This window comes from Streptomyces sp. NPDC001135, assembly GCF_053598395.1.
Genome location: NZ_JBSFKD010000014.1, coordinates 115,344 through 203,876, shown reverse-complemented (window position 1 = coordinate 203,876; position 88,533 = coordinate 115,344). Strand labels below are relative to the sequence as shown.

The following is an 88,533-nucleotide window of genomic DNA, read 5'->3' as shown; positions in this document are numbered from 1 at the left end:
TTTCCCTTTCCGGCGGTTCCGACTCTATCAGATCCTTTCGGTGTCTGACTCCCAGTCAGGGGGGTTGTCTTCCCGGCCGTTGGGCCGTTCCGACGAGTGAGACTTTAGCGGATTCCGTGCTCCCGAGCTAATCGGGGGCTGCGCCCTTTCGAACGCGGATTCCTCATTCCGAAAATACGCATGCGAAAACAGCCGACACCGGGGCGTCGATTGAGTGCTGGTACTTGCGGAGTGGCTGTCCGGGGACCGACCGGGGTCGGCGCTCACGTCGGACAACCCGGAGAACACTACGGACCGGGGTGAGGTGTGTCAACTCTTGTGTCGGGAGCACCCCGGAGGCGTACTCTGACCGGCATGACCACGCGTACGTGTACCCAGCTTTGGTGGGCCGCCTGACGGCGGCCGTACTCACGTATGCATCCAACGGCCGCCGCTTCGGCGGCCGTTCTCGTATCTCCTCCAGGACTCCGGGGGCCGGCCGCAGGAACGGCGGTCTCGATCAGGAGGTGGAGTGGAGATGACGCGGGTCTTCAGCGGGATTCAGCCGACCGGGCACCTGACGCTGGGCAACTACCTGGGAGCCATGCGCCGCTGGGCGGAGACGGACCAGCACCGGGCCGACTCGTTGTTCTGCGTCGTGGATCTGCACGCGCTGACCGTGGACCAGGACCCGGCGCGGTTGCTCAGGCTCAGTCGGCAGACGGCGACGTTGATGCTGGCGGCCGGGCTCGATCCCGAGGTGTGCACGGTGTTCCTGCAGAGCCATGTCGACGAGCACACGAGGCTGTCGTACCTGCTGGAGTGCGTGGCGACCGACGGTGAGATGCGGCGGATGATCCAGTACAAGGAGAAGACCGCGAAGGTGCGGGAGCGTGGCGGGACGGTGCGGCTGTCGCTGCTGACGTATCCGGTGCTGATGGCGGCGGACATCCTGGGGTACGGCGCGGACGAGGTGCCGGTCGGGGACGACCAGGTGCAGCACGTCGAGCTGGCGCGGGATCTGGCGGTGCGGTTCAACCAGAGGTACGGGCACACGTTCGTGGTGCCGAAGGCGACGCGTCCGGGGGTCGCGGCGCGGGTGATGAATCTGCAGAACCCGGCGTCGAAGATGGGGAAGTCGGACGACTCGGGCCTGGGCGTCGTCTATCTGCTCGACGAACCGGACGACGTGCGGAAGAAGGTCATGCGGGCCGTCACCGACAGCAGGCGGGACGTGGAGTACGACCGGGAGGGGCGGCCGGGGGTCGCGAATCTGCTGGAGATTCTCGCTGCGTGCACGAGTGGGAACCCTGAGTCACTGGCGGGCGTTTACGAGTCGTACGGCGCCTTGAAGAAGGACACCGCGGAGGCCGTGGTGGAGGTCCTCAGGCCCGTGCAGGCCAGGCACAGGGAGCTGTGCGCGGATCCTGCGTATGTGGAGGGGGTGCTGCGCGATGGTGCGGAGAAGGCGAGGGCGATGGCCCGGCCGACCGTCGATGCGGCCTACCGGGCGATCGGGTTGTTGCCGCCGCTGTTCGAGACGGAGATGAGCGCGGCCGGCCGTTAGTCCGGTCTGGCCTGCGGGTGCCGGTCGGGCGTGCGGGGGCGGGCGGCTGCCGGTGAGCCGTCGCCCCCGGCGCCGGGTCAGTCCTTCTTGCCGGAGGCGAGTTCGCGGCTGCGGTCGCGGGCGGCTTCGAGGGCGGCGATGAGGGCGGCTCGTACGCCGTGGTTCTCCAGTTCGCGGATGGCGTTGATCGTCGTGCCGGCCGGGGAAGTGACGTTCTCGCGGAGCTTGACGGGGTGCTCGCCGCTGTCGCGGAGCATCACGGCGGCGCCGATGGCGGACTGGACGATGAGGTCGTGGGCCTTGTCGCGGGGCAGGCCGAGCAGGATGCCGGCGTCGGTCATGGCCTCGACCAGATAGAAGAAGTACGCGGGGCCGGAGCCGGACAGGGCGGTGCAGGCGTCCTGCTGGGTCTCGGGGACGCGGAGGGTCTTGCCGACGCCACCGAAGATCTCCTCGGCGTGGGCGAGGTGCTGTTCGGTGGCGTGGCTGCCGGCGGAGATGACCGACATGGCCTCGTCGACGAGGGCCGGGGTGTTGGTCATGACGCGGACGACCGGGGTGCCCGCGGCCAGGCGCTCCTCGAAGAAGGAGGTGGGGATACCGGCGGCGCCGCTGATGACCAGGCGGTCGGCGGGGACGTGCGGGGCCAGCTCGTCCAGGAGGGTGCCCATGTCCTGCGGCTTGACCGTGAGGATGAGGGTGTCGGCGGTCTTGGCGGCCTCGGTGTTGCTGACCGGCGTGACTCCGTAGCGGTCGCGGAGTTCTTCGGCGCGTTCGGGGCGGCGGGCGGTGACCAAGAGGTCGGCGGGGGCCCAGCCGGCCCGGATCATTCCGCTGAGCAGGGCTTCGCCGATCTTGCCGGTGCCGAGGACTGCGACTTTCTGGCTCATGGGGTTCAGTCTGGCACCGGGCTCGAGAGGCGCGGTCGGTTTGTCCGGCAGGTGGAACGCCGGTGTGCGGGTGGGTGCGGCTCGGCACGCCTAGGCCGTCCGTCGCCTCAGCGTCGCCGCTCCCAGTCCCAGTACCAGTACCGCGCAGCCCGCCACGATCAGGACGTCCCTCAGGAAGGTGGCCGTCATGTCGCTGTGGTGCAGGACCTGGTTCATGCCGTCGACGGCGTACGACATCGGCAGGACGTCGGAGATGGCGGTGAGAGCGGGGTGCATGTCGGACCGGGGAGTGAACAGGCCGCAGAGGAGGAGTTGGGGAAAGATCACCGCGGGCATGAACTGGACCGCCTGGAATTCCGAGGCCGCGAAGGCCGAGACGAAGAGACCGAGGGCGGTGCCGAGCAGGGCGTCGAGGAGGGCGACGAGGAGGAGCAGCCAGGGGGAGCCGGTGACGTCGAGGCCGAGCAGCCACACGGCGAGTCCGGTGGCGAGGGCGGACTGGACGATGGCGAGGGCGCCGAAGGCGAGGGCGTAGCCGGCGATGAGATCGGCCTTGCCGAGGGGCATGGCGAGGAGACGTTCGAGGGTGCCGGAGGTGCGTTCGCGCAGGGTGGCGATGGAGGTGACCAGGAACATGGTGATCAGCGGGAAGATGCCGAGCAGGGAGGCGCCGATGGTGTCGAAGGTGCGGGGGCTGGCGTCGAAGACGTAGCGCAGCAGGATCAGCATCAGGCACGGGATGAGGAGCATCAGCGCGATGGTGCGCGGGTCGTGCCGGAGCTGGCGCAGGACCCGGGCGGCGGTGGCGGTGGTGCGTGAGGCGCTGAGCGCGCTGGTGGGGGCGGCGGGGGCGGTCGTAGTCATCGGGTCGTCTCCTGGGGGCGGGTCGTCTGCTGGGTGCGGTGTGCGGCGGCGGCTTCGTCGACGAGGTGGAGGAACGCGGCCTCGACGGTGTCGGTGCCGGTGCGGGTCCGCAGGGCGTCGGGGGTGCCGTCGGCGAGGATCTCGCCCTCGCGCATGAGGAGGAGGCGGTGGCAGCGCTCGGCCTCGTCCATGACGTGGGAGGAGACGAGGAGGGTGGCGCCGCGGGTGGCGGCGATGTCGTGGAAGAGGGTCCACAGGTCGCGGCGCAGGACGGGGTCGAGGCCGACGGTGGGTTCGTCCAGGACGAGGAGTTCGGGGGTGCCGAGCAGGGCGACGGCCAGGGAGACCCGGCCGCGCTGGCCGCCGGAGAGGTTGCCGGCGAGGGCGTCGGCGTGGCTGGTGAGGTCGACGTCGGTGAGGGCCCGGTCGGCTTCGTGGCGGCGTTCGGCGGCTGTGCGGCCGGGGTCGAGGATCGCGGCGAAGTATTCGAGGTTCTGGCGGACGGTCAGGTCGTCGTAGACGGAGGGGGCTTGGGTGACATAGCCGATGCGGCTGCGCAGGGTGGGGTGGCCGGCCGGCTGGCCGAGGACGTTCAGGGTCCCGGTGACCTTGGCCTGGGTGCCGACGATGGAGCGCATGAGGGTGGATTTGCCGCAGCCGGAGGGGCCGAGGAGGCCGGTGATCTGTCCGCGGGGGACGGTGAAGCGGAGGTGGTGCAGGACGGTGCGGGGGCCGCGGACGACGGTGAGGTCGTCGGCCTGGACGGCATAATTCATCATGCGATGAATAATTGGCCCGGCGGGCCTCGGCGTCAAGGGCGACGGCATGGAAAGCACGGGCGGTGGCACGGGAAAGCGGCGGCCGGGAGGGCGGCTGGGATGCCGTCCGCGCCCGACCGCCGCTGTCGTGTCTGTGCGGCAGCCCTGGGTCAGGGCTTGGTGGCGACGAGGAGGAGCACGTCGTAGGTCTCCTCGACGATGCCGTCCGGGAAGACCTTCAGCAGGTGGGCGCGCTCCTCTTCGAGGAAGGCGGTCCTGCACTCGGCGGGCGTGAGGAGGAACGCCGAGTGGCTGCCGATGTTGGCGAGATGGGTGTCGAGCGTGACGCGGCGGCTCCAGCGGACCACCCGGCGGCTGAAGCGGAGACGGCCACTCGGGTCGGCCAGCTCCGGGCGGCTGCCGTCCCGCTGCCGGGCGATGAGGTCCACGCCGAAGAAACCGCCGATCCGGACGGCGGCCTCGGCGATCCACTCGACGTCCAGGGCGTCGCCGTTCCACCACAGCGCCAGCGCGCCACCCGGCCGCAGCACCCGCAGCGCCTCCGGCACCGAACGGGCGGTGTCGGTCCAGTGCCAGGCCTGGGCGTAGGTGACGAAGTCGGCGTGTGCGTCGGCGACGGGGAGGGCGTTGCCGTTGCCGCGGACGACCGGGAGGTGCGGCAGCCCGCGGCGGAACTCGGCGGTCATGCCCTCGCCGGGTTCGACGGCGAGGACGTGGGCACCGCGGTCGTGCAGGAGGGCGGTCGCGATACCGGTGCCGGCACCGACGTCCACGACCCTGGCACCCGACAGGGACCGGCCGGCCAGCTCCTCGACGGTGTCGAAGAGGGCGGGCGGGTAGGAGGGGCGGTTCGCGGCGTACTGCGCGGCTGCGGCGTTGAAGGAGTGGGCGCGGTCCGTGGGCGAGGGTGTCGGTGAGGTGGGCGGTGTCGTGGTCATACGGACAAGAACACCACCGTCTCGGGCACCTGGCCTCCGTGTTGTACGCACTCCGCGCCCCCAAGGGCCGCCGCGGAGCGGGACGTTCGGCGTCGGCGGGGCGGGCGGTGCGGATAGCGTGGGGCGACGGTACTGGTGGGGCTGGAGTGCTGGGGAAGGGAGTCGGCGTGGCCGGGGAGATCGTGGTGCGACCGGTGGGCTGGGTCGTCGGCGGACGGGGGGATGTACGGGACGACGCGTGGGGTGGGGTCCGCGGAGTGATCCGGGTCGACGGTGACCGGTTCACGGCGGAGGCCCTGGCCGGGCTGGAGGACTTCTCCCATCTGGAGGTCGTCTATCACTTCGACCGGGTGCCGGAGGAGAGGATCGAGACCGGGGCCCGGCATCCGCGCGGCAACGCCGACTGGCCGAAGGTCGGCATCTTCGCCCAGCGCGGCAAGAACCGGCCCAACCGGATCGGGGTCTCGCGCTGCCGTGTGCTGCGGGTCGACGGTCTGGAGGTGCATGTCGAGGGGCTCGACGCGGTGGACGGTACTCCGGTGCTGGACCTCAAGCCGTACATGGCGGAGTTCGGGCCGCAGGGCGCGACCCGGCAGCCGCGGTGGGCCACGGAGATCATGAGCCGGTACTACTGACCTGGCGGGGACCGGCCCGGCTGGGCGGACGGGCTCCGGACCGGCCGGTGGGGGCGTCAGCGGCGGCGCTTCTTCTTCGAGGGGTTGCCGGTTCGCCGGGAGGCGCGGCGCGCGTACTCCTCGCGGGTCTTCTCGTACTCCTCGCGGTGCAGCTTCTCGCCGGGCGCCTCGGTGAGGGAGCGGAAGAAGTAGGCGAGGAGGGAGCCGACGAAGCCGATGGCGAGCAGGCCGCGCAGGGACGCCTGGCGCTGCGGGTCGTGCCGCTTGCCGAAGCCCTCCCAGGTGTTGCGGAAGGCGAGCGCGCTGCAGATCGCGAACATGGCGATGATCAGCACGGTCACGAAGGAGCCGGTGTCGGCGATCTGGATGCCCTCATAGGCGAAGCGGAGGACCAGGCAGGAGGCGACGGCCGCGGCGAGCGAGCCGACGGCGACGCCGGCGCGGCGGGCCGCGTAGCCGTGGTCGTGGTCCACCCAGGTGGTGCCGAAGAAGCGGAGGGGCTCGGGACGCGGGCCGCCGCCCGCGGTCGCGCCCTCGGGGGAGCCCGCCGGGGTGTCCGGGGTGCCGGTTTCGTCGCTCACGGAACGATTATGGCGCCGGGCGGGGGCGGGCTCCCGGTGGGGTCAGCCGCAGCGCGACGCGATGTAGCCGTCGCTGCCGGTCTGGACGTAGGCGTCGGACACGTACTCGCCGTTGTCGATGTTGTCCCAGATGTTCGTCGTGCCGTACGGGCCGCTCACCTTCGTCCCCGGCGTCTGGCAGAAGACCGGGACACGGGTCCCCTCGGGCAGGACACGCACGATGCCGTAGCTGGTGCCGGGGCCGTTGCGGACGTTCACGCGGACGCCCGGAGCGACCGCGTACGTACGGATGGCCGTCTCGGCCGTCATGGCCTCCGGCTCGGTGCCGGTCTCGGCCTCTTCGGCACGGTCAACAGACATGCGAAACCTTCCCCCTTGAGCCCCATGCGGTCATGGGGCGCCGTTCGTTCCCCTGGAACGAGCCGCGAAACATCTGTGCGCGACTCGCGCGCGCAGGCTAGCAAGCCGCCTCTGTCTCGCACGAGTCATCGACTAGGCTCCGTGCGTCGCGCGCGCGGTCGAACAGCACGGGGGGGCGCATGACGCCACGCAGGAACACGGGAGCGGGCGCGGAAGCGGAACTTCCCGAGTACGCCGGTCACTACCGTCTTCAGTCACGCCTGGGGTCGGGTGGCATGGGGGTGGTCCACCTGGCCCACAGCACCTCGGGGATGAAACTCGCGGTGAAGGTCGTACATGCCGAGTTCGCCAGGGATCCCGAGTTCAGGGGCCGTTTCCGGCAGGAGGTGGCCGCCGCTCGCAAGGTGAGCGGGGCCTTCACCGCGCCCGTCGTCGACGCCGATCCGGATGCCGAGAGGCCCTGGATGGCCACGCTGTACATTCCGGGACCGACCCTTTCCGACGAGGTGAAGCGGAACGGGGCGATGGAGCCGGCCCAGTTGCGCCGGCTGATGGCGGGGCTCGCCGAGGCGCTGCGCGACATTCACCGGGTCGGGGTCGTGCACCGGGATCTGAAGCCGAGCAACGTCCTGCTCGCCGACGACGGGCCGAAGGTCATCGACTTCGGCATCTCCCGGCCGAAGGACAGCGAACTGCGCACGGAGACCGGCAAGTTGATCGGCACGCCGCCCTTCATGGCGCCCGAGCAGTTCCGGCGGCCGCGCGAAGTGGGGCCCGCCGCCGACATCTTCGCGCTCGGGTCCGTGATGGTGCACGCGGCGACCGGACGCGGGCCCTTCGACTCCGACAGCCCGTACGTCGTCGCCTACCAGGTCGTGCATGACGAGCCGGACCTCACCGGCGTACCGGAAAACCTCGTTCCGCTGGTGCGGCGGTGCCTCGCCAAGGAGCCGGAGGACCGGCCGACTCCCGACGAACTGATGCGGGAGCTGCGGTCGGTGGCGGCCTCGTACGACACGCAGGCGTTCATACCGGCGCAGCGGGCGGGCGACGGAGCGGCGCCGGAGCCCCGGGCCGCGCGGCCCGCGCCCTCGGGCAGGCGGCGGCTGGGGAAGAAGGCGGCCGTGGGCGCCGGGGCGCTCGGTCTCCTGGTGGCCGCCGCGCTCGCCTCCGTCCACCTGGCGGGAGGCGACGACCCCCCTCCGGCCGGCCCGCAACCGTCCACCAAGGCTGCCGTGTTCGGCTCCTGGAAGACCAGGGCGGCGCCCGAAGGGGCGGGGATGCCTCAGTGTTCGTACCGGAGCGCAACGTTGTGGTGCGCGCAGCCCGGCACGGTCTTCGCTCTCTCCGCTGCCGCCGGGAAACCGCTGTGGCACCACTCGATCGCCGCCAGGCCCATCAGCGGACCGCCGGTTCTCTCGGGCTCTCTCGTGCAGCTCTGCACGAACGGCGGTTCGCTGCTGACGGCGTTCGACCTGCGCTCCGGCAACGAGGTGTGGAAGCGGCCCCTGCCCCACGGCACAACGGTCCGGTACGCCGGCGGAACGACCCTGCTCACGGGTGCCGGCGGAAGGATCACCGCGGTGGACGGCCGTTCGGGCCGCACGAAGTGGAGTCGGCGGCTCCCTGGCTACGGCACTCCGTCCGTCGCCTCGTTCGCCGGGGACCCGCTGGCCTACGCGACGAACACGTCCGAGGACGGGACGCGCACACGCGTCACCGCGGTGGATCCGGGGACCGGCGCCGTGCGCTGGCAGGCCTCACTGCAGGGGTCGCTCAAGCCCGTCGGCAGCCTGGGCCGGTCCTTGGCGTTCCTGTCCTTCGACACGGCCTCCGGGGCGACGAACGCCGTGGTCCGCTACACGCCGGCGTCGAGGACGTCGCGCTGGGTGGCGCTGCCGGTCCCGCGCTTCAGCCCTCAGGCGACCACGCACGGCGACATGGTCCACCTGCTGTCGGCGGGCGGCTCGCTGGAAGCCGTCGACCTGGCCGCCGGTAAGCGGCTGTGGCAGGTCGAGACGTCCGTCAGCCGCGGCTCGGCACCGGTCGGCGACGGTGAGCACGTCTACTTCACCGCGGCCGACGGACGCCTGCTGGCGTTCGACGCGCACGACGGACGCCTCGCGGGGCAGACCCGGTCGCGGCTCGGTGACCACGCGGACGAGGTCACCGCCGACATGCCGCCCCCTCTGCTCGCCGACGGCCACATCTACGCCGCCGCCCCCGACGGAACCGTCTTCGCCGTGGCCGCGCGCGATCCGGCCGGTTGGTGACGTGCGCAGGGGCCGCCCCCTGAGGGAGGCGGCCCCTGGGGTCGTACGACCGCTCAGCCCAGCTTCGTCACGTCGCGCACCGCGCCCTTGTCGGCGCTGGTGGCCATCGCCGCGTAGGCGCGGAGGGCGGCGGAGACCTTGCGGTCGCGGTTCTTGGGGGCGTGGACGCCGTTCAGGGCCTGCTCGCGGCGGGACAGTTCCGCCTCGTCCACCAGCAGCTCGATCGTGCGGTTCGGGATGTCGATGCGGATGCGGTCGCCGTCCTGGACCAGGGCGATCGTGCCGCCGGCGGCCGCCTCCGGGGAGGCGTGGCCGATGGAGAGGCCGGAGGTGCCGCCGGAGAATCGGCCGTCGGTGACCAGGGCGCAGGTCTTGCCGAGGCCGCGGCCCTTCAGGTACGAGGTCGGGTAGAGCATCTCCTGCATGCCGGGGCCGCCCTTGGGGCCCTCGTAGCGGATGACGACGACGTCGCCGTCCTTGACCTCCTGGGTGAGGATCCGCTGGACGGCCTCCTCCTGGGACTCGCAGACGACCGCCGGGCCCTCGAAGGTCCAGATCGACTCGTCGACGCCGGCGGTCTTGACCACGCAGCCGTCGACCGCCAGGTTTCCCTTCAGGACGGCCAGGCCGCCGTCCTTCGAGTAGGCGTGCTCGGCGCTGCGGATGCAGCCGCCCTCCGCGTCCTCGTCCAGGGCCTCCCAGCGCTCGGACTGGGAGAAGGCCTCGGCGGAGCGGACGCAGCCGGGGGCCGCGTGCCACAGCTCGACCGCCTCGGGGGACGGGGAGCCGCCGCGGACGTCCCAGGTCTTGAGCCAGTCGGCCAGGGACGGGCTGTGGACGGCGTGGACGTCCTCGTTGAGCAGGCCCGCGCGGTGCAGTTCGCCCAGCAGGGCGGGGATGCCGCCGGCGCGGTGCACGTCCTCCATGTAGTAGGTGCGGTTCTTCGCCACGTTCGGGGCGACCTTCGCCAGGCACGGGACGCGACGCGAGACGGCGTCGATCTGCTCCAGACCGAACGGGACGCCCGCCTCCTGGGCGGCGGCCAGCAGGTGCAGGATCGTGTTCGTGGAGCCGCCCATCGCGATGTCCAGGGCCATGGCGTTCTCGAAGGCCTGGAAGGTGGCGATGTTCAGCGGGAGGACCGACTCGTCGTCCTGCTCGTAGTAGCGGCGGGTGAGGTCCATGACCGTGCGGGCGGCGTCGACGTAGAGCTGCTTGCGCGCGGTGTGGGTGGCCAGCACCGAGCCGTTGCCGGGCAGGGACAGGCCGATCGCCTCGGTCAGGCAGTTCATGGAGTTGGCCGTGAACATGCCGGAACAGCTGCCGCAGGTCGGGCAGGCGTTCTCCTCGATACGGAGGATGTCCTCGTCGGAGATCTTGTCGTTGACGGCGTCGGAGATCGCGTCGACCAGGTCGAGGGTGCGGACCGTACCGTCGACCAGGGTGGCGCGGCCGGCCTCCATGGGGCCGCCGGAGACGAACACCGTGGGGATGTTCAGGCGCAGGGCCGCCAGCAGCATACCCGGGGTGATCTTGTCGCAGTTGGAGATGCAGACCATGGCGTCGGCGCAGTGCGCCTCGACCATGTACTCCACCGAGTCCGCGATCAGGTCGCGGGAGGGGAGGCTGTAGAGCATGCCGCCGTGGCCCATCGCGATGCCGTCGTCCACGGCGATCGTGTTGAACTCGCGCGGGATGCCGCCCGCCTCCTTGATCGCCTCGCTGACGATCCGGCCGACCGGCTGGAGGTGGGTGTGGCCCGGGACGAACTCGGTGAAGGAGTTCGCGACCGCGATGACCGGCTTCCGGCCGATGTCCGCACCGGGTACACCTGAAGCGCGCATCAGGGCGCGGGCGCCCGCCATGTTGCGGCCGTGGGTGACTGTGCGGGACCTCAGCTCGGGCATCGTCGCTCGCTCCTTCGAAGACCTACTGCCAGAGAGTTCTGACTGTCTCCGAGCGTACGCCGGTGCTCCAAACGCTGGACACGGTTGTCCGGAATGCGGGACACGTGTCCCATGGGCCGCCGGGTACGGGCAGCGGTTCCCCTCCCGCTCGGCCAGGCGCGCTCAGGGGTGCGTGAGATGCCCCTGCACGACGGGGGCGACCCGGGCGATGATCTGTTCCAGATCCGCGGACGCCAGCGGCTCCAGCTTGATCACGTAGCGCATCATCGCCGTACCCACCAGCTGCGCGGCCGCCAGCTCGGCCCGCAGCTCCGGGTCCGGCAGGTCCACCTGGGCGGCGATACGGCGCAGCAGCTGGGAGGCGACGAGGCGGCGGAAGACGGCGGCGGCGGTCTCGTTGTTCACGGCGGACCGGAGGATCGCGAGGAGGGGTGTACGGGTCGTGGGGTTGTCCCAGACGCCGAAGACGAAGCGGGTCAGCCGCTCCCCCACCCCCTCCAGGGGGCCGTCGGCCACCGCGTTCGGCGCGTTCAGCGCGGGTGCGAAGGCGACCTCGATGGCCGCCTCGAACACCTGCTCCTTGGTGCCGAAGTAGTGGTGGACGAGCGCCGAGTCGACCCCGGCCGCCTTGGCGATGCCGCGTACGGACGTCTTCTCGTACCCGCGCTCGGAGAACTCCTCACGGGCCGCGGCGAGGATGCGGTCGCGGGTGTCCGCGGACTCGGCGCGCGGCGGGCGGCCCCTTCTGCGGGCCGTCGGCTCACCGGTGGCGGGCGTCTCGCTCATGGCCGGAGTCTCGTTCATCGCCGGGGCATCCTTGCCGCCGACGCCAGGTGCTTGCGGGTGAAGGCCAGGGCCTCGGCGAGGTCGGCCTCGCGCTCGGCACCGGACATGGCCCGCCGGGTGTTGACCTCGATGACGACATGGCCGTCGAAGCCGGACAGGGTCAGGTGTTCCAGCAGCTCGGCGCAGGGCTGGGTGCCGCGGCCGGGCACCAGGTGCTCGTCCTTGGCCGAGCCCCGGCCGTCGGCGAGGTGCACGTGGCCCAGGCGGTCGCCCATGCGGTCGATCATGTCCAGGGCGTTCGTGCGGGCCGTCGACGTGTGGCTGAGGTCGATCGTGAAGTGCCGGTAGTCGTCGTTGGTGACGTCCCAGTCGGGGGCGTAGGCGAGCATCTCGCGGTCGCGGTAGCGCCACGGGTACATGTTCTCGACGGCGAACCGCACGTCCGTCTCGTTCGCCATCCGCCAGATCCCGTCGACGAAGTCGCGCGCGTACTGCCGCTGCCAGCGGAAGGGCGGGTGCACGACGACGGTGGAGGCACCCAGCTTCTCGGCGGCCGCCCGGGCCCGCTGCAGCTTGACCCACGGGTCCGTCGACCAGACCCGCTGGGTGATCAGCAGGCAGGGGGCGTGGACGGCCAGGATCGGGATGCCGTGGTAGTCCGACAGGCGGCGCAGCGCCCCGATGTCCTGGCTGACGGGGTCGGTCCACACCATGACCTCGACGCCGTCGTACCCGAGGCGCGCGGCGATCTCGAAGGCCGTCGCCGTGGACTCCGGGTATACGGAGGCCGTCGACAGGGCAACGGAAACGTCCCTTGGTTCAGCCACGTCCGTCACCTTACGGGGTGGAGTGGTGAGGGTGCCGGGTGCCTGTTCGCCGTTGTGAGCTTTGCCATTCGGGCAGGCGCGGGTCGTGTGCGGCGCCCGCACGGCGGAGCCGCACGTCGACACGGCCCCGCGCCCCGGCGCCCCCTAGTCCGAACCCATGTGGTCGAGGCGGCGGAGGATGACGCCCTCCCGCAGGGCCCACGGGCAGACCTCCAGGCTCTCCACGCCGAACAGGTCCATCGCGCCCTCGGCCACCAGCGCACCCGCCAGCAGCTGGCCGGCCCTGCCGTCCGAGACGCCCGGCAGCTCGGCGCGCTGGTCGGCCGTCATGCCGGCCAGCCGCGGGACCCAGGCCTCCAGGGACTCGCGCTTGAGTTCACGCTGGACGTAGAGGCCGTCGGCGCTGCGGGCGGCGCCGGCGATGCGGGCGAGCTGCTTGAAGGTCTTCGACGTGGCGACGACGTGGTCGGGGGCGCCGAAGCGGCTGAATTCGCCGACCGTGCGGGCGATCTCCGCACGGACGTGGCGGCGCAGGGCGCGTACGGCCTCGGGGGCGGGCGGGTCGCCGGGCAGCCAGCCCGCGGTGAGCCGGCCGGCGCCGAGCGGCAGGGAGACGGCGGTGTCCGGCTCCTCGTCTATGCCGTAGGCGATCTCCAGGGAGCCGCCGCCGATGTCCACGACCAGGAGCTTTCCGGCGGACCAGCCGAACCAGCGGCGGACCGCGAGGAAGGTCAGGCGGGCCTCCTCCTCGCCGCTGAGGACCTGGAGTCGTACACCGGTCTCGTCGGCCACGCGCGCGAGGACGTCGTCGGCGTTGCTGGCCTCCCGTACGGCGGAGGTGGCGAACGGCAGCAGGTCCTCGACCCCCTTGTCCTCGGCGGCCTGGAGGGCGTCCTGCACGACGTCGATCAGCTTGTGGATGCCGTCGTCGCCGATGGCACCGCTGTCGTCGAGGAGCTGGGCGAGCCGAAGTTCGGCCTTGTGCGAATGCGCGGGCAGCGGGCGCGCGCCGGGGTGAGCGTCCACCACCAGCAGATGCACCGTGTTCGAACCCACGTCCAGGACACCGAGTCTCATATACGGAACGCTACTGCCAGATTGTCCGTCCACGGTCCCCGGTACGGGCCTGGGCCACTTACTCTGGACGCGTGCCAAAGACGAAAAAGGCGAAGAACCACAAATCCTCCAAGGGAGTGAAGGATTCTTCCCAGGCGACGGCGTCCGTGTCCCCGAAGTCCCCGAAGGCCACGAAGTCCCGGAAGGCTCCGCAGGTGAGCGACGAGAAGGGGCTCGACTTCGCGCGCGCCTGGGTGGAGTTTCCCGATCCTGCGGACGACGAACAGGTCTTCCGCTGTGATCTGACATGGCTGACCTCTCGCTGGAACTGCATCTTCGGCAGCGGCTGCCAGGGCATCCAGGCGGGCCGCGCGGACGACGGGTGCTGCTCGCTGGGCGCGCACTTCTCGGACGAGGACGACGAGAAGCGGGTCGCCGCGCACGTGGCACGGCTCACGCCGGAGATCTGGCAGCACCACGCGGAGGGCACCCGCGACGGCTGGGTCTCCGAGGACGACGAGGGCTCCCGGCAGACCCGCCCGTTCCAGGGCTCGTGCATCTTCCAGAACCGCCCGGGGTTCGCGGGCGGCGCGGGCTGCTCCCTGCACATCCTCGCGCTGCGGGAGGGCCGGGAGCCGCTGGAGACCAAGCCGGACGTGTGCTGGCAGCTGCCGATCCGGCGGACGTACGACTGGATCGACCGGCCCGACGACACGCGCGTGCTGCAGGTGTCCATCGGCGAGTACGACCGCCGGGGCTGGGGTCCGGGCGGGCACGACCTGCACTGGTGGTGCACATCGGCGACGTCGGCGCACGGCGCGGGCGAGCCGGTGTACGTCTCCTACCGGGCCGAGCTGACGGAACTGATGGGCAAGGCCGGCTACGACCGCCTGGCCGAGCTCTGCGAACAGCGGCTGGCGTCGCAGCTCCCCCTGGTCGCCCCCCACCCGGCCGACCCGGCCCCGTAGCCCCACCACCCGCCCCCTTCCCTCCCACCCGTCCGTCCCCCGTCCCGGCCGCCCGACAGGACACCGAGGGGCCGACCGACCGCCGCGCGCGGGACGGACACGCCCGGCGGGCCCGGTGCCCGCCCCCGCGGGCGTCCGACGCCGACCCGGGGCGTCCGGCGTGCGCCCCGGGGGTCCGCCGCCCGCCCCTGTGCCCCGCGCTGCTCCGTCGCCCGGGTGGAAGTCCGTCGCCCGGACGGGGACGCCGGGACGGGGGCGCCCGGATGGGAAGTCCGTCGCCCGCCACCCCTCGGCCGCTGTACCGGGCCGGTGCCTTCCACCGCAAACGGGTCGCCCCCTGAGGCGGATCCGCCGAACACCCTCGGCATGCGCCCCCCGCAGGCACAGCCCTAGGGGGGACTCGGCGTATCGCTCCCCGGCTGGGAGGGCGTCGGGGTCGGGGAGTCGGGGGGTGACGGTGGATCCGTGGGGGTGGGGGTCGGGGCCGGTGACGGCGGGGTCTGGGTGGGAGGGGGGTCGGTGGGGGGTGTGCTGGGCGGGGGCGGGGTGGGGTCGGAGGACGGGGGCCGGGGTGCGGGGCGGCGGGTCGGTGCCGTGCCGTAGCCGTCGATGGAGACCACCGCACCGGCCGGGGAGATCGCCAGCTGTGCGTGCCAGTGGCCGGAGGGCTCCTGCAGATGGTCGACGTACACCTTGATCGTCAACGTCTCGCCGGCCGCCAGGGTTCCCGAGGACCGGCTGAGGTAGAGCCAGTGCGCCGTGGTGGACGCGGACCAGGCGACCGGCCCGGAACCCGAGGCGCTGAGGGTGATCAGCGTGGTGTCGCCGTCGCCGGCGGCGCTGACGTCGAGCTGTCCGGACCTCGCGCCGCCCGTGCCGTCGGCGCTGACGACCTCCACGGAGACGTCCGCCTCGCCGTCCTCACCGAGCCGGGTGCCGGGCTTCGCGCTGGCGTTCCCGGCGTTCTCGTAACCGCCGGCCGTGTCACCGCCGAGGGCGTCGGGGCCCTGCGCCTCATGTGCGGTGGCCGAGGGGCCCTCGCCCTCCGCCGTCGGGGCACCCCGGTAGGCGGCCCACAGGGCCAGGACGGGGGCGGCCACCACCGTGGCGACGACGGTCGTCGTCACCGCACGCGCGCGTAGCCGGTCGCGGCGGGCCGCGCGGTCCTTGGGGTCCATCGGGAAGCCACGCCGGTCGAAGCGGGGTGCCGCCGCGCCACGCGCGCGTGCGTGGTGGGCCAGGGCGATGTGCAGGGCCGCGCGCGGGGCCTCCAGGACGGGCAGTTCGGCCGGGGTGACCGTGGCGCCGGGCCAGCGGCCGGGGACGGCGCGCTCGGCGGTGCGGCGGCAGCGCGGGCAGTCGTCGACGTGGCGGACCAGCTCGCGGCGCAGCGCCGTACTCAGGACCAGGCCGCTGTCCCCGGTGAGGTGGGCCACGCTCGGACAGCCGCCGGTCTCGACGACGGCGAGGGCCGCGCGGGTGCGCTCGACCTCGCAGGCGGCCGTGGCGAGCAGTTCGCGCGCGGCGGCCGTCTCCATGCCGAGGACGGCGGCGACCTCCCGCGCGGCCAGGTGGTGGCGGACCGCCAGTTCCAGGGCCTCGCGCTGCTCGGGGGTCGTACCGGCCGCCTCCGGCCAGGCGAGCAGGGCCAGTTCCCGGCGGCGCCGCTCGTGGGCCTCCGGGGCAACCGGCGGATCGGGCACCTGGGGCCCGGTCGGTCTCCCGGCACCGGAACGGCCGGCCGCGTGGGTGGCCTGACGTTTCTGCTTGGCCTCGGCCAGCTTGCGCAGGCACGCCCAGCGGGCCAGCGCGTACAGCCAGGCCCTGCGGTCGGCGGCGGCCTGCGGGACGCGGTGGCCGCGCCGCTCGGCCAGGGCGAGGGCGTCGCCCAGGGCGGCGGTGGCCGCGTCGTGGTCGCACAGCACCGACAGACAGTAGGTGAACAGTCCGTCCAGGTACGGTTCGTAGCGCGCCGGCGGCCGCTGGGCGAGGGTGCGCGCGGTGGTGCGATCGCGTGCCTCGCGCTGCACGCGGTGCGCTCCGGTGCTGCGGGTGGTGGTCTCCGGACTGCTGCTCGTCACCCGTGCGACCGTAGGCGGCGGCGGAGTGCCCCTTCTCGAAGCTTGAGCACTTTTAACCCGCACGGGTGAAACGATCCCTCATAAGGGGACAGGAACCCTTTGTTCCGTGGCGCGATCCCGACGGGTGGTGGCCGATACCGGTTCATCCGCGGGGAGCCCGGGGACGGGTTCGGACGGCCCGGGGACCCGTTGTCAGTGCCGCGGGCTACGGTTTCCGCATGGCTGCCCGTACCAAGACCACCAAGGACCGCCCGTCCTACCGCTGCACCGAGTGCGGCTGGCAGACGGCCAAGTGGCTCGGCCGCTGCCCCGAGTGCCAGGCGTGGGGCACGGTCGAGGAGTACGGCGCGCCCGCGGTCCGTACGACGGCACCGGGCCGGGTCAGCACCTCCGCGCTGCCCATCGGCCAGGTCGACGGCCGCCAGGCCACCGCCCGCTCGACCGGCGTGCCCGAGCTGGACCGCGTGCTCGGCGGCGGCCTGGTACCCGGCGCGGTCGTGCTGCTCGCGGGCGAACCCGGCGTCGGCAAGTCCACGCTGCTGCTGGACGTGGCCGCCAAGGCCGCGAGCGCCGAACACCGCACCCTGTATGTCACCGGTGAGGAGTCGGCGAGCCAGGTGCGGCTGCGCGCCGACCGCATCGGCGCCCTGCACGACGAGCTGTATCTGGCCGCCGAGACCGATCTGTCCGCCGTCCTCGGCCACTTGGACGAGGTGAAGCCGTCCCTGCTGATCCTCGACTCGGTGCAGACGGTCGCCTCCCCCGAGATCGAGGGCGCGCCCGGTGGCATGGCTCAGGTGAGGGAGGTCGCGGGTGCTCTGATCCGCGCCTCGAAGGAGCGCGGCATGTCCACCCTCCTGGTGGGTCACGTCACGAAGGACGGTGCCATCGCCGGTCCCCGCCTCCTGGAGCACCTGGTGGACGTCGTCCTGCACTTCGAGGGCGACCGGCACGCCCGCCTGCGCCTGGTCCGCGGCGTGAAGAACCGCTACGGCGCCACGGACGAGGTCGGCTGCTTCGAGCTGCACGACGAGGGCATCACCGGCCTCGCCGACCCCAGCGGCCTGTTCCTGACCCGCCGGGACGAGCCGGTCCCCGGTACGTGCCTGACCGTCACCCTGGAGGGCCGCCGCCCGCTGGTGGCCGAGGTGCAGGCACTGACCGTCGACTCCCAGATCCCCTCCCCGCGCCGGACGACCTCCGGCCTGGAGACCTCGCGCGTGTCGATGATGCTGGCCGTCCTGGAGCAGCGCGGCCGGATCAGCGCGCTCGGCAAGCGGGACATCTACTCCGCGACGGTGGGCGGTGTGAAGCTGTCGGAGCCGGCCGCCGACCTCGCGATCGCGCTCGCGCTGGCCTCCGCCGCCAGCGACACCCCGTTGCCGAAGAACCTGGTGGCCATCGGCGAGGTCGGCCTCGCGGGCGAGGTGAGACGGGTCACGGGCGTGCAGCGCAGGCTCGCCGAGGCGCACCGGCTGGGCTTCACGCACGCGCTCGTGCCGACCGATCCGGGCAAGGTCCCGTCCGGCATGAAGGTCCTGGAAGTCGCCGACATGGGGGACGCGCTGCGGGTGCTGCCGCGCTCCCGTCGCCGAGAGGCCCCCCGGGAGGCTGAGGAGCGCCGGTAGACTTTGCCCAGGTCTCGCCCGTCCGTACGAACCGCGTGCGGCTAAGGGAGCGCGTCAGAACCTGCGACCGGAGGAGTGCAGTGGCAGCCAACGACCGGGCAGCAGCTCCCGGAAAGTCCGGTGGGAGTGCCGGTTCCGATGGCCTGATGCGCGCCTCGCTGAGCGCCGTGGCTCCCGGTACGGCCCTGCGCGACGGCCTCGAGCGCGTGCTGCGCGGCAACACCGGCGGGCTGATCGTCCTCGGCTCCGACAAGACGGTCGAGGCGATGTGCACGGGCGGGTTCGTCCTGGACGTGGAGTTCACCGCGACCCGGCTGCGGGAGCTGTGCAAGCTGGACGGCGGCATCGTGCTGTCCTCGGACCTGTCGAAGATCCTCCGGGCGGGCGTGCAGCTGGTCCCGGACCCCACGATCCCCACGGAGGAGACGGGGACACGGCACCGCACGGCGGACCGGGTGAGCAAGCAGGTCGGCTTCCCCGTGGTCTCCGTCTCGCAGTCGATGCGCCTGATCGCCCTGTACGTCGACGGTCAGCGGCGCGTCCTGGAGGACTCGGCGGCGATCCTGTCCCGTGCGAACCAGGCGCTGGCCACGCTGGAGCGGTACAAGCTGCGCCTGGACGAGGTGGCGGGCACGCTGTCGGCGCTGGAGATCGAGGACCTGGTGACGGTGCGGGACGTGTCCGCCGTCGCGCAGCGCCTGGAGATGGTCCGGCGCATCGCCACCGAAATCGCCGAGTACGTGGTCGAGCTGGGCACGGACGGGCGTCTGCTCGCGCTCCAGCTGGAGGAGTTGATCGCCGGCGTCGAGCCCGACCGTGAGCTGGTCGTCCGGGACTACGTCCCCGAGCCGACGGCGAAGCGGTCCCGTACGGTCGAGGAGGCGCTGTCCGAGCTGGACGCGCTGACCCACGCGGAGCTTCTCGAACTGGGCACGGTGGCGCGTGCGCTGGGCTACACCGGCTCTCCCGAGACGCTCGACTCGGCGGTCTCCCCGCGCGGCTTCCGGCTGCTGGCCAAGGTTCCGCGTCTTCCGGGCGCGATCATCGACCGGCTGGTGGAGCACTTCGGGGGGCTGCAGAAGCTGCTCGCCGCCAGCGTGGACGATCTGCAGACGGTGGACGGTGTGGGCGAGGCCCGGGCGAGAAGCGTACGGGAAGGTTTGTCGCGTTTGGCCGAGTCCTCCATCTTGGAGCGGTACGTCTGAGTTTCGGCCGGGCGCCCCATGACTCGGGGGGCGTGTGTCCTGTGGCGAGTGCGGGCCGCCGATGGCTGATCGCGCCCCCCAGGCACCCGCACCCGACCCCGAATCGCGTCACCCCGCCTTTTGGTCGACCGGTCCCGTCCTCAGTCGGCCGACAGCACGAACGACGCCCGCACCTTGCCGTACCCCGGTGCCTTCGCCTCCAGCAGATACGTCCCCGTGCCGGCCGTACCGCCGGAGGCCTTCGCGCAGTGCGGAGCACTCGGCTTCCGGTCCCACGTCACGGTGTACGTGATGCTCTTCCCCGCCGGTACCCGGAACACCAGGCTCCCCGCGCCCTTGGGGCAGTCGTCCGACGACCAGAACGCGTCGCTCCCGGCCGCCGGCGTGATCGTCAACACCGTGCTCCTGGACCCGAGATCGATCTTGCAGTCGGCGGACGAGCCGTTCTTCGCGGTGAGTTCGAAGGTCGGCGTCTGGTCGGGCGAGTAGGAGTTGTGCAGGCTCCGCAGGCTCAACGCCACCGCGCCGGACGTGCAGTCGGGCAGCGGGGAGGACGCCGGGAGCGCGTCGCCCGCACCGACGTTGCCGCCGCCGGAAGCCGAACCCGAGCCTCCGGCCGCGCCGCCGCCGGAGGAGCCGGTGGAACCGCCGTCCGAACCGCTGCCGCCGGAACCGGAATCGCTCCCGCTGGAGCCGCCGCCCGACTCGTCGCGCCCGCCCGGGTGTTGGCTGATCGCGGGCCCGGACGAGGAGGGTCCCGGAGTGATCGTGGGTGCGGGATTCTTGTCGTTGGATCCGCCGGCGCTCTTCCTGCCGCTCCCGCCGCCCGCGGTGACGATCCACGTGACCAGCAGCGCCAACACCGCGAACACCGACAGCAGTACGACCCTCCTTCGCCAGTAGATGGAGGAGGGAAGCGGCCCGACCGGATTGCGCAGAGATCCCACGGCGCAAACTGTACGAGAGATCCCCTTGCTCGCTTGCGCCACCCGCCGCGCGAGCGCCAACTTTTCCCGATCATCATTCCGGCAACCGCCGTCAGCCGCACGGCTCTTCATCGGTCACGACGCTGTGTGACCGCGCCGTCACCCACCGGGCGGCCCGGGCCGTGGCAGGATCGGAAGGCCATGACTGAGAAGCTGCACACCCCCGTGATCGCCTGGTTCGACGCCCACGCCCGCGACCTCCCCTGGCGCCGCCCGGAGGCGGGCCCGTGGGGTGTGATGGTCAGCGAGTTCATGCTCCAGCAGACCCCGGTGAGCCGGGTCCTGCCCGTCTACGAGGAGTGGCTCGCCCGCTGGCCGCGCCCCGCCGACCTGGCGAAGGAGGCGCCGGGCGAGGCGGTGCGCGCCTGGGGCCGGCTCGGCTATCCGCGCCGGGCCCTGCGGCTGCACGGGGCGGCGGTCGCCATAACGGAACGGCACGGCGGGGACGTACCGACGGACCATGCGCAGCTGCTGGCGCTGCCCGGCATCGGCGAGTACACGGCCGCCGCGGTGGCCTCCTTCGCGTACGGGCAGCGGCATCCGGTGCTGGACACGAACGTGCGCCGGGTCTTCGCGCGCGCGGTGACGGGCGTGCAGTACCCGCCGAACGCGACGACGGCCGCCGAGCGCAGGCTCGCCCGTGAGCTGCTGCCGCAGGACGAGGGGACCGCCGCGCGCTGGGCGGCGGCCACCATGGAGCTGGGCGCGCTGGTGTGCACGGCGAAGAACGAGGGGTGCGGGCGGTGCCCGATCGCCGCCCAGTGCGCCTGGCGGCTGGCCGGCAAGCCGGAGCACACGGGCCCGCCGCGGCGCGGGCAGACGTACGCCGGTACGGACCGGCAGGTGCGCGGCAAGCTGCTGGCGGTCCTGCGGGAGGCGCACGCGTCGGTGCCGCAGGCGGTGCTGGACCGGGTGTGGCACGAGCCGGTGCAGCGCGCCCGCGCGCTCGACGGGCTCGTCGCGGACGGCCTGGTGGAGCCGCTGCCGGGCGGTCTGTATCGGCTGCCGCTGAGCTGACGAACAGCCAAGTCACAGCTCTGGCGCCTCTGTTACGGCGCCATCTGCTCGACAAAGGCTTACATAAAGGGACATACCGGTCCGCCTGCTTACCCCGTTCCCTTGTCCGTTACACAACCGACGGATAGCCGATTGCTAGCCGCAGGCTGGTTCGGACAACGCCGTGACAACCACTCCGTAGCTTCTTTTCCGTGCCCGGCCGACCACCGGACACGGGGAAAGAACGCAGGACTTCAGGCACGGAGCCGGAGTGAACGGGGAACGGAGGCGGTTGATCATGGCGCAGGGCGAGGTGCTCGAATTCGAGGAGTACGTCCGCACCCGGCAGGACGCGCTGCTGCGCAGCGCGCGCCGCCTGGTGCCGGACCCCGTCGACGCCCAGGACCTCCTGCAGACGGCGCTGGTGCGCACGTACGGCCGCTGGGAGGGCATCGCGGACAAGCGGCTCGCCGACGCCTACCTGCGCCGCGTGATGATCAACACCCGTACGGAGTGGTGGCGGGCGCGCAAGCTGGAGGAGGTCCCGACCGAGCAGCTGCCGGACGCGTCCGTGGACGACTCCACCGAGCAGCACGCCGACCGGGCCCTGCTGATGGACGTCATGAAAGTGCTCGCACCGAAGCAGCGGAGCGTCGTGGTGCTGCGACACTGGGAGCAGATGTCCACGGAGGAGACGGCCGCGGCCCTCGGCATGTCGGCCGGTACGGTCAAGAGCACGCTGCACCGGGCGCTCGCCCGGCTCCGCGAGGAGCTGGAGGCCCGCGATCTGGACGCACGCGCGCTGGAGCGTGAGGAGCGGGAGCGTTGCGCGGCCTGACCGGGGCCGGGTCCGTCGGGACCCGAGGGAGTACACAGGCGGTGATCGCGGTGGGGGCCGCGCTCGCCGCCCTCGCCCTTTTCGTCGCCGCGTGCGGCACGGGGGGCACGGGCACCCGGGACGAGGGCCCGGCACACGCGTCGGCGGCCGTCGGAGCCGCCGCCCCTCCCAGCCCCAGCCCGAGCCCCACCACCCGCTATCGGAAGGTGGACGCGGTCTCCCTGCTCAAGAAGGACCCGGCGGTCTCCGCGGCGGTGAAGCAGGAGCTGAAGCCGTGCAGCGGCGACGGCTACCCGATCGAGGCCACCTACGGCGACCTGACCGGCGGGTCCGTCAACGACGTCCTGGTGAACGTGTGGGCCTGCGCCGACTCGGTGGGCATCGGCTCGTACGTGTACCGGGACGTCGGCGGGACGTACAAGAATGTGTTCAAGGCGGAGGACTCGCCGGTCTTCTCGGAGATCGACGGCACCGAGCTGACCGTGACCAAGCAGGTGTACGACACGGACGACCAGGCGGCCAACCCGTCCCGGGAAACCGTGATCACGTACGACTGGAAGGCGGACCGGTTCACCGAGCGGACCCGGCACGAGACCTTCTACAGCAGAACCGGCGGCGACGCGGCGCCCCCGCAGGACAGCTGACCCCCACACGCACACACCACGAGGACTGAGAGCACCGGGATGGCAGACCAGACCCACGTCCTGTTCGTCGAGGACGACGACGTCATCCGCGAGGCCACCCAGCTGGCCCTGGAGCGGGACGGCTTCGCGGTCACCGCCATGCCCGACGGGCTGTCGGGCCTGGAGGCGTTCCGGGCGAACCGCCCCGACATCGCCCTGCTGGACGTCATGGTCCCCGGTCTGGACGGGGTCAGCCTGTGCCGTCGTATCCGGGACGAGTCGACCGTGCCGGTGATCATGCTGTCGGCGCGCGCCGACTCCATCGACGTCGTCCTCGGCCTGGAGGCGGGCGCCGACGACTATGTGACCAAGCCGTTCGACGGCGCCGTGCTGGTGGCGCGGATCCGGGCGGTGCTGCGCCGCTTCGGGCACGCGAGCGGCAGCGGCCAGGCCGAGTCCGGCACGGACGCGTTGACCGGCGGGGTGCTCACCTTCGGGGACCTGGAGATCGACACCGAGGGCATGGAGGTGCGCCGGGCCGGGCAGCCGGTCGCGCTCACCCCGACCGAGATGCGGCTGCTGCTGGAGTTCTCCTCCGCGCCGGGCACCGTGCTCTCCCGCGACAAGCTCCTGGAGCGGGTCTGGGACTACGGCTGGGGCGGGGACACCCGGGTCGTCGACGTGCATGTGCAGCGGCTGCGCCAGAAGATCGGCCAGGACCGGATCGAGACCGTCCGCGGCTTCGGCTACAAGCTGAAGGCCTGAGCGGGGCGGCGATGCGGGGGATCCTGCGGCACCCGGTCCGGCGCGTGGAGCGCGCGGGCCTGCACACCGGACTCAGATGGAAGCTCAGCGCGGCGATCGCGCTGGTGGCCGGGCTGGTGGCGATCGCGCTGAGCCTGGTCGTGCACAACGCGGCCCGGGTCTCGATGCTCGACAACGCACGCGACCTGGCCAACCAGCGCCTCCAGTTCGCGCAGCGCAACTACGAGCAGAGCCGGCGGCCGAACTTCCCGAACGTCAAGCTCGACGACCCCGACCTGCCGCCCGCGCTGCGGGAGAAGGTGGCAGCCGGCCGCAAGGCCAGCGACGTCATCGACCGGGGCGGGGTGCCGGACATCTGGGCGGCCGTGCCCACCAAGGACGGGCGTGTGCTGTCCCTGCACAGCCATATGCCGGACCGGTCCACCGATGTGATGAAGGACCTCGACCAGGCGCTGGTCATCGGGTCCGTCGCGGTCGTGTTCGGCGGCAGCGCGCTCGGCGTGCTGATCGGCGGACAGCTGTCCGGGCGGCTGCGCAAGGCGGCGGCCGCCGCGAACCAGGTCGCCAAGGGCGAGACCGACGTCCGGGTCCGGGAGGCCATCGGCGGGGTCGTACGGGACGAGACCGACGATCTCGCCCGCGCCGTGGACGCCATGGCGGACGCCCTGCGGCAGCGTCTCGAGGCCGAGCGGCGGGTCACCGCCGACATCGCGCACGAACTGCGCACCCCGGTGACCGGTCTGCTGACGGCCGCCGAACTGCTGCCCCCGGGCCGGCCGACGGAACTGGTCCTGGACCGGGCGAAGGCGATGCGCACGCTCGTCGAGGACGTCCTGGAGGTGGCCCGGCTCGACGGCGCCTCGGAGCGGGCCGAGCTGCAGGACATCATGCTCGGCGAGTTCGTCGCCCGGCGGGTGGCGGCCAAGGACCCGGACATCGCCGTACGGGTGGTGCACGAGTCGCAGGTCACCACCGATCCGCGGCGGCTGGAGCGGGTGCTGTTCAACCTGCTCGCCAACGCCGCGCGGCACGGCAGGCCGCCGATCGAAGTGACCGTCGAGGGCCGGGTCATCCGGGTCCGCGACCACGGTCCGGGCTTTCCCGAGGAACTGCTCGCCGAGGGGCCGAGCCGCTTCCGCACCGGCAGCAAGGACCGCGCCGGTACGGGCCACGGGCTGGGCCTGACCATCGCCGCGGGCCAGGCCCGGGTGCTCGGCGCCCGGCTGACGTTCCGCAACGTACGCCCCGCCGGCACCCCCGCCGACATCCCGGCGGAGGGCGCGGTGGCCGTCCTGTGGCTCCCGGAACACGCCCCGACGAGCACGGGCAGCTATCCGATGCTGCCGCTGTCGGGGGGAGCGAGCTGAACGTGGTCCGGGGCCGAGGGGCTGTGTCCGATACGCCCCTCCGCCCAGCGGCACCGTCCCGGGCGCTCAGCGAAGCAGTGAATCGGTGAGCCCCTCGGCCGCGTCCGCGTCCAGCGGGGCGTGCCCCAGCAGGAACCGGTACCAGAAGAACCCGTAGAACTGGTCGACCAGCAGGTCGAGGTCCCTGCCGGCCGGCAACTCCCCGCGCTCCCGCCCCCGTTCGAGCACCGCCCGCACCGCGGCCCGCCGCGACTCCGTGAACACCCGCATCAGCTCGGCCAGATGCGGATCCCGGGCCGCCTCCCGGACGAGGGTGCGCAGGGCCGGGCCGGACGGCGGACGCTGGGACGCCTCGAACGTGGCGACCGCCAGCTCGCGCAGGTCCGCCCGGAGGTTTCCCGTGTCCGGCGCGGGCACGTCCTGGGCGGCGCGGTCGGTGAGCGCGTCCAGCAGGACGGCGCCCTTGGAGGGCCACCAGCGATAGAGGGTCTGTTTTCCCACCCCGGCCGCGCGCGCGATGGTCTCCACGCTCACCGGTGCGCCGTCGGCGTCGGCCAGCAGCTCCAGCGCGGCGTCGAGGATCGCACGGCGTGCGGCCTCGTTACGGCGGCGTCCGGTGTGCGGGCGGGGTTCCTTGCTGTCGTGCACGGGCCCATCCTCCCCGAAACCGCTTGACGAGACCACCGGTCTCGGTAACTCTTTAACGAGACCGACGTTCTCGGCAATGGGCCGGAACCCGGTGATCCCTGGGAGAGAGCCCCTCATGAGCACTCCGAACAGCCCGGTGCACGCCCTGGCCGGACAGCGTGTCGTCGTCATGGGCGGCAGCTCCGGCATCGGCGAGGCGGCGGCCGCGTTCTTCACGGCGGACGGCGCGGAGGTGGTCATCACCGGCCGCGACCAGGACCGCCTGGACGCCGCGGCGGACCGGGTGGGCGGCAAGGTCACGACGTACCGGCTGGACGGGGCGGACCGCGCCGCGGTGGACGCCTTCTTCACGGGCTCGGGAACCGTCGACCACCTGGTCGTCGCACTCAGCGGCAGCAAGGGCGGCGGCCCCTTCGCCGGACTGGACCTGGCCGAGCTGGCGGACGGATTCGCCGGCAAGTTCTGGCCGCACGTCCACGTGCTCCAGGCCGCCCTGCCCGCCCTGCGCCGCGACGGCTCGGTGACGCTGGTGACCGCCGCCTCCGCCCGCGCCGCCCTGCCCGGCACCGCCGGCCTGGCCGCGATCAACGGCGCCCTGGAGGCGATGGTCCCGCCCCTCGCCGTCGAACTGGCACCGCTCCGCATCAACGCCGTCTCCCCCGGCGTGGTCGACACTCCCTGGTGGGAGGGTGTGCCGGCCGAGCAGCGCCGGGCCCTCTTCGACGGCTTCGCCGCGAGCACGCCCGTCGGCCGCATCGGCCGCCCACAGGACATCGCCCGCGCGATCCACATGCTCGCCGCCAACGATTTCGTGACCGGCGTGGTGCTGGAGGCGACGGGCGGCGCGACCTTGGCGACGGGACGCTGAGAGCGCCCCGGGCTGCGGGTCGCTCAGCAGCCCCAGTCCTGCTCCGGATCCAGGCCCCCTTCCCGGCGCTGCGTGAACGAGAACCAGTTCCCGGAGTCGTCCCGGAACAGCGCCTCCGTGCCGTACGGCCGCTCCTGGGGCTCCTGGAGAAACTCCACCCCGCGTTCCTTGAGCCTCCTGTAGTCCCCGTGGATGTCATCGGTCGCCAGCACCCCCGCGCCGAGCGCCCCCTTCGCGATGAGCTTCCTCAGCATCTGCGCGGACTCCGGGTCCATCGCGGGCGGTCCCGGCACCATGAGCGTCAGCTCCACGCCGGGCTGATCGGGGGCGCCGACGGTGAGCCAGCGCATGCCGCCGTCCCCCATGGTCATGTCCGTACGGACCTCGAGGCCCAGCTTCTCGGTGTAGAACTCCTTGGCCCGGTCCTGGTCGAGGACCCAGACGGTGGTGATGGCGAGCCCCTTGATCATGGTTCTGCTCTCCTGTCGGCGGCGTTTCGCGGGGGGAGGGATTCCCGTTCGTCACCGTAGGCAGGGCCGGGCGCGGCGCGCTTCTCGGATGTTGCGCTTCTGAAGCCACCGGCCCAGAGCATGGCGTAGCACCCGGGGATGAGAGCGGCGCCACGGCCGACGTGCTTCGTGCGGTACTCGCTCGGGGTGAGTCCGGTGCGGGCCTTGAAGCGGGCGGAGAACGTGCCGAGGCTGCTGAAGCCGACGAGGGTGCAGATCTCGGTCACCGTCAGGTTGGCGCAGCGCAGCATCTCCTCGGCCCGCTCGATGCGCCGGTGGGTCAGATACTGCCCGGGCGTCTCGCCGTAGGCGTCCTTGAAGGCGCGCAGGAAGTGGAACCGCGAATACCCGGCATGCGCGGCGACCGCGTCGAGATCGAGACCGGGGTCGGCCCAGTCCCGGTCCATGACGTCCTTGGCCAGACGCATACGGCGCAGTTTGTCCATGCGGCCGATGGTGACACGGGGCACTGACAACGGCTCCGACCGGCGCGAACGCAGAAGACCCCGGGGGCGGACACCCACCCGGGGCCTTCTGTTCGGGTACTTCTCAGACGGCTTCGACGACCTGCAGCTCGGCCACGTCGTCGCCGCTCTCCGCCGACGGCTTCCCGCCCCTGAGCGGGACCTCCTTCACGAACAGCGCCGCGATCAGCACGATCACCGCGACCGCCGCGCCCAGCAGGAACGCCGAGTGCGTACCGGCGGACACCGCGTGCTGGTAGGCGTCCCGGATCGGCGCCGGCAGCTTCTTCAGGCTGTCCGGGGTCAGCTGCGCGGACTTCTCGGTGACGCCCTTGCCCAGCACACCGGCCCGCTCGGCCATGACGTGCTGGACCCGGTTGTTGAACAGCGCGCCCATGATGGCCACACCGAAGGAGGAGCCGAGCGTACGGAACAGCGTCGAGGACGACGAGGCCACGCCCATGTCCTTCATCTCCACGCTGTTCTGCGCCACCAGCATGGTGACCTGCATCAGGCAGCCCATGCCCAGGCCCAGGACGGCCATGTAGACGCCCGAGGACAGCCGGGTCGTCCCGGTGTCCATCAGCGACAGCAGGTACAGCCCGACGATCATCAGCGCGCCACCGACGACCGGGAAGACCTTGTAGCGGCCACTGTTGGTGGTCACCCGGCCCGCGACCATCGAGGTCACCAGCATCGCGCCGAGCATCGGCAGGAGCAGCAGACCGGAGTTGGTCGCGGAGGCGCCCTGCACGGCCTGCTGGTACAGCGGCAGGTAGAGCGTGGCGCCGAACATCACGAAGCCGGTGATGAAGCCGATGAGGGACATCAGCGTGAAGTTGCGGCTCCTGAACATGCGCAGCGGCACGACCGGCTCGGCGGCCTTGGTCTGCCAGAACACGAACCCGATCAGCGCGGCGACGCCGATGCCGATCAGTTCCATGATCCGCGCGGAGGTCCAGGCGTACTCGCTGCCGCCCCAGGTGGTGACCAGCACGATCGAGGTGATGCCGACGGTCAGCAGCGCGACGCCCAGGTAGTCGATGCGCGCCTGCGTCCGCTTCTTGGGCAGGTGCAGCACGACGCTGACCAGCACCAGGGCCACGGCACCCAGCGGCAGGTTGATGTAGAAGGCCCAGCGCCAGCCCCAGTTGTCGGTGATGGTGCCGCCGACCAGCGGGCCGCCGATCATGGCCAGCGCCATGACGCCGGCCATCATGCCGGTGTACTTGCCGCGCTCCCGCGGCGGGATCAGATCGCCGATGATCGCCATGACACCGACCATCAGTCCGCCGGCGCCGAGGCCCTGCAGGGCACGGAAGCCGATCAGCTCGCCCATGTTCTGGGCCATGCCGCTGAGCGCCGAACCGATCAGGAAGATCACGATCGAGCTGAGGAAGGCGCCCTTGCGCCCGTACATGTCCCCGACCTTGCCCCAGATCGGGGTCGAGGCCGCGGTGGCCAGGGTGTAACCGGTGACCACCCAGGACAGGTGCTCCAGGCCGCCCAGATCGCTCACGATCGTCAGCATCGCCGTACCGACGATCATGTTGTCGAGCATCGCGAGCATCATCGCGATCATGAGTGCGAGCAGAACCACCCGCACACTCCTGGGCCGTTTGCCCTCCGTGCCGCTGTGCACCGTGTCCGCCATCTCTTCCCACTCCCCCTGCGGCAGCTACTTACTTGCCGCCCGGCTAGCTCACTACACTGGGAAGGTAGACCCGCTACTAGCCGGGCGTCAAGTAAGTTTCCGCGGGAGCGCGAGGAGTACGAGGATGGGCGTCACCATGGACGGCACCAAGCAGCAGCGCCGCGGCAACACCCGCCAGCGCATCCAGGACGTGGCACTCGAACTCTTCGCGGAGCAGGGCTACGAGAAGACCTCTCTGCGCGAGATCGCCGAGCGTCTCGACGTCACGAAGGCGGCCCTGTACTACCACTTCAAGACGAAGGAAGAGATCATCGTCAGCCTCTTCGAGGACCTGACGCAACCGATCGAGGCCTTGATCGAGTGGGGGCGCAACCAGCCGCACACCCTGGAGACCAAGCAGGAGATCGTGCGGCGCTACAGCGAGGCCCTGTCCGGCGCCGAGCCGCTGTTCCGCTTCATGCAGGAGAACCAGGCGACCGTGCGGGAACTGCGCATCGGCGACGCCTTCAAGGACCGCATGCGGGGCCTCAGGAACATTCTGATCGACCCCGAGGCCGAGCTGGTGGACCAGGTGCGGTCGGTCAGCGCGATGTTCACGCTGCACGCGGGGATGTTCGTGATGCAGGACCTGGAAGGCGACCCCGACAAGAAGCGCGAGGCCGTTCTCGAGGTCGCCCTGGGCCTGATCACACAGGCGCACGAACACGCCCGCAACAAGGACTAGGGCGTTTGGTCTGGATCAGGTCGACCCGGGCTGATCCAAACCACCCCCCTTGCTCAGACGCTGACGCCGTTGGCGCGCAGGAACGCGACCGGGTCGACGGCGGAGCCGTAGTTCGGGGTCGTGCGGATCTCGAAGTGCAGGTGCGGGCCGGTGGAGTTGCCGGTGGAGCCCGAGAGGGCGATGTGCTGGCCGGTCCTGACGATCTGGCCGGCCCTGACGTCGATCCGGGACAGGTGCGCGTACTGCGAGAAGGTGCCGTTGCCGTGCTTGATCACGACGGCGTTGCCGTACGCGGGGCCGTCACCGGCGCCGTTCGGGCCGGCCTTGACGACGGTCCCGCCGTGCGCGGCGACGACCTCGGTGCCGGTCGGCACGGCGAAGTCCTGCCCGCTGTGCTTGGCGATCCAGTGGCTGCCGGCCTGCATGAAGGCTGCGGAGAGCGTGTACGTCTTCACCGGGTCGACCCAGGAGGCGGCCGACGGGGCGGCGGCGCTCGCGGCCCCGGTCCCCAGCACGGCCGTGGCGCCGACACCGGCGGCCAGGACGGCCACGCGGGTGCGGAGCGAGGACATGCGGGAAGAACGGGACGTGGCGCGCCGGGACATCGAAACCTCGTGGACTCGGGGACAGAACCGCCACCCCGCGAACAGACGTCCGGCGGGGTGGCCATCCCTTGGTAGCCGAGCACCCCGTCCAGCCCAAAACCCTCTCTCTACGACACCTCGTAGTAGATGACCGCAAAACCGCCGCACGTTTCCCTGGTGAAAGTCCTTTTCACCCGGGCGACGGATCCCACTATCCAGGCTAGTAAGGGACATTTCGCCTGTGCCGCTTATCACCGGCCACCCAAACCCACGATCACAGAAATGTGACGCACACCTCTAGGCACCTACCGTCCGGTAACCCTACGGTTCCCCTCGCGCCATCCTCACCTCAGATCATGCTCCTGACATTTCAGGCACGCGTACGGACGTACGGACGTGAGAGGACCCCCACCGATGACCAGACGCCCCTGGGCCCGCCGCATCTCCGCCACCGCCGTCTCCGTGGCCGCACTGGCCGCGATGGCCGCCCCGGCCCAGGCCGCCACCACGGCCGACTCCTCCGGCTCCGCAAAGGTCGACTACGCCACCTGGCAGAAGGACTGCCAGACGGTGATGGACCAGGCCCTGCCGTACCTGAAGGAGCGCATCGCCGCCGCCGAGCCGGGCGAGAAGCAGGCGATCGTCTTCGACATCGACAACACCACACTGGAGACCGACTTCGGCTTCAGCTACCCGCAGCCGGCCAACAAGCCCGTGCTGAACGTCGCGAAGTACGCCCAGGAGCACGGCGTCTCGCTGTTCTTCGTCACGGCCCGCCCGGGCATCATCTACCTGCCCACCGAGTACAACCTCGAGCACGACGGCTACGACGTCTCCGGGCTCTACGTCCGCAACCTGTTCGACCTCTTCAAGGACGTCGCCGCCTACAAGACCGCCCAGCGCGTCGACATCGAGAACAACGGCTACACGATCATCGCGAACATCGGCAACAGCGCCACCGACCTCTCCGGCGGGCACGCCGAGAAGACCTTCAAACTGCCGGACTACAACGGACAGTTGTCGTAACCGGCGTTTGCGGTGCATGCGAAAGGGGCCGGTGCCTTCGGGCACCGGCCCCTTTCGCTCGACCGTGACGCTTACGCGTCCTTGCTCAGGTTCGGCCCGGCACCGCCGGCCGCCTGCTCGATCGGCGGGACGTCGGGCAGCGCCGACTTCTCCTCACCCCGGAAGGTGAAGGTCTGGGTGTCGCCCTCGCCCTCGGTGTCCACGACCACGATGTGACCGGGACGCAGCTCGCCGAAGAGGATCTTCTCCGACAGCGTGTCCTCGACCTCGCGCTGGATCGTGCGACGCAGCGGGCGCGCGCCGAGCACCGGGTCGTAACCCTTCTTGGACAGCAGCTCCTTGGCGGACTGGGAGAGCTCGATGCCCATGTCCCGGTCCTTCAGGCGCTCGTCCACCTTGCTGATCATCAGGTCGACGATCCGCAGGATGTCCGCCTGCGTCAGCTGCGGGAAGACGACCACGTCGTCGACGCGGTTGAGGAACTCGGGGCGGAAGTGCTGCTTGAGCTCGTCCGACACCTTGTTCTTCATGCGCTCGTAGTTGGTCTTCGTGTCACCCGCGGCGGCGAAGCCCAGGTTGAAGCCCTTGGAGATGTCCCGGGTGCCGAGGTTGGTCGTCATGATGATGACCGTGTTCTTGAAATCCACGACCCGGCCCTGGGAGTCGGTCAGGCGACCGTCCTCCAGGATCTGCAGCAGCGAGTTGAAGATGTCCGGGTGGGCCTTCTCGACCTCGTCGAAGAGGACGACGGAGAACGGCTTGCGGCGGACCTTCTCGGTCAGCTGGCCGCCCTCTTCGTAACCCACGTATCCGGGCGGGGAACCGAAGAGACGCGACACCGTGTGCTTCTCGCTGAACTCCGACATGTCGAGGGAGATCAGCGCGTCCTCGTCACCGAAGAGGAACTCGGCGAGCGCCTTGGACAGTTCGGTCTTACCGACACCGGACGGGCCGGCGAAGATGAACGAACCACCCGGACGCTTCGGGTCCTTCAGGCCGGCACGCGTACGACGGATCGCCTTCGACAGCGCCTTGACGGCGTCGTTCTGGCCGATGACCCGCTTGTGCAGCTCCTCCTCCATGCGGAGCAGGCGGCTGGACTCCTCCTCGGTCAGCTTGAAGACCGGGATGCCGGTGGCCGTGGCCAGGACCTCGGCGATCAGCTCGCCGTCGACCTCGGCGACGACGTCCATGTCGCCGGCCTTCCACTCCTTCTCGCGCTTGGCCTTGGCGGCCAGGAGCTGCTTCTCCTTGTCGCGGAGGGAGGCGGCCTTCTCGAAGTCCTGCGAGTCGATCGCGGACTCCTTGTCCCGGCGGACGGCGGCGATCTTCTCGTCGAACTCGCGCAGGTCCGGCGGAGCGGTCATCCGGCGGATGCGCATCCGGGAGCCCGCCTCGTCGATCAGGTCGATCGCCTTGTCCGGCAGGAAGCGGTCCGAGATGTACCGGTCGGCCAGGGTGGCGGCCTGGACCAGGGCCTCGTCCGTGATGGAGACGCGGTGGTGCGCCTCGTAGCGGTCGCGCAGGCCCTTGAGGATCTCGATCGTGTGCGGCAGGGACGGCTCGGCGACCTGGATGGGCTGGAAACGGCGCTCCAGGGCCGCGTCCTTCTCCAGGTGCTTGCGGTACTCGTCCAGGGTGGTCGCACCGATGGTCTGCAGCTCGCCGCGGGCCAGCATCGGCTTCAGGATGGAGGCCGCGTCGATGGCGCCCTCGGCGGCACCCGCGCCGACCAGCGTGTGCAGCTCGTCGATGAACAGGATGATGTCGCCGCGGGTGCGGATCTCCTTGAGGACCTTCTTCAGGCGCTCCTCGAAGTCACCGCGGTAGCGGGAGCCGGCGACCAGGGCACCGAGGTCCAGGGTGTAGAGGTGCTTGTCCTTGAGGGTCTCGGGCACCTCGCCCTTGACGATGGCCTGGGCGAGGCCCTCGACGACGGCGGTCTTGCCGACGCCGGGCTCACCGATCAGCACCGGGTTGTTCTTCGTACGGCGGGACAGCACCTGCATGACCCGCTCGATCTCCTTCTCGCGCCCGATGACCGGGTCGAGCTTGGACTCACGAGCGGCCTGGGTGAGGTTCCGGCCGAACTGGTCCAGGACGAGAGAGGTCGAGGGGGTGCCCTCGGCCGGGCCGCCGGCGGCGGCGGTCTCCTTGCCCTGGTAACCGGAGAGCAGCTGGATGACCTGCTGCCGCACCCGGTTGAGGTCTGCGCCCAGCTTGACCAGGACCTGGGCGGCGACGCCCTCGCCCTCACGGATCAGGCCGAGCAGGATGTGCTCCGTGCCGATGTAGTTGTGGCCCAGCTGAAGGGCCTCGCGGAGCGACAGCTCCAGGACCTTCTTGGCACGGGGGGTGAAGGGGATGTGCCCGGACGGGGCCTGCTGGCCCTGACCGATGATCTCCTCCACCTGCTGGCGGACCGCCTCAAGCGAAATGCCGAGGCTCTCCAGGGCCTTAGCGGCGACACCTTCGCCCTCGTGGATGAGACCCAGGAGGATGTGCTCGGTGCCGATGTAGTTGTGGTTGAGCATCCGGGCTTCTTCCTGAGCCAGGACGACAACCCGCCGCGCGCGGTCGGTGAACCTCTCGAACATCGTTAATCGCTCCTCAGAGCGGTCAGGCAGTGGGGGGAACTTCCCCTCCCTGTCCTTCCGCAGCTTAGTCCCGCAAGCGGGGACCGCTCATTCCAACTGCCGACACCGTCGATGGCCTCCTGACCCCGAACGCCGACATCTGCTCCAACCCGATGGTGCGAGACGATGTTCCCGCAGGCCAGGCACTTATCCCACTCACCAGTACGCCGATGGCGAACGTGAGACGCCCCGTCCTGCGTGTCGCCCCCTCCCACTAGGCATGTCTTACCCGCTGGGACTGACACTCCATGCCGCGCGCAACGGTTCCCTCCGCTATGGGCGAACAACCTTGCGCCTCCCCGCACCTCCGCGCGCCCCCTTTTTCGGCACTTTGCGCGATCGACAGGGCACCCAGCGTAACTTGCCGGTCGCTTCGGCGGTTGCGGTGGGCATGGTCGGCTCGGTCCCCGCGCTCTCAACGGTCCCCTTTCCCCGTCGTCCCCTGGATCCGGGCGCACCGGACGCCGGTGATCTCCCGGCCTGCCCGGATGCCCGGGCCCGTCACTGGTACGAGAACGATCTGGGGTGGGCGACAGTGCCCGGACGGCCGCTGCGGCTGCTCACCGGCGTGCGGTTCGACGTCCTGGACGTGCCGGCCGAGGCGGGCGCGGGCGCGCTCCGGCATCTCGCGCCGGGCTCTCCGGTGGCCCTTCGGGGCGACCGGATGGAGCTGTTGCTGGCCGCGGGCAGCGCGGAGGAGCTGCCGGGGCTGCTGGACTGGCTGGAGTGGGGCGCCGTGGCCCTCGATCTGCGGGTCCTGGGCGCGGGGGGCGCGACGGAGGCACCGGCACCACCGGCGGGCGTCGCCGCGGGGCTCAGGGCACCGGCGGGCGTCGCCGCGGGGCTCAGGGCACCGGCGGGCGTCGCCGCGGGGCGTGGAGGACTGGCGGGCGTCGCCGCTCGAGTCGTACCGCCCGTGACGGTCCTCGACGGGGCCGCTCCGACGGGGGCCGGATCCATGCAGGGGGCCGCCGTATGGCTGCGGCCCCCTGGGCCCGGAGGCGAGGTCGAGGCCTCGCTGCCGGCCATGCCGGCTCTGGGGCGCGAGGGGAGCGCCCCCGATCTCGTACGGCTGGTGGACACGGTGGCAGCGCACTGTCACCGGGTCCGGCTGCGGCGCGTGCGCGCCGGACTGCCGACCGCCTGCCGGCGGGATCAGCCGTTGGCCTTCTCGTAGGCCTCGCGAATGGACGCGGGAACACGGCCGCGGTCGTTGACCTCGTAACCGTTCTCCTTCGCCCAGGCGCGGATCGCCGCGGTGTCCTGGTTGCCACCGGAAGCGGCACGCGCCTTTCCACGTCCGCCCGACGCACGGCCTCCGGTACGCCGACCGCCCTTCACATAGGGGTCGAGAAGGCCGCGCAGCTTGTCCGCATTGGCGGTCGTGAGATCGATCTCGTACGTCTTGCCGTCCAGCGCAAACGTCACCGTCTCGTCCGCCTCGCCGCCGTCGAGGTCGTCGACAAGAAGGACCTGAACCTTCTGTGCCACCGGATTTCCTTTCATCGATAACGTTGAGGACCGGGGGACTGCGGCGTCCGCCGTTTCGCCGCCCCTGTTATATGCAGTACTGCAGTACGTCGGAAAGCAAACCGCTTTTGCCGGAAAAACACAAACCCCTGGGAGAGGACCGGTAGAGGACCGCCGGACCGCCTCCGTCCGGAAACATGCGCGTTTCGGACATAGGGAACCGGGGCAATGACGATCACAGATGCAGAAGCATCCGGCTGTTGCCCAAGGTGTTCGGTTTCACTCGTTCGAGACCCAGGAACTCCGCGACGCCCTCGTCATAGGAACGCAAGAGCTCCGCGTACACATCGGTGTCGACCGGCGTCTCCCCGATCTCCACGAAGCCGTGCTTCCCGAAGAAGTCCACTTCGAAGGTCAGGCAGAAAACCCGGCGAACGCCGAGCCAGCGCGCGGTCTGCAGCAACTTCTCCAGCAACTGATGGCCGACGCCGGCACCCTTGAGGCCGGGCTTCACCGCGAGAGTGCGGACTTCCGCGAGGTCCTCCCACATGACGTGCAGCGCGCCGCAGCCGACCACCTCGGCGTTGTCGTCGCGTTCCGCGACCCAGAACTCCTGGATGTCCTCGTAAAGCGTGACCGTGGCTTTGTCGAGCAGGATGCGGTCGCGGGCGTAGGCGTCGAGGAGGAGGCGCACGGCCGGGACATCGCCGGTGCGGGCGCGCCGGACGGTGATGGCTTTTGCGGAGACTTCAGGACGCTCTGCTGACATGAGCGGACGCTATCGCCCGTCCGCGGCCCCGGCCGAGCCGGGGTTCTCCTCTTGCCGGGCTCCGGGGGCCTGCTGTTGCGCGGCTTCCCGCTGCCGCGGTTCGGGGGCCTGAACGGTTTCCGGACCCTGGACGATGCGTACGGCGTCGCGAAGGGCCTGGCGCTGTTCCTCGCTCATCATCCCGAAGAAGGCGACGAGTGCGGCGGCGGGGTTGTCGCTCTGCGACCAGGCGTCGTTCATGAGGGCGGCGGCGTACGCGGCCCGTGTCGAGACGGCCTCATATCGATAGGCCCGCCCTTCCGCCTCGCGGCGGACCCAGCCCTTCTGATGGAGATTGTCCAAAACGGTCATCACGGTGGTGTACGCGATGGAGCGTTCCTGCTGGAGGTCTTCCAGGACTTCTCGAACGGTCACCGGGCGGTTCCACTTCCACACCCGCGTCATGACCGCGTCTTCGAGTTCTCCCAATGGGCGAGGCACAACTCAGAACAATAGTGGGAGATCACGGCAATGGCGTGCCGGACGTGCACTAAGCCCGCGAATAGGAACAAAAAGGGCGTACGACTCGAAGCCGCATCGGGATGACGCCCGCCCGGCAGACCGACTCAGGCGTCGCCGCCGGCGGAGGCCTGACGTGCACCCTCGGCGCGGGCGAGGGCCGCGTCGACGGCGGCGTCCTCCTTGGCCTTGGCGGCCCCGCCCTGGGTCTTCACGATCACCCTGACCACACCGATGAAGAACACGGCCATCACGACCGGAGGCACGAGCGCGGAGACGTAGTCCATGCCCCCAGAGTAGCCACGAGGCACCGGGCGAAAGGTACGGGGTACGCGAACCGCCCGGGCCCCCGCCGAAAACCACCCGCACCACCGAGTCCGACGCACCCCCACCGAACACCACCCCCACACCCGCCGACGCCGACCCGCCCCGAAGCCCGACCACGACGCCCCCGCACCGCCGACACCGACCCGCCCCGAAGCCCGACAGCGGCGGACCCTGTCCGAGCGCCACCCCGCGTCCACCGGCGGCTCCCTTGCCCGGATGTACCCGCAGCCGCCGGCGGTGCTCGTGCCCCACCGGGGCACCCGCGCCCGACGACGACGGCCGCACGGGTGGTGCGTGCGGGAACCCGACCCGGCCGGAGGCCGGGCGCCCCCAGCGCACCCGCACCCGCACCCGCACCCGCACCCGCACCCGAAGACGCGCCGCGCCCTCGCGCAAGGACCGGGCGCGAGGCTCAGCCGGCGGCCAGCTGGCGGCTCTCGGCCGGATCCGCCGGATCGGCCGGAGGCGTCGGAGGCGTCGGCTTGCGGCGCGGGAAGACCTCGCCCGGCGTCGGGATGGGCCGCTTCGGCGCGGCCGGCTCCGTGGCGGGCCGCTCCGCGGGTGCCGGCCCCGGCTTGGGCGCCGGCTTCGTCGCGGGATTCTGTGCGGGCTTCTGCGCCGGTTTCTGCGACTCCTCGGCCTGTCGCGCCCCGGAGTCCGCCCCGCCGCCCGGAAGGGCCAGCAGACGGGTGCGTGAGGGGGGCACAGCGGGTGCGGGCACCTTGCGCGCGCCCTGCGCGAACCGGGCCCGTACGTCCTGCTCGGCCAGCGCCTGGCAGCGGTCCAGCAGCGCGGCCGCCACCGGGTTGCCGCGCAGCGCCCGCAGTGCGGCGAGATCGTCCGGCACCGGCCGGTGTCCGGCCCCCAGCGCCTCCTCCAGAAGGGTGAGGTAGCCCGCGGCGGTACCCGGCAGCGCGGCCCGGTACCGGCCGAGGTCGGCCACCAGGAAAGCGCGCAGTCTCGCCCCCTCGCGCATCGCCTCGTCGAGCGACTCTGCGAGCCGGAAACAGTCCTTGACGTCCTCGGCGGACGCTTGGCCGGGGTGAAGGGCGAGGGCGAGGGCACGGCGGAGCACGCGCAGCTCCTCCACGCCGAACGCCATGCCGCCGCGGGATCCGTATGGCGTGGGCATGCGGCGACGCTACCGCTAATCGGACAAAAGTGACGGATCGGGATGTTTTTTCGACGCGTGTCGCTCCCGGTTTCCCCCGACCGGGGCCACGGACACGGCACGACATACGCGCGCGTGAACGAGGGAACCGGCGCTCGGGGCGCCGGTCACCTCACAGCCGCGAGACGTTCCGCTCGTACACCAGGCGCAGCCCGATCAGCGTCAGCCACGGCTGGTGCTCGTCGATCACCGACGACTCCCCCAGCACCATCGGCGCGAGCCCGCCCGTGGCGATCACCGTGACGTCGTCCGGGTCGTCGGCGAGCTCCCGCGCCATCCGGCTGACGACCCCGTCGACCTGCCCCGCGAAGCCGTACACGATGCCGGCCTGCATGGCCTCGACGGTGTTCTTGCCGATCACGCTGCGCGGCCGGGCCACCTCGATCTTCCGCAGCTGCGCGCCCTTGACGCCGAGCGCCTCCACGGAGATCTCGATGCCGGGCGCGATGACGCCGCCCACGTACTCCCCGCGCGCGGAGACCGCGTCGAACGTGGTCGCCGTACCGAAGTCGACGACGATCGCCGGGCCGCCGTACAGCTCGACGGCCGCGACCGCGTTGATGATCCGGTCCGCGCCGACCTCCTTGGGGTTGTCGGTGAGGATCGGCACGCCGGTCTTCACGCCCGGCTCGACGAGGACGGCGGGAACGTCGCCGTAGTAGCGCCGCGTGACCTCGCGCAGCTCGTGCAGCACCGACGGGACCGTCGCGCAGATCGCGATGCCGTCGATGCCGTCGCCCAGCTCCTCGCCGAGCAGCGGGTGCATGCCCATCAGGCCCTGCAGCAGCACCGCCAGCTCGTCCGCCGTGCGGCGCGCGTCCGTGGAGATGCGCCAGTGCTCGACGATGTCCTCGCCGTCGAACAGCCCGAGGACGGTGTGCGTGTTGCCGACGTCGATCGTGAGCAGCATGGCCGTTACTCCGCCTCGCGCAGGTCCAGGCCGATGTCCAGGATCGGCGAGGAGTGGGTGAGCGCGCCGACGGCCAGGAAGTCCACGCCCGTGTCGGCGTACACGCGCGCGATGTCGAGCGTCAGCCGCCCGGAGGCCTCCAGCAGGGCCCGGCCGCGGACGATCCCGACGGCCTCCGCGCACTCGTCGGGCGTGAAGTTGTCCAGCAGGATCAGGTCCGCGCCCGCCTCGACCACCTCGCGCAGCTGGTGCAGGGTGTCGACCTCGACCTCGATCGGCACCTCCGGGAACTGCTCCCGTACGGCCTTGAAGGCCTGCGCGACACCACCGGCGGCGACCACGTGGTTGTCCTTCACCAGGGCCGCGTCGGACAGCGACATGCGGTGGTTGACGCCGCCGCCGCAGCGGACGGCGAACTTCTCCAGCGAGCGCAGCCCGGGAGTCGTCTTACGGGTGTCCCGCACCCGCGTCCTGGTGCCCTCCAGCGCGTCCGCCCACGCGCGCGTGGCGGTCGCGATGCCGGACAGGCGGCACAGGATGTTCAGCGCGCTGCGCTCGGCGGTCAGCAGGTCACGCGTGCGTGTCGTGACCGACAGCAGCTTCTGCCCGGCCTCGATCCGGTCGCCGTCCTCGACGTGCCGCTCGACCTCGAACTCGTCCGTGCAGACCACGGAGAGCACGGCCTCGGCAACCCTGAGGCCCGCCGCGACGCCCGCCTCGCGCGCGGTGAAGTCGCCGGTGGCGACGGCCTCCTCGGGGATGGTCGCGACGGTCGTCACGTCCACGCCGCCGTCCAGGTCCTCCTGGATGGCCACGTTGGCGATGTCCTCGACCTCGATCGGGTCGAGCCCGGCGGCGGCCAGCAGCTCGGCGAGCGCGGGGTCGAGCCCGCTCTCCAGGTACTCCTCGTCGCCCTCGGCGCCACAGGCGCAGCCGTCGCCGCAGCCGCCGGCGGGGGCGAGGGGAAGGTCGTCGGTGCTCACGTTCGTCACTGCTCCTGGGCGCTGGGTGTTACCGGGTAGGGGGGAAGTCTGCGGTGTCGGTGGTGTGCACGGCCAGCGACCGGTCGGGGTTCAGCCGTACGACGATGTGCCGCCGCCAGTGGGTGTCGTCGCGCTCGGGGCTGTCCTCGCGCCAGTGGCAGCCGCGGGTCTCCTCGCGCATCCGCGCGGCGGCGACCAGGACGCGGGCGACGCACAGGAGGTTGGTGGCCTCCCAGGTGTCGACGCCGGGCTCGGCGGTCTTGCCGTTCTCGTCGAGGGCGTCACGGGCCTCGCTGTGCAGCTGCTGGAGCTGCCCGGCGGCCTTCGCGAGGGAGTCCTCCGAGCGCAGCACGCCCGCGCCCTCGGTCATGATCCGCTGGATGGCGAACCGGGCCTCGGGGGCGAGCAGCGGGTGCTCCGGCTTCTCGGGGTCCGGGACGGGCTGGGGCACGCGCGCGTGGAGGCCGTTCTCCGCCTGCGCGGCGGCGATGTCGGCGGCGATCCGCTCGGCGTAGACGAGGCCTTCGAGGAGGGAGTTGGAGGCGAGCCGGTTCGCGCCGTGCACGCCGGTGCAGGCGACCTCGCCGCACGCGTACAGGCCGGGCACGGTCGTGCGTCCCTGCGCGTCGGTGCGGACGCCTCCGGAGGCGAAGTGGGCGGCCGGGGCGATCGGGATGGGCTCCGTGACCGGGTCGATGCCGTTGGCGCGGCAGGCGGCCAGGATGGTCGGGAAGCGGCGTTCCCACATCTCGGCGCCGAAGTGCCGGGCGTCGAGGAACATGTGCTCGGCGTCCTGCTCCAGCATCCGCCGCAGGATGCCCTTGGCGACGATGTCCCGCGGCGCCAGCTCGGCCAGCTCGTGCTGCCCGACCATGAAGCGCACGCCGTCGGCGTCGACCAGGTGGGCGCCCTCGCCGCGCACCGCCTCGGACACCAGCGGCTGCTGGCCCTCGGCGTCCGGGCCGAGGAACAGCACGGTCGGGTGGAACTGGACGAACTCCAGGTCGCTGACCTCGGCGCCCGCGCGCAGCGCCAGCGCGACGCCGTCACCGGTCGACACCGACGGGTTGGTGGTCGCGGTGAACACCTGCCCCATGCCGCCGGTCGCGAGCACCACCGCGGGGGCGTGCACGGCGCCCACGCCGTCGTGCTGGCCCTCGCCCATCACGTGCAGCGTGACACCGGCCGTACGGCCCTCGGCGTCGGTGAGCAGGTCCAGCACGAGCGCGTTCTCGATGGTGCGCAGCCCACGCGCGCGTACCGCCTCCACGAGCGCCCGGGAGACCTCCGCGCCGGTCGCGTCGCCACCCGCGTGCGCGATCCGGCGCCGGTGGTGGCCGCCCTCGCGGCCGAGGTGGATGTCGCCCTCGTCGTCGGTGTCGAAGTGGGCGCCGGTGGAGATCAGCCGCCGCACGGCGTCGGGGCCCTCGGTGACGAGGATCCGTACGGCCTCCTCGTCGCACAGGCCGGCGCCGGCGACCAGGGTGTCCCCGAGGTGCTGTTCGGGCGTGTCGCCCTCGCCGAGCGCCGCGGCGATACCGCCCTGCGCCCAGCGCGTGGAGCCGTCGTCCAGGCGGGCCTTGGTGACGACGACGGTCGTCAGGCCCGCGGCCTCGCAGCGCAGGGCCGCGGTCAGACCGGCCACCCCGGAGCCGACGACGACCACGTCCGCGGAGATGGACCACCCGGGTGCGGGCGCGTGCAGTCGTATGCCTGTGCTGGTGCCTGTGCTGGTCACGAGGCGGCTCCGAAGGTGAGAGGGAGGTTGTCGATCAGCCGGGTCGTGCCGACCCGGGCGGCGACGGCGAGGACGGCCTCGCCGGTGAAGTCGTCACCGATCTCGGTGAAGTCGGACGGGTCGACGAGGGCCAGGTAGTCCAGCGCGAGGGGCGGGGCGAGGCGCGCGGCCTCGTCCAGGACCTGCCGTGCGGCCGCGCGGACGGCCGCCGGGCCGCCGGGGGACGCCGTGGCGACCGCGTGCGCGTCGGCGGCCGCGCGGGACTCCCCGAGGGCGCTCAGCGCCTCGGCACGCGCGTGCGTGGAGGGCACTTCGCGGGCACGCGCGCGCAGCGCCTCCTGCGCGGCGTGCCGGTCGCGGCCCGCGAACAACGCGCCGGACAGCGCGAGCGCGGTACGGCGCTCGTCGGGCGAGAGGTAGCGGTTGCGGCTGGACAGGGCGAGCCCGTCCTCCTCGCGCACGGTCGGTACGCCGACGATCTCGACGCCGAAGTTCAGGTCCCGCACCATGCGCCGGATCAGAGCCAGCTGCTGGGCGTCCTTCTGGCCGTACAGCGCCACGTCGGGGCGGGTCAGGTGCAGCAGTTTGGCGACGACGGTGAGCATGCCGTCGAAGTGGCCGGGCCGCGAGGCGCCCTCCAGGCGTTCGCCCATGGGGCCGGCGGTGATCCGGACCTGGGGGGCGCCGCCGGGGTAGACCTCGTCCACGGACGGCGCGAACACCGCGTCCGCACCGGCCTGCCCGGCGAGCTTCAGGTCGGCGTCGAGCGTGCGCGGATAGCGGTCCAGGTCCTCACCGGCGCCGAACTGCAGCGGGTTGACGAAGACGGTGACGACGACCTCGCCGTCCGGTCCCGCGATCTCGCGCGCCGTGCGGATCAGGGTGGCGTGGCCCTCGTGCAGGGCGCCCATGGTCATCACGACCGCGCGGCGGCCGCGGCGCACGCGCGCGTGGAGCTCGTCGGCGGTGCTCAGCAGGGCGGTGGTCATCGGTCGTTCCCCTCGGTGCCGTGAGTGCCGTTCGTGCCGTCGGCGCCGTCGGCCAGGACGCCGAGCAGGTCCTCGGCGAGTTCGGGCTTCAGCAGGCCGTGCGCGAGCGCCCGGTCGGCGGTCGCGCGGGCCATCGCGACGTAGCCCGCGACGGTCTGCGGGGCGTGCCGGCGCAGCTCGGTGATGTGCGCGGCGACCGTGCCGGCGTCCCCGCGCGCGACGGGCCCGGTGAGCGCGAGGTCGCCGGAGCGCAGCGCGTTGTCCAGGGCGGCGCCGAGCAGCGGGCCGAGCATCCGGTCGGGCGCCCCGACGCCCGCCGTGCGCAGCAGCTCCATCGACTGGGCGACCAGGGTCACCAGGTGGTTGGCGCCGAGGGCGAGGGCCGCGTGGTAGAGCGGGCGGTTCTGCTCGCTGATCCATTCGGGCTCGCCGCCCATCTCGATGACGAGGGCCTCGGCGGCGAGCCGCAGCTCCTCGGGCGCGGTGACGCCGAAGGAGCAGCCGGCCAGGCGCTGGACGTCCACGCGGGTGCCGGTGAAGGTCATCGCCGGGTGCAGGGCCAGCGGCAGCGCGCCCGCGCGCAGGGCGGGGTCGAGGACGCCCGCGCCGTAGCGCCCGGAGGTGTGCACGAGGAGCTGGCCGGGCCGCACCGCACCCGTCTCGGCGAGGCCGGCGACCAGGCCGGGCAGGACGTCGTCGGGGACGGTGAGCAGCACCAGGTCGGCGCGCTGCAGTACCTCGGCGGGCGGCACCAGCGGCACGTCGGGGAGCATGGTCTCGGCGCGCCGCCGGGAGGCGTCGGAGACGCCCGAGACGGCCACCGGGCGATGCCCGGCGAGCTGCAGGGACGCGGCGAGCGCGGGGCCCACGCGGCCGGCGCCGACGACGCCGACGGTGAGCCGCGCGGGGCGGTCCTTGAGGTCTGGCTGGTGGACTGTACTCACGCGACGGCGGCCTTCCCGTTCCAGTCCGCTCTGGGTACCGGACGATTTCTCGTCATGTTAACGCTATCTCGATCCGGCGCCGACCGGTTGTCCACAGGCTGTGGGTTACGCCACGTGTACGCCCGCGCCCGCGTGTACGCCCGTGCCCCGGGCCCGGCCCCGGCCCCCGCCCTCACGGGCGTGGGGCGCGCGGCTCAGGGCGTCGGAGGACTCAGGGCGCGCGGGCTCAGGGCGCCGGCGGGCTCAGGGCGCCGGCGGGCGCCGAAATCCCGCTGCCCGCCCGGCCTGCCGCGCGGCATGATCCGCCCATGACTGATACGGCCAAGCGGGACGAAGAGCGGCAGGCAGAGCAGTCCGCGCAGGAGCGGATGCGGGAGCGGCGCCGGGTCGCCTTCGCCAAGGCGGAGCGCGTGCTGTCGCGTCCGGGCTTCAGGCGCACGATCCGGGAGCGGCTGGCAGCCCTCCGGGAAGCGGCACCCGAGGTGTACGACCTGGACCAGCCCGCGGACATGTACGGCAACGGAATCGTGGCGGACCTGGAGGAGCGGGTCGCGGCCCTGCTCGGCACGGAGGCCGCCGCGTTCTTCCCGACCGGCACGATGGCCCAGCAGGTGGCCCTGCGCTGCTGGGCGGGCCGCACCGGCGACCGCACGGTCGCCCTGCACGCCCTGGCCCACCCGGAGGTGCACGAACGGCATGCGTTCAGCGAGGTCAGCGGGTTGCGGCCGGTGCGCGTGACCAGTGAGCCCCGGCTGCCCACCGCCGCCGAGATACGCGACTTCGACGAGCCCTTCGGCACGCTGATGCTGGAACTGCCCCTTCGGGACGCCGGTTTCGTGCTGCCCACCTGGGAGGAGCTGACCGAGGTCGTCGACGCCGCGCGGGAGCGCGACGCGGTGGTGCACTTCGACGGCGCGCGCCTGTGGGAGTGCACGGTCCGCCTCGGCCGTCCCCTGGCGGAGATCGCGGGCCTGGCGGACAGCGTCTACGTGTCGTTCTACAAGTCCCTCGACGGCTTCGGCGGCGCCGCGCTGGCCGGACCGAGGACGCTGGTGGAGGAGGCGAAGACGTGGCGCCACCGGTACGGCGGCATGGTCTTCCAGCAGTTCCCCACCGTGCTGTCGGCCCTCGCCGGCCTGGAGCGCGAACTGCCCCGGCTGCCGGACTACGTACGGCACGCGCGCGTGGTCGCCGCCGCGCTGCGCGAGGGTTTCGCCGCGGCCGGGATCCCGTGGGCGCGCGTGCACCCCGAGGAGCCGCACACCCACGACTTCCAGGTCTGGCTGCCGTACGACCCGGACGTCGTGATGGAGGCGGCGGTGCGCCAGGCCGAGGAGACGGGGACGTTCCTCTTCGCCAACCCCTGGGACCGCGGCGGCCCCGGGGTGTCCTTCAGCGAGGTCGCCGTGCGCTCGCCGGGCCTGGAGTGGACGGCGGACGACGTACGGGCGGCCGTCGCCGACTTCACGCGCCGGCTGCCCGCCGGGTGACCGCGCGGCGGGGCACGCCCGCGCCCGTGATCACAGCGCGCGCGGGCGCAGCCACCGGCGCAGGGCGTACCGCACACGCCCGCGCACCGGGCGCCCGGCGACGACCGCGTTGAAGCGCCGGTAGTCGCGCAGTTCACGCACCAGGTCGACGTCGTGCCGGCCCGGGGCGGGCGGCTGCGGTTCGCCGAGCACGCGGGCGCGGTGGCTGTCGAGGAGGTACTGCTGGGTGATGCTCATGGCGGATCGCCTTCTCGGGAGGTTCTCGGGACTCTCGGTCCAGGGACTGGTCACCGACCGCTCGGCGAACTCGGTGACCGCCAGGGCTCCGCGGCTGCCCCGGTGCCCTCCAGGCTGCCCCCGGCCAGGGCGGATGTCCCGTGAATTGACGGCTGTCGTCAATCCACGGCGGCACTGTCAGTGGCCGGGTGCACGATGGGGGCATGAGCGTGACCATCGACATCACCGGACTGCCACCGGACCGGGTCTCCGTCGTGCCCTCTCCGCTGGCGGAACTGGGGATGGCCCTGCACGCCCTCAGCGAGCCCGGCCACCACCCCGGTCTCCAGGGCTGGGCGACGGCCGTCTCGTCCCGCCTCGACCCCTGCCTGGCCGACCGGCTGTGCGAGGCGGAGTTCCTGTGGCGTACGACGTTCTCCGACGTCTTCGCGCCGTTCGCGGGCATCCCCGGCGGGCGCGCGGTCCCCGGTGCCACACTCGCCGAGGAACTGGACCAGCTGGACGAACTGACGGACCACCAGTTCGTGACCGCGGCGCTGGAGTTCACCTGCCAGCTGCACTACGACTCCCAGCAGTCCAGCCCGCTCGAGGACCCGGAGCTGCGCCGTCGCTCCCTGGAACTGGCCGCCGCGCGCGGTGCCGTGCAGGAGCGGTTCACGCGTCGGCTGCTGGAGGATCCGCCGGCCGTCCGCGCCTGGTTCCGCGAGCTGATGCTCGACTGCGACGAGGCGTTCTTCGCCGACGTCTGGGCCCGCGTCCAGCCCCAGCTCGCCGCGGACGCCCGGCACAAGACCGAACTGCTGCGCCGCAAGGGCCTCGCCGAGGCCCTGTCGTCCCTCTCCGGAGCCGTCTCGCTGGACCAGGAGGCCGCGCTCATCACCGTCGACAAGCTCCTGGTGGGCCACACCGCCACCGGTGACGGCGGCCTGGTCCTCGTCCCGACGAGCCTGGGCTGGCCGCACGTGATGGTCCTGCACCGGTACGGCTGGCAGCCCTCGATCGCCTACCCCGCGAGCGGCACGCGACCGCAGGCCCCGTCCGTCGACCAGCTGACGCGCCGGCTGGAGGCGCTGGCCCACCCGGTGCGGTTGCGGCTGTGCCGGCATCTCGCGCGCTCCCCGCACACCACCGGCGAACTGGCCGACGCCCACGGCATGTCGGCACCCGAGATATCCCGGCACCTCGCGGTGCTGAAGAAGGCGGGCCTGATCACCGGCTGCCGCCGGGGACGGTACGTCCAGCACCAGCTGGACCTGGCGGCGGTGGCCCGGCTGGGCAGCGACTTCATCGAGGGCGTCCTGCGCTGACGCCGCGCCCGTGCGGCTCCCGCGTCAGCCGTGCCCGCCCGCGCGCACCAGCCCCGTCTCGTAGGCCAGCACCACGACCTGCACCCGGTCGCGCAGGCCGAGTTTGGTCAGGATGCGGCCCACATGGGTCTTCACCGTCGCCTCGCTCAGCACCAGCCGGGCCGCGATCTCACCGTTGGACAGGCCCTGTGCGACCAGCACCATCACCTCGCGCTCGCGCTCGGTGAGCCGCTCCAGTTCCTTGTGCTGCGGCTCCTTGCCGGCCGAGGGCAGCATCGGCGCGAACCGGTCCAGCAGACGCCGGGTGGTGGAGGGCGCCACAACCGCGTCGCCGCTGTGCACGGCACGGATCGCGGCCAGCAGATCACCGGGCGGCACGTCCTTGAGCATGAAGCCGGAGGCACCCGCCTTCAGCCCGGAGAAGGCGTACTCGTCGAGGTCGAACGTGGTCAGGATCAGCACCTTGGGCGGGTTGGGGTCGGCGCAGATCCGCCGGGTGGTCTCCACGCCGTCCAGCTTCGGCATGCGGACGTCCATCAGGACGACGTCGACGGCTGTGGACCGCAGCGCCTGCAGGGCCTCGACGCCGTCGCCCGCCTCCGCGACGACCTCCATGTCCGGCTGGGCGGCGAGCACCATCCCGAATCCGGTGCGCAGCAGCACCTGGTCGTCGACGAGCATCACGCGGATCGTCATCGGGCCTCTTTCGTTCAGAGCGGTGGGGGTTGCTTCAGGGCGACGGTGTTACTGGTGTCAACGGGGGGCGTGCGGCTGCGTCAGTGCGCCGGCTTGAGCGGCAGCAGGGCGCTGATGCGGAATCCTCCGCCCGGGCGCGGGCCCGCGTCCAGGGTGCCGCCGACCATGCCGACCCGCTCGCGCATGCCGATCAGGCCGTGTCCCTGCCCGTCGGCGCCGCCCTCCTCGTACAGCTCGTGCGGGGCGCCCTTGCCGTCGTCCTCGACGAGCAGGCCGAGCCCGTCGTCGAAGTAGACCAGCCGCACGCTCGCGCCCGCGTTGGGCCCGCCGTGCTTGCGCGTGTTGGTGAGCGCCTCCTGGACGATCCGGTACGCGGTCAGCTCCACGCCGCTGGGCAGCGCGCGCGGGGTGCCCTCGATCTTGAAGTCGACCGGGAGGCCCGAGCGGCGGCACTGCTCGATGAGGTCGTCGATCTGCTCGACGTCCGGCTGGGGGACGTACTCCCCGCTCTCCTGGTGCTCGCCGGTACGCAGCACACCCAGCAGGCGGCGCATCTCGGCGAGGGCCTGACGGCCGGTGGAGGAGATTGTCTCCAGAGCCTTCTTGGCCTGGTCGGGAGCGGTGTCGAGGACATAGGCGGCACCGTCCGCCTGCACCACCATCACCGACACGTTGTGCGCGACGACATCGTGCAGCTCGCGGGCGATACGGGCGCGCTCGGCGGCCACCGCGACCTTCGACTGCGCCTCGCGCTCCTTCTCCAGGCGGGCCGCGCGCTCCTCCAGCTGGGCGAAGTAGGCGCGCCGGGTGCGCATGGAGTCACCGAGCACCCAGGCGAGCGCGAAGGGCACCGTCTGGAAGACGACCACGGCGACCTCCCCGGCGAGGGTCGAGTGCGCGACCGGCCAGCGGATCTGCGCGAGGGCCGCCGCGGCGAAGCTGACGGCGAGCGCCAGCCGGGACGCCCAGCGGGCACCGATCGCCGCGACCGTGTAGGTGATCACCAGCATGGCGAAGTCGGCGAGGGTCGTCCCCACGTCCAGGACCAGCTGGGCCAGCCCGGTCGCGCACGCGACCAGCAGCATCGCCTCCGGGTAGCGGCGGCGCAGCGCGACGACGACACCCAGGACGACGGACACGGTCATCGCCGCGGCGACCGACCCGTGGCGTCCCGGCGCCCCGTCCAGATTGGCCACGCTCACGCCGGCCAGCCCGAACAGGACGACGGCCCAGAAGGTGTCGACCCCGGTCGGGTGGCGGCGGAGGAAGTCGTAGAGGCGCTGCACGTAACCCAGCGTAGGGAAACCGGATGCGTGCAGGGGTCAACCGGAGGGCCGATCCGCGCCGGTCGCGTGTACTCCGCAAGGTGGAGGAAGTGATCATCTGTGCGCCTAGTCTGTTGCGGTGACGGATGAGACGGCCCCGGAAGCGGAACGGTCCCCCGGCGACGGACACGACGCCCGCGGCGCGCACGCCCGGCGCGGCCTGCGGAACGGATCAGACGTGCGCGGCTGGCGTACGGCGACCGAGGCGGCGCTGTACGGCCCCGGCGGCTTCTACCGCCGCCCGGAGGGCCCGGCGGGCCACTTCCGTACGTCCGTGCACGCGTCCGCGCTGTTCGCGCGGGCCGTGGCACGGCTGCTGTGCCGGGTCGACGAGGCGCTGGGACGGCCCCCGGTGCTGGACTTCGTGGACATGGGGGCGGGGCGCGGCGAGCTGGTCACCGGCGTGCTCGCCGCTCTGCCGGCCGACGTGGCCGCACGCACGCGTGGGTACGCCGTCGAGCTCGCCGACCGCCCGGCCGGACTGGACGAACGGATCACCTGGCTGGGCACACCCCCGGCCGCCGTCACGGGGCTGCTGTTCGCCAACGAGTGGCTGGACAACGTGCCCGTGGACGTCGCCGAGGTCGACCCGGCGGGAGTCCCCCGGCTGGTGCTCGTCGCCGACGACGGCAGCGAGCGGCTCGGGGACCCTGTGACCGGCGCGGACGCGGACTGGCTGGCGCGCTGGTGGCCGCTGCCCGCGGAGGAGGGGGTGCGCGCGGAGATCGGGCTGCCACGGGACCTGGCGTGGGCGTCGGTGGTGGAGCGGGTGGTGCGCGGGCTCGCGGTGGCCGTGGACTATGCGCACACCGTCGGCACGCGTCCCCCGTTCGGGTCCCTCACCGGCTTCCGGGAAGGGCGCGAGACGGCGCCCGTGCCGGACGGTTCGTGCGACATCACGGCACACGTCGCCCTGGACGCGTGCGCGGCGGCACCCACGGCACACACGTTCCTGGGCACGCCCGGGGAGACAGCGCGCACGGCTTGCGACCCGGCGCGCGACCCCCTGGGCAGCGCGCAGAGCCCGACACACACGCCCCCGGATGCGGCGCGCACGCTGCCGGCCGCGCGCCTGCTCACACAGCGCGCCGCTCTGCACACCCTGGACATCACCGGCGCACGCCCCCCGCTCGCGCTGGCCTCCACGGATCCCACCGCCTACCTACGCGCCCTCGCGAGCGCCGGGGAGGCCGCCGAACTCACCGCTCCGGGCGGCCTCGGCGACTTCGGCTGGCTGGTCCAGCCGGTGGGAATCCCGGACCCGCTCGCCTGACCCAGCCTCTGCCCGCCGCCTGCCCCCTTGTCCGCAGCCGGCCCCTCGCGCGCGGCCCGCCTACTTGTCGATGTCGCCGACCACGAAGAACATCGATCCCAGGATCGCCACCATGTCCGCCACCAGCGTCCCCGGCAGCAGCTCGGTCAGCGCCTGGATGTTGTTGTACGAGGCCGAGCGCAGCTTCAACCGGTACGGCGTCTTCTCGCCCCTGCTGACCAGGTAGTAGCCGTTGATGCCGAGCGGGTTCTCGGTCCACGCGTACGTGTGCCCCTCCGGCGCCTTCAGCACCTTCGGCAGCCGCTGGTTGATCGGCCCGGGCGGGAGCTCGGCGAGCCGGTCCAGGCAGGCGTCGGCCAGGTCGAGCGCGTTGTGCGTCTGCTCCAGCAGGACCTCGAAGCGGGCGAGGCAGTCGCCCTCGCTCCGGGTGACGACCTTCAGCGTGTCCTGGAGGTCGCCGTACGCCAGGTACGGCTCGTCGCGGCGCAGGTCGAAGTCGACACCCGAGGCGCGCGCGATGGGCCCGCTCACGCCGTAGGCGTGCACGATTTCCGGCGTCATCGCGCCGACCCCGCGCGTGCGCCCCCGGAAGATCTCGTTGCCGAGCACCAGGTCGTCGAAGACGTCCATGCGCGAGCGCACGGCGGCGACGGCGGCACGCGCGCGTGCCGTCCACCCGGCCGGCAGGTCCTCCTTGAGGCCGCCGACGCGGTTGAACATGTAGTGCATGCGCCCGCCGGAGACCTCCTCCATGACGTTCTGCAGCACCTCGCGCTCCCGGAACGCGTAGAACACCGGGGTGATGCCGCCCAGCTCCAGCGGGTAGGACCCGAGGAACATCAGGTGGTTCAGCACCCGGTTCAGCTCGGCGAGCAGCGTGCGGGTCCACACCGCCCGCCCGGGCACCTCCATGCCGAGCATCCGCTCCACGGCGAGGACCACGCCCAGCTCGTTCGAGAACGCCGACAGCCAGTCGTGGCGGTTGGCGAGCATGATGATCTGGCGGTAGTCGCGGGCCTCGAAGAGCTTCTCGGCGCCGCGGTGCATATAGCCGATCACCGGCTCCGCGCGCACGATGCGCTCCCCGTCCAGCACGAGCCTGAGCCGCAGCACGCCGTGCGTGGACGGGTGCTGGGGCCCGATGTTGAGCACCATGTCGGTGCTCTCCGCGGCGCCGCCGATCCCGACCGTGGTCTCCGTCGTAGGAGTCATGGCCCCAGTTTCCCCTACGTACGCTGAGCCCATGGAAACGGGGAGCCCGGAGGAGACCGGGACAACAGGGGCCGACTCGGCGTGGCGGGGGCTGCATCCCGCTCTGGTCCGGGTGCGGCGGCTGTTCGTGGTCGTGTGGACGGCGGTGCTCACGGTGGCCGTCGGGTCGCTGCTGGGCCTGCTCGTGGGGCCCGCCTGGGCCGCCTTCGCACTGCTGCCGCCGGCCCTCGCCGCGTGGTGCTGGCAGCTGGTGGAGCGCAACTGGCGCTCGTGGCGCTACACCGAGCGCGGGGACGACCTGCTGATCAGCCGCGGTGTCCTGTGGCGCGAGGAGACGGTGGTCCCGTACGGCCGGATGCAGCTGGTGGAGGTCACCTCCGGGCCCGTCGAGCGGCGCTTCGGGCTAGCCACCGTGCAGCTGCACACGGCGGCCGCCGCGACGGACGCCACCATCCCCGGCCTGACCCCGGCCGAGGCGGAACGGCTGCGCGACCGGCTCACCGAGCTGGGCGAAGCACGATCGGCGGGCCTGTGACGCCCCCCGGCCACGACGACACCGCGGACGGCATAGCCGCCGCAGACCACAGAGACGGCGCCCCGGTGGATGAGGGGCGCGCGGCCGTGATCGAGCGCCGCCTGCATCCCGTCACGCCTTTCCGGCGGGCGTGGGCGCCGATCGCCGTACTCGCCGGATGGGCGGTGCACGACCCGGACACGACGCAGCAGCAGCTGGAACGGCTGACCACCACCGTGCTGCTGCTGGGCCTCGCCGTGCTGGTGCCGGTGGCCGGCCTCTACGGTTTCCTGTCCTGGTGGTTCACGCACTTCGCGGTCACCGACACCGAACTGCGCATCCGCACCGGTCTGTTGTTCCGGCGCACCGCGCACATCCGGCTGGAGCGCATCCAGGCCGTGGACGTCTCCCGTCCCCTCCTCGCGCGCGTGGCGGGCGTCGCCAAGCTGCGGATCGACGTCGTGGGCGCCGACGACAAGGACGAACTGGCCTTCCTGGGTGAGCAGGACGCGCGTGCCCTGCGCGCGGAGTTGCTCGCGCGCGCGGCGGGGTTCGCACCGGAGACGGCGCGCGAAGTCGGCGAGGCGCCGGCGCACGAGCTGCTGCGCGTGCCCCCGCGCGCGCTGGCGCTCTCCCTGGCGCTGACGGGCGCCACCTGGGGCTCTTTGTGCGCCGCGGTCGTCGTACCGACCGTGCTGTGGCTCACCACCGACAACCTGTGGACGGTCGTTGCGACCGCCCTGCCGCTGCTGGGCGCGGCCGGCGCGAGCAGCGCGGGGCGGTTCGCCGGCGAGTTCGACTGGAAGGTGAGCGAGTCACCGGACGGGCTGCGCATCGACCACGGGCTGCTCGACCGTACGCATGAGACGGTCCCGCCCGGCCGGGTGCAGACCGTGCGCATCGTGGAGCCCCTGCTGTGGCGGCGGCGCGGCTGGGTGCGGGTGGAGCTGGACGTGGCCGGGTCCGACAACTCGGTGCTGGTGCCGGTCGCCCCGCGTCCGATCGCCGAGTCGGTCGTCGCGCGCGTGCTGCCGGGCGTGACGGTGCCTCAGGCCCTGACGGGTCCCCCGGTCCGGGCCCGCTGGTGCGTGCCGGTGTGGTGGCGCGGCCACCGGCTCGCGGTCACCGACACCGTGTTCGCCACCCGGCACGGCCTGCTGGGCCGCCGGCTCTCGCTGGTCCCGCACGCCAAGGTGCAGAGCGTACGGCTGAGTCAGGGACCCTGGGGGCGGCTCTGGGGGCTCGCCGACGTCCATGTGGACACCGGGGCCGACAAGACCGTGACGGCCCGTCTGCGGGACGCACAGGAGGCAGCGCGGCTCCTGCACGCCCAGGCGGAGAGGTCCCGTACGGGCCGCCGGGGCGCCCGCCCGGACCGCTGGATGACCTGAGGCCCGGCTCCCTTGTGCGGGAAGCCGGGCCTCGTCGTCCTTGTGGCCGGTGAGGGCTCAGGAAGCCGCGGTGCGCAGCCTCTGCACGTCGATCTGCTCGGTCTCGTCGTGCGCGGTCAGGTCGATGACCTGGCCGACGCCCTGCGACTGTGCGTCGGCCTGCTTGAACGCGGCCTCGGACTCGGCCTTGTGCACGGCGAGGGCCTCCTCGCCGACGACGTCGGCGAGATCCTCGTTCTGCACGGAGTCCAGCGCGGCCTTGGGTGCGCCCTTCTGCGTGCCGAAGAAGTCGAAGCCGCCCTCGACCGCCGGGCGCCGCGCGGGCGCGGCCGGTACGACGGCCACCGCGGTCGGCACCGTGAAGTGCCCGGCGGGCGCCTGCGCCCCGGGCCCTGCGGGCTCGGCCGGTGCCGTGGGGGCGGCGGCCGCGCGCGCGTGCCCGACGGCCGCCCCGGACTGCCCCTCCGCCTCGTCCTCCTGGGCGGCCGGCGCACCGGCCTCGCCCCGAGAGGCACCGGCGCCGTCGCCGTCCGTCACGCCTTCCACCGCGCCTTCCCGGGCGCCCGCCGCGGCGGCTTCCGCCGGGGCGACGGAGTCGGTCCCGTCCGCTTCGGACCCACGTCCGTCCGCCTTGCCCGCCGGGGCGGCAGCGGCGTCGGCCTCGTCGCCGTCCGCTGCGCGGACCTCGGGAGCGGCCGGCTTGCCGGCCGTGTCCCCGGCAGCCTGAGCTTCGGGGACCGCGGGCGCCGGCGCTTCCGCGGCTTCCGTCACGGAGTCGGCCGAGGCGTCGCCGTCGAACCGGGCCAGGGCCGTCAGGGCCTGCCGGTACAGTCCGGCGCCCTCGGGCGAGAACACCGCGGAAGCCACCGGCTCGTCCCCGGAGACCTCGGAGTCCTCCGCGGCGTCACCGGCGAGCGCGGTCTTCTCGGCGGCACCGTCCGCCTCCTCCACCGCGGCCGGCTCCGGCTCGGCGCTGCGCGCGGGCGGCAGCGCGGGCGCGGAGGACGGCACGGCTGCCTCGATCTCCAGCAGCCGGCGTCCTTCCAGGGCGGTCGCGCGCTCGGTCTCCGCCGTGGCGTACCGGCGCAGCAGGGCCGCGTGCTCGTTGCGCAGGCCGGCCAGCTCCGCGCGCTTGGCACGCAGCCGCTGTTCCAGCTTCGCGCGCAGCTCGCGCGACTCCTCCAGGTCGGTCTCCAGTTCGGCGACCCGCTCCTCGTACCGCCATTCGTCACCGACACGCGCGCGTGTCAGCTCGGCGACCCGCTTGCCCGCCTGCGCGTCCCAGCGGCGCATCACGACCGCGCCGACGACCGCGGTCGCGGCGGCGGCGGCGGCCAGTGCGCGCAACACCGTGGCCTCGGAGAACGCCCAGGGACCCAGCGCGCAGACGACGGAGACACCGGCGATCGCAGACGGAGGCAACAGCCGGTGCAGGGGTGGTGAATGGCGGTGGCGTCCACGTGGCATGGCCAGAAACTTACCGCGCGTAGGCGAATCGCGGACCCCCGCCCCGTAAAAACCCGGCCACGACACCGGCTTCACAGGGCGTCAGGGGCACGGCGGCTCAGCGGTCGGTGAGCCGCCCGCTCATCCACTGCAGCGTCGGTGGGATCTCGCGCCGCCAGGTGTTGAAGTTGTGGCCGCCACTGTCGAGGATGATCGACGATATCCGGGTCAGGTTCGTGGCCTGCACGCTCGCGATGAACTTGAGCGTGGCCTTGTAGTTGTGCTCGCCGACCTTGCTGCTGGTGACGAGCAGCGAGGTGTCCGGTGCCTGCTCGTGCTGGAGCAGCCACTGCAGGTCGGCGCGGTTCTGCAGTTTCTTGTCGCCGTGGAAGAGGTCGCCGGTGGTGGGGTCGATCGGTGCCTTGTAGTAGGGCGACAGGCCCGCGGCGGCCGCGTACGCGTCGGGGTGGTGCATGGCGAGCTTGAGCGCGCAGTAGCCGCCCGTGGAATCACCGATGACGCCCCAGCTGCCGGGCCGCTTGCCGACCCGGTAGTGCGCCCCGACGGCTTCCGGCAGGTCCTGCGCAAAAAACGTTTCTGTCTGCGGGCCGCCCGGGACGTCCACGCACTCGGTGTCCCGCGGCGGCGCCACGGTCGGCCGCAGCATCACCAGAATCATCGGCTGCATCTTCCCGTCCTTGGCCAGCTGCTGTGCCGTGCGCGGGTAGTTCAGCCTGTTCACCAGCGCCTGCGCCGTACCCGGGTAGCCGGTCAGGACGACCGCCGCCGGGAACGTACGCGTGCGGTACTGCGGCTGGAAGTACTCCGGCGGCAGGTAGACGTACGCCGGCGTGGCGATGCGGCTGCGCCGGCCGGTGATGTCGACCTTCTGGACCTGCCCGGTCGCCTGCGGCCCGTGACCGTTGGTGCCCGGGATGCCGGACGACGAGAGCACCTGGACCGGGCCGCCGGTGCCGCCGCCCGGCGCGTGGTCGACGACGACACCCTGGTCCGTCTCCTGGCCGAACAAATCGGCCCAACTGGCGTAGAAACCGAAGGCCTGGTTGGCGGCGAGGCCCACGGAGGCGAAAAGCATCAGCTGTGTACCGAGCAGCAGTCCGACCCGTCCGCTGACCGTCCGCCAGCTCTGCCGGGCCAGTCGCGGCCACAGCCACACCGTGCCGACGAACAGTACGGCGGCGAGAAAGATCGCCAGCACCAGCACTTTGTTGCTCGTGAGACCCATGGGCTGTTACCTGCCTGCGCTTTCCGCCCGGCACCCGCCCATGCTTGGTCGCGAGGGCTTGCCCGGGGCTTTCCTTGGCCTTTGACCCGACTTTCCGGTGGGGAGTGAACCTCTCTCCCCAAGACACCGTCCTAGAGGGCGCAATGTCGCCGGATGCCCGCTCGGGCCCGGGTTCAAGGTCTCTCGCAGAACTACGGGATGCGATGTCTGTCAGGATAGATGGGGAAATGTCGGGCGAGGTTCCGAGTCGATCAAGCCGGGCGCGGCGCATACTGCGCGGCCCGCAGCCCGAGGCCGTTCCCGCCCTGGTCGGCAGGGCTGCCGCTCTCGTGGGCCTCCTGGACATTGCCGCGGGTGTGTTCCCGCGCTTCCGGCACAGCCGTATGCACGCCATCGCCGAGGTGCTGCCGGGCTCGTTCGGCCCCTTCGCCGCCGCCCTCTCGCTGAGCACCGGCGTGCTGTTGCTGCTGCTCGCGCACGGGCTCAAACGGCGCAAACGCCGGGCGTGGCGCGCCGCGGTCGCGCTGCTGCCGGTGGGCGCGGTGGCACAGTTCGCGTACCGGCACTCGGTCGTCGGCGTGCTGATCGCCGTCGCGCTGCTCGCGCCGCTGCTGCTCCATCGTGACCAGTTCGCGGCGCTGCCCGACCCGCGCAGCAGGTGGCGCGCGCTCGCCAACTTCGTCCTCATGAGCGCCGGTTCGCTCTTCCTCGGGCTCGTCATCGTCAGCGTCCACCCGCACCGGACGGTCGGGGACCCGAGCCTCGCCGACCGGCTCACGCACGTGGTCTACGGCCTGTTCGGCTTCGAGGGTCCGGTCGACTACCAGGGCAACACGTCGTGGACCGTCGCCTTCTCCCTCGGCGCCCTCGGCTGGATCACCGCCGTCACCACCATCTATCTGGCGTTCCGCCCCGAGCACCCGGCCGCCCGCCTCACCGAGGAGGACGAGGCCCAGCTGCGGGCCCTGCTGGAGAAGCACGGCAGGCGCGACTCCCTCGGCCACTTCGCCCTGCGCCGTGACAAGGCGGTCGTCTTCTCCCCCAGCGGCAAGGCCGCGGTCACCTACCGCGTGGTCTCCGGCGTGATGCTCGCCAGCGGCGACCCCATCGGCGACGTCGAGGCCTGGCCCGGCGCCATCGAGCGCTTCATGGACGAGGCCAAGGCGCACTCCTGGACCCCGGCCGTCATGGGCTGCTCGGAGACGGGCGGCGAGGTGTGGACCCGTGAGACCGGCCTGGACGCCCTGGAACTGGGCGACGAGGCGGTGGTGGACGTCGCGGATTTCTCCCTCGCCGGACGCGCGATGCGCAACGTGCGACAAATGGTCAAGCGCATCGAGCGAGCCGGCTACGAAACCCGGGTACGGCGCATCCGTGACCTCGGCGACACCGAGCTGGAGCGCATCCGCCGGGCGGCGGAGGACTGGCGGGGCACCGACACCGAGCGCGGCTTCTCCATGGCGCTCGGCCGGATCGGTGACCCCACCGACGGCGACTGTCTGATCGCCACCGCCCACAAGCAGGACGACGAACCCGGCGAGTACGGCGACCTGAAGGCGGTCCTGCACTTCGTGCCCTGGGGCAAGGACGGCGCCTCGCTCGACCTGATGCGCCGTGACCGCAGCGCGGACCCGGGCATGAACGAGCTGCTGATCGTCGCCGCCCTGCAGGCCGCCCCGAAGTTCGGCATCGCCCGCGTCTCACTGAACTTCGCGATGTTCCGCTCCGCCCTCGCGCGCGGCGAGAAGATCGGCGCCGGTCCGGTACTGCGCGCCTGGCGCGGGCTGCTCGTGTTCCTCTCGCGCTGGTTCCAGATCGAGTCGCTGTACAAGTTCAACGCCAAGTTCCAGCCCCGCTGGGAGCCCCGCTTCGTGGTCTACCGGCACTCCGCCGACCTGCCCCGCATCGGCTTCGCCGCCATGCAGGCGGAGGGCTTCGTGAACTTCGCGCTGCCGCTCCCGCGCTTCCTGCGCCGGCGCAGGACGGCGGCCGAGCGCCCCTGCGCGCACGCCGTCGCGGAAAGAGACGTCCGCGCGGCCTGATGCGCGCAGGACACGGTGAGAGCCGCATGACCGTAGGGCGCGGCCAGGACGGGCCCGGGCGGGCACCCCACCCCCTCCAGCACAGGGGCTCCCGCCCGGGCCGCCGCGCGTTCGCGTCCTCCTCCTGGGCCTACGCTGAACGTATGAACAACCTCAGCGGGCGCGGCCAGGTGGCGGGCCTTCCGGCATGGGACCGGTGCGCGGTCATGGGTGTCGTCAACGTGACCCCCGATTCCTTCTCCGACGGCGGCCGCTGGTTCGACACGACCGTCGCCGTCAAACACGGCCTGGACCTCGTCTCCGAAGGCGCGGACCTGGTCGACGTCGGCGGCGAGTCCACCCGCCCCGGCGCCACCCGGGTGGACGAGGCCGAGGAGCTCAGGCGCGTCATCCCGGTCGTCCGCGGCCTCGCCGCCGAAGGCGTCGTCGTCTCCGTCGACACCATGCGCGCCTCCGTCGCCGAACAGTCCCTGGCGGCCGGCGCCGCCCTCGTCAACGACGTCAGCGGCGGCCTCGCCGACCCCGCGATGATCCCGGTCGTCGCCGCCGCGGGCGCCCCGTTCGTCGTCATGCACTGGCGCGGCTTCCTCCACGGCGGCAACGCCAAGGGCGTCTACGACGACGTCGTCGGCGAAGTCGTGGACGAGCTGCACGCGCGCGTGGAGGCCGTCCTCGCCGGCGGCATCGCCCCCGACCGCATCGTCGTCGACCCGGGCCTCGGCTTCTCCAAGGAGGCCGAGCACGACCTCGCCCTCCTCGCGCACCTCGACCGTCTGCGCGCCCTCGGCCACCCCCTGCTCGTGGCCGCCTCCCGCAAGCGGTTCCTCGGCCGCGTCCTCGCCGGCCCGGAGGGCGCACCCCCGCCGGCCCGGGAGCGTGACGCCGCCACGGCCGCCGTCTCCGCACTCGCGGCGCACTCCGGCGCGTGGGCAGTGCGCGTGCACGAGGTACGCGCCACCGCGGACGCGGTACGGGTCGCGCGCGCCGTGGAACAGGCGCGGATGGCCGGGTCCACGCCGAGCGCGCGAGATGCGGGCAGGGCGCCCGAGGAAGGGCGCGCGCCGGACGCGGAGGGTGAGCGCGGGGCGCACGGTGGTGCGGGCGCGGGGCGCGGTAGTGGACGTGCACCTGGCGCTGGTGGCGAGCGGGGGGCGGCAGAAGCCCGGTGAGCGCCCCCCATACCGACGTCGAGCAGGTGGAGGCCGCCAACACCGCCTTCTACGAGGCGATGGAACGCGGCGACTTCGAGGAGTTGTCCTCGCTCTGGCTCACCCCCGCCGACCTGGGCGTGGACGAGGAGTACCACGACCCGGCGGACACCGGCGTGATCTCCTGCGTCCACCCCGGCTGGCCGGTGCTCACCGGCCGCGGCGAGGTCCTCAGGTCGTACGCCCTGATCATGGCCCACACCGACTACATCCAGTTCTTCCTCACCGACGTGCACGTCTCCGTCACCGGCGACACCGCCCTCGTCACCTGCAGCGAGAACATCCTCAGCGGCGGCCCCGCACCCGAGGACGGCGCGGAACTGGGGCCGCTGGTCGGCCAGCTCGTCGTCGCCACGAACGTGTTCCGGCGCACGCCCTCCGGCTGGAAGCTCTGGTCGCACCACGCCTCCCCCGTGCTGGCGGAGAGCGATGACGAGGACGGCGAGAGCGGCGTCAACGGCGTGAATCCGGACGACGGACCCCTCGCCTGAGCGGAAGGGCGCCACCGGAGGAGCAAGAAGTGGTTGGAATCACCTACCCCGGGGTAGGAGCCGCTACCAACCCATGACAAGGCCGGGTTTTCCCAGGGAAACACGAGATGAACCCTCGTGGTCCCGGCCCGGGCCCGCGCCCTGCAGCCCGGCTTTGTCAGTGCCCGCAGGTAGATTCGTCTGAGGCCGGTGTGCCGCCCGCACGCGGTACGGACCGGTCCTTCCCGACGATTGCAGGAGTGATTCGCGTGGATCGTGTCGCGCTGCGCGGCCTCAAGGCCCGCGGGCACCACGGTGTGTTCCCCAAGGAACGCGAGGAGGGCCAGACCTTCATCGTCGACCTCGTCCTGGGGCTGGACACCCGGCCGGCCGCGGCCGACGACGATCTGGCGAAGACCGCGCACTACGGCATCGTGGCCGAAGAGGTCGTGGCCGTGGTCGAGGGCGAGCCGGTGAACCTCATCGAGACCCTCGCCGAGCGGATCGCCCAGACCTGCCTGAAGCACGAAGGGGTCCAGGAGGTCGAGGTCTGCGTCCACAAGCCGGACGCGCCGATCACCGTTCCCTTCGACGACGTGACCGTCACCATCACCCGGAGCCGAGTATGACCCGACCTTTCCTGCAGGGTCACAGCGACCCGACCGTCCAGCCGGTGCCCGCCTCGGTCGTCGAACAGGTCGACGCCGCGGACACGACCCTGCAGAACCCGAAGTGGGCCGTGATCTCGATCGGCGCCAACCTCGGCAACCGCCTGGAGACCCTTCAGGGCGCCGTCGACGCCCTGGAGGACACCCCCGGGGTCCGTGTGAAGGCCGTCTCCCCGGTGTACGAGACCGAGCCCTGGGGCGTCGAGCCCGGCAGCCAGCCGTCGTACTTCAACGCGGTCGTGGCCCTCAAGACCACCCTGCCTCCGTCCTCCCTGCTGGAGCGGGCGCACGCCATCGAGGAGGCGTACAAACGCGTCCGCGACGAGCACTGGGGCCCGCGCACGCTGGACGTCGACATCGTCGCCTACGCCGACGTCACCTCCGACGACCCGCACCTCACCCTGCCCCACCCGCGCGCCCATGAGCGCGCCTTCGTGCTGGCGCCCTGGCACGACGTGGACCCGCAGGCCCAGCTGCCCGGCCGTGGCCCGGTGGCCGATCTGCTGTCGGCCCTCACCCGCGCCGGCGTCGAACCCCGCGCGGACCTGGAACTCCGACTGCCCGAGTAGTCGTTAAGGTCAAGACGACAAGGTCGTGAGCGACCGCCGTCCGGACCGGTCCGGGGGAGCTGAAGGGACACCGTGAGAGAGCTGCGCATCAGGGTGCTGGCGGGCGTGTTCGTCGTCGCCGGCGTCCTGTCCTGGGCGGGCGCCCGCCTCTGGAACTCGATCGGGACCCTTCCCAGCGTCCCCCTGGCCGCCCCCATCGTCCTCGCCCTGATCGCCGTGGTCCTGCTCTCCACGGCCCTCTCGCTGCGCGCCCGCTTCAAGGCCCAGCGCGAGCGCCGGCCCGGAGCGAAGGGCGTCGACCCGCTGATGGCCGCCCGCGCGGTCGTCTTCGGCCAGGCCAGCGCCCTGGTCGCCGCCCTGGTCGCCGGCATGTACGGCGGCACGGGCGTGTTCCTCCTGGAACTCCTCGACATCCCCGCCCGCCGCGACCAGGCCATCTACGCCGGCTTCTCGGTCCTCGCGGGCATCGGGGTCATAGCGGCGGCCCTGTTCCTGGAGCGGGTGTGCAAACTCCCGGAGGACGAGGACCAGAACCACCCGGGAGCGGAACCGGCAGCATGACCGCCGGTTTCCCGGAGCACCGGTTCAGCGCGCCATGATCAGGCTCATGGCCTCGTTCCGCGTCGCCGCGTCCCTCAGCTGACCGCGCACGGCGGACGTTATGGTCTTCGCCCCGGGCTTGCGAATGCCGCGCATGGACATGCACATGTGCTCGCACTCGATGACCACGATGACGCCCCGCGGTTCCAGGATCTCCATCAGGGAGTCCGCGATCTGCGTCGTGAGTCGTTCCTGCACCTGCGGCCGGCGGGCATAGACGTCCACCAGGCGGGCCAGCTTGGACAGGCCGGTGATCTTCCCGGTGACGGACGGGATATAGCCGACGTGGGCGACACCCCTGAACGGGACCAGATGGTGCTCACAGGTGCTGTAGACCTCGATGTCCTTCACGAGCACCATCTCGTCGTGCCCCAGGTCGAACGTCGTCGTCAGCACGTCCTCGGGCTTCTGCCACAGGCCCGCGAAGATCTCCTTGTACGCCCGCGCCACCCGGGCCGGCGTCTCCCGCAGGCCCTCCCGGTCCGGGTCCTCGCCGACCGCGATCAGCAGCTCCCGCACGGCGTTCTCGGCGCGCTTCTCGTCGAACTCGCCGATCTTGCCCTCGCCGTCCAGGGTCACGGGGTCGGTCATCTGGTTCCTCGTTCCTTGCCTCTTACACGGGCCGGAGGCCACGCGTCGGTGTGCGGACATACGAACGCCGCGCCCTCCAGGCTAAAACCTGGCGTGCGCGGCGTTCATTCCAGCCCTGATGGCCGAAACGCGGTCAGCTCTCCCGGCGGTCCTCCGGGGTCTGGTCCGTGACCGGGGCGGATTCCGTGGCGGTGGACTTGGCCGTGCTGATGGCGGCCGTCGCGCCGTTCGCGCCGTTGGTCAGGGCCAGCTCCTTGGGAGAGAGCACCGGCGGGCGGGTGGAGGGGGTGCGGCGGGAGGAGCCGGTCCACGCGGGCCGCGGCGGGCGCTTGTGGATCGGGGCGAAGATCTCGGCGATCTCCTCCTTGCCCAGGGTCTCCTTCTCCAGCAGCTGGAGGACGAGCTGGTCGAGCACGTCGCGGTTCTCGACCAGGATCTCCCAGGCCTCGTTGTGCGCGGTCTCGATGAGCTTCTTGACCTCTTCGTCGACCAGTGCGGCGACCTCTTCCGAGTAGTCGCGCTGGTGAGCCATCTCACGTCCGAGGAACGGCTCGCTGTTGTCGCCGCCGAACTTGATGGCGCCGAGCCGCTCGGTCATGCCGTACTGGGTGACCATCGCGCGGGCCAGGTTGGTGGCCTTCTCGATGTCGTTCGCGGCGCCGGTGGTCGGGTCGTGGAAGACCAGTTCCTCGGCGGCGCGACCGCCCAGCATGTAGGCGAGCTGGTCGAGCATCTCGTTGCGCGTGGTCGAGTACTTGTCCTCGTCGGGCAGGACCATCGTGTAACCGAGGGCACGGCCGCGGGACAGGATCGTGATCTTGTGGACCGGGTCGGAGTTCGGGGAGGCCGCCGCGACCAGGGCGTGACCGCCCTCGTGGTACGCGGTGATCTTCTTCTCCTTGTCCGACATGATCCGGGTCCGCTTCTGCGGCCCCGCGACCACACGGTCGATCGCCTCGTCCAGCGCCCTGTTGTCGATCAGCTTCTGGTCACCGCGGGCGGTGAGCAGGGCCGCCTCGTTGAGGACGTTCGCCAGGTCGGCACCCGTCATGCCGGGGGTGCGGCGGGCGACGGCGGCCAGGTCGACGTCGTGCGCGACCGGCTTGCCCTTCTGGTGGACCTTGAGGATCTCCAGGCGGCCCTGCAGGTCCGGCGGGTCGACCGCGATCTGGCGGTCGAAGCGGCCGGGGCGCAGCAGCGCCGGGTCGAGGATGTCCGGGCGGTTCGTGGCGGCGATGAGGATCACGCCGCCCTTGACGTCGAAGCCGTCCATCTCGACGAGCAGCTGGTTGAGCGTCTGCTCGCGCTCGTCGTGACCACCGCCGAGGCCGGCGCCGCGGTGGCGGCCGACCGCGTCGATCTCGTCGACGAAGACGATCGCCGGGGCGTTCGCCTTGGCCTGCTCGAACAGGTCACGGACCCGGGAGGCACCGACACCGACGAACATCTCGACGAAGTCGGAACCGGAGATCGAGTAGAAGGGGACGCCCGCCTCGCCGGCGACGGCACGCGCGAGCAGCGTCTTACCGGTACCGGGACGGCCGTAGAGCAGCACACCCTTGGGGATCTTGGCGCCGACGGCCTGGAACTTGGCCGGCTCCTGCAGGAACTCCTTGATCTCGTGGAGCTCCTCGACGGCCTCGTCGCAGCCGGCGACGTCGGAGAAGGTCGTCTTCGGGGTGTCCTTGGTGATGAGCTTGGCCTTGGACTTGCCGAAGTTCATGACCCGGGAGCCGCCGCCCTGCATCTGGTTCATCAGGAACAGGAAGACGACCACGATCAGGACGAAGGGCAGCAGGGAGAGCAGGACGCCGACGAACGGGTTCTGCTTGGACGGCGAGACCGTGTAGCCGTCCGGGATCTGCTTGTGCTGGTACTTGTCCTGCAGCATGCCGGCGACGGTCACACCCTGGTCGCCGATGTAGCTCGCCTGGATCTTCGAGCTGCCGTCGACCTTCTGGCCGTCCTTGAGGGTGGCCTTGATGGTCTGCTCGTCGCCTGTGGTCAGCTTGGCCGACTGGACCCTGTTGTCATTGATCGCGGCAATGACCTGGCCGGTGTCCACCGTCTTGTAGCCGCCGGACGAGCCGACGACCTGCATCAACACGACCACGGCAAGGACGGCCAGCACGATCCACATGACCGGCCCACGGAAGTATCGCTTCACGTCCATCCATACGGAGCGGTGCCGCCCCGTCCCTCCTGCCATAGTGAGTTTGATAAGACAGTTCTTCTGACGGTACCCCAGCGTGGTGGTCCGAAGCCGCACGAAGTTCGCTTCGACCGGCTGGGAAACCCGTCTCTGCATGCTTCAACGGCCTGGAACCCGCCGGGGTTCCCGATCGTCCTACAAGGCTTGAGCCGAGTGGCTCACACCACCCGGTCCGGCTCAGCCGCCGTAGACGTGGGGCGCGAGCGTACCGACGAACGGAAGGTTGCGGTACTTCTCGGCGTAGTCGAGGCCGTAGCCGACGACGAACTCGTTCGGGATGTCGAAGCCGACCCACTCGACGTCGATGGCGACCTTCGCGGCGTCCGGCTTGCGCAGCAGCGTGCACACCTTCAGGGAGGCGGGCTCGCGGGAGCCGAGGTTGTTGATCAGCCAGGACAGGGTCAGGCCGGAGTCGATGATGTCCTCGACGATCAGGACGTGCTTGCCCTTGATGTCGGTGTCGAGGTCCTTGAGGATCCGCACGACACCGGAGGACTGGGTGCCCGCGCCGTAGGAGGACACGGCCATCCAGTCCATGGTGACGGGGGTGGACAGCGCCCGGGCGAGGTCGGCCATGACCATCACGGCGCCCTTGAGGACGCCGACGATGAGCAGGTCCTTGCCCGCGTACTCCGCGTCGATCTTCGCGGCCAGCTCGGCCAGCTTCGCGTCGATCTCTTCCTTGGTGATGAGCACCTGCTGGAGGTCGGCACCCATGTCTTTCGCGTCCACCCGCATCACTTTCGGTCGTCCCACCGGCCGCTCACCCCTCGTAGGGGTAAGGATTCAGCCTTGCCGAATCACCAGTCTGCCACCCTGTCGACGGGCGACGACCCTGCCCGGGAGATTGATGGCTCCCTGGCCGCGCCAGCCGGTGATCAGGCGGTCGACTTCCTCGATGTGGCGGGCGAACAGCGAACCGGCCGGGGCACCGGCCTCGATGGCGGCGCGGCGCAGGATCCGGCGGCGTACGGCGGGCGGGAGGGCGTAGAGCTTGGCGCACTCCAGCAGGCCCGCGGCGTCCCGTACGGAGGACTCGGCCTGGCTGGCCCAGGCGTCGAGGGCGTCGGCGTCGTCGCGGGAGAGCTGGGCGGTGCGGGCGAGCGCCTCCACGACCCCTTTGCCGAGGGCCTTCTCCAGGGCGGGGAGGCCTTCGTGCCTCAGCCGGGAGCGGGTGTAGGCGGGGTCGGCGTTGTGAGGATCGTCCCAGACGGGGAGGGACTGGACCATGCAGGCCTTGCGGGCGGTCTGCCGGTCGAGTTCGAGGAAGGGGCGCCGGTAGCGGCCGGCGGCCCCCGAGACCGCCGCCATGCCGGACAGGGAGCGGATGCCGGAGCCGCGGGCGAGGCCCAGCAGGACGGTTTCGGCCTGGTCGTCGCGGGTGTGGCCGAGGAGGACCGCGGCGGCGCCGTGGCGTTCGGCGACGTCGTCGAGGGCGGCGTAGCGGGCGTCGCGGGCGGCGGCTTCCGGGCCGCCTTCGCGGCCGACGGTCACGGCGACGGACTCGACCGGCGCGAGGCCGAGTTCACGCAGGCGCAGGACGACCTCGTCGGCGCGGAGGTCGGAGCCGGGCTGCAGGGCGTGGTCGACGGTGACGCCGCCGGCGCGGATGCCGAGCTTGGGTGCCTCGAAGGCGAGGGCGGAGGCGAGGGCCATGGAGTCGGCGCCGCCGGAGCACGCGACGAGCACGAGCGGGGAGGGGGGCCGCTCGGCCGTCCGGTCCGGGCGCGCGCCGAAGGACTGCCGGGCGCCGGCACCGGCGAGGCTGGGGTGGTCGTTGAGGATGTCGTGGAGGACGCGGCGGACCGCCAGGCGTATCGCCGCGACCGCAGGATGGGGACCCATGTCCGGTTCCCTTCATGAAGTTTTCGGGGGGTGAGCCCGAGCCGGTCACTCAGAGTGTGTAGATGGTGACAGAAGCGGGCCGTTCCCCGAGCATTGCACGCCTACGCATGGCTCACGGTCCCTCGGACGGGTGATTGGAGGGGCGTTCGCCTGCCGTCGGCCGGATTCCACTCACGACGTGTCCGTGCCGTTCACGATTCGGCCTTGCGGTGCACCCGTGCGACCCAGTCCGCGGGTTTGGCGATCTCGGCCTTGGTCGGGAGGGTGTTGGGCGAGGTCCACACGCGGTTGAAGCCGTCGGTGCCGACCTGTTCGACGACGGCCCGTACGAACCGCTCGCCGTCCCGGTACTGCCTCAGTTTGGCATCCAGACCCAGCAGCTTGCGCAGGGCGATGTCGAGTCGGGAGGCACCCTTGGCGCGGCGCTGCTGGAACTTCTCGCGGATCTCGGCCACGGTCGGTACGACGCTGGGTCCGACGCCGTCCATGACGTAGTCGGCGTGCCCCTCCAGCAGGGACATCACGGCGGTGAGACGGCCGAGGATCTCGCGCTGGGCGGGGGTCTGCACCAGCTCCACGAAGGACCGGCCGCCGTTCTCCTCCTCGCCCTCGGGGCGGCCTCCGGCGAGGGACTGCGCGGCCTCCCTGATGCGCTCCAGGAAGGTCATCGGGTCGACGTCGGTCTCCGCCAAGAACGACTGGATTTCGCCCTCCAGGTGGTCGCGCAGCCAGGGCACGGCCGTGAACTGGGTGCGGTGGGTCTCCTCGTGCAGGCACACCCACAGGCGGAAATCGTGCGGGTCGACGTCGAGTTCACGCTCGACGTGGACGATGTTGGGGGCGACGAGGAGGAGGCGGCCGCCGCCGTTCTCGCCGGCGGGCAGGTCGCGGGTGGCGGGGGCGAAGGTCTCGTACTGGCCGAGGACGCGGGAGGACAGGAACGACAGCAGCATGCCGAGTTCCACGCCGGTGACCTTGCCGCCGACGGTGCCGAGGACCGCGCTGCCGGGGTTGCCGGCGCGCCGTTCCTGCATCTTCTCCAGGAGCGGTTTGAGGATCTCGCGGAAGCCGGCGACGTTGGCGCGGACCCAGCCGGGGCGGTCGACGACGAGGACGGGGGTGTCGTGGGTGTCCTCGGTGCCCATACGAGTGAAGCCCCGGACGTGTCCCTCCGAGGCCTTGGCGTGCCGGCGCAGCTCCGCGACGACGGCGCGGGCCTCGTCGCGACTGACGTCCGGGCCCGGCCGTACGAGCCGTGTCGCGGTTGCCACCGCGAGGTTCCAGTCGACCATCCCGGGAGATGCGGTGCCACCGAAGCCAGTCATGTTGACAACCGTACGTGAGCGGTGCGGGTTGAGGCAGGGTACGAGGGGTTGGTGGGGCTGGGGCGTTGGGCGGGCCCGCGGGGATGCCGGGGCCCGCGGCGGCGGTGGCCGCCGCGGGGCGGTCAGCGGCAGCCGCAGCCCGCCAGTGCCGTCGCGGTTCCGTCCAGGGCCGACTGGGCCTCCAGGGGATCGGTGGTGCCGGACGCCAGGAAGGCGAAGGCCAGGAGGCGGCCGTCGGTGTCGACGACCGTGCCCGCCAGGGTGTTGACGCCGGTCAGGGTGCCGGTCTTGGCGCGGATGACGCCGGCGGGGCCGTCGGTGTAACGGTGGGTGAGGGTGCCGGTGAATCCGGCCACGGGCAGGCCGGTGAGGACGGGGCGCAGGCCGGGGCGGCCGGGGTCGCCGGCCGTGACCAGGAGGGCGGTGAGGAGGTCGGCGGTGAGCCTGTCGTCACGGTTGAGGCCGCTGCCGTCGTGGAAGGAGGCGCCTGCCATCGGCAGGCCCAGCTTGGTCAGCCGCGCGGAGATCGCCTTGGCGCCGCCGTCGAAGCTGCCGGGTTCGCCGCTGGCGAGGGCCGTATGGCGGGCCAGGTGCTCGGCGATGTCGTTGTCGCTGTTGGTCAGCATCCGCTCGACCAGGGCGGACAGCGGGGGTGAGGAGACCGTGGCGAGGGTCTGCGCGCGCGTGGTGGCCTTGGAGGGGCCGGGGGGTGTGGTGGTGATGCCGGCGGCCTTGAGGAGGGCCGCGAACTTGCCGGCCGCGTCCTTCGCCGGGTCGCTCACGCGGGGCGCGGGGCCGTGGGTCGAGCCGTCGGTGCGGCCCTCGTCGACGGTCAGGGCGCTGACGGGCGCGAGGTTGGTGTTGACGCCGATGGCGTGCAGGGCGGGGCCGGCGTAGAGGGTGGTGTCGTAGGAGAGCGTGACCTTGCGGATGCCGCGCCTGTGGAGCGCCCGCGCGGTGTCCGCGGCCAGTGCGCGCAGGTCGGCCCAGTGTTCCCCGCTCCCGGCGTCCCGGGTCGTCGGGCGGGCGGTGAGGGTGGGGTCGCCGCCGCCGACGAGGACGAGTTCGCCGGTGTCGGGTTCGAGGGCGGCGCGGGTGGTGAGGCGGTCGTCGGGGCCCAGGGCGGACAGCGCGGCGACGGCGGTGGCGATCTTGGTGGTGGAGGCGGGGGTGAACCCCTTGCCGGATTCGGTGCCGTACAGCCGCTTGCCGGTGGCCACGTCCACGACGGCCGCCCCGTGGTCGCCACCCAGCGCGGAGGCGCCCAGGAGGGGCCCCAGGACGTCCCGGAGGGGCTTTGCGCCGGGCGCGGCCTTCTCGGCGCCGGGGGCGTCCGCCGGGCCGCCCAGGGCCGCCAGGACGGGCCCGGCGCTCGGCGCGGGCCGGGGTCCCGCACCGGATGCCGTGCCGGAGCGGCCGTGATCTGTGCCACCCGGCCGCTCCGGAGCCGCGGCACGGTCCCGCTCGGCCGTACGCTGACCGTTGGCGTCCCAGGGGCCCGCCGCGGTCACCACACCGGCGGCGAGCGCGAGGCCGGCGGTGGCGGCGCCCGCGGTGTACTGCCAGGTCCTGACCGCCTGCCGACGGGGCAGGCGGGCGGGCCGGGTCCGCAGGGCCCGCGTCAACCGCGCGACCCGCGGCTTCGCGGCCGTCACGGCCCGCGCCAGACGCGGTCGTACGGCGCCCGCGATCCGCTCCACCTGCGGTCTCGCAGCCCGCCAAGGCCTCAGCTCTGGCACGACCACCAGCCCCTTTCGCGATCACACACCTGCGTGAGGGACACTTAACCACCAGAACTATGTGCTGATCATGGAGGAGCCACCGGTGGAGTTCGACGTCACGATCGAGATCCCGAAGGGTTCGCGCAACAAGTACGAGGTGGATCACGAGTCCGGTCGGATCCGCCTGGACCGTCGTCTCTTCACCTCGACCGCCTACCCGACCGACTACGGCTTCGTCGAGAACACCCTCGGCGAGGACGGCGACCCGCTGGACGCGCTGGTCATCCTGGACGAGCCGACCTTCCCGGGTTGCCTGATCAAGTGCCGCGCGATCGGCATGTTCCGCATGACGGACGAGGCGGGCGGCGACGACAAGCTGCTGTGCGTTCCGGCCACCGACCCGCGGGTGGAGCACCTGCGCGACATCCACCACGTGTCGGAGTTCGACCGCCTGGAGATCCAGCACTTCTTCGAGGTGTACAAGGACCTGGAGCCCGGCAAGTCGGTCGAGGGTGCCAACTGGGTGGGCCGCACGGACGCCGAGGCGGAGATCGAGCGGTCGTACAAGCGCTTCGAGGAGCAGGGCGGTCACTGACCGTCGCGCGCTTCTGAACGGGCCGTACGCGCACGCGTGCGGCCCGTTTGCGTTTTCCTCGTATACCTGTGCGCATACTGAGCCGTACGGAAGGTGTCGTTCAGGGAGCGGTGCGAGGTGACGGAGGCGGAGGACCGCAAGCCCCGGTCGGACGAGGCGCGGTACGACCCGGAGATCACGTCCGAGTTCGCCATTCCGGAGGGCATCGAGGTCCCCGAGGGCACCGGTGAGCCGGAGACCACGTCCGAGTTCGCCGTGCCGAAGGGACTGGAGGCTCCACAGCCGCCGAGCCCCGAGCCGGAGGGCTCGGCGTTCAGCCTGCCGCGCACCTACAGCGCCAAGGACGCCCCTGTGGCGTTCACCCCGGCAACCGGGGTGCCGCTGGTCAGCCTGGTCAAGGACGCGCCCTGGCAGGACCGGATGCGCACGATGCTGCGCATGCCGGTGGCCGAGCGGCCCGCGCCGGAGCCGGTGCAGCGCGAGGAGGAGGGTGTCCCGGCCGTACCCCGTGTGCTCGACCTGACCCTGCGCATCGGCGAGCTGCTGCTGGCCGGCGGCGAGGGCGCGGAGGACGTGGAGGCCGCCATGTTCGCGGTGTGCCGCTCCTACGGCCTGGACCGCTGTGAGCCGAACGTCACCTTCACGCTGCTGTCGATCTCGCACCAGCCGTCGCTGGTGGAGGACCCGGTGACGGCGTCGCGGACGGTACGGCGGCGGGGCACCGACTACACGCGGCTGGCGGCCGTGTTCCGGCTGGTGGACGACCTGACCGACCCGGAGACCCATGTCTCCCTGGAGGAGGCCTACCGGCGGCTGGCGGAGATCCGCCGCAACCGGCACCCCTACCCGGGCTGGGCGCTGACCCTCGCCAGCGGTCTGCTCGCCGGTGCGGCCTCCGTCCTGGTCGGCGGTGACCTGATCGTGTTCGTCGCGGCGGCCGTCGGCGCGATGCTCGGCGACCGGCTGGCCTGGCTGTGCGCGGGGCGCGGGCTGCCGGAGTTCTACCAGTTCACGGTGGCCGCGATGCCGCCCGCGGCGATCGGGGTGGCGTTCGCGCTGGCGCACGTCGACGTGAAGGCGTCCGCCGTCGTCACCGGTGGACTGTTCGCGCTGCTGCCCGGGCGCGCGCTGGTGGCGGGTGTGCAGGACGGTCTGACGGGCTTCTACATCACCGCCTCCGCGCGTCTGCTGGAGGTCATGTACTTCTTCGTCGGCATCGTCACCGGCGTGCTGGTCGTCCTGTACTTCGGCGTGAAGGTCGGCGGCAAGCTGAACCCGGACGCGGCGCTCATCATCAACGAACGGCCGCTGGTGCAGATCGCGGCGTCCATGCTGCTGTCGCTGACGTTCGCGGTCCTGCTGCAGCAGGAACGTTCGACCGTGCTGTGGGTGACGCTCAACGGGGGTGTCGCGTGGTCGGTGTACGGCGCGATGCACTACGTCGCCGACATCTCGCCGGTGGCGTCCACGGCCGTTGCGGCGGGGCTGGTCGGGCTGTTCGGGCAGCTGCTGTCGCGGTACCGGTTCGCGTCGGCCCTGCCGTACACGACGGCCGCGATCGGGCCGCTGCTGCCCGGTTCGGCCACCTACTTCGGGCTGCTGAACATGGCGCAGAACGAGGTGAACAAGGGGCTGGTGTCGCTGGCCAACGCGGCGTCGCTGGCCATCGCCATCGCCATCGGGGTCAATCTGGGGTCGGAGATCTTCCGGCTGTTCCTGAGGATCGGCTCCGCCGGGAAGCGGAGGGCCGCCAAGCGGACCCGGGGGTTCTAGGGGCGGGTGCGCGGTGGGCTGCTCGCGTGGCTCCCCGGGCCCCCGGGCCGGCTACTGCTGGCGGTAGCCGTACGGGTACTGGTGCTGGTGCTGGTCGTACTGCTGCTGGCCGTACGGCTGCTGCTCCCCGTAGGACTGCTGCGGCGGGTACTGCTGCCGGCCGTAGTGCTGGTCGTACTGGTTGTCGTAGCCGCCCTGGTTCCAGTACTGCTGCTCCTGCTGCTCCTGCTGCTGGTACGGCTGCTCGTACGGGTCGCCGTACGGCTGGTCCGGCTCGATGCGGCGCAGCTGGGTGGTCTCGGTGTCCATGGCCGGGGGAACCGGGCGGGACGGCCGGGGTGTCGGCTGCGGGGCCTTCTTCTGCTTGCCGCGGGCCCGGAGGACCTCGATGGCGACCGGGATCACGGAGACGAGGACGATCAGGATCAGGATCGCCTCGATGTTGTTCTTGACGACGTCGATGTTGCCGAGCCAGGAGCCGAGCAGGGTGACGCCCGCACCCCACAGGACGCCACCGATGATGTTGAAGACCAGGAACGAGCGGTACTTCATGCCGCTGACGCCGGCGATGATCGGCGTGAACGTGCGCACGATGGGCACGAAGCGGGCCAGGACCAGGGACTTCGGGCCGTACTTCTCGAAGAACTCGTGTGCCTTGGTGACGTTCTCCTGCTTGAACAGGCGCGAGTCGGGGCGGTTGAACAGGGACGGGCCGACCTTCTTGCCGAACAGGTAGCCCGCCTGGTCGCCGAGTATCGCGGCGAGGCAGATGAGGCCGACCGCACCCCACAGCGGGAAGTCCATCTTGTGCGACGTGATCAGCAGGCCGCAGGTGAACAGCAGCGAGTCACCCGGCAGGAAGAAGCCGATGAGCAGGCCGGACTCGGCGAAGACGATGAGCAGCAGGCCCCAGATGCTGTAGGTGTCGAGCAGATAGTTGGGATCGAGCCAGCTCGGGCCGAGGGCGAGTGTCATCACGGGTCCGGGCTCCAGGGGGTCAAGGCGGCTACGGCATCCGGGTACGGCCGCACAAAGCTATCAACGTGAGGTGACCGCCCCAGGTTCCACGGGTGCCCCCGGGATGCGCTGGGGGACGACTGGGAGAAGGCTGTGACGCATGGGACTCGATGACTACGGCGGCGGCCAGGTACCCCAGTCGGACGTGCTGGTCGTGACCTCGAACGACGTGCCCGGATACCGGGTGCAGCAGGTGATCGGCGAGGTGTTCGGGCTCACCGTGCGGTCGCGGCATCTCGGCAGCCAGATCGGCGCCGGGCTGAAGTCGATGATCGGCGGCGAGCTGAAGGGGCTCACCAAGACGCTCGTGCAGACCCGCAACCAGGCCATGGAACGCCTGGTGGAGCAGGCACGCGCGCGTGGCGCCAACGGGGTGCTGGCGTTCCGGTTCGATGTGACCGAGGCCGCCGACGTCGGCACCGAGGTGTGCGCCTACGGCACGGCGGTGGTCCTGGCCCGGGAGTGAACCCGCGCACTCCCGGGCCCGGACCGCTCAGGAGGTGGTGTGCCGGTCGGCGTTGGCGAGGATCGCCTCGCGCAGGTGCTCGGCGAGCCCGGGGTGCATGGAGTCGTAGAACGCCTTGAAGCGCTCGTCGGAGACGTACATCTCCGCGAAGCACCGGTGCATCTCGTACGGGACCTCGAAGAACCACCTGTTCATGTGCTGCCGGTGCTCCTCCGCCATGTCCATGGCCGCCTCGCCGGACGGCTGCTCGCCGCCGGCCACCAGCGCGGCGTACCGCTCCTGCCAGTCGTCGACCTCGGCCTTGATCCGCTTCCAGTCCTCCTTGGTGTAGCTGGCGGCGCGGCGCTGGGACTCGGCCCACGCCTCCGTGTCGCCCCAGCGCTGCTCGGCCTCCTCGGTGTACCCCTCCTTGAAGGGGTCCTTGTCCCCGAAGACCTCGAACCGCTCCTCCGGCGTCAGATTGATCCCCATCGTGCGTGCCTCCATGGCGTGCTCCACGGCCGCGGCCATCTTCTGCAGCTTCTCGATCCGGGCGGTCAGCAGTTCGTGCTGGCGGCGCAGGTGTGCGCGCGGGTCCACGTCCGGGTCGTCGAGCAGAGCCGCGACCTCGTCGAGCGGGAAGCCGAGCTCCCGGTAGAACAGGATCTGCTGGAGCCGGTCGAGGTCGGCGTCGTTGTAGCGCCGGTGGCCGGCGTACGTGCGCTCGCTGGGGACGAGCAGGCCGATCTCGTCGTAGTGGTGCAGGGTGCGCACCGTGACCCCGGCGAACCCCGCGACCTGTCCCACGGAGTAGCTCACTTTTCCGCTCCTTGTCGTCGGTACGCCGTCCACGCTGAGGCCTCACGTCACGTGAGGTGCAAGCCGGTTGCCATCCAGGACGTTCGAGATGTTGTGCGCATTTCGTCCGCTTATGGTGAGCCCGTGGCCCAGGAAACCGACGCGCCGCGGACGCCCGCGACCGCTCCCACGGCCCCGGCACGGGCCCTGCTGCCCCTCATCCTTCCCGCCGTGGTGGTGGGCGTGGCCGCCAGCCTGGTCTTCGTCGGGGTCAGCACCGCGGCGGAGGAGTTCGCGCACGTGCTGTGGGGGCCGTTACCGGACGCCCTCGGGGTGGGGCGCTACTCGGTGCTGTGGACGTTCGTCATGCTCGTGTCGACCGGGATCGCCGTCGGGCTGGTGGTCTGGAAGGTGCCGGGCCACGCCGGTCCCGATCCGGCGACCGTCGGCCTGAACGCCCCGGTCATGGCGCCGGTCGTGCTGCCCGGCCTGGTGCTGGCGACCGGGCTGATGCTGGCCGGCGGCCCGAGCCTCGGCCCGGAGAACCCGATCATCGCCGTGAACGTGGGCCTCGCCGCCTGGCTCGGCACACGTCTGATGCCCCGGACGCAGGGCAGCCTGTGGCCGGTGCTGGCCGAGTCGGCGACGATCGGCGCGCTGTTCGGCACGCCGGTGGCGGCGGCGCTGGTCATCTCCGAGGCGCTGGCCGGGCGTCCGATGCGCGGACGGCTGTGGGACAACCTGTTCGCGCCGCTGACCGCCGGGGCGTGCGGGGCCGTCACGACCACCCTGGTGTCCCATCCGAGCTTGGACCTGGGGCTCCCGCCCATGGGCCACCCGGACGGCAAGGACGTCCTGGGGGCCCTCGTGATCGCCTCGGCCACCGCGCTGTGCGGCATGTGCGCCGTGTACGCCTTCCCGTACGTCCACGCGGCCTTCCAGCGGCTGCGGCACCCGATGCTGATGCTTCCGGCCGGCGGGGTGGTCCTCGGCGCTCTGGGGGCGCTGGGCGGCCCTCTGACGCTGTTCAAGGGGCTGGCGCAGACCGGGGAGCTGGCCAGCCGTCCGGACGGCTGGTCGGCGGGGCAGTTCGCCGGGATGGCGGTCGTGAAGCTGGCCGCGCTGCTCGTCGCCGCGTCCTGCGGCTTCCGGGGCGGCCGGATCTTCCCGTCGGTCTTCGTCGGCAGCGCCCTCGGCCTGTGCGCGCACGCGCTCGTTCCGGCCGTGCATCCGGCGGTGGGCGTCTCGGCCGCCGTCCTGGGCATGCTCCTGGCCGTCACCCGGCAGGGCTGGGTGAGCCTGTTCACCGCCGCCGCCCTGGTCGTCTCGCCCGGCGCCCTCGCCCTGCTGTGCATCGCGTCGCTGCCGGCGTGGCTGCTGGTGACAGGACGCCCGCAGATGCAGTTGCGCGAGGACGGCACCCCGGTCCGCTGAAAGAACCCTTCCCTGGAGGCACGTTCATGGCTCTGCACAAAGGCTCCGCGAAGCACGAGGAGCGGGCGATGTCGGTCAACCCGTTCTTCGGGGAGGCCAATCCGGTCGGCGGCATGGCCGAGGCCCCGCCCACGCACCGGCTCCCGGACGCGCCGCTGGCTCCGTCCACGGCGTACCAGCTGGTGCACGACGAGCTGATGCTGGACGGCAACTCCCGGCTGAACCTGGCCACCTTCGTCACCACCTGGATGGAGCCGCAGGCCGGGGTGCTGATGGCGGAGTGCCGGGACAAGAACATGATCGACAAGGACGAGTACCCGCGCACCGCCGAGCTGGAGCGGCGCTGTGTGGCGATGCTCGCCGACCTGTGGAACGCCCCGGACCCGTCGGCGGCCGTCGGCTGTTCCACGACCGGGTCGAGCGAGGCGTGCATGCTCGCCGGGATGGCGCTGAAGCGCCGCTGGGCGAGGCGCAACGCCGACCGCTATCCGGGCGCCGCCCGGCCCAATCTGGTCATGGGCGTCAACGTCCAGGTCTGCTGGGAGAAGTTCTGCAACTTCTGGGAGGTGGAGGCGCGGCTGGTGCCCATGGAGGGCGACCGGTTCCACCTGGACCCGCAGGCCGCCGCCGAGCTGTGCGACGAGAACACCATCGGGGTGGTCGGCGTCCTCGGCTCGACGTTCGACGGCTCCTACGAGCCGGTCGCCGAGCTGTGCGCCGCCCTGGACGCCCTGCAGGAGCGGACCGGGCTCGACGTGCCGGTGCACGTGGACGGCGCGTCCGGCGGGATGGTGGCGCCCTTCCTGGACCCGGATCTGGTGTGGGACTTCCGGCTGCCGCGCGTGGCCTCGATCAACGCCTCGGGGCACAAGTACGGGCTGGTGTACCCGGGGGTCGGCTGGGCGCTGTGGCGGGACCGGGAGGCGCTGCCCGAGGAGCTGGTCTTCCGGGTCAACTACCTGGGCGGCGACATGCCGACCTTCGCTCTCAACTTCTCCCGGCCCGGCGCCCAGGTGGTGGCCCAGTACTACACGTTCCTGCGTCTCGGCCGCGAGGGCTACCGCGCGGTGCAGCAGTCGACCCGGGACGTGGCGACCTCGCTCGCGCGGAAGATCGCGGCGCTCGGCGACTTCCGGCTGCTCACGCACGGCGACGAGCTGCCGGTGTTCGCGCTGACCACGGCCGACGACGTCACGGCGTACGACGTCTTCGACGTCTCCCGGCGGCTGCGCGAGGGCGGCTGGCTGGTGCCCGCGTACACCTTCCCGCCGCACCGCGAGGACCTGTCCGTGCTGCGGATCGTGTGCCGCAACGGCTTCTCGCACGACCTGGCCGACCTGTTCCTGGACGACCTGACCCGCCTGCTGCCCGAGCTGCGCCGGCAGCCGCATCCGCTCACCCGGGACAAGCAGGCGGCCACCGGCTTCCACCACTAGGCCCTGTCGGCCTAGGGCTACCGCCCGAGGCGGGCGAACTTCCGTACCGCCGGCGGGAAGAACACCGCCAGCAGGACGAGGGGCCACGGGACGCGGCGAGGTCGAGGCGGCGGCGCATCCCACCGCTGTAGCGGGCGACCGGGGTGCGGCCGGTGCCGGTGAGGCCGAAGCGCTCCAGGAGTTCGGTGGCGCGTACGCGCGCGTGGCGGGCGCCGAGATGGTGCAGCCGGGCGAACATCTCCAGGTCCTGCCGGCCGTCCAGCTGCTCGTCCAGTGCCGCGTACTGGCCGAGCAGACCGATGCGCCGGCGCACCGCGCGGGCTTCGGCGCACGCGTCGTGCCCGGCGACCCGGATGCGGCCGCCGTCGGGCCGGAGCAGGGTGGACAGAATCCTGACCAGGGTCGTCTTGCCCGCGCCGTTGGGGCCGAGTACGGCGTGCACCGTGCCCCGGGCGACGTGCAGGTGGAGCCCGGTCAGCGGCCGTCCTCCGGATGCCGCTCCCCCGTCGCATACGGGTTCTCCTCGTCCTCGGCGAGCACGCCGACGAACGGTTCGCCCTCGCCCGCGAACGTGTAGGCGCCGCTCTCGACGCGCGCGACGAGGCCATGGGTCCACTCGGCCTCGGAGTCGGCCGTGTGCACCCACATGTTCATGATCTCGCCGATGTGGCCGAGCTGTCCCGGGCCGCCCTCGGGCACGTAGTGCTCGGTGACCGAGGAGCGCCAGGCCCCGATCCGGCGGATGCGCTCCTTCAGCAGCGCCACCGCCTCGGACCTCGGCAGGTCGACCATGAAGCCGATCGCCGCCGCCTTCACGTCGACGCGCTGGTCATAGGTGACCAGCGCGTCGCGCAGCAGGGCGACGTACTCCTGCGTGCCCTTGTCGGTCAGCTCGTACTCGGTGCGGGGCGGGCCGCCGGCCGTGGACGGTGCGATCTCGTGCGCGTGCAGCAGCCCTTGCTTGGCCATCTGCTTCAGGGCGTGGTAGATCGAGCCCGGTTTGGCGTGGGACCACTCGTGCGCGCCCCAGTACTCCAGGTCGTTGCGGACCTGGTAGCCGTGGGCCCGCCCGTGCTGGCGGACCGCGCCCAGCACGAGAAGTCGGATCGCTGACATGGGGTCCAGGTTAGGACCCGGCGATCACCCCCAGGACGCGCCCTGCTCCTGGGCCTCCTGGGCCACCAGCTCGAAGGCGGTCTTCCCGTCCAGGGACTCGCGGATGATGTCGGCGTGGCCGGCGTGCCGGGCCGTCTCGCGGATCAGGTGCAGACCCAGCCAGCGCAGCGAGACCCGGGCCTGCGGCGGGAACCAGGGGTCGGACGGCAGCGGGAAGGTGTCGTCCAGGCTCGGCGCCGAGCGGATGACCTTCTCCGTCTCGGCGGCGACCTCCTCCCAGTACGCCAGCTGCCCGGCGACCGTCTCGTCGCCGGTCAGCCGGAAACACTCCTCCCAGTTCGACGCGTCACGGCGGACCGCCGGCGGCTCCTGCCTGGCCCGGGCGACCCAGCTCTGCTCGGCCTCGACGACGTGCTTGAGAAGCCCGCCCAGGGACATCTCGCTGACGCTGGGGCGGATGCGGGCCTGCTCCTCGGTCAGGCCGAGCAGGGCCCGGCGGATCCCGCCGCGCTGCTCCTCGATGAACGCCAGCAGCGCTCCCCGCTCGTCACCCTTCGCCTCCGCAGGCACATGCTTGACCATGACGGCCGCCCTTCACCGGTTCACCGAGGCTCTCGCCCTGACACCGATGACGTTACGGACCCTTGCGGTCAGGTTCTGTCCGCAAGTACACGCCCGGCCGGAACGGAAACCCGTCAGAACGGGAACGCGCTGCGGCCGTGCTGCACCGAGATCCACTTGACGGTCGTGAACGACTCCAGCGTCGTCTCGCCGTTCAGGCGGCCGATGCCGGAGTGCTTCTCGCCGCCGAACGGCACGATGGGCTCGTCGTGGACCGTGCCGTCGTTCACGTGGAACATGCCGGTGTCGATCTGCTTGGCGAAGGCGACGCCCCGCTCGATGTCACCGGTGTGGACGGCGCCGCTGAGGCCGTACGGGGTGTCGTTGACGATGCGCAGCGCCTCCTCCTCGCCGTCGAACGGGACGAGGAAGACGACCGGGCCGAAGATCTCCTGCCGCAGCAGCGCCGAGTCGGCGGGAACGTCGGTGAGCACGCTGGGCTCGACCAGGTTGCCCGACGTGCCGCCCTGGACGAGGGCGGTGGCGCCCTCGGCGATCGCCTGCTCGACGGCGCCGGAAATGGCGTTCGCCTGCTGGGAGTTGATCACCGGGCCGATGACGGTCTGCGGGTCGCGCGGGTCGCCGACCTTCAGCGACCTCACCTTGGCGACGAACTTCTCGGTGAAGTCACCGGCGATCGACCGGTCCACGAGCACGCGGTTCGCGGCCATGCAGACCTGGCCCTGGTGCACGAAGCGGCTGAAGACCGCCGCGTCCACCGCGTAGTCGACGTCGGCGTCGTCCAGGACCACCAGTGCGCTGTTGCCGCCCAGTTCGAGGACGGAGCGCTTGAAGTGCGCGGCGCAGACGGTGGCCACGTGCCGGCCGACCTTGTCGGAGCCGGTGAAGGAGATGACCTTCGGGACCGGGTGCGCGATGAACGCGTCACCGATCTCGGCGATGTCGGTGACGACGACGTTGAGCAGGCCGCCGGGCAGACCGGCCTCCTCGAAGATCTTCGCGATCAGGGTGCCGCCGGCGATCGGGGTGTTCTGGTGCGGCTTGAGGACCACGCCGTTGCCGAGCGCGAGCGCCGGGGCGACCGACTTCAGCGACAGCAGGAAGGGGAAGTTGAACGGGCTGATCACGCCCACCACCCCGACCGGCACCCGGTAGACGCGGTTCTCCTTGCCGTCGACCGGGGAGGGCAGGATCTTACCCTCGGGGCGCAGCGCCAGGTGGACCGACTCGCGCAGGAACTCCTTGGCGAGGTGCAGCTCGAAACCGGCCTTCACGCGCGTGCCGCCCAGTTCCGCGATGATCAGGTCGGCTATCTCCTGCTCACGGTCCTCTATGAGTCTGAGCGCCCGCTCCAGGACCGCGCGGCGGGCGTAGGGGTTGGTCGCGGCCCACTGCCTCTGCGCGCGGGCGGCGGCCCGGTAGGCCTGGTCCACCTCGTCGACCGTGGCCACGGTGATCGAGGCCAGCTTCTCGTCGTCGTACGGGTTGAAGTCGATGACGTCCCAGGAGCCGGTGCCCGGACGCCACTCGCCGTCGATGTACTGCTGGGCCAGGTCGGTGAAGTAGGACGACATGTGATCCCTCAATCACTAGCGGACGCAGATCCTGGTCAAGGTCTGATCACACGTCATCGTACTTACGTGTCAAGAGAGTTGGAGGAGTCCTCGGAGAAGGTCCCGGCTCTCGTCGGGGCCCGGGCTGTCCTGCTGCAGCTCCTTGAGCGCCTGCTCGTACTGGGCGACGTCCTCGCGCTTGTCCAGGTAGAGGGCGCTGGTCAGCTGCTCCAGGTAGACGACGTCGGACAGGTCGGCGTCGGGGAAGCTGAGGATGGTGAAGGCGCCGCTCTCACCGGAGTGCCCGCCGAAACTGAACGGCATGACCTGCAGCCGTACGTTGGGCCGCTCGGAGAGGTCGATGAGGTGCTGCAGCTGGCCGCGCATGACCCGGCGGTCGCCGTAGGGGCGGCGCAGGGAGGCCTCGTCGAGGACGATGTGGAACTCGGGGGCGTTGTCCGCCAGCAGGTGCTTCTGCCGCTCCATGCGCAGGGCGACCCTGCGGTCGACGTCCGCCGGGCTCGCGCCCTTCATACCGCGCCGGACCACGGCGCGGGCGTAGTCCTCGGTCTGGAGCAGGCCGTGGACGAACTGCACCTCGTAGACGCGGAGGAGGGACGCGGCGCCCTCCAGGCCCACATAGGTGGGGAACCAGCTGGGCAGGACGTCGGTGTAGCTGTGCCACCAGCCGGCCACGTTGGCCTCGCGGGCGAGGGAGAGGAGCGACTCGCGTTCCGCCTCGTCCGTGATGCCGTACAGCGTCAGCAGGTCCTCCACGTCCCTGGTCTTGAAGCTCACCCGGCCCAGCTCCATCCGGCTGATCTTCGACTCGGAGGCGCGGATGGAGTACCCCGCCTTCTCGCGCGTGATCCCCCGAGCTTCACGCAGTCGCCTGAGTTGCGAACCGAGCAGCATCCGCCGCACCACCGATCCGGGCTCTCCCGCGCTCACGTTCGTCAGCCTCCCCAACCGTCTTCAGGGCCCGCAGTCTGCCACTAAAACACTTCGAGCAGTACTCGCCCGGTTACGGAAACGGAAAGACTCGGGCCGTTTCCACCAGCCGCTTCCGGGAAGAGGTCAGGACCACTGGCGGCCATCGCCGAGAAGATGGCGGAAAAAATGGCCAAGAAGCGGTACGGGAAGGGCCATTTCGGTCCCGTGCACGTGCATCTGCCCTTGCATCTGCTGTGCGCATCCGAAACCATGGTGCCGCGCCACCGCTGCATCGCAACGACCGCGAACTCCCGGGAGTGCCTCGCATGGGGACGAATGGATCGACCATGCTCAAGCCGTTACGGCAGGGCCTTCCGCCACTGGACCCCGCGGCCGTGTCCGATGCCGCCTCCTGCGCCCTGCCCGCCCGGTACGAGGCGGTGCGCGAGGCCCGGCGCTTCACCCGGACCACCCTCGACCAGTGGGACGCCGACGACCGCTTCGACGACATATGCCTCGTCGTCTCCGAACTCGTCACCAACGCCCTGCGCCACGCCCTCCCGGCGGACGCGGGATGCTCCGAACACACCCTGCCCGTCCGGCTGCACCTGTTGCGCTGGAGCGAGCGGCTGGTGTGCGCGGTGCGCGACCCGAGCCACGAGACGCCGGTCCCGCGCGACTCGGACGACTTCTCCGCCGAGTCCGGGCGCGGGCTCTTCCTGGTCGACTCCTTCGCCGACAGCTGGGGCTGGCACCCCCTCGCCGGCACCCTGCAGGGCAAGGTCGTCTGGGCGCTGTTCCGGCTGCGGCCGGCGGGCTGACGCTGCGGCGCACCGACGGACGCGCGGTTTCTACGCGCGTCCACTCCGACATCGTTGCCACCGGCACGCCCTGGGCGAGGCCCCGGACGTCAGCTCACGATCAGATGGTCGAACTCGCCGTCCTTGATGCCGAGGAGCATGGCCTCGATCTCCGCGCGCGTGTAGACGAGCGCCGGGCCGTCGGGGAAGCGCGAGTTGCGTACGGCGACCTCGCCGCCCGGCAGCCGCGCGAACTCCACACAGGAGCCCTGCGAGTTGCTGTGCCTGCTCTTCTGCCAGGCCACGCCGACCAACTGCTCGGCAGCCATGCCGTTGTACACGTCGTACCCCCCGTACACGCCGTCAACGTCGCGGTCCACAGGTCGCTCCCCGGTGGTGCACTGGCTGGTGTGGCCATAGATGCTGTGGTCAACTGACCCGGATCATAACCCGTTCACGTGCAGATGCATGAGCAAATGCACGTGCACGCGGGGTGTTCCCGCAGTTACGGGTTTGACGTCCGCTTTACCGAAGCCGGTCCAGTGTCTGCCCCAGTGCGGGCAGGACATGCCCACGCCATCCCCCGTCCATGATCTTCCGTGCCATCAGCTGAGCCGGGTCGTCCGGATCGAAACCCTCGTGCACTAGGAAGAGACGCGTACCGCGCCCTTCCTGTTCCAGGGTCCACGTGAGGGTCCAGTCCGCGGGATTGGCCGGATCGGCGTCGGCCCAGCGGACGGACAGCATCCGCTCGATGTCGTAGGCCAGGACGCGCACCTCCACGACCCCGGAGAAGCGGGAGCTGGGACGCGGGACGGAGGTCATCCGGTACCGGTGGCCGACCTCCAGCCGGAAGCCCTCGGCGCCGGGCATCTGCCAGCGGGCGAGCAGTCCGGGGTCGGTCAGGGCGCGCCAGACCTTGGCGGGCGGGTGCGGGAAGAACTGGTCGACGCGGACGGTGGTCAGGTCGTCCGCGTCATCGCCGGGTGCGGTGCTCATGAGGGGTGATCGTCGGGCATGCCGTCGAGCAGAGCGCCGAGGCCCTTCAGCCGCTCGCGCCAGAACCGCTCGTACGGGTGGAGCCAGTCCTGCACCTCGGCGAGCGGGGCCGCCTCGAGACGGTAGATGCGCTGCCGCCCGGAGCGCTGTTCGCAGACGAGGCCGGCCTCCCGGAGCACCCTGAGGTGTTCCGAGAGGCTCGGGCGGCGCATGTCGAAGTGGTCGGCCAGGGCCTGGACGGGCTGCGGTCCGCGCTCGCGCAGCAGCCGCAGCACCTCGCGGCGGGTGGCGTTGGCGAGCGCGGCGAAGACGCGGTCCTCGGCGGCGGTACCCGTCCCGTTCATGGAGCGGTCAGAAGCCTTCCTTCTCCGTCATCAGCATCAGACCGTTGCCGTCGGGGTCCGTGAAGGAGGCCATGCGCCCCCAGGGGAGGTCGTCCGGCCCCTGCACGGGGGTCCCGGCCGCGGCGAGCCGGGCGCAGTCCGCGTCGACGTCGGTCGTGACCAACATGATCCCCCGGGCGGAGCCGGGTGTGAAACCGCCCATGCCGGGCCCGGAGAGCGTGAAGACGGTCCGGGCCCCCTCGGGGGCCACCTGGAGCCAGCGACCCTGGGGCATGTCCCGGTCGGCGGTGACGGTGAAACCGAGGACGTCCCGGTAGAAGCGCAGGGCGCGGTCCTGGTCGGAGACCGGAAGCGTGACGAAGGAGGCGTGGGTGATGGTCATACCCGAAAGAATAGGTAGGCGATCTCCTACGCGTCAACCGTAGGGGATTGCCTACCCATAGGCGTTCACCTGCTGAAGTACGGCATCAACGGGCGAGATCGCGAAGGGCCGGCGGCGCGAGGAGGTCCGCGAGGAGGTCGTCGCCCGGAATGCCGCCCGGCGCGCCGGACCGGCGGAGATCCCCCGCCGGCCGTCGTCCACGAACGCGCAACGGCTCGTGGTCCGGGCCGAGCCGCGCGGACGACCGCGGGCGAGCAGGCTCACAACGGATTCCTGCCCGGCGTCCTGAAGTCCTCCCGGTAACTGCTGGTAGCTTGCTGCGGGTCGTCCGGCCGAGGGCGGCCGGCCGCTACAGCTTGGGAGCTTTTCCGTGACTTCTGCGACGGCAAGGAGCGCGACGGCAAGGGTGCGGACCGCGGCCGTGGCCGCGGGGCTGGCGGGTGTCCTCGCCGCGTTGACCGCGTGCAGCGGGGGCGGGGGCGGGGGCGGCAAGAGCGCCTCCCCGACGCCGACGAGCGCGACCGCGACACCCACCGCCGGCTCGGGCTCCCCGGCCGTGACCGGCGCCTCCGGCAAGCTCCAGGGCAGCTGGATCACCACGAGCGGGGGCAAGATCGTGGCTCTGGTGATCACCGGGAAGAAGGCCGGGCTGTTCGTGACCGGCCGCAAGGCGTGGTGCCAGGGGGCCGCGGGCGCGGAGGCGGGGATGCAGATGATCCATCTGACCTGCCCCGACGGCGACAAGGACCGGGTCACCGGCATGGTCGACTCGGTGGACGGCAAGGGCATGACGGTGACCTGGTCGGGCGGGACCGGCCAGGAGACGTACACCAAGGCGGACGGCGGCAAGCTGCCGTCGGCACTGCCCACCCGGGTGAAGAAGTGACGCCGGCGGGGCCTGCCACCTGAAGTGGTGATTCCGAGGGGGTGTGCGAGCGGGTGCGGCACACAGGCGCCATGATGCAGGGGCACCGTCACGACCTCGATGGGACCCGCTCATGCGCGCCATTCCGCTCACCGTCACGGCCCTCGCCGCCGCCCTGCTGCTCACCGCTTGCGGCGGCGGTGGGAACAAGAGCGAGAGCAAGAACAGCTCGGCCTGCGAGATCGGCGGGGTCTCCGTGCAGATCGGGTCGGCGAGCGTCGCGCCGAAGGCCGGTGACACGGGCGAGATTCCCGTCAGCATCACCAACCAGAGCAAGCCCTGCACCCTGGACCACTTCGCGGGCGTCGCCCTGGACGCCGGCAGCGCCAAGACCAACGTGCCGGCCCTCAAGGGCGCGAAGGCCCAGAAGCTCAAGCTCGCCAAGGGCGACTCGGCGTCCTTCACCATCAGCTATGTGCGCGGCGACGCGGGCGGCAAGACCGGGGTGGACGCGAAGACCGTGACGATCAGCCTGCCGGGCTCCCCCACCGCCCGGAGCTTCCCCTGGTCCTACGGCCCCGTCGCGGCGCAGGCCGGCGGGAGCGGCCCGGACGCCTCCGTGAGCGCCTTCCAGCAGGTCGGCGACTGAGCACCACTCCAGCCCGGGCGGGGTGTCACTCCGGCGGGGCCGTGCCACTCCAGGCGGCGGTGTCACTCCAGGCGGGGCCGTGCCACTCCAGGCGGCGGCGGTGTCACTCCAGGCGGCGGCGGGTCCTGACCTCGGCGCGGTCCGCCGCCTGCGATCCCTCCGTCCACCCGGCCGCGTCGCTGACCCCGCGCAGCCGGGTCGTGGTGGTCTCGGGGAACATGCGCTCCAGCCGGTCGGTGACGGCCAGCTCCCGGGTGGCCAGGACCGGCAGCAGGTCCTGGGTGACCTGGGTCTCGGCAGCGGTCGCGAGCCGGTCGCCGACGCGATGGGCGTAGGCGGCCAGGAACGACTGCCGGAAGGTCTTGGTCCGCTTCCGTCCGCCGGCCCGCTGCGCGGCCTCCGCCTTCGTCATCGCGTGCGTGGCCTGCACCAGCAGCGAGGTGTAGAGCAGTTCGACGGCCTCCAGGTCCGCCTCGAAGCCGACGACCGTGGAGAAGCCCAGCGGTTCGTTCCACACCGCGCGGCAGTTGTTCGCGCCGGCCACGGCGTCGAGCAGGACCGCCTTGGCCTGTTCGTACGGCGGCTCGACGCCGATCCGGCAGGCACCGGGCGCGTCCGGCGCGGGTGCTCCGGCCGCGAGCAGCGCCTCGTCGACGCTGTGGCGGGCCATCAGCTCCTGCGCCTTGGCGCTGAGCGCCTCCGCCTCCTCCGGATACCCGGTCGCCTCGGCCTTGGCGAGCAGCGCGCGGATACGGGTGAGCATGCGGGAGGCGGCCGGGCCGGGGGCGGGGCGCGACTCCTCCTCCAGTGGCTCCAGGGCGGGCAGGCGCAGCAGCAGGCGGTACAGCTCCAGTGCGGTCGTGGCCCGCTCGAAGCGGTCGGTCTCGCGGGCGGGGTCCTGGGGCAGGTCCGCCAGCTGGGCGGCCCAGCGGCGCCCGCGCGGGCGGTCCCGCCCGGCCTGCGCGCGGATCAGCGCGGCGGCCCGGCGGACATGCGCGTCCTCCAGCTCGCGCCGCACCAGTCGTATGACGTCGGCGGGTTGCCAGCCGCGCCGCCAGGCCGTCGCGACGAACTCCTCGCCGCGGTGCGCGAGTTCGGTATCCGCGGCGGGGTCGGCGGCGAGCAGGGAGGCGCCGGTGTCGAGGCCGGTGTCGGTGTCGTCGTAGAGGGCGGCCCGGAAGGCCCGCTCGACGGTGCTGGCGGTGCTGGTCACGTCGTCGATCGTGCCATGCCCCACCGACACCGGGCCGAGGGTTGTCCACAGGCTGTGGACGACGGGATGGCGACGGGCGCCGGAGAGCGGTCGGGGCCGTCGGCGCACGAGGGGTGCGGGCGGCCCGGGCCGGGGTGGTCGCCGATGCGGTCAGGGTCGGACAGGCTGTCAACCGACGGTTGACAGTGCCCAGGGTGCAACCTACGGTTGACACATGGCCACGAACTCGAACATCACGGCATCCGTACGCCTCGACGACCTCATCGAGGCCATCAAGAAGACTCACTCCGAGCCCCTCGAGCAGCTCCAGGACGCGGTGATCGCCGCCGATCACCTCGGCGACGTGGCCGACCACCTGATCGGCCACTTCGTCGACCAGGCGCGCCGCTCCGGCGCCTCCTGGACCGAGATCGGCAGGAGCATGGGCGTGACCCGGCAGGCGGCGCAGAAGCGGTTCGTGCCGAAGGAGTCCGCCGACCTGGGTGCGGCCGACTTCAGCCGCTACACCACGCGCGCCCGGAACGTCGTCATGGCCTCGCACAACGAGGCACTGGCCGCCCGCAACCCCGAGGGCCGCCCCGCGCACCTGATCCTCGGGCTGCTGGCCGAGCCGGAGGGGCTGGCCGCGAAGGCGATCACCGAGCAGGGCGTCCTCCTGGACGCCGTACGCCAGGCGGCGACCGCAGCGCTCCCGCCCGCCGCGGACGAGGTCCCCGACCTCGTCCCCTACGGCCCCGACGCCAAGAAGGTCCTGGAGCTCACCTTCCGCGAGGCCCTCCGGCTCGGCCACAACTACATCGGCACCGAGCACATCCTGCTGGCCCTGCTGGAACACGAGAACGGCCGGGGCGTCCTCAGCGGCCTCGGCATCACCAAGGCGGCGGCCGAGGAGTACCTCGGCACGGTGCTGGCACTGCTGGCGGAGAAGCGCCAGGAACCCGCCCAGGAGCCCAAGGAGGACTGAAGCCGCAGGCCAGGGTCATTGTCAGTGCCGCCTGCCACACTCGCTCTCATGACCGACCGGTGGGCGCTCGCACCGGCCGAGGACGGAGGCGTGGACGTCGCCCCCCTCGGCCCGGACGGGCTGCCCGCCGGGCCGGTGCGGCGGGAGAGCGATCCCGCCGGGGCGGTGCGGAGCCGCCCGGAGGTGACGCGCTGGGTGTGGCGGTCCACCCCCGAGGTCTACCCGCGTCTGCTCGCCACGGGGGTGCGAGTGGAGCGCTGCTACGACATCGAGGACGCCGAGACACTCCTGCTGGGCCACGAGGGCCGGTACGGCGAGCCGCGCTCGGCCGCCGCCGCCCTGGCCCGCCTCCGGGGCGGCCCCGTGCCGCCCGACCCGCCCCAGCGCCCGGCCGAACCGGGCGCGCAGTCCCCGCTGTTCGAGCCCACCGGGATCCGGCTGCCCCTGACCGACCTCCTCGCGGTCTACGCCGAGCAGCTGAGGCGGCACGAGCGGACCGGCCACCCCGACCGGATGCGCCTGCTGACGGCCGCCGAGTCGGCCGGCCTGCTGGTGGCCGCCGAGATGAACCACGCGGGCCTCCCGTGGAGCGCCGAGGTCCACCGCGGCCTGCTGCACGAGCTGCTGGGCGAGCGGTACACGCGCGGCGGCGAGCCGCGCCGCCTCGCCGAGCTGGCCGACGAGGTGTCCGCCGCGTTCGGCCGCCGGGTGCGCCCCGACCTGCCCGCGGACGTCGTCAAGGCGTTCGCGCAGGCCGGGATCAAGGTGCGCTCGACCCGCCGCTGGGAGATCCAGTCCGTCGACCACCCGGCCGTGGAACCCCTGCTGGAGTACAAGAAGCTGTACCGCATCTGGGTGGCGCACGGCTGGTCCTGGCTGCAGGACTGGGTGCGCGAGGGCCGTTTCCGCCCCGAGTTCCTCGCCGGCGGCACGGTCACCGGACGCTGGGTGACCAATGGCGGGGGCGGACTGCAGATCCCCAAGGTGATCCGCCGGGCCGTGGTCGCCGACCCCGGCTGGCGGCTGGTGGTGGCCGACGCCGACCAGATGGAGCCGCGGGTACTCGCCGCCATCTCCCGCGACCCCGGGCTGATGGAGGTCGCCGGCCGCGAGAGCGACCTCTACCAGTCCGTGTCCGACCGCGCCTTCTCCGGCGACCGCGACCAGGCCAAGATCGCCGTACTCGGCGCGGTCTACGGCCAGACCTCGGGTGACGGCCTGAAGAACCTGGCCGCGCTGCGCCGCCGCTTCCCGAAGGCCGTCGCCTACGTCGACGAGGCGGCCCGCGCGGGCGAGGAGGGCCGGCTGGTGCGCACCTGGCTGGGCCGCACCTGCCCGCCGGCCGCCGGTTCCGGCGGGGACGCGGCCGAGGAGGCCGGCATCCCCGTCGGCGAGGACGAGGCCGAGCCCCAGGCCGACGGCCAGGCCCCCTTTGT

87 protein-coding genes and 1 pseudogene (1 of these 88 cut by a window edge) are annotated in these 88,533 nt (G+C 71.8%); 36 read left to right on the top strand and 52 right to left on the bottom strand.

What is annotated here, in order from left to right:
* Nucleotides 1–517 precede the first annotated feature (517 nt).
* On the top strand, nt 518–1,546 hold the full coding sequence (trpS, locus tag ACWC94_RS19430) for a tryptophan--tRNA ligase (protein WP_450797884.1): 1,029 nt from the start codon (nt 518–520) through the stop codon (nt 1,544–1,546).
* A 77-nt stretch (nt 1,547–1,623) separates the two neighbouring features.
* Here the strand turns inward: trpS and proC are convergent, their stop codons facing one another.
* From proC to ACWC94_RS19410, 4 genes are all read right to left on the bottom strand, one after another.
* Nucleotides 1,624–2,436 carry a pyrroline-5-carboxylate reductase gene (proC, locus tag ACWC94_RS19425; protein ID WP_450797882.1) on the bottom strand — a complete coding sequence of 271 codons (813 nt, stop codon included), beginning with the start codon at nt 2,434–2,436 and terminating at the stop codon, nt 1,624–1,626.
* A gap of 90 nt (nt 2,437–2,526) precedes the next feature.
* A complete protein-coding gene (locus tag ACWC94_RS19420) occupies nt 2,527–3,300 on the bottom strand; it encodes an ABC transporter permease (protein ID WP_450797880.1) in 774 nt (257 codons plus the stop codon).
* Nucleotides 3,297–4,079 carry an ABC transporter ATP-binding protein gene (locus ACWC94_RS19415; protein WP_450797878.1) on the bottom strand — a complete coding sequence of 261 codons (783 nt, stop codon included), beginning with the start codon at nt 4,077–4,079 and terminating at the stop codon, nt 3,297–3,299. The genes ACWC94_RS19420 and ACWC94_RS19415 overlap by 4 nt, the downstream gene beginning before the upstream one ends.
* A gap of 149 nt (nt 4,080–4,228) precedes the next feature.
* Nucleotides 4,229–5,017 carry a class I SAM-dependent methyltransferase gene (locus ACWC94_RS19410; RefSeq protein ID WP_450797876.1) on the bottom strand — a complete coding sequence of 263 codons (789 nt, stop codon included), beginning with the start codon at nt 5,015–5,017 and terminating at the stop codon, nt 4,229–4,231.
* A gap of 167 nt (nt 5,018–5,184) precedes the next feature.
* Here ACWC94_RS19410 and ACWC94_RS19405 point away from each other — a divergent pair, with 167 nt between their 5' ends.
* Nucleotides 5,185–5,652 (top strand): SAM-dependent methyltransferase, encoded by a 468-nt coding sequence (locus ACWC94_RS19405; RefSeq protein ID WP_450797874.1) that lies wholly within the window; start codon nt 5,185–5,187, stop codon nt 5,650–5,652.
* 56 nt (nt 5,653–5,708) lie between these two features.
* Here ACWC94_RS19405 and ACWC94_RS19400 read toward each other — a convergent pair whose 3' ends face one another.
* Nucleotides 5,709–6,233, bottom strand: a complete 525-nt coding sequence (locus ACWC94_RS19400; RefSeq protein ID WP_450797872.1) for an EamA/RhaT family transporter — start codon at nt 6,231–6,233, stop codon at nt 5,709–5,711.
* Between the two features lie 42 nt (nt 6,234–6,275).
* Nucleotides 6,276–6,593, bottom strand: a complete 318-nt coding sequence (locus tag ACWC94_RS19395; protein ID WP_450797870.1) for an SH3 domain-containing protein — start codon at nt 6,591–6,593, stop codon at nt 6,276–6,278.
* A gap of 179 nt (nt 6,594–6,772) precedes the next feature.
* On the opposite strand from ACWC94_RS19395, the gene ACWC94_RS19390 reads away from it, so the two are divergent.
* Nucleotides 6,773–8,866, top strand: coding sequence for a protein kinase domain-containing protein (locus ACWC94_RS19390; protein WP_450797868.1), 2,094 nt, complete (start codon nt 6,773–6,775; stop codon nt 8,864–8,866).
* A 53-nt stretch (nt 8,867–8,919) separates the two neighbouring features.
* Here the strand turns inward: ACWC94_RS19390 and ilvD are convergent, their stop codons facing one another.
* The 4 genes from ilvD to ACWC94_RS19370 form a co-directional block, all read right to left on the bottom strand.
* Nucleotides 8,920–10,773: a dihydroxy-acid dehydratase gene (gene ilvD / locus ACWC94_RS19385; protein ID WP_450797866.1), complete on the bottom strand. Its 1,854-nt coding sequence runs from the start codon at nt 10,771–10,773 to the stop codon at nt 8,920–8,922.
* A 162-nt stretch (nt 10,774–10,935) separates the two neighbouring features.
* Nucleotides 10,936–11,577 (bottom strand): TetR/AcrR family transcriptional regulator, encoded by a 642-nt coding sequence (locus ACWC94_RS19380; protein WP_450797864.1) that lies wholly within the window; start codon nt 11,575–11,577, stop codon nt 10,936–10,938.
* Complete coding sequence (locus ACWC94_RS19375) at nt 11,574–12,386, bottom strand: sugar phosphate isomerase/epimerase family protein (RefSeq protein WP_450797862.1); 813 nt, start codon at nt 12,384–12,386, stop codon at nt 11,574–11,576. Before ACWC94_RS19375 ends, ACWC94_RS19380 begins: the two co-directional genes overlap by 4 nt.
* A gap of 144 nt (nt 12,387–12,530) precedes the next feature.
* Nucleotides 12,531–13,463 (bottom strand): Ppx/GppA phosphatase family protein, encoded by a 933-nt coding sequence (locus ACWC94_RS19370; protein ID WP_450797860.1) that lies wholly within the window; start codon nt 13,461–13,463, stop codon nt 12,531–12,533.
* Between the two features lie 146 nt (nt 13,464–13,609).
* On the opposite strand from ACWC94_RS19370, the gene ACWC94_RS19365 reads away from it, so the two are divergent.
* Nucleotides 13,610–14,410, top strand: coding sequence for a hypothetical protein (locus ACWC94_RS19365; RefSeq protein ID WP_450797904.1), 801 nt, complete (start codon nt 13,610–13,612; stop codon nt 14,408–14,410).
* 389 nt (nt 14,411–14,799) lie between these two features.
* On the opposite strand, the gene ACWC94_RS19360 is transcribed toward ACWC94_RS19365, so the two are convergent.
* Nucleotides 14,800–16,491 carry a BACON domain-containing protein gene (locus tag ACWC94_RS19360; RefSeq protein WP_450797858.1) on the bottom strand — a complete coding sequence of 564 codons (1,692 nt, stop codon included), beginning with the start codon at nt 16,489–16,491 and terminating at the stop codon, nt 14,800–14,802.
* Between the two features lie 218 nt (nt 16,492–16,709).
* On the opposite strand from ACWC94_RS19360, the gene radA reads away from it, so the two are divergent.
* Complete coding sequence (radA, locus tag ACWC94_RS19355) at nt 16,710–18,119, top strand: DNA repair protein RadA (RefSeq protein WP_450797856.1); 1,410 nt, start codon at nt 16,710–16,712, stop codon at nt 18,117–18,119.
* An 80-nt stretch (nt 18,120–18,199) separates the two neighbouring features.
* Nucleotides 18,200–19,324, top strand: coding sequence for a DNA integrity scanning diadenylate cyclase DisA (gene disA, locus ACWC94_RS19350; protein ID WP_067052714.1), 1,125 nt, complete (start codon nt 18,200–18,202; stop codon nt 19,322–19,324).
* A 140-nt stretch (nt 19,325–19,464) separates the two neighbouring features.
* Here disA and ACWC94_RS19345 read toward each other — a convergent pair whose 3' ends face one another.
* A complete protein-coding gene (locus ACWC94_RS19345; RefSeq protein WP_450797854.1) occupies nt 19,465–20,271 on the bottom strand; it encodes a hypothetical protein in 807 nt (268 codons plus the stop codon).
* A 180-nt stretch (nt 20,272–20,451) separates the two neighbouring features.
* Between ACWC94_RS19345 and ACWC94_RS19340 the strand changes: the two genes are divergently transcribed.
* The 5 genes from ACWC94_RS19340 (at nt 20,452) to cseC (ending at nt 24,899) form a co-directional block, all read left to right on the top strand.
* Nucleotides 20,452–21,327, top strand: coding sequence for an A/G-specific adenine glycosylase (locus ACWC94_RS19340; protein WP_450797852.1), 876 nt, complete (start codon nt 20,452–20,454; stop codon nt 21,325–21,327).
* A 277-nt stretch (nt 21,328–21,604) separates the two neighbouring features.
* Nucleotides 21,605–22,144 (top strand): SigE family RNA polymerase sigma factor, encoded by a 540-nt coding sequence (locus ACWC94_RS19335; RefSeq protein WP_030751823.1) that lies wholly within the window; start codon nt 21,605–21,607, stop codon nt 22,142–22,144.
* A 41-nt stretch (nt 22,145–22,185) separates the two neighbouring features.
* Nucleotides 22,186–22,788 (top strand): hypothetical protein, encoded by a 603-nt coding sequence (locus ACWC94_RS19330; RefSeq protein WP_450797850.1) that lies wholly within the window; start codon nt 22,186–22,188, stop codon nt 22,786–22,788.
* Between the two features lie 39 nt (nt 22,789–22,827).
* Nucleotides 22,828–23,532, top strand: coding sequence for a two-component system response regulator CseB (gene cseB / locus ACWC94_RS19325; protein WP_450797849.1), 705 nt, complete (start codon nt 22,828–22,830; stop codon nt 23,530–23,532).
* A gap of 11 nt (nt 23,533–23,543) precedes the next feature.
* Entirely contained in the window at nt 23,544–24,899 is a 1,356-nt protein-coding gene (cseC, locus tag ACWC94_RS19320; protein WP_450797847.1) for a two-component system sensor histidine kinase CseC, read from the top strand.
* A 66-nt stretch (nt 24,900–24,965) separates the two neighbouring features.
* Here cseC and ACWC94_RS19315 read toward each other — a convergent pair whose 3' ends face one another.
* Entirely contained in the window at nt 24,966–25,547 is a 582-nt protein-coding gene (locus ACWC94_RS19315; RefSeq protein WP_450797845.1) for a TetR/AcrR family transcriptional regulator, read from the bottom strand.
* Between the two features lie 115 nt (nt 25,548–25,662).
* Between ACWC94_RS19315 and ACWC94_RS19310 the strand changes: the two genes are divergently transcribed.
* Nucleotides 25,663–26,415: an SDR family oxidoreductase gene (locus ACWC94_RS19310; protein WP_450797843.1), complete on the top strand. Its 753-nt coding sequence runs from the start codon at nt 25,663–25,665 to the stop codon at nt 26,413–26,415.
* A gap of 23 nt (nt 26,416–26,438) precedes the next feature.
* On the opposite strand, the gene ACWC94_RS19305 is transcribed toward ACWC94_RS19310, so the two are convergent.
* From ACWC94_RS19305 to ACWC94_RS19295, 3 genes are all read right to left on the bottom strand, one after another.
* Complete coding sequence (locus ACWC94_RS19305; RefSeq protein ID WP_450797841.1) at nt 26,439–26,885, bottom strand: VOC family protein; 447 nt, start codon at nt 26,883–26,885, stop codon at nt 26,439–26,441.
* On the bottom strand, nt 26,882–27,370 hold the full coding sequence (locus ACWC94_RS19300) for a helix-turn-helix transcriptional regulator (protein WP_450797839.1): 489 nt from the start codon (nt 27,368–27,370) through the stop codon (nt 26,882–26,884). The genes ACWC94_RS19305 and ACWC94_RS19300 overlap by 4 nt, the downstream gene beginning before the upstream one ends.
* 103 nt (nt 27,371–27,473) lie before the next feature.
* Entirely contained in the window at nt 27,474–29,042 is a 1,569-nt protein-coding gene (locus ACWC94_RS19295; RefSeq protein WP_450797837.1) for an MDR family MFS transporter, read from the bottom strand.
* 124 nt (nt 29,043–29,166) lie between these two features.
* On the opposite strand from ACWC94_RS19295, the gene ACWC94_RS19290 reads away from it, so the two are divergent.
* Nucleotides 29,167–29,766: a TetR/AcrR family transcriptional regulator gene (locus ACWC94_RS19290; RefSeq protein WP_450797836.1), complete on the top strand. Its 600-nt coding sequence runs from the start codon at nt 29,167–29,169 to the stop codon at nt 29,764–29,766.
* 53 nt (nt 29,767–29,819) lie between these two features.
* Here the strand turns inward: ACWC94_RS19290 and ACWC94_RS19285 are convergent, their stop codons facing one another.
* Nucleotides 29,820–30,371 (bottom strand): M23 family metallopeptidase, encoded by a 552-nt coding sequence (locus tag ACWC94_RS19285; RefSeq protein ID WP_450797835.1) that lies wholly within the window; start codon nt 30,369–30,371, stop codon nt 29,820–29,822.
* A 393-nt stretch (nt 30,372–30,764) separates the two neighbouring features.
* Between ACWC94_RS19285 and ACWC94_RS19280 the strand changes: the two genes are divergently transcribed.
* The gene (locus ACWC94_RS19280; protein WP_450797834.1) at nt 30,765–31,376 is read left to right on the top strand and encodes an HAD family acid phosphatase; all 612 of its coding nucleotides are present in this window, start codon (nt 30,765–30,767) and stop codon (nt 31,374–31,376) included.
* A gap of 71 nt (nt 31,377–31,447) precedes the next feature.
* Here ACWC94_RS19280 and ACWC94_RS19275 read toward each other — a convergent pair whose 3' ends face one another.
* Nucleotides 31,448–33,973, bottom strand: a complete 2,526-nt coding sequence (locus tag ACWC94_RS19275) for an ATP-dependent Clp protease ATP-binding subunit (protein ID WP_450797833.1) — start codon at nt 33,971–33,973, stop codon at nt 31,448–31,450.
* A 430-nt stretch (nt 33,974–34,403) separates the two neighbouring features.
* On the opposite strand from ACWC94_RS19275, the gene ACWC94_RS19270 reads away from it, so the two are divergent.
* Nucleotides 34,404–35,189 (top strand): SCO3374 family protein, encoded by a 786-nt coding sequence (locus ACWC94_RS19270; protein ID WP_450797902.1) that lies wholly within the window; start codon nt 34,404–34,406, stop codon nt 35,187–35,189.
* Here ACWC94_RS19270 and ACWC94_RS19265 read toward each other — a convergent pair.
* The 10 genes from ACWC94_RS19265 to ACWC94_RS19220 form a co-directional block, all read right to left on the bottom strand.
* A complete protein-coding gene (locus tag ACWC94_RS19265; RefSeq protein ID WP_030751806.1) occupies nt 35,168–35,503 on the bottom strand; it encodes a histone-like nucleoid-structuring protein Lsr2 in 336 nt (111 codons plus the stop codon). The two genes, ACWC94_RS19270 and ACWC94_RS19265, sit on opposite strands and share 22 nt — an antisense overlap.
* 214 nt (nt 35,504–35,717) lie before the next feature.
* Nucleotides 35,718–36,251, bottom strand: a complete 534-nt coding sequence (locus ACWC94_RS19260; RefSeq protein WP_450797832.1) for an amino-acid N-acetyltransferase — start codon at nt 36,249–36,251, stop codon at nt 35,718–35,720.
* A gap of 9 nt (nt 36,252–36,260) precedes the next feature.
* Nucleotides 36,261–36,695, bottom strand: coding sequence for a BlaI/MecI/CopY family transcriptional regulator (locus tag ACWC94_RS19255; RefSeq protein WP_450797831.1), 435 nt, complete (start codon nt 36,693–36,695; stop codon nt 36,261–36,263).
* Nucleotides 36,696–36,856: 161 nt separating this feature from the next.
* Entirely contained in the window at nt 36,857–37,036 is a 180-nt protein-coding gene (locus tag ACWC94_RS19250) for a hypothetical protein (RefSeq protein ID WP_270082353.1), read from the bottom strand.
* Nucleotides 37,037–37,488: 452 nt separating this feature from the next.
* Nucleotides 37,489–38,178, bottom strand: a complete 690-nt coding sequence (locus tag ACWC94_RS19245) for a hypothetical protein (RefSeq protein WP_450797900.1) — start codon at nt 38,176–38,178, stop codon at nt 37,489–37,491.
* A gap of 181 nt (nt 38,179–38,359) precedes the next feature.
* Nucleotides 38,360–39,157, bottom strand: a complete 798-nt coding sequence (locus ACWC94_RS19240) for a type III pantothenate kinase (protein WP_030651508.1) — start codon at nt 39,155–39,157, stop codon at nt 38,360–38,362.
* 5 nt (nt 39,158–39,162) lie between these two features.
* Nucleotides 39,163–40,140 (bottom strand): carboxylating nicotinate-nucleotide diphosphorylase, encoded by a 978-nt coding sequence (gene nadC, locus ACWC94_RS19235; protein WP_450797830.1) that lies wholly within the window; start codon nt 40,138–40,140, stop codon nt 39,163–39,165.
* A gap of 28 nt (nt 40,141–40,168) precedes the next feature.
* Complete coding sequence (locus ACWC94_RS19230; RefSeq protein ID WP_450797829.1) at nt 40,169–41,878, bottom strand: L-aspartate oxidase; 1,710 nt, start codon at nt 41,876–41,878, stop codon at nt 40,169–40,171.
* On the bottom strand, nt 41,875–42,867 hold the full coding sequence (panC, locus tag ACWC94_RS19225; protein ID WP_450797828.1) for a pantoate--beta-alanine ligase: 993 nt from the start codon (nt 42,865–42,867) through the stop codon (nt 41,875–41,877). The genes ACWC94_RS19230 and panC overlap by 4 nt, the downstream gene beginning before the upstream one ends.
* Entirely contained in the window at nt 42,864–43,811 is a 948-nt protein-coding gene (locus tag ACWC94_RS19220; RefSeq protein WP_450797827.1) for a Rossmann-like and DUF2520 domain-containing protein, read from the bottom strand. Before ACWC94_RS19220 ends, panC begins: the two co-directional genes overlap by 4 nt.
* 308 nt (nt 43,812–44,119) lie before the next feature.
* On the opposite strand from ACWC94_RS19220, the gene ACWC94_RS19215 reads away from it, so the two are divergent.
* On the top strand, nt 44,120–45,301 hold the full coding sequence (locus tag ACWC94_RS19215) for a threonine aldolase family protein (RefSeq protein ID WP_450797826.1): 1,182 nt from the start codon (nt 44,120–44,122) through the stop codon (nt 45,299–45,301).
* 30 nt (nt 45,302–45,331) lie between these two features.
* Here the strand turns inward: ACWC94_RS19215 and ACWC94_RS19210 are convergent, their stop codons facing one another.
* Nucleotides 45,332–45,538 carry a hypothetical protein gene (locus ACWC94_RS19210; protein WP_450797825.1) on the bottom strand — a complete coding sequence of 69 codons (207 nt, stop codon included), beginning with the start codon at nt 45,536–45,538 and terminating at the stop codon, nt 45,332–45,334.
* A gap of 203 nt (nt 45,539–45,741) precedes the next feature.
* On the opposite strand from ACWC94_RS19210, the gene ACWC94_RS19205 reads away from it, so the two are divergent.
* A complete protein-coding gene (locus ACWC94_RS19205) occupies nt 45,742–46,845 on the top strand; it encodes a DUF5937 family protein (protein WP_450797824.1) in 1,104 nt (367 codons plus the stop codon).
* 24 nt (nt 46,846–46,869) lie between these two features.
* Here ACWC94_RS19205 and ACWC94_RS19200 read toward each other — a convergent pair whose 3' ends face one another.
* Nucleotides 46,870–47,541 (bottom strand): response regulator, encoded by a 672-nt coding sequence (locus tag ACWC94_RS19200; RefSeq protein ID WP_450797823.1) that lies wholly within the window; start codon nt 47,539–47,541, stop codon nt 46,870–46,872.
* A gap of 80 nt (nt 47,542–47,621) precedes the next feature.
* Nucleotides 47,622–48,827 (bottom strand): sensor histidine kinase, encoded by a 1,206-nt coding sequence (locus tag ACWC94_RS19195; protein WP_450797822.1) that lies wholly within the window; start codon nt 48,825–48,827, stop codon nt 47,622–47,624.
* A gap of 199 nt (nt 48,828–49,026) precedes the next feature.
* Between ACWC94_RS19195 and ACWC94_RS19190 the strand changes: the two genes are divergently transcribed.
* Nucleotides 49,027–50,139 (top strand): SAM-dependent methyltransferase, encoded by a 1,113-nt coding sequence (locus ACWC94_RS19190; RefSeq protein ID WP_450797898.1) that lies wholly within the window; start codon nt 49,027–49,029, stop codon nt 50,137–50,139.
* Between the two features lie 60 nt (nt 50,140–50,199).
* Here the strand turns inward: ACWC94_RS19190 and ACWC94_RS19185 are convergent, their stop codons facing one another.
* Nucleotides 50,200–51,351 carry an NADH-quinone oxidoreductase subunit D gene (locus ACWC94_RS19185; RefSeq protein WP_450797821.1) on the bottom strand — a complete coding sequence of 384 codons (1,152 nt, stop codon included), beginning with the start codon at nt 51,349–51,351 and terminating at the stop codon, nt 50,200–50,202.
* 31 nt (nt 51,352–51,382) lie between these two features.
* Between ACWC94_RS19185 and ACWC94_RS19180 the strand changes: the two genes are divergently transcribed.
* Entirely contained in the window at nt 51,383–51,886 is a 504-nt protein-coding gene (locus ACWC94_RS19180) for a PH domain-containing protein (protein ID WP_450797820.1), read from the top strand.
* A gap of 32 nt (nt 51,887–51,918) precedes the next feature.
* Nucleotides 51,919–53,256 carry a PH domain-containing protein gene (locus ACWC94_RS19175; protein WP_450797896.1) on the top strand — a complete coding sequence of 446 codons (1,338 nt, stop codon included), beginning with the start codon at nt 51,919–51,921 and terminating at the stop codon, nt 53,254–53,256.
* A 57-nt stretch (nt 53,257–53,313) separates the two neighbouring features.
* Here the strand turns inward: ACWC94_RS19175 and ACWC94_RS19170 are convergent, their stop codons facing one another.
* Together ACWC94_RS19170 and ACWC94_RS19165 are read right to left on the bottom strand one after the other, a co-directional pair.
* On the bottom strand, nt 53,314–54,723 hold the full coding sequence (locus ACWC94_RS19170) for a hypothetical protein (RefSeq protein WP_450797819.1): 1,410 nt from the start codon (nt 54,721–54,723) through the stop codon (nt 53,314–53,316).
* A 97-nt stretch (nt 54,724–54,820) separates the two neighbouring features.
* Nucleotides 54,821–55,948 (bottom strand): alpha/beta hydrolase, encoded by a 1,128-nt coding sequence (locus tag ACWC94_RS19165; protein ID WP_450797818.1) that lies wholly within the window; start codon nt 55,946–55,948, stop codon nt 54,821–54,823.
* Nucleotides 55,949–56,175: 227 nt separating this feature from the next.
* On the opposite strand from ACWC94_RS19165, the gene ACWC94_RS19160 reads away from it, so the two are divergent.
* The 6 genes from ACWC94_RS19160 to ACWC94_RS19135 all read left to right on the top strand — a co-directional run bounded on the left by ACWC94_RS19160 (nt 56,176) and on the right by ACWC94_RS19135 (nt 61,466).
* Complete coding sequence (locus tag ACWC94_RS19160) at nt 56,176–57,990, top strand: phosphatidylglycerol lysyltransferase domain-containing protein (protein WP_450797817.1); 1,815 nt, start codon at nt 56,176–56,178, stop codon at nt 57,988–57,990.
* A gap of 143 nt (nt 57,991–58,133) precedes the next feature.
* The gene (gene folP / locus ACWC94_RS19155) at nt 58,134–59,159 is read left to right on the top strand and encodes a dihydropteroate synthase (protein WP_450797816.1); all 1,026 of its coding nucleotides are present in this window, start codon (nt 58,134–58,136) and stop codon (nt 59,157–59,159) included.
* Entirely contained in the window at nt 59,156–59,689 is a 534-nt protein-coding gene (locus ACWC94_RS19150) for a nuclear transport factor 2 family protein (RefSeq protein ID WP_450797815.1), read from the top strand. The genes folP and ACWC94_RS19150 overlap by 4 nt, the downstream gene beginning before the upstream one ends.
* Nucleotides 59,690–59,937: 248 nt before the next feature.
* A complete protein-coding gene (folB, locus tag ACWC94_RS19145) occupies nt 59,938–60,297 on the top strand; it encodes a dihydroneopterin aldolase (protein ID WP_450790001.1) in 360 nt (119 codons plus the stop codon).
* Nucleotides 60,294–60,905, top strand: a complete 612-nt coding sequence (folK, locus tag ACWC94_RS19140; protein ID WP_450797814.1) for a 2-amino-4-hydroxy-6-hydroxymethyldihydropteridine diphosphokinase — start codon at nt 60,294–60,296, stop codon at nt 60,903–60,905. Before folB ends, folK begins: the two co-directional genes overlap by 4 nt.
* 72 nt (nt 60,906–60,977) lie before the next feature.
* The gene (locus tag ACWC94_RS19135) at nt 60,978–61,466 is read left to right on the top strand and encodes a DUF3180 domain-containing protein (RefSeq protein ID WP_450797813.1); all 489 of its coding nucleotides are present in this window, start codon (nt 60,978–60,980) and stop codon (nt 61,464–61,466) included.
* A gap of 24 nt (nt 61,467–61,490) precedes the next feature.
* On the opposite strand, the gene folE is transcribed toward ACWC94_RS19135, so the two are convergent.
* The 6 genes from folE to dacB form a co-directional block, all read right to left on the bottom strand.
* On the bottom strand, nt 61,491–62,096 hold the full coding sequence (gene folE, locus ACWC94_RS19130) for a GTP cyclohydrolase I FolE (protein ID WP_450797812.1): 606 nt from the start codon (nt 62,094–62,096) through the stop codon (nt 61,491–61,493).
* Nucleotides 62,097–62,229: 133 nt separating this feature from the next.
* On the bottom strand, nt 62,230–64,269 hold the full coding sequence (gene ftsH, locus ACWC94_RS19125; protein ID WP_450797811.1) for an ATP-dependent zinc metalloprotease FtsH: 2,040 nt from the start codon (nt 64,267–64,269) through the stop codon (nt 62,230–62,232).
* Between the two features lie 216 nt (nt 64,270–64,485).
* On the bottom strand, nt 64,486–65,046 hold the full coding sequence (gene hpt, locus ACWC94_RS19120) for a hypoxanthine phosphoribosyltransferase (RefSeq protein ID WP_031165039.1): 561 nt from the start codon (nt 65,044–65,046) through the stop codon (nt 64,486–64,488).
* Between the two features lie 48 nt (nt 65,047–65,094).
* A complete protein-coding gene (gene tilS, locus ACWC94_RS19115) occupies nt 65,095–66,153 on the bottom strand; it encodes a tRNA lysidine(34) synthetase TilS (RefSeq protein WP_450797810.1) in 1,059 nt (352 codons plus the stop codon).
* Between the two features lie 191 nt (nt 66,154–66,344).
* On the bottom strand, nt 66,345–67,478 hold the full coding sequence (locus ACWC94_RS19110) for a zinc-dependent metalloprotease (protein ID WP_450797809.1): 1,134 nt from the start codon (nt 67,476–67,478) through the stop codon (nt 66,345–66,347).
* 122 nt (nt 67,479–67,600) lie between these two features.
* On the bottom strand, nt 67,601–69,178 hold the full coding sequence (gene dacB, locus ACWC94_RS19105; protein WP_450797808.1) for a D-alanyl-D-alanine carboxypeptidase/D-alanyl-D-alanine endopeptidase: 1,578 nt from the start codon (nt 69,176–69,178) through the stop codon (nt 67,601–67,603).
* A gap of 124 nt (nt 69,179–69,302) precedes the next feature.
* On the opposite strand from dacB, the gene ACWC94_RS19100 reads away from it, so the two are divergent.
* Both ACWC94_RS19100 and ACWC94_RS19095 read left to right on the top strand, forming a co-directional pair.
* The gene (locus ACWC94_RS19100; RefSeq protein ID WP_053656495.1) at nt 69,303–69,794 is read left to right on the top strand and encodes an inorganic diphosphatase; all 492 of its coding nucleotides are present in this window, start codon (nt 69,303–69,305) and stop codon (nt 69,792–69,794) included.
* A 117-nt stretch (nt 69,795–69,911) separates the two neighbouring features.
* Nucleotides 69,912–71,567 carry a threonine/serine ThrE exporter family protein gene (locus ACWC94_RS19095; protein ID WP_450797807.1) on the top strand — a complete coding sequence of 552 codons (1,656 nt, stop codon included), beginning with the start codon at nt 69,912–69,914 and terminating at the stop codon, nt 71,565–71,567.
* Nucleotides 71,568–71,618: 51 nt separating this feature from the next.
* On the opposite strand, the gene ACWC94_RS19090 is transcribed toward ACWC94_RS19095, so the two are convergent.
* Complete coding sequence (locus ACWC94_RS19090; RefSeq protein WP_450797806.1) at nt 71,619–72,545, bottom strand: DedA family protein; 927 nt, start codon at nt 72,543–72,545, stop codon at nt 71,619–71,621.
* A gap of 139 nt (nt 72,546–72,684) precedes the next feature.
* Here ACWC94_RS19090 and ACWC94_RS19085 point away from each other — a divergent pair, with 139 nt between their 5' ends.
* Entirely contained in the window at nt 72,685–73,050 is a 366-nt protein-coding gene (locus ACWC94_RS19085; protein WP_450797805.1) for a YbjQ family protein, read from the top strand.
* A 27-nt stretch (nt 73,051–73,077) separates the two neighbouring features.
* On the opposite strand, the gene ACWC94_RS19080 is transcribed toward ACWC94_RS19085, so the two are convergent.
* On the bottom strand, nt 73,078–73,848 hold the full coding sequence (locus tag ACWC94_RS19080) for a MerR family transcriptional regulator (RefSeq protein WP_450797803.1): 771 nt from the start codon (nt 73,846–73,848) through the stop codon (nt 73,078–73,080).
* A gap of 123 nt (nt 73,849–73,971) precedes the next feature.
* On the opposite strand from ACWC94_RS19080, the gene ACWC94_RS19075 reads away from it, so the two are divergent.
* Both ACWC94_RS19075 and ACWC94_RS19070 read left to right on the top strand, forming a co-directional pair.
* A complete protein-coding gene (locus ACWC94_RS19075) occupies nt 73,972–75,261 on the top strand; it encodes an ion channel protein (RefSeq protein WP_450797802.1) in 1,290 nt (429 codons plus the stop codon).
* Nucleotides 75,262–75,287: 26 nt separating this feature from the next.
* The gene (locus tag ACWC94_RS19070) at nt 75,288–76,697 is read left to right on the top strand and encodes a glutamate decarboxylase (RefSeq protein ID WP_450797801.1); all 1,410 of its coding nucleotides are present in this window, start codon (nt 75,288–75,290) and stop codon (nt 76,695–76,697) included.
* On the opposite strand, the pseudogene ACWC94_RS19065 reads toward ACWC94_RS19070, so the two are convergent.
* The 5 genes and pseudogenes from ACWC94_RS19065 to ACWC94_RS19045 form a co-directional block, all read right to left on the bottom strand.
* Nucleotides 76,657–77,130: pseudogene (locus ACWC94_RS19065) on the bottom strand (ATP-binding cassette domain-containing protein); the annotation flags it as partial. The gene ACWC94_RS19070 and the pseudogene ACWC94_RS19065 sit on opposite strands and share 41 nt — an antisense overlap.
* Nucleotides 77,131–77,171: 41 nt before the next feature.
* A complete protein-coding gene (locus ACWC94_RS19060) occupies nt 77,172–77,813 on the bottom strand; it encodes a PadR family transcriptional regulator (RefSeq protein WP_450797800.1) in 642 nt (213 codons plus the stop codon).
* Between the two features lie 24 nt (nt 77,814–77,837).
* Complete coding sequence (locus tag ACWC94_RS19055; protein ID WP_450797799.1) at nt 77,838–78,395, bottom strand: DinB family protein; 558 nt, start codon at nt 78,393–78,395, stop codon at nt 77,838–77,840.
* A 113-nt stretch (nt 78,396–78,508) separates the two neighbouring features.
* Nucleotides 78,509–79,969, bottom strand: a complete 1,461-nt coding sequence (locus tag ACWC94_RS19050; RefSeq protein WP_450797798.1) for an aldehyde dehydrogenase family protein — start codon at nt 79,967–79,969, stop codon at nt 78,509–78,511.
* A 69-nt stretch (nt 79,970–80,038) separates the two neighbouring features.
* Nucleotides 80,039–80,863, bottom strand: coding sequence for a helix-turn-helix domain-containing protein (locus ACWC94_RS19045; protein WP_450797894.1), 825 nt, complete (start codon nt 80,861–80,863; stop codon nt 80,039–80,041).
* Between the two features lie 344 nt (nt 80,864–81,207).
* Here ACWC94_RS19045 and ACWC94_RS19040 point away from each other — a divergent pair, with 344 nt between their 5' ends.
* A complete protein-coding gene (locus ACWC94_RS19040) occupies nt 81,208–81,702 on the top strand; it encodes an ATP-binding protein (RefSeq protein ID WP_450797797.1) in 495 nt (164 codons plus the stop codon).
* An 89-nt stretch (nt 81,703–81,791) separates the two neighbouring features.
* Here ACWC94_RS19040 and ACWC94_RS19035 read toward each other — a convergent pair whose 3' ends face one another.
* From ACWC94_RS19035 to ACWC94_RS19020, 4 genes are all read right to left on the bottom strand, one after another.
* A complete protein-coding gene (locus ACWC94_RS19035) occupies nt 81,792–82,061 on the bottom strand; it encodes a DUF397 domain-containing protein (protein WP_351243994.1) in 270 nt (89 codons plus the stop codon).
* A gap of 145 nt (nt 82,062–82,206) precedes the next feature.
* Nucleotides 82,207–82,680: an SRPBCC family protein gene (locus ACWC94_RS19030; RefSeq protein WP_450797796.1), complete on the bottom strand. Its 474-nt coding sequence runs from the start codon at nt 82,678–82,680 to the stop codon at nt 82,207–82,209.
* Complete coding sequence (locus ACWC94_RS19025) at nt 82,677–83,024, bottom strand: ArsR/SmtB family transcription factor (RefSeq protein ID WP_450797795.1); 348 nt, start codon at nt 83,022–83,024, stop codon at nt 82,677–82,679. Before ACWC94_RS19025 ends, ACWC94_RS19030 begins: the two co-directional genes overlap by 4 nt.
* 7 nt (nt 83,025–83,031) lie before the next feature.
* Nucleotides 83,032–83,406, bottom strand: a complete 375-nt coding sequence (locus ACWC94_RS19020) for a VOC family protein (protein ID WP_450797793.1) — start codon at nt 83,404–83,406, stop codon at nt 83,032–83,034.
* A 370-nt stretch (nt 83,407–83,776) separates the two neighbouring features.
* Here ACWC94_RS19020 and ACWC94_RS19015 point away from each other — a divergent pair, with 370 nt between their 5' ends.
* Together ACWC94_RS19015 and ACWC94_RS19010 are read left to right on the top strand one after the other, a co-directional pair.
* Nucleotides 83,777–84,292 (top strand): hypothetical protein, encoded by a 516-nt coding sequence (locus ACWC94_RS19015; protein ID WP_450797792.1) that lies wholly within the window; start codon nt 83,777–83,779, stop codon nt 84,290–84,292.
* Between the two features lie 112 nt (nt 84,293–84,404).
* On the top strand, nt 84,405–84,920 hold the full coding sequence (locus ACWC94_RS19010) for a DUF4232 domain-containing protein (protein WP_450797791.1): 516 nt from the start codon (nt 84,405–84,407) through the stop codon (nt 84,918–84,920).
* A gap of 103 nt (nt 84,921–85,023) precedes the next feature.
* On the opposite strand, the gene ACWC94_RS19005 is transcribed toward ACWC94_RS19010, so the two are convergent.
* Nucleotides 85,024–86,133, bottom strand: a complete 1,110-nt coding sequence (locus ACWC94_RS19005) for a DUF2786 domain-containing protein (RefSeq protein ID WP_450797790.1) — start codon at nt 86,131–86,133, stop codon at nt 85,024–85,026.
* Nucleotides 86,134–86,347: 214 nt separating this feature from the next.
* Between ACWC94_RS19005 and ACWC94_RS19000 the strand changes: the two genes are divergently transcribed.
* Nucleotides 86,348–87,097 carry a Clp protease N-terminal domain-containing protein gene (locus ACWC94_RS19000; protein WP_450797789.1) on the top strand — a complete coding sequence of 250 codons (750 nt, stop codon included), beginning with the start codon at nt 86,348–86,350 and terminating at the stop codon, nt 87,095–87,097.
* A gap of 48 nt (nt 87,098–87,145) precedes the next feature.
* Nucleotides 87,146–88,533, top strand: the 5' portion of a protein-coding gene (locus tag ACWC94_RS18995; protein WP_450797788.1) for a bifunctional 3'-5' exonuclease/DNA polymerase. 313 nt of this gene lie beyond the right edge of the window; only the first 1,388 of its 1,701 coding nucleotides appear in the window; its start codon is at nt 87,146–87,148; its stop codon lies beyond the right edge, outside the window.

Excerpts from the sequence above, each read along its gene's own strand:
- trpS (WP_450797884.1), top strand. The coding sequence starts at position 518 with ATGACGCGGGTCTTCAGCGGGATTCAGCCGACCGGGCACCTGACGCTG.
- proC (WP_450797882.1), bottom strand. The coding sequence starts at position 2,436 with ATGAGCCAGAAAGTCGCAGTCCTCGGCACCGGCAAGATCGGCGAAGCC.
- ACWC94_RS19420 (WP_450797880.1), bottom strand. The coding sequence starts at position 3,300 with ATGACTACGACCGCCCCCGCCGCCCCCACCAGCGCGCTCAGCGCCTCA.
- ACWC94_RS19415 (WP_450797878.1), bottom strand. The coding sequence starts at position 4,079 with ATGATGAATTATGCCGTCCAGGCCGACGACCTCACCGTCGTCCGCGGC.
- ACWC94_RS19410 (WP_450797876.1), bottom strand. The coding sequence starts at position 5,017 with ATGACCACGACACCGCCCACCTCACCGACACCCTCGCCCACGGACCGC.
- ACWC94_RS19395 (WP_450797870.1), bottom strand. The coding sequence starts at position 6,593 with ATGTCTGTTGACCGTGCCGAAGAGGCCGAGACCGGCACCGAGCCGGAG.
- ACWC94_RS19390 (WP_450797868.1), top strand. The coding sequence starts at position 6,773 with ATGACGCCACGCAGGAACACGGGAGCGGGCGCGGAAGCGGAACTTCCC.
- ilvD (WP_450797866.1), bottom strand. The coding sequence starts at position 10,773 with ATGCCCGAGCTGAGGTCCCGCACAGTCACCCACGGCCGCAACATGGCG.
- ACWC94_RS19380 (WP_450797864.1), bottom strand. The coding sequence starts at position 11,577 with ATGAACGAGACTCCGGCCATGAGCGAGACGCCCGCCACCGGTGAGCCG.
- ACWC94_RS19370 (WP_450797860.1), bottom strand. The coding sequence starts at position 13,463 with ATGAGACTCGGTGTCCTGGACGTGGGTTCGAACACGGTGCATCTGCTG.
- radA (WP_450797856.1), top strand. The coding sequence starts at position 16,710 with ATGGCTGCCCGTACCAAGACCACCAAGGACCGCCCGTCCTACCGCTGC.
- ACWC94_RS19340 (WP_450797852.1), top strand. The coding sequence starts at position 20,452 with ATGACTGAGAAGCTGCACACCCCCGTGATCGCCTGGTTCGACGCCCAC.
- ACWC94_RS19335 (WP_030751823.1), top strand. The coding sequence starts at position 21,605 with ATGGCGCAGGGCGAGGTGCTCGAATTCGAGGAGTACGTCCGCACCCGG.
- cseB (WP_450797849.1), top strand. The coding sequence starts at position 22,828 with ATGGCAGACCAGACCCACGTCCTGTTCGTCGAGGACGACGACGTCATC.
- cseC (WP_450797847.1), top strand. The coding sequence starts at position 23,544 with ATGCGGGGGATCCTGCGGCACCCGGTCCGGCGCGTGGAGCGCGCGGGC.
- ACWC94_RS19310 (WP_450797843.1), top strand. The coding sequence starts at position 25,663 with ATGAGCACTCCGAACAGCCCGGTGCACGCCCTGGCCGGACAGCGTGTC.
- ACWC94_RS19305 (WP_450797841.1), bottom strand. The coding sequence starts at position 26,885 with ATGATCAAGGGGCTCGCCATCACCACCGTCTGGGTCCTCGACCAGGAC.
- ACWC94_RS19300 (WP_450797839.1), bottom strand. The coding sequence starts at position 27,370 with ATGGACAAACTGCGCCGTATGCGTCTGGCCAAGGACGTCATGGACCGG.
- ACWC94_RS19295 (WP_450797837.1), bottom strand. The coding sequence starts at position 29,042 with ATGGCGGACACGGTGCACAGCGGCACGGAGGGCAAACGGCCCAGGAGT.
- ACWC94_RS19290 (WP_450797836.1), top strand. The coding sequence starts at position 29,167 with ATGGGCGTCACCATGGACGGCACCAAGCAGCAGCGCCGCGGCAACACC.
- ACWC94_RS19285 (WP_450797835.1), bottom strand. The coding sequence starts at position 30,371 with ATGTCCCGGCGCGCCACGTCCCGTTCTTCCCGCATGTCCTCGCTCCGC.
- ACWC94_RS19280 (WP_450797834.1), top strand. The coding sequence starts at position 30,765 with ATGACCAGACGCCCCTGGGCCCGCCGCATCTCCGCCACCGCCGTCTCC.
- ACWC94_RS19275 (WP_450797833.1), bottom strand. The coding sequence starts at position 33,973 with ATGTTCGAGAGGTTCACCGACCGCGCGCGGCGGGTTGTCGTCCTGGCT.
- ACWC94_RS19270 (WP_450797902.1), top strand. The coding sequence starts at position 34,404 with ATGGTCGGCTCGGTCCCCGCGCTCTCAACGGTCCCCTTTCCCCGTCGT.
- ACWC94_RS19260 (WP_450797832.1), bottom strand. The coding sequence starts at position 36,251 with ATGTCAGCAGAGCGTCCTGAAGTCTCCGCAAAAGCCATCACCGTCCGG.
- ACWC94_RS19255 (WP_450797831.1), bottom strand. The coding sequence starts at position 36,695 with ATGACGCGGGTGTGGAAGTGGAACCGCCCGGTGACCGTTCGAGAAGTC.
- ACWC94_RS19250 (WP_270082353.1), bottom strand. The coding sequence starts at position 37,036 with ATGGACTACGTCTCCGCGCTCGTGCCTCCGGTCGTGATGGCCGTGTTC.
- ACWC94_RS19245 (WP_450797900.1), bottom strand. The coding sequence starts at position 38,178 with ATGGCGTTCGGCGTGGAGGAGCTGCGCGTGCTCCGCCGTGCCCTCGCC.
- ACWC94_RS19240 (WP_030651508.1), bottom strand. The coding sequence starts at position 39,157 with ATGCTGCTCACGATCGACGTCGGCAACACGCACACCGTCCTCGGGCTG.
- panC (WP_450797828.1), bottom strand. The coding sequence starts at position 42,867 with ATGACCACCGCCCTGCTGAGCACCGCCGACGAGCTCCACGCGCGCGTG.
- ACWC94_RS19215 (WP_450797826.1), top strand. The coding sequence starts at position 44,120 with ATGACTGATACGGCCAAGCGGGACGAAGAGCGGCAGGCAGAGCAGTCC.
- ACWC94_RS19210 (WP_450797825.1), bottom strand. The coding sequence starts at position 45,538 with ATGAGCATCACCCAGCAGTACCTCCTCGACAGCCACCGCGCCCGCGTG.
- ACWC94_RS19205 (WP_450797824.1), top strand. The coding sequence starts at position 45,742 with ATGAGCGTGACCATCGACATCACCGGACTGCCACCGGACCGGGTCTCC.
- ACWC94_RS19200 (WP_450797823.1), bottom strand. The coding sequence starts at position 47,541 with ATGACGATCCGCGTGATGCTCGTCGACGACCAGGTGCTGCTGCGCACC.
- ACWC94_RS19185 (WP_450797821.1), bottom strand. The coding sequence starts at position 51,351 with ATGACTCCTACGACGGAGACCACGGTCGGGATCGGCGGCGCCGCGGAG.
- ACWC94_RS19180 (WP_450797820.1), top strand. The coding sequence starts at position 51,383 with ATGGAAACGGGGAGCCCGGAGGAGACCGGGACAACAGGGGCCGACTCG.
- ACWC94_RS19170 (WP_450797819.1), bottom strand. The coding sequence starts at position 54,723 with ATGCCACGTGGACGCCACCGCCATTCACCACCCCTGCACCGGCTGTTG.
- ACWC94_RS19165 (WP_450797818.1), bottom strand. The coding sequence starts at position 55,948 with ATGGGTCTCACGAGCAACAAAGTGCTGGTGCTGGCGATCTTTCTCGCC.
- ACWC94_RS19160 (WP_450797817.1), top strand. The coding sequence starts at position 56,176 with ATGTCGGGCGAGGTTCCGAGTCGATCAAGCCGGGCGCGGCGCATACTG.
- folP (WP_450797816.1), top strand. The coding sequence starts at position 58,134 with ATGAACAACCTCAGCGGGCGCGGCCAGGTGGCGGGCCTTCCGGCATGG.
- folK (WP_450797814.1), top strand. The coding sequence starts at position 60,294 with ATGACCCGACCTTTCCTGCAGGGTCACAGCGACCCGACCGTCCAGCCG.
- folE (WP_450797812.1), bottom strand. The coding sequence starts at position 62,096 with ATGACCGACCCCGTGACCCTGGACGGCGAGGGCAAGATCGGCGAGTTC.
- ftsH (WP_450797811.1), bottom strand. The coding sequence starts at position 64,269 with ATGGACGTGAAGCGATACTTCCGTGGGCCGGTCATGTGGATCGTGCTG.
- hpt (WP_031165039.1), bottom strand. The coding sequence starts at position 65,046 with ATGCGGGTGGACGCGAAAGACATGGGTGCCGACCTCCAGCAGGTGCTC.
- tilS (WP_450797810.1), bottom strand. The coding sequence starts at position 66,153 with ATGGGTCCCCATCCTGCGGTCGCGGCGATACGCCTGGCGGTCCGCCGC.
- ACWC94_RS19110 (WP_450797809.1), bottom strand. The coding sequence starts at position 67,478 with ATGACTGGCTTCGGTGGCACCGCATCTCCCGGGATGGTCGACTGGAAC.
- ACWC94_RS19085 (WP_450797805.1), top strand. The coding sequence starts at position 72,685 with ATGGGACTCGATGACTACGGCGGCGGCCAGGTACCCCAGTCGGACGTG.
- ACWC94_RS19070 (WP_450797801.1), top strand. The coding sequence starts at position 75,288 with ATGGCTCTGCACAAAGGCTCCGCGAAGCACGAGGAGCGGGCGATGTCG.
- ACWC94_RS19060 (WP_450797800.1), bottom strand. The coding sequence starts at position 77,813 with ATGTCAGCGATCCGACTTCTCGTGCTGGGCGCGGTCCGCCAGCACGGG.
- ACWC94_RS19055 (WP_450797799.1), bottom strand. The coding sequence starts at position 78,395 with ATGGTCAAGCATGTGCCTGCGGAGGCGAAGGGTGACGAGCGGGGAGCG.
- ACWC94_RS19050 (WP_450797798.1), bottom strand. The coding sequence starts at position 79,969 with ATGTCGTCCTACTTCACCGACCTGGCCCAGCAGTACATCGACGGCGAG.
- ACWC94_RS19045 (WP_450797894.1), bottom strand. The coding sequence starts at position 80,863 with ATGCTGCTCGGTTCGCAACTCAGGCGACTGCGTGAAGCTCGGGGGATC.
- ACWC94_RS19040 (WP_450797797.1), top strand. The coding sequence starts at position 81,208 with ATGGGGACGAATGGATCGACCATGCTCAAGCCGTTACGGCAGGGCCTT.
- ACWC94_RS19030 (WP_450797796.1), bottom strand. The coding sequence starts at position 82,680 with ATGAGCACCGCACCCGGCGATGACGCGGACGACCTGACCACCGTCCGC.
- ACWC94_RS19025 (WP_450797795.1), bottom strand. The coding sequence starts at position 83,024 with ATGAACGGGACGGGTACCGCCGCCGAGGACCGCGTCTTCGCCGCGCTC.
- ACWC94_RS19020 (WP_450797793.1), bottom strand. The coding sequence starts at position 83,406 with ATGACCATCACCCACGCCTCCTTCGTCACGCTTCCGGTCTCCGACCAG.
- ACWC94_RS19010 (WP_450797791.1), top strand. The coding sequence starts at position 84,405 with ATGCGCGCCATTCCGCTCACCGTCACGGCCCTCGCCGCCGCCCTGCTG.
- ACWC94_RS19000 (WP_450797789.1), top strand. The coding sequence starts at position 86,348 with ATGGCCACGAACTCGAACATCACGGCATCCGTACGCCTCGACGACCTC.